This window comes from Neorhizobium galegae (assembly GCF_017877055.1).
In the GTDB taxonomy this organism is placed as follows: domain Bacteria; phylum Pseudomonadota; class Alphaproteobacteria; order Rhizobiales; family Rhizobiaceae; genus Neorhizobium; species Neorhizobium galegae_D.
In genome coordinates this window covers 964,261-1,077,389 of record NZ_JAGIPG010000001.1, presented here as the reverse complement: position 1 = coordinate 1,077,389, position 113,129 = coordinate 964,261, and the positions used below count along the sequence as shown (strand labels likewise).

The window sequence follows — 113,129 nt, the reverse complement described above, 5'->3', positions numbered from 1 at the left end:
CCATGCGCTGCTGGTCGGCGTCCCCGGCCTTGCCAAGACCAAGCTGGTCACCACGCTCGGCACCGTGCTCGGTCTCGGCGCCAACCGCATCCAGTTCACCCCTGACCTGATGCCCTCCGATATTCTCGGCTCGGAAGTGATGGATACGGACGATGCCGGCCGCCGCTCCTTCCGCTTCATCAAGGGCCCGGTCTTCGCCCAACTCCTGATGGCCGACGAAATCAACCGCGCCTCGCCGCGGACCCAGTCGGCGCTGCTGCAGTCCATGCAGGAATACCACATCACGGTTGCCGGCCAGCGTTACGATCTGCCCGCCCCCTTCCACGTGCTCGCGACCCAGAACCCGCTGGAGCAGGAAGGCACCTACCCGCTGCCGGAAGCGCAGCTCGACCGCTTCCTGCTGCAGGTCGACGTGCTTTATCCCGAACTCGCCGCCGAGCGCCAGATCCTGCTCGAAACCACCGGCCTTTCGGAATCCAAGGCACGTGGCGTCATCGACGCTGCCCGCCTCCAGGAAATCCAGGTGCTGATCCGCCAGATGCCGGTCAGCGACAAGGTGGTCGATGCGATCCTCTCGCTGGTGCGCTCCGCCCGCCCGGGCCACGGCAATGCCCATACCGACAAGCACGTCGCCTGGGGTCCCGGCCCGCGAGCCGGTCAGTCGCTGATGCTGACTGCCCGTGCGCGCGCCCTCTACGAAGGCCGTCTGGCCCCATCGCTGGACGATGTCTATGCGCTTGCCGAACCGGTGCTGGAGCACCGCATGGCGCTGACGTTTGCGGCGCGCGCCGAAGGCATGTCGGTCCGCGACGTCATCGCCGGTCTGGTGAAGCAGGCCCGCGGCTAAGTCCGCCGGCTAGAAAGGATAATGCGTGGCATCCACCATTGGCCAGATCGTAGAGCAGACACCGAGTAGCGAACTCCTCTCCCGAGCCCAGGCCCGCGCGACGCTAGTGCCGGACTGCATGGTGGAAGCCAAGCGCATCGCCAACACGGTGATCGCCGGATGGCACGGCCGCCGCAAACGCGGCATCGGCGAGAATTTCTGGCAGTTCCGGCCTTATGCCGAAGGTGAAAGCCTGTCGCGCATCGACTGGCGCCGTTCCGCCCGCGACGACCATACCTATGTGCGCGAACGCGAATGGGAAGCAGCCCACACCGTCTGGCTCTGGGCCGACATGTCGCCGTCGATGATGTACAAGTCGACACTCGCGATCGCCTCCAAGGAAAGCCGCGCGCTGGTGCTGATGCTGGCGCTCGCTGAGATCCTCGCCCGCTCCGGCGAGCGCATCGGCTGCCCTGGCATCATGGAGCCGGTATCGGCCCGCAACGCCGCCGAACGGCTGGCTGCCTCGATCATGCACGCACCGCTGACGACCGGCCTGCCGGACACCGCGATGATCCGCGGCCATAGCGACATCGTGCTGATCGGCGACTTCCTCGACGATGCCGACCGGGTGATGGAGCGCATCGCCCCGCTCGGCCGCCGCGGCCTGCGCGGCCATGTGGTCGAGATCGCCGATCCGGCAGAGGAGACCTTCCCCTATACCGGCCGTACCGAGTTCACCGATCCCGAGACCGGCGAAAAGCTCGTTTCCGGCCGCGCCGAGATGATCCGAGAGGATTACCAGCGCGCCTATTTCGCCCGCCGCGATGCGCTGGGTGAATCGCTGCGCCGTCTCGGCTGGAGTTTCGTCTTCCACCGCACCGATCACCTTGCCTCCGAGGCGCTAGTCGCCGTGCATGGCTATCTGTCCGGTTTGCCGGCACCGAAACCGGTCGGAGATCGGTCATGAGCGCGCTGATTTTCGCCAATCCCGCCATTCTCTTCGGCCTGATCGCGCTGCCGGTGATCTGGTGGCTGCTGCGGCTCACCCCGCCGCGCCCCAAGGCCGAAGTATTTCCGCCGCTCCGGATCCTCGCGACCGTGCTGAAACGCGAGGAAACGCCGTCGAAAAGCCCTTGGTGGCTGACGCTGCTGCGCATGCTGCTTGCCGCCGCGGTGATCCTGGCGATCGCCGATCCGGTGATGAACCCCCGCGCCAACTCCTTGAATTCCGGCGGACCGCTGGTGCTCGTCGTCGACAATGGCTGGGCGACCGCCGCCGATTGGGAACGCCGCGTCCAGACCGCCAACCTGCTGATCGACGATGCCGAAAGCGCCGACGTGCCGGTGTCGATCACCTTTACCGCCGATGCCAGCCATGAGGCCGTGCCCGGCACTGCGGCGGCAGCCCGCGACAAGCTGACGGCCGCCAATCCCAAGCCGCTGGTTCCCGATCGTGCCCGTGCCGCCCAAGCGGTCCGGGAGGCCATGAACGGCACCCCTCCCGGCACGCTCGCCATCCTCTCCGACGGCATGGCGGCCGCCGGCGACAACGAGGCCATGTCGGCGCTTGCCGCGCTTTCGCCCGCCGAGATGCGGCTGATCGAAGGCGACGGCCACAGCGCGGTCGCGCTGACGGACGCGGTGAACAACGCCGCCGCCATGTCGGTGACGGCGACCCGTCTTTCGACCGCATCGGCGCAGCAGATGAACGTCAACGCGCTCGATGCGCAGGGGCGCGCGCTCGCCTCCGGCACGCTGCAGTTTGCCGCAGGCTCCGGAACCGCCACCGCTGAGATCGCCTCTCCCTTCGAACTGCGCAACGACTTCGCGCGGCTGAGCATCGATGGGCTGGCCACGGCCGGCGCCGCGCACCTGCTCGACGATGGCTTCAAGCGCCGCCGCATCGCGCTTCTCGCCGGCGAAAGCGGCAGCGATTTCCAGCCGCTCCTGCAGCCGCTCTATTACATCAGCCGTGCGCTCCTGCCCTATGCGGACGTCATCCAGCCGAACACCGCCGATCTTGCAGTCGCCATCCCGCAGATCCTGCAGGGCAATCCGTCCGCGATCATCCTCGCCGATGTCGGCCGCCTGCCCTCCGAAACCTATGCACCGCTGCAGCGATGGATCGCCCAGGGCGGCACGCTGATCCGCTTCGCCGGCCCGCGGCTTGCCGCTGCCCCCGCCGATGATCCGCTGGTGCCGGTCATCCTGCGCCAGGGCGAACGCGCGCTCGGCGGCGCCATGTCCTGGTCGGAGCCGCAGTCGCTCGCCGATTTCCCGACCTTCGGACCGTTCGCCGGCATGCCGCGCGCCGCCGACATCACCGTCACCCGCCAGGTTCTCGCCGAACCGACGCCGGATCTTGCCGAACGCACTTGGGCCAGCCTTGCCGACGGAACGCCCCTCGTCACCGAAAAGGAAGTCGAGGCCGGCCGCATCGTGCTCTTCCATACCAGCGCCGAAGCAACCTGGTCGAACCTGCCACTATCGGGCAATTTCGTCGAAATGCTCCGCCGCCTCGTCCAGCTCGCCCGCGCCGGCGGTGCCGCATCGTCCGGAGGGGCAACCGAGGGTGCTACCGCGACGCTTGCCCCCTATCGCCTCCTAACCGCCGACGGCGTCCTCACCACCGAGACCGGCACGGCGCGGCCGATCGCGATTGCCGCCAACCGGGTGCCGGTCGCGAGCTTCGACCACCCGCCGGGCCTCTACGGTACCGAAGACGGTTTTACCGCCGTCAACCTGCTGGCGCCGAAGACGGTGATCTCCCGTTTCGATCCGACCACGGCCGGCCGGCCGGTCGGTCGCGAAGGCCTTGCGGGCGGCGAAGCCGTGTCGCTCCGCCCCGCCCTGTTTGCCGCCGCCTTCGCGCTCCTGATCCTCGACAGCCTTGTGGTACTCTTCATGAACGGCGCCTTCTCCCGCGGTCCCGGCGGGCGCCGCAGGCCGGGCGGTGCTGCCACGGCCGCGGCAATCGCCGCCCTCGCCTTCGGCCTCTTCGTCTTTATGCCGGACCAGTCCCGGGCACAGGAAATGGCGCCCGGGGCCGGCGCCAAACCCGGCGACGAACAGATCCTGGAACGGCTCGATACCACCCACCTCGCCTATGTCACGACCGGCGAACAGGATGTCGATCGGATTTCCGAACAGGGGTTGGAAGGCTTGAGCCAATTCCTCACCTATCGCACGACGCTGGAACCCGGCGCCCCGGTTGGCCTCGACATCACCAAGGACGAGCTTTCCTTCTACCCGATCATCTACTGGCCGATTTCCGCGACCGCGCCGATGCCGTCACAGGCGGCGATCTCCCGCATCGACGCCTATATGCGCAACGGTGGCACGGTACTCTTCGACACCCGCGACCAGTATTCGTCGCTCGACGGAGGCGGTACAACGCCGAACGGCGAGCGGCTGCAGGCGATCCTTGCCAATATCGACATTCCACCGCTGGAACCGACCCCCAACGACCATGTGCTGACCCGTTCCTTCTACCTGCTCACCAATTTCCCGGGCCGCTATACGGGCAGCCCGCTCTGGGTCGAGGCACGGCAGGAAGCCAAGAATACCGGCGCCCAGCTTTCCTCCAGCGGCGACGGCGTGACCCCGCTGCTGATCACCGGCAACGACTTTGCCGGCGCCTGGGCGGTCGACAGCCAGGGCGGGCCCGTGCTGCCAACCGTCCCTCCGGACGAGATGCAGCGCGAATACGCCTATCGCTCCGGCGTCAACATCATGATGTACATGCTGACCGGCAATTACAAAGCCGACCAGGTTCATGTCCCGGCGCTTCTCGAACGGCTTGGCCAGTAAGGACAGCCGAACATGACCATCGAATTCGCCCCCTTCTTCTCCTGGCCGATCCTGGCCGCCCTCGGCGTCTTCGCGCTGATCCTCGCAGGCCTTGCCTTCTGGCGCGGCATTCGCGGCGCCACCTTGCGCACGCTGGCGCTCGCGGCTCTGCTTCTGGCGCTCGCCAACCCGACGCTGCTGCAGGAGGACCGCGACCAGCTTTCGACCGTGGTGCCGATCATCGTCGACCGCTCCCAGAGCCAGGACACCGCCCAGCGCAAGGAACAGACCGACGAGGCGCTCGCCGGCCTCCAGGATCGCTTCTCCCGCTATCCGCGCATCGAGACCCGCATCGTCGAGGTCGATGACGACGGCGATTCCGACACGCCGTCCACCAAGCTTTTCACCGCCCTGCGCTCGGCGATTTCCGATGTCCCCCCTGCCCGCATCGGCGGTGCGGTCTTCCTGACGGACGGCCAGATCCATGACCTGCCCGGCATCAACCAGGACCTCGGCTTCAACGCGCCCGTCCACGGCCTGATCACCGGCAAGCCGGACGAATTCGACCGCCGCGTCGAAGTGGTCCGTGCCCCGCGCTTCGGCATCGTCGGCGAGGAACAGGAACTGACGCTGCGGGTCTTCGACGACGGCCGCACCGGCGGCGGGCCGGCGCAGGTCACCGTGCGCATGAACGGCCAGCAGACCGCGACGCTGCGCGCCACGCCCGGCCAGGAGACGCCCTTCTCCTTCACCGTGCCGCGCGGCGGCAACAATGTCATGGAGTTTTCGGTCGCCGAGCTTCCGGGCGAAGTGACCATCGCCAACAACCGCGCCGTCCACGTCATCGACGGCATCCGCCAGAACCTGCGCGTGCTGCTCGTCTCCGGCGAGCCGCATGCCGGCGAGCGCGCCTGGCGCAACCTCTTGAAGTCCGACGCCTCGGTGGATCTTGTCCACTTCACCATCCTGCGCCCGCCGGAAAAGCAGGACGGCACGCCGATCAACGAACTGTCGCTGATCGCCTTCCCGACGCGTGAACTGTTCGTCGAGAAGATCAAGGATTTCGACCTGATCATCTTCGACCGCTACAAACACCGCGGCGTGCTGCCGATCCTCTATTACGATTACATTGCCCAGTACGTGAACAATGGCGGCGCGCTGCTGATCGCCGCCGGCCCCGAACATGCCGGCGAGGATTCGATCGCCTCGACCCCCCTCGAACAGGTCCTGCCGGCCGCCCCCACCGGCGAAGTGCATAGCGCTGGATTCTATCCGCATCTTTCGCCGGAGGGCGAAAAACACCCCGTGACCCGCGGGCTCGACGGCTCCAACGCCAATCCGCCCGCCTGGGGCCGCTGGTTCCGTACCATCGACGTCGATACGCCGCAGGGCCAGACGGTCATGGAAGGCGACGGCGACCGCCCGCTTCTCGTGCTGAACCGCCAGGGCGAAGGCCGCGTCGCCATGTTGCTGTCCGACCAGGGCTGGCTCTGGGCCCGCGGTTTCGAAGGCGGCGGCCCGCATGTGTCGCTCTATCGCCGCATCGCCCACTGGCTGATGAAGGAACCGGAACTTGAGGAAGAGGCGCTGACCGCCCGCGCGGTCGGCCGTACGCTCGAAGCGACCCGCCAGACGATCGGCGACGATCCCGGCCCGGCCACCATCAAATACCCGTCCGGCCGTACCGAGACCGTGCCGATGACGGCAGCCGGCCCCGGCCAGTACCGGCTCGAACGCCGCATGGAAGAGACCGGTCTGTTCGAGGTCACCAACGGCCAGTTCTCGACGCTGGTGCATGTCGGCACCGTAGATGCACCGGAATTCAAGGCGATGATCTCGACCGAAGCCACGCTGAAACCCTATGCCGACAAGACCCGCGGCCTCGTCACCCGCGTCGCATCCGGAGACGGCATCTCGCTGCCGGACATCCTGCCGGTGCGCGGCGAAGTGCGCGTCAACGATCCCGACCGCATGGTCATCCGCCTGACAGACGAGACGGTGCTGCGCGGCATCAACACGCTGCCGATGTTTGCCGGTTTCGCCGGCCTCTCCGCCCTGCTCTTCGCGGTCGCGGCGATGTGGTGGCGCGAGGGTCGCTAAAGGCATGACGCAGCTTGACGTGACCGCCTCGCCCTCCCCCGAGGAACTGGCCGTGATCGGCGAAGGGCTGACCGCCTTCAACGACGCCGACGTCGGCCCGTCCGAGCGCAAGCCACTCGCCGTGCTGATCCGCGACGCTGGCGACAAGGTGATCGGCGGGCTTTCCGGCTATACGGCCTGGGGCTGGCTCTTCACCCAGTGGCTGTTCATCCCGGAAACATTGCGGGGTGAAGGCATGGCCGGCAAGCTGTTGAGCCAGGCCGAGGAAGAGGCCCGCGCCCGCGGCTGCCACGGCGCCTGGATCGACACGTTCAGCCCGGTCGCCCGCAAGGCCTATATGCGCCAAGGCTACGAGATCTTCGGCGAGCTGCCGGAATTTCCGAAGGGCCGAACCCGCACCTTCCTCAGGAAAGCTCTGTAGTCTATCCATTCGCTCCGAAAACGGGGCCAAAGAATCGTCGCATGGATATCGACCTGAAACTCACCGAAGGCATGAACGCTGACGAGGAGGATTTCATCCTCGAACGGCTGATGACTCATAATGCTGTCACTTTCGGCCCCAGCAACCGTCGGGAACTGGCGGTGCCGCTGCATGGCGAGGACGGCGACCTGATCGGCGGACTGACCGGCTATACCGGCCGCGGCTGGCTCTATATCTCGATGCTCTATGTGCCGGACGAGTTGCGCGGCCAAGGCCTCGCCGCCCGTATGCTTGACATGGCGGAAGCCGAAGCCAAGGCTCGCGGCGCGATCGGCGCCTATATCGACACCATGAACCCGGCAGCGCTCAAGCTCTATCTCAAGCAGGGTTACACCGAGATCGGCACGCTGAAGGGCCTCGAAGGAGGCCATTCGGTGACGTGGCTGGAAAAGCGGTTCTGACCGGCGCTTAGGCCAGGGAAACCTGGCGTGTCTCCGCATTGATCATCGTGGCGGCAATCGCCGCGATCACCAGCAGGCCGGCGAAAATACCGATCGTCAGGCCCAGACCCTGAACCACGACATAACCGACCAGCGAGGGCGCCAGCAGGCCGCCGAGACGGGCCATGGCGCCCGCCGCACCCATGCCGGTCGCCCGCGAGGCGGTCGGATAGAGTTCCGGCGTATAGGCGTAAAGCGCACCCCAGGTGCCGAGCAGCGCGAAGCTCATGATCAGCAGCGCGGCCCCTACCAGGAGGGCACTCGGTGCGACGACGAACATCAGGCAGCCGAGCGCCGAGAGCAGGCAGAAGCCGATCAGCGTCGGCTTGCGGCCCAATTTTTCCACGCCATAGGCGGCAAGCGCATACCCTGGAAGCTGGGCGAGTGCGACCAGGACCAGAAAGCCGTAACCCCGCACGAAACCGAAGCCGTCGCCGGCGAGCCTTGCCGGCATCCAGGTAAAGACGCCGTAATAGGAGACCGAGACAAGGAACCAGATCGCCAGAATCATGATGCTGCGCTGGCGCAACTCGCCCGAAAAGATGCCGGTCGTCTTGATCGCCGGCGGCGAGACGAGGTTGGTTCCCGCCCCGAGCGGCGGATGGCCATTGACCGCGAGCATCCGCTCGACAATCGCCTTGGCCTCCTCGTTGCGGCCGGAGCGCAGCAGATAGAGCGGCGATTCCGGCACCAGGAAACGCAGGCCGATGCCGGCGATGGCCGGAATGGCAGTGACCGCGAAGATATAACGCCAGGCATCCGCGACGCCGGCAAGGCTTGCGGCCCAGGCGGCGAGCGCGACGATCAGCGTTCCGATCGCCCAGAAGCCCTCGAGCAGAACCAGCCAGCGGCCGCGGTTCCTGGCGGGCAGGAATTCCGCCATCATCGCATAGTCGACCGGCAGCGTGCCACCGACAGCAGCGCCCGTCAGGAAGCGCAGCAGAAGCAGGATGGTGAAATCCGGCGCGAAGATGGAAAGCGTACCGAACACCGCGTCGCAGGCAACCGTGACGATCAGCACCCGCCGCCGGCCAATCCGGTCGGCGAGCCTGCCGAAACCGAGCGCGCCGAGCAGCATGCCGAGGAAGAAGGCCGTGCCGGTCTGCAGCGCCTGCGGTACGGTCAGCTCGAAACTTGCTGCGATCGAGGCGGCAGTGAAACCGACCGCCAGCACCTGCATCGCATCGGCCGTCCAGACGAGGCCGAACACGCCCATCAGCCGCCGCTGGTAGGTTCCCGCTCCGGCGCGATCGAGCGCTTCGTCCATGGTGATTGCTGTCATGCGCCCTGTCCCTCGGCTCGACGAATCGTGCGGCCGGCTTTCGCCGACCGATCCATCATCTGCTTAAAGGAAATGGCCTATTCGCGCCAGCCGATGACGCCCTTGAGCCGCGCATGCACGTCGGCTGCGATCGGCACGACCAGGACCCGGCCGGGATCGACAGGACCTGGGAATTCCAGCGCGCCATAGGCAACCTTCTCGAACCCGAGCGGGCCGTAATAGGGCGGATCGCCGACGAGGATGACGGCCTCGGAACCCTGGCGCCTCGCCGCTTCGATGGCGATCCGCACCAGTTCCCGGCCGATGCCCTGGTTCTTGTGCGACGGCCGCACCGCAAGCGGCCCGAGCAGGTGGCCCTTCACCGAACCGGCATAGACCGGCGTCATCCGCACCGAGGCGATCGTTTCGCCGTCGTCGGCACAGACGAAGGAGAGGGTGCGGTCGTGCGGCCCCTGCTCGCGGATGCGGGCGGCCGCGCGGGTATGCCGGCCAGGGCCGAAGGCTTCGGCGTTGATGAGTTCGATGACCTCATCATGGGACGCATCTTCCGTGAGATAGACGAGTTCGTGCTTGTAGAGGGCTTTGTGCTGAGACATGAAGTACCGAAGCCGTAGATTGAGAGCGGACAGGACAAGGGATCTCGATGACGCGTGTAAGCGTCGTGGTCGATGATCAGCGTCGTCGCAGTGCCCGTACTTCGGTCATGGAAAAAGGTTTCTCCAAATTTCGGAATGCGAAGTAGCAGGAAAATTTCTGATCGTCCAATGCAAAAACACAGCGTTCATAAAATCCCGGCTCGCAATCCCGTGGGGCTGCCGTATCTATTGCGGCAACGAACACGAAGGAGATCGCCATGGGTAGGCTCGTCGAAGGAAAATGGCAGGACGTCTGGTACGACACCAAGGAAAACAAGGGCCATTTCAAGCGAGCCGAATCGCAGTTCCGCAACTGGGTGACTGCGGACGGTTCCGCCGGTCCCTCAGGCAGGCAAGGCTTCAAGGCTGAGGCCGGCCGCTACCATCTCTATGTCTCCTATGCCTGTCCTTGGGCGCACCGCACGCTGATCTTCCGCAAGCTGAAGAAGCTCGAGGACCTGATCTCCGTCTCGGTCGTCGACTACCTGATGCTGGAGAACGGCTGGGAGTTCAAAAAACGCGACGGCGCCACCGGCGACGACCTGTTCGGCTCGGACTATCTCTACCAGGTCTACCTGAGGGCCGATCCCAGCTATTCCGGCCGCGTCACCGTGCCTGTCCTGTGGGACAAGCTTGAGAACACGATCGTCTCCAACGAGAGTTCGGAAATCATCCGCATGTTCAACGGCGCCTTCGACGGCCTGACGGGCTCGACGGAGGATTTCTATCCGGCAGAGCTGCGCAGCGAGATCGACGGCCTGAACGCCATCGTCTACGACACGGTCAACAACGGCGTCTACAAGGCAGGCTTCGCGACCGCCCAGGACGCCTATGAGGGCGCCGTCACCCGGTTGTTCGAAACGCTCGACACGCTGGAAAAGCGCCTGTCAGGCAGCCGCTACCTGTTCGGCGACACGACGACGGAAGCCGACTGGCGCCTGTTCACCACGCTTCTGCGCTTCGATCCCGTTTATGTCGGCCACTTCAAGTGCAACATCCGCCGCATCGCGGACTACCCGAACCTGTCCGGTTATCTTGCTGATCTCTATCAGCAACCGGGCATCGCCGAGACCTGCAATCTGTTCCACATCAAGCACCACTATTATGAGAGCCACAAGACCATCAACCCGACCGGCATCGTCCCCGTCGGCCCGGTGGTCGATCTGGATGCGCCGCATGGGCGGGAGAAGGTGAAGCGGGCTGCGTGATCTGAAGCATCCGCCTCTCACCAGTAATCCGCCCTCTCCACCTCGCCGCTCAACTCCCGCAACCGCCGCAGCGTCGCCGCGGTTGTATCCTTCGGTAGCGCATCGAGCGCAAAGAACCCGCTCTCGGCAATCTCCCGGTCCGGCAAACGCGGTGCGGTCTGCTCCACGGTGACCCGGTAGAGCAAGACATGGTCACGCCTGCTGGCATTGCGGTTGTAGTAGGCATGGAAAAGCGCGATCTCGCCACGGATCTCCAGATTGCCTTCCTCGCGCAATTCCTTGCGTAGCGCCTCGATCGCCGTCTCCCCGCGCTCGACGCCGCCGCCCGGCATGTACCAGCCGGGCACGTAGGTATGGCGGACCAGAAAGATACGGCCTTGTCCGTCGAAACAGGCGGCGCGCACCCCGAGCGTCATCCCGCGCGTCATCATGAAGATGCGATGGAGCAGCCAGACGACGATCCGGCTGCGCAAGCCGCGGATTTCCGGCACCCCGTGGCCGTTCATTCATAACTCCGGGAGCGCCCAGAAAATCGATAACGATTTCCGCCCTCATGCGTTATGTGTGCGCCATGTTCAAATTCGCGCATATCTCCGACATCCATCTGGGGCCGCTTCCAAAACTGACGCTTCGCGAGCTGTTCTCGAAGCGGATCACCGGGTTTGTGAACTGGCACCGCAATCGGCGCAAGCACCTTTTCGTTAATACGCTCGACCTGCTTTTGAGCGATTTGAAGACGCGCGAACCGGATCAGCTGGTCATCACCGGCGATCTCGTCAACCTGGCGACCAAGATCGAGACGCGGCTTGCCGGCGAGTGGCTGCGCACCATCGGCGAGCCCTATGACACGACGGTGGTGCCCGGCAACCACGACGCCTATGTGCCGGGCGCCCACGACAAGTCGGTCAACGAATGGTATCCCTTCATCAAGAGCGACGACGATCCGGCGGAATGGCCGGAGGAGGATCATATCTTCCCCACGATGCGCCGGCGCGGCCCGCTCGCCATTATCGGCTGCTCGACCTCCAATGCCACCCTGCCCTTTTCGGCGTCGGGTTATTACGGCTCGCGGCAGGCGCGCGAAACCGTCAACCTGTTGAAGCAGGCAGGCGACGAAGGCCTTTTCCGGGTGGTGCTGATCCACCATCCGCCGATCCGGGGTGCGGCCTCTTCGCATAAGCGCATGCTCGGCATCCGGCGCTTCGCAGCGGCGATCTCCACCGGCGGCGCCGAGCTCGTGCTGCATGGCCATACCCACCTCAACACGTTGTATTGGCTGCGCAGCCATAGCGGCAATGTGCCGGTGGTCGGCATCGCATCGGCCTCGCAGGGGCCTGGCGGCCACAAGCCGCGCGCCGCCTACAATCTCTTCACGCTGTCCGGCGAGGCCGGTGCCTGGAACCTGCTCTGCGAGCGTTACAGCCTCACCGAACGGGGCGACGGCGTCGCGCTCGACAACAGCCGGCTTCTCTACGGCCACGAGCCGGCGACGATGTCGATTCCGCAAGTGGCGAGAATGTTGTAGAAACAATGCCGCGATTGTTGCGGAATCGCCACAATCTCGTCATAACTAATAGCTCGTTCTAGTTATTGCAGTATATCATAGGTAAATCGCCCCTATCCATGACCCAACCGAGCCCATCGACCGACATCCGGCGCGATCTCGTAGCACTCCTGCCGCGCCTGCGCCGATTTGCGCTGACGCTGACGGGAAGTGCGGCCGAGGCCGATGATCTGGTGCGTGAAGCGGCCGGCCGGGCGATCCAGAAAAGCCATCACTGGAAGGGCGAAGGCCGGCTGGAAAGCTGGCTTTTCAGCATGATCCGCAGCACATTCGTAGACGAAGCCAAGAAGCGCCGTCGCGCTGAGGGAAATGCCGCCGGCGACGCTGCCACGTCCGGAAGTTCCGGTCCGTCGAAGAAGGACACCCTCGCTTGTCTGCCGGACGGGCTGGCGAGCGTTTTCCTGCTCGCCGATGTGGAAGGTTTCGCCTATGCGGAGGCGGCCGCCATCCTCGGCATCCAGCCGGATCTCTTTGCTGCCCGCCTTTGCACCGCACGTCTCAGCCTGGCTGCGGCCGCCGCCGAAACGAGCGAGCGGAGAGCATGAGGATGAACATCCCGCAACCCTCGCCGCTCGAACTGCGGCTTTCCGCCTATATTGATGGCCGGACCAGCGACGACGACAGGCATGACGTCGAGGAACTGCTGGTCAACGACCCGCAGGCCCGGTCCCTGCACGACGCGCTGAAGCGCGGCGCCGATCTCGGACGGCGCGCGTTTGACGACATGCTGAAGGAGCCGGTGCCGCTCGATCTGGTGCGTACCATCAAGAATGCGCCGTTGCCGCGCCGGGCCGTACGCCTGCCGCAGGGGCCGCGCCCGATGCTTTCCTTCAAGCCGCCCGGCCTGCAGGCGATCACGGCCTGCGCGCTGTTTTTCGTGCTCGGCGGCGGTATCGGCTATATGATCGGCGGCAACCCCGCGGTGCCGCAGTTCTCGATGATTTCCATGCCCGGCGCCAGCAGCCGCGACTGGCTGGACGATATCATCGCCCATTACCGCCTCTATGCGCGCCAGACCAATCACCTCGCTGAAATCCCGGCCGAAAGGCCCGCCGATATCCTCGAATGGCTGACCACCAATACCGGTGTCGGTTTTCGGATCCCCGATCTCAGCGACAGCGGCCTGACCTTCCAGGGCGCCCGCCTGTTTGCCGCCGGCGGCGGGCCGGTCGGCCAGCTTCTCTACCGGCGCGCCGACGGCGATGGAGACGGCGATGTGATCGCCATCTCCTTCACCAAGATCCGGCCGGACGGCAACCGCTCGATCGAGGAAATCCGCAACGACACCGGCCTCGTCTCCTGGGTCACGCCGCTTGCCACCTACATGATCATCGGCCCCTCCTCGGCGGCCGACCTGGACGACATCGCGGCCAAGGCGGCGGGGTTGATCTGACGCCGCAGGTTGACCTAGCTCAAACACCCGATCCATGGTCCGGCATAGCCTCCATCCAAACCATTGGAGGTCTACCATGCCAACCGAAACCATCGTCGTCGTCAGCTTTATCGTAGGCGCCTTTGCCGTCTTCGCGGTTGCTCTTGCCTTCGCCAGCGCGACCTCGAGCAAGTAAACGCTACCGCACATGAATCAAAAAACCGCCCGAAGATCCAGGCGGCTTCTTTCCCCTCATATGCGGCAACGAGGCTCCTCGATTACCCCCGCGCCTTCAGCACTCTATTCGCCGCCGAGACAATCGCTTCGAGCGATGCCGCGACGATGTTCTTGTTGATGCCGGCGCCGAAGAGTTTTCCGTTCGGGTGCTCCATCTCCACATAGGCGATGGCGGACGCGTTCGAACCGTGCTGCAGCGAATGTTCGGAATAGTCGGCGACCGAGAGCTCGATGCCGAGATAGGTCGAGAGCGCGTTGATGAAGCCGTCGATCGGCCCGGTGCCCTTGCCCTCGATCCGCTTCACCTCGCCGCCATCGGTAATCTCCGCGGCAACGACTCGGATGCCCTTGTGGTCGGTGCCGGCCGGGTAGGTGTGGTGGTCGACGAATTTCAGCCGTGCATCCGGCTGGTCCACATATTGGCGGATGAACTGCTCGTAGATGCGCTTCGACGGAAGCTCCACGCCCTCTTCGTCGGTAATCCGCTGGATCTCCTCGCGGAACTCGACCTGCAGGTTGCGCGGCAGGTTCAGGCCGTAATCCTCCGCCAGGATATAGGCGATGCCGCCCTTGCCCGACTGCGAGTTGATGCGGATGATCGCCTCGTAGGAACGGCCGACGTCGCGCGGATCGATCGGCAGGTAGGGCACTTCCCAGACCGGATGATTAGCGACCTTGATCGCCTTCATGCCCTTGTTGATCGCATCCTGGTGCGAGCCGGAAAAAGCCGTATAGACCAGTTCGCCGACATAAGGGTGGCGTTCCGGAATGACCATCTGGTTGGAATATTCGTAGACCGCCTTGATCCGCTCGATATCGGAGCAATCCAGTTCTGGATCGACGCCCTGCGTGTACATGTTCAAGGCCAACGTCACCACGTCGACATTGCCGGTGCGCTCGCCATTGCCGAACAGCGTGCCCTCGACACGGTCCGCGCCCGCCATCAGGCCGAGTTCGGTGGCGGCGATGCCGGTGCCGCGATCGTTATGGGGATGCAGCGAGATGATGATGTTTTCGCGGTTGTCGAGATTGCGGCACATCCATTCGATCTGGTCGGCATAGACGTTCGGGGTCGCCATCTCGACCGTCGAGGGCAGGTTGAGGATCAGCTTGTCCTCGGCGGTCGGCCTGATCACCTCGGTGACCGCATTGCAGATTTCCAGCGCCACTTCCAGCTCGGTGCCGGTAAAGCTCTCCGGCGAATACTGGAAACGAAACCCGCCGCCGGCCTTCGCCGCCATGTCGGTGATCATCTTCGCCGCATCGACGGCGATCTGCTTGATGCCCGCAACATCCTTGGCGAACACCACGCGGCGCTGCAATTCGGAGGTCGAGTTGTAGAAGTGGATGATCGGCTTGTGGGCGCCTTCCAGCGATTCGAAGGTGCGGGTAATCAGTTCCGGCCGGCACTGGACAAGCACCTGCATGGACACGTCTTCCGGCACGCCGCCCTCTTCGACGCACCAGCGGGCGAAGTCGAAATCGGTCTGCGAGGCAGACGGGAAACCGATCTCGATTTCCTTGAAACCCATGTCGAGCAGCATGCGGAACATGCGGGCCTTGCGGTCATGGCCCATCGGGTTGACCAGCGATTGGTTGCCGTCGCGCAGGTCGACCGAACACCAGATCGGCGCCTTGTCGATGATTTTCGATGGCCAGGTGCGGTCCGGAATGTTGATTGTCGGGTAGGCGCGGTATTTCACTGCCGCGTCGGGCATCCCGGATTTGTGGCCGGATTTCGGGGAATGAGTCTTGGCGTCCATTGTCGTCGTCTCTTCTCGCTTCACGCGTCGCTCGGCATCCGTCAGGGGAACTGCCATTAGGCGATGCGGACCTTTAGGGGTCTTTTGTGGCCTGGTCTTGAATGTTCGTGAGAGGAGCTCTTATGCCGGGCGGGCTTTCGGCCGCCGGGCGCTCCTCAACGGACCCGGCAACCGCGCGTAAGGTCGAGGCTAAGAAGCGAGGAAAGCGCAAATACCATCGTCCCGGCCGCGATGCGGCGGGTAGACGAACGGTCGGACATGATTGCGCCTGTCATGGTCATGTTGCGCTTATAACCAATGGATCCGGCGACGGCAAGCCCACTCTCGCCGGCTATGGAAAATCCGCACACCACACCAAATGGGCGAATTTGAATCAGGAATTCCCCTTGACAGGCGATCGGTCGATATTAAGGTTAATCAACCTATGGGGGAATATTCCATGGCTGACCTTTCCTTTGTCGCGACCATCGCGTTGGTCGCGCTGCTGGCGGCTTTCGCCTTTGTCACACTTATAAAACTGTTGGATGGCAGTATCAGCATGAGTGGGATGCTGGCAAATGGCAAGGATCAACCGAACGATCCGGAGCGCGTCGTCATGCTGATCGGGACGATCGCCGGCGCTTTTGCCTATTTCTCCTATGGGTTGAAGTCAATCGGGACCGGCGGAACGCTTCCGCCTGTCCCGCAGGAAGCGGTGATGGCCCTCGGGGGCAGCAATTTTCTCTACATTTTCGGCAAGATATTCCGGCCAAGGAAGTGACCCATGTCCATATTCGATCCGCAATTCATTTCGCGCCTCGTCGCCATCGTCGTCAGCATCATCATCCTGGCACTGGCCGCAGCCGTCATCAGGGCGATCTGGAAAAACGACATCAACCTCAACCACCTCCTCAGCGAATCACCGCAGGCCGGCGCCGCGCCGGACGAGGTGCCGAAAGCAAGCCTCAGCCGGTTCCAGATGCTTGTCTTCACATTCGTCGTCGCGGGGCTCTATCTCGTGCTGTCTCTGGAAACGGGAACGCTCATCGAAATCCCCGACGGAACGCTTGCGCTGATCGGCATCAGCAGCGGGACCTATGTGCTGGGAAAGGTGATCAGCGGCCAGAAGCCGCCGCCGGCACCGCCCGCGGCTCCTGCACAGCCCCAGCCGCCGGCTGGCCCCTGAGAGACCCAGACCACGAGAACCACCGGCTGACGAGCGATGGGAGAGCCTTATGCGCAGTATATTCGGCATTTCAAACGGGTTGATGGCCGCGATCCGGCTTGCCGCCTCGGCAGGCATGCTTGCCGTCCCTTCAAGCATGCTCATCGCCTCCGCTGGCAATGCGCAGGCGGGCGAAGCGCTGCCGGCGGACCTTCAGGGCTGCGCTTCGATATTCGATCCTGTCGGGATGCCGTCCGGCACGGACGGGGCCGACGAACACGAATACACGTTCCAGAACGGCAGCCTGCCACCGGTTCCCAATCCGCCGTTCCTCTATCGCTGTCATCTCGGCGGCTTCGCATTGCGGTTCAATGGCGTCACCAAAGTGCCGGATTGGGTTGCCGAGGATATCATCCCCGAGGAGGTCGGCAGCGGCGCAGAACGCAGCGATGACTTCTTCGTCGACAAGACCCTGCCCGAAGGCTATTCCGCGCTGCTGTCCCATTACAAGCACAGCGGCTACGATCGCGGGCATCAGGCGCCGGCGGGAGATTTTTCCGCAAGGCAGGATCTGATGGACGAGACCTTCGTCCTCTCCAACATGGGGCCGCAGGTCGGTGCCTGCTTCAACCAGGGTATCTGGCGCGAGCTGGAAACGGCGATCCGCAACCTCTTGCCGACCCGGCCCCGTCTCATCGTGTTCACGGGCCCGATCTTCTCAGGCCCGTTGAAGACCGTAGACGACGTCAAGGCCGAACGTCGGGCCAAAGCGGCTAAGGTGGCCAACCCGCCGCCGACTGCACCCGCAGCCATCCCCCCTCAATCTCCGACTACCGGACAGACAGCCTCTCCCGCATCCCCGACCGCTGACGTGAAACCGGCAGAGGCATCCGCTGCCTCGACAGGCTCGGTCGCGATCCCGACGGCATTCTTCAAGATCGTCTATGCGGTGGAGGAACAACGGGCCATGGCTTTCCGCTTCAGGAACGAGGCGCGGTGCAAGACCTCCTATGCGGCAGAGGAATTCCGCACGACCATCGACGCGATCGAGGAAGACACCGGGTTCGATTTTCTGGCCGCCCTCTCCGCCCGCCGGCAAACCATTCTAGAAAGGCAGGTATCGCCCTTCTGGACGTGGTGAACTCGGCCGCCCCATCCCTCGTTCAAGCCCGGCGTTTCACAGCCCGCTGCAACCCCATCATCACCCCGCCGGCCACCAGCCCCCAGAACGGCCCGGAAATCCCCGCAAACGAGAGGCCCGACGCCGTCACCAGGAAGGTGATCGCCGCCGCTTCCCGCGTCTCCGGGTCGCGATAGGCCGCAAAGGCCGCGTTGGAAAACGCGCCGATCAGGCCAAGGCCCGCAACCGCCTGCAGAAGGATCGGCGGCGCCAGCGACACGAAGGCGATGATGCCGCCGGCGATCAGGCCGAACACGATGTAACCGAAGCCGGCGACGATCGCCGCCCAGTAGCGTTTGGCAGGATCGGGATTGGCATCCTCGCTGGCGCACATCGCCGCCGTGATCGCCGCCATGTTGACCGGCACGCCGCCGACGAGCCCGCCGAGGATCGAGAAGATGCCGGTGCCGGCAAACATCACGCCCGGCGGCGGCTCGTAGTGGTGCACCTTGAGGATCGCCATGCCGGGAATGTTCTGCGAGGCCATGGTAACGATGAAGAGAGGCAGCGCGACGGAGATCGCCCCGTGCAGGGTAAAGACCGGCGTGATGAAGATGAGCTCCGGATGGATCGCCGCGCCGATCTGCGCCATCGCGTCCGGAGCAAGGTCGACGCCGAAGATCAGCACCAGGATCAGCGCGCCGAGCGACGCCGGCACCGCCCACAGCCGCCACCGCGAAACCACGACCATCCAGGTCAGCACGATCGGCAGGCCGAGCGCCGCATTGAAGGCGACGGCCTTCACCGGCGCGAGGCAGAGGCTGAGCAGGATGCCGGCAAGCATGGCATTGGCGAGCGGCGCCGGAATCAGCCGGATTGCCCGGCTGAGCGGCCGGAACAGGCCGGAGAGAATGATCAGCACGCCGCAGACCACGAAGGCGCCGACAACGGCCGGAAACCCGCCCTCGATCATGCTGATGCCCGACAGCAGCGCCGCACCCGGCGTCGACCAGGCGATGCTGATCGGCATCCGGTACCAGCTCGAAAACACGATCGCCAGCAAGCCCATGGAGATCGATTGCGCCAAGAGCGCCGAGGCGATCTCCGGCGCGGTCGCGCCCATCGCTTGCAGCCCCTGCATGATCACCGCAAACGAGCTGACGAACCCGACAAAAGCGGTGAGCAGCCCCATCATCAGGGCCGAAACGGTAAAATCCTTGAACATACGGGCGGGGACTCGTGAATTTCAAAGTCCGCAATCGAACATAGGCCCGCCGGCAAAGGCAAGGTGCGTTTGCGGCAAAAGGGTACGGCTGGGTGGGAAAGCAATGGCTGCAGCCGACCGGTTGCCTTTGCCGGCTGCCGGTCCGCCCTTTTGTTCGTGCCCGCGAATATTCGCATCTGTTGATAATTTGGAAGGAGTTTGGCGGTAGTCTATGGCCCGTGCGCCCGTTGCTTCCGGTCGGTCCGGTCATGCAGCCCGGATTGCATCAACGCCCGGGAAACGCAATGACGGCAGCTCACCTTGCGCCAGAGATCGAGATGGGACGGGAGACCGCCTTTTCCCGCGATCAGCTTTATTTCATTCTGTCAGCACTTCCGGACCCCTGCTTCGTCCTCACCCGCAGCGGCCGCTATGTCGCGCTCTTCGGCGGCAAGGATACCCGTTATTATCATGACGGCAGCAATCTCGTCGGCAAGAGCCTCTATGACGTCCTCGTCTTCGAGAAGGCGCACCGCTTCATGCGGGAAATCGAAAAGGCGCTCGCCTCGCGTGCCCTGCATATCATCGAATACAGTCTCGCCGGCAGCGACGTGAAGGGGTTGGAGAATGACGGCCCCGACCATCCGATCTGGTTCGAGGGGCGCTTGCAGGCGCTTGATTTTGAGGTCAACGGCGAGGATGCGATCGTCTGGGTCGCCAGCAACATCACGGAAAAGAACGCTATCGAGAACCAGTTGCGTCATCAGAGCGAGACTGATGCGCTGACCGGCTTCTTCAACCGCCGCAAGCTGATGGACGTGCTCGCCCTGAAATTCGAGCTTTTTCGCGACGAGCATATCCCGACATCCGTCTTCATGTTCGACATCGACCACTTCAAGACCATCAACGACGAGCTTGGGCATGCGATGGGCGATACGGTTCTGAAGGCGATCGCCGACGTGTGTCGCCAGGAGTTGCGCAAGACCGACTTCCTGGCTCGCCTCGGCGGCGACGAGTTCGTCGTCGTGATGCCCGCCACCCGGCAGGAACACGGCACCGTCATTGCCAATCGGCTGCGCCAGCGTGTCGCCTCCGAGGTCAGGGAGACGCTTGGCCATCACGCCACGATCAGCGGCGGCCTGAGCGAATTCCTGCCCGCGGATGCCTCCTGCGAGGATATTCTGAAACGCGCCGACGACGGTCTCTACCGTTCCAAGCGTGCCGGCAGGAACCGGATCAGCCCCGTATAGGCACGGGCGTGGTCCCATTTCCGTACAGACGGGATTTTGTGCCTCTTCGGCACGTGATTGCGTAACTGACACGCAGGTAAATTAGACAATCTTAAATTTTGTCGGCGACAGTTGGGGAATGCCATCGGAAATCTCCATGACCTCGCTGCCATTCCTCTCGAAATCAAAATCGTCCGGCCTTCAGTTTTTCGGCCTCGGTTATTTTTTCCCGGCCATACTTGCCGTTGCCGGCCTGTTGGTCGGGGTGGTTCGCGCCGATATCGAGAAACGTGAGCAGCACCATGTGGCGCAGCAGGTCAAGGCAGCCGAGCAGCTGGCCAGGGTCGCCGCGAGCCTCGAGACCAACATCCACGGCAACGTCAACCTGATCTACGGGTTGGTCGCCGCCATTGCCGCCAACCCGAATATCAACCAGCCGCAATTCACGGCGCTTTCGGAACGGATTTTCGACGTTCCCTCGCAACTGCGCAATGTTGTCGCCGCCAAGGATCTGGTGATCGGCCTGGTCTATCCCGAAGAGCCGAACAAAAAGGCCCTGGGCCTCGACTACCGCACCAACGAGCCGCAGAGGGATGCTGTGATGAGGGCCGTCGAGCGGCGGGCGCTCGTCATCACCGGCCCGGTCAATCTGGTACAGGGCGGCCAGGGGCTGATCGCCCGTTATCCGGTCTTCTCGCTTGCCAACGGCCGGTTCTGGGGTGTCGTTTCGGCGGTCATCGACCTCGACAGGCTCTATACCGACAGCAACGTCAATACCCCGCGCCAGGCACTGGATATCGTGATTTCACGGCGGCCCATTCCCGCCGAGCGCGACGTCTTCCTCGGAAACTGGGCCCTGTTTTCGCAAGATCCCGTCAAGTCTAGGATCGAACTCGGTTACGACACCTGGTACCTCGCCGCTGTCCCGAAAGGCGGATGGCAAGGCTCGCCGCCGGACATGTTCAGCTTCCGGATCACCGCCCTTCTGATCGCCTTCTGCATTGCCGCCCCGCTCATCTGGGCAGGGCTGCTGATGAAGCAGCGCCACGGCAATATCCTTACCTTGCAACAACGCGAGGAACAGCTGGAAACGCTGTCCCAGCGCCTCGAACTGGCGCTCCAGGCCTCGGGCGTCGGCGTCTGGGAATATGAACCTTCGACCGATACGCTGATCTGGGACCGGCGCATGCGCGAACTCTACGATGCGTCGCCGGACCGGGCCATCCTGGAATATGCGGACTGGCGCAATGCGCTGCATCCCGACGACTTGCAAGCTGCCGAGACGTATTTCCGCAAGGCACTCAAGGAAGAGACGAGCTACCGCACCGAGTTCCGGGTCGTGTCGGGTAGCGGCGAAATCCGCCATATCCGCGCGCACGGCGCCACCTACCGGACCGCGAGCGGCGTCAAGCGCATGGTCGGCGCCAATTGGGACGTCACCCGGGACGTCACACTCCATTCCGAACTGCAGCTGGCACAGACGCAGGCCGAGTTGCAGAACGACGAATTGCGTGCCGCAAGGCGCACGCTCGAATACCAATCGCTGCACGACGCCTTGACGGGCCTGCCGAACCGGCGCTTCCTCGACCAGTTCATGACCACCGGAAAGAGCCAGGCTGCCGATCACCGGCTGGCATTCATCCACATCGATCTCGACCGCTTCAAGGAAGTCAACGACACGCTCGGCCACGCTGCGGGCGATGCCGTGTTGAAGGCCGCCACGTCCCGCCTGCTCGATCTGATCGACCACGACGAGTTCGCCTCGCGCATCGGCGGTGACGAATTCGTTGTCGTGACCGGGGGGGCGGAACCGCAGCGTCGGGCAGAATATCTAGCCCAGTCGATCGTCAACACCCTTGCCCGCCCCATCGATATCGGCGGACACGAATGCCGCATCGGCTGCAGCGCCGGCATCGCCTGTCAGAGCGATACCGGCGAGGAATTGAGCCAATTGCTGATCAACGCCGACATCGCGCTCTATGAGGCCAAGAAACGCGGCCGCAACCGCGTCGAGGTGTTCTCCAAGGAGCTTCGCTCCGCAGCCGTGCTGCGCAAGCGCATGTCCGACGAGTTCCTGAGCGCGCTCGAAGGCGACCAGATCATCCCGTTCTTCCAGCCCCAGTTCGATGCGCATTCGCTCGCCATCGTCGGTGTCGAGGCGCTGGCCCGCTGGCAGCATCCCAACCGCGGCCTGCTGGCGCCGGACAGCTTCCTGGCGATCGCCGAGAGCCTGCACCGGGCGGCCGATATCGATGCCATCATTCTCGAAAAGGCGCTCTTCCAGTCGGTGAGATGGAGCGCGCTCGGGCTCGATATCCCGCATCTCTCCGTCAACATCTCGGCGCAGCGCCTGAAGGACGAAAGGCTGTTCAAGCGGCTGGCCGAACTGCCGATTGCGCCCGGAACCCTGTCGTTCGAACTTCTCGAATCGATCTCCTTCGAAGATCAGGACAAGGAGTTGAGATCCGCAATTCTCGACCTGAAGGCGCTCGGAATCGATATCGAGATCGACGACTTCGGCACCGGCCACGCCTCGATCGTCAGCCTTCTCGAACTCGGGCCCAAGCGGCTGAAGATCGACCGCAAGCTGATCGCACCGCTCGAAGCCGCCGGCTCGCAGCGCCGTCTGGTCGCCTCGATCATCGAGATCGGCCGCTCCCAGGGCATCGAGATCGTCGCCGAAGGCGTGGAGACCACCGCGCATGTGGACATCCTGCGCAGCCTCGGCTGTCAGACGCTGCAGGGCTACGTCTTCGCAAAGCCGATGCCTGCCAACGACTTCATCGCCTTCGCAACGGACTGGCAGGCCGGCAACCGCTCGGCGCTGGCGGAGGAAGTGGGTCATCTCCCGAAAAAAAACGAAACCTCGCAAAACACCTGTTGACCCGACCCCTGGGGCTGCCCCGATAGGAAGAGCGGTCAACAACCAACGAGGTGATTCCTTGAGTTCTTCCGCACACTATCTGAACCCGTCCGATGCCGCCGAACGGCTCGGCATATCTCCCAAGGCGCTGCGTCTCTACGAACAGCGTGGCTTGATCGCTCCGGTCCGAACTGCAGCCGGATGGCGGACCTATGGCCCCGCGGAGATGGCCCGCGCCGGCGAGATCGCGGCATTGCGAGCCCTCGGCCTCAGCCTCGCGCAGGTGGCGCGCGTGCTGAAGGGCGATGCGCAGGAGCTCGCTCCCGCGCTTGCCGCCCATCAGGCGCGGCTTGAAACGGAGGCCCGCCGAATCGCCGGGACGGTCGAAAAAGTCCGCGCTCTGCGCACGGGCCTTGCCGGCGGCGATCCGCTCGGAATGCACGAGTTGACGCGACTGACGCGTCCGGTGGCCGAAGTCGTCGCAGCGTTCGACCTTCCCTGGCCCTGGGGCGGCGAGCGCTTCGAACTCAGGGATGTCAGACCGCTCAACTACATCATCGGCCCGCTCGGCAGCGGCAAGACGCGGTTCGCAAAGGCCATTGCCGAACACCTTCCGGGCGGAGTCTTCGTGGGTCTCGAACGGGCCGTCAACGACGACGACGCCAGGGCACGGATGGAAACCGATCCGGCTCTGAAGGCTCGTGTCGAACAGGCCCTTTCCTGGCTTCTCGACGAAGGTGCGGCGGAAACGCCTGCCCTCACCGCCCTCCTCGTCGCGCTGGAGGCCGACGGAACCGATATCCCGGTCATCGACATGATCGAACAGGGCCTCGACCAGGCATCGCAGGAAGCGCTCGCCGCCTATCTGCACAATCGCCGGCCAGGCGCCTGTCCGCTCTTCATCATGACCCGCTCCTCGGCGATCCTCGATCTCGGCGCCGTCGGACAGGACGAGGCGATCATCCTTTGCCCGGCCAACCACAGCCCGCCGAGCCGCGTAGCCCCCATCCCGGGAGCGCCCGGCTACGAAGCCGTCGCCACCTGCCTTGCCGCACCCGAGGTCCGCGCCCGCACCGAAGGCGTCATAGCCTGGCGTCCGCAGGTCGCCTGAACCGCAGCGGCCTGCAGTCCGGCAGGCGCCTCCCCGCAGCAATGCGAGCCGGCACGCAACAAAAAGCCCCGCCAACATTCGCCGGCGGGGCTTTTTCAATTCGAATGGCGCAAGCGATCAGACTTCGCTCTGCGACGTCACGATCCGCGAAACCAGGCCGTAGGCCTTGGCCTCTTCGGCGGACAGCCAGTAGTCGCGATCCGTGTCGGCAGCAATCTTTTCGACCGACTGGCCGGTGGCTTCCGCCATGATCCTGTTGAGCCGCTCGTTCATCTTGATGATCTCGCGGGCCTGGATCTCGATATCGGATGCCATGCCGCGGGTGCCGCCGGACGGTTGATGAAGCAGGAAGCGGGTGTTCGGCAAGCAGATACGGCGTTCCTTGGGAACGGACACGTAGATCAGCGCGCCGGCCGATGCGACCCAGCCCGTACCGATCATCCAGACCTTCGGCTTGATGAACTTGATCATGTCGTGGATCGAATCGCCCGATTCCACGTGGCCGCCGGGCGAGCTCACATAGATGCGGATGTCGTCGTCGCTGGCGGCGGAAAGCGCCACGAGCTGGGTGCAGACCTTCTGCGCCAGTTCCTGGGTGATCGTTCCGTAGATGAAGATCGAACGCGACTTGAAAAGATTCGCTTCCGTTTCCTTGCCGAGCGGCAGTTCCTTGGTCTTGTCGTCCTTGTCGTCTTCGTCGTCGAGCACGCTGAAAGTCTCCTGCATCAGATTCATATATCGGACATAATGTGTTCGCCGCCGTAAAACAATGGAGCTCGGAGTCTAAGACGGCACCTTCCACGGACTAAGGTGAATGACGTAGCACAGAGCCTCCTGTCGCGACGATTGCCGATGGACAGCCATCAGGAGCTTGCCTATCCTCCGATGCCATTCCGCATTCGCATAATTTCAGGGGACACAAATGCTGAAACGCCTTTCGCTCGCCGCCGCCATTCTGACTGTCGCCGCCGCACCCGCCTTCGCACATCTCGATCCGGCCGAACACGGCTCGTTCCTGGCAGGTTTTTCCCATCCGCTGTTCGGCGCGGACCATATCCTGGTCATGGTCGCGGTCGGCCTGTGGGCCGCGCAGACCGCGAGCGACAGCAGCCGCAATGCACTATGGACAATCCCCCTGGCCTTCGTCGGCACCATGGCCTTCGGCTTCCTGCTCGCACTCGGCGGCGTCGGCCTCCCCTTCGTCGAACCGGCGATCCTCGCCTCGGTGATCGGGCTTGGCCTGCTCGTCGCAACGGCGGTGAAACTGCCGGTTTCGGCAGCAGCGGCCGTCGTCGGCGTCTTCGCATTGTTCCACGGCCACGCCCATGGCGGCGAACTCGGCCAAGCAGGTGCCTTGGAGTTCGGCATCGGCTTCATCATCGCCACCGCCTTGCTGCATGCAGCCGGCATAGCGCTCGGCCTCGGCATCGCCCGCTTCAGCCCTTACATCGCCCGTATCCTCGGCGCCGGAACCGCGCTTCTCGGCCTGTCGCTGGCCTTCGCCTGAGGCCGAAGATTACCGAAATGTAAGGGATTCCGGCTTTGAAATGCCGGAATCCCTGCCTACCTTCTTGTCCACGGCAAACGCCTGCAAGGAGGCAAACATGTCACCGGAAGAACGCCAGCTTCTCACTGCCCTTTTCGACCGCATCCGCACCGCCGCCGCCACGCCGCGCGACCGAGATGCGGAGACCTTGATAGACCAGGCAACCCGCGAACAGCCCTATGCCACCTACTATCTGGCCCAGGCCGTGATCGTGCAGGAAAAGGGCCTGGAAGCCGCCGCCAATCACATCAGGGAGTTGGAAGAGCGCGTCCGCCAGCTCGAGGCGGAAACAAGCGACCATCACCGCGCCGAACAGGGCGGCGGATTCCTGAGCTCGATCTTCGGCACCGGTCAGCCGCAGCAGTCCCCCGCCCCGCAGCCCGGTTTTCGAACCGGTCCCGGGTCCCAAGCAAGCCCCCTGGCAAGCCCCCAGTCCGGCCCATGGGGCGCCGCCCCACGTCAGAGTTACCGCACCGGCAGCGACTATGACGACGGTTACCGCGCACCCCCGCCCTCCGCCGCCCCCTGGAGCGGCCAGGCATCGGTTCCGTCAGCCGGCGGCAGCTTCTTGCGCGGCGCTTTGGGGACAGCAGCCGGCGTCGCGGGCGGCATGCTGCTCGCCAATTCGCTCTCCGGCATCTTCGGCAGCCACATGAACTCGCTCGGCTGGGGTTCGCCGCTCGCCGGCAGCAACCCGTTCGGCAGCGGCAACGCCCCGGCCGAGGAAACAATCATCAACAACAACTATTTCGGCGATGACGCCATCCGCCAGGCCTCGGACGGCAATGCCGCCGCCGCCAACAGCAATGATGCCGCCGATAAATCCGGCTCGAACGACGGCTGGCAGCAGGCCGACTACACCGACGATGACTTTTCCGACGACCAGGCGGATTTCGACAACAGCGATCTGGGCAGCGACGATTCGATGGATGTGTGATTGAGAGGCTCTGCGGTGGATAAAGCGCAGGGGCCCTTGATGTAAGGACGGAAGGCTGACCTTCGACGTTGGAGCGCACGAGGCCCCTGCCCCGCCGGGCATCTCCCCCTCAAGGGGGAGATCGGCTGGGCGCCAGCGCATTGCTTCCAACTCCACGTCTTCTTCTGCGCGCGGTCTGGCTATTGAGGCATGTCATGGAATGACGGTCTCGCGGCGTATGATCTTCCCACTTGAGGGGGGAGAGGCCCGGCAGGGCAGAAGGGGCGGGCGGATTGCAACGTTAATGGCGATAGCCCACGCCCTCGCTCGATTGGATGAAAGAGCCCGCCGTACAATCCGGGCGCTCAAAACGCTCCGTAGAAGCGTTTTGCCGGCAAGCTGTAACCCCTTCACCCACGCCCGCGATACGTCGCCACCCCCTGCTCCGGCAGCCAAACGCCGGCCGGAGCCTCGCCCGTCTGCCAGAACACGTCGATCGGAATGCCGCCGCGCGGATACCAGTAGGCACCGATCCTGAGCCATTTCGGGGCGAGCAGATCGACGATCCGCTTGGCGATATAGATCGAGCAGTCCTCATGAAACGCACCGTGGTTCCTGAACGAATGCAGGAACAGCTTCAGTGACTTCGACTCCACCAGGAACCCGTCCGGGATATAGTCGATGACGATATGCGCGAAATCCGGCTGGCCGGTCATCGGGCAGAGCGAGGTGAATTCCGGCGCCGTGAAGCGCACCACGTAATCGGTACCCTGGTTGCCGTTCGGCACTTTTTCGAGAACCGCGGTTTCCGGGCTTTGCGGGGCTTCCACCTGGGATCCGAGCTGCGAGAGCCCGCTGACATCTGTCATCGTCATTTGACTGTTCCTTCAACGTCTACGTTCTGTCCATGGGCGCGCTCGCCTTCGGGCTCCACATGGATTGCCAATGTGGCGCCGGCAATACTCGCTTTGATCGCATCTTCCAAGCGGTCGCAGATTGCATGCGCCTCTTCGACACTCATGTCGGCCGGCACGACCAGATGGAAATCGATGAAGGCCGCAGCCCCCGCCCGGCGCGACTTCAGGTCGTGGACGCCGAGCGCGCCGACCGAATGGGTGGCGATCGCCTCGCGCACCGCCGCCTCCTCGTCCGGCTCCAGCGCCCGGTCCATCAGCCCGCCGATGGAATGCGCGATTACCTTGTAGCCCTGCCAGAGGATGTTGACCGCCACCAGAATGGCGAGCACCGGGTCGAGGATCGCGTAACCCGTCGCAAGCGCAAGGATGAGGCCCACGAGCACGCCGGCCGAAGTCACCACGTCGGACATGATGTGCTGGCCGTCGGCCGCCATGGCCGGTGAATAATGGGCCGTGCCGACCCGGATCAGCGTCGTTGCCCATAGACCGTTGATGACGGCGGCAAGCGCATTGATCGCAAGACCGAGCACCGGCGCATCCGGAAGTTTCGGCGCGAACAGCCCGTCCCAGGCCTCGTTGATGATCAGGAACGCCGCAACGATGATCAGCCCGCCTTCGACCACCGCCGACATATATTCCGCCTTGTGATGGCCGAACTGGTGGTCGTGGTCGGCCGGCCGCTGGGCGTAACGGATCACGAAATAGGCGATGAAGGCAGCAGCGACATTGACGAAGGATTCCAGCCCGTCCGACAGCAGCGCGACGGAGTCCGTCACCCACCAGGCCAGCATCTTCAAGGACATGACGCCGAGCGACAGCGGCATGCCCCAGAAGGCGAGCCGCTCGACGATTTTGACTTCCCTCGGCACGATGTCTTCCTTTTTGCGCGTGCGAATGATTTGCAGGACCGGACGTCCAAAACGGCGAAACCGCCGGAGCGAGATGGTTCGCTCCGGCGGTTTCGAATGGCCTGCATATCGCTCAGATGCGCCGGTTTGTCAAAGGGCCGGCTGGCATAATCCGGCCTCGTCGGATTGCATCGCGGCGGCAGCGACCGCGAGTTCCCCCTCCTCCTCGATGTCCTCCACCGTCTCGCCGCCCCGCCCGAGGAACAGGAACACGACGACCGCCGTCAACCCCGTGATCGCGGTCAGCAGCCACAGGAGCGACGAGAACCCGTCGCTATACCCCTGCAGCAAGGCCGTCTGGCTGATCGACGGCAGAAGCACCGCCGCATCCTGCAGATCACCGGTGACCAGCCGCTGGGCGATCGCCCCCGCCTGGTCGCCGGCACTACCGCCGAGGTTCGCGCTGGTGAGCACCGAAAGTACCGCCGTGACCACTGCAAGCGCAACACCTTCGCCGGCCACGCGGGTGGTGCTGAAGATGCCGGTCGCCATGCCGGCCCTTTCCTTCGGCACGACGCTGACGGCCAGACCGTCCATCAGCCCCCAGGGCAGGCTGATGCCGACCCCGATGGTCAAGAGCGGCGCAATCAGCGCCACTGGCTCGGAGCCGACCGGAAACTGGCTGAGCCAGAACAGGCCGCCCGCCGAGATCGCCAGACCTGCACCGCAGATCGTCGCCGGCGCGAACCATCGGGTCAGCAACCCGGCCGCGATCGGCAGGACGAGCAGCGGCCCGGACAGCGCGATCATCATCCGCCCGCCGGCAATCTCGTCCATGCCCTCGATGCCGATGAACCGCACCGGCAGGAGGATGAGCAGCACCACGAACGCATAGGCCGGAGCGGCCGCCAGCAGTTGCACGCCGACGAAACGCGGATAGCGGAACAGCGTGAGATCGAGCATCGGCCGCGCGACAGCCCGTTCGATCAGCCCGAAGGCTGTAAACAGCAGGACCGAGGCCACAAGCATGACGATGACGAGCGGATCGCTCCAACCGCTTTCCGGCGCCTGAAGTACGCCAAAGGTCAGCGCGGTCAGCGCCGCCGTGAAGCTGAGCGCTCCCTTCCAGTCGAGGCCAGAGGCCTTCGGATCGCGCGATTCCCGCATGAAGATCGCGCCGAGGACGAAGGCGGTCACCGCAAGCGCAACCACCAGCACGAAGATCGCCGGCCACCCGAACATGGCGATCATCCACCCCGACGCAATCGGCCCGAAGGCGAGCCCGATGCCGAAACTGGCGCCGACGATGCTGAAGGCCCTGAGCCGCGCCGCGCCGTCGAATTCCTGGGCAAGCGAGGCCATGCCGCCGGAAAAGGCGGCCGCCGCGCCGATGCCCTGCAGCGCCCGCAGGACATCGAACCAGACGATATCGCCTGCAAAGGCGAGACCGACCGAAAAGAGTGCGAAGATGAAAAGGCCGCTCAGGAAAATCCGCTTGCGCCCATAACTGTCGGCAAGCGCGCCGGCAGCCATCAGTGTGCTGCCGAAGGAAAGCATGAAGGCATTGGTGGCCCAGTTGAGGGCGATCGGGCTGCCGCCGAGCGCCCGGCTGATGGCGGGCAGGCCGACGGCCGTGCCGGTAAAGGTCAGCGGCATGGCGACCGCCGCGCAGCAGACTGCGATCAGAACGAACAGCCGTGCGGCTGCCGTTACAGCATATGTGTTGTCTCTCATATCGGAGATTCCGCTGTGTTGGAGCAAAGAGGAAGGCCGGCGGCCTTGGGAGAAGCCGTCGCCTGAACCCGCCCGGCCGGAAGGGTGTCGAATTGACCAACACAAGATAGTTTCGATATAATATTTGGAAAATACCGCGTCTGTTCCTGACATGACGGAAAAAACCGCTCGAATGGAGATGGCAGATGGATCGCTTGGGTGGACTGACAGCCTTCGTTCGCACCGCCGATCTCGGCAGTTTCGTCGCTGCCGGCCGCGTGCTCGGCCTGTCGGCCTCCGCCGTCGGCAAGGCCGTCACCAATCTGGAAAGAGAACTCGGCGTCCGGCTTTTCCAGCGCTCGACGCGCAGCCTGCGGCTGACCGAAGAGGGCCGGCTATTCCACGAACGGTGCCGCCGGGTGCTCGACGACCTCAACGATGCGGAAGCCTCGCTTGCCAGCGCCGTCGCCGTGCCGCGCGGAAAACTTCGGGTCAGCGTCCCGATCGTCACCTATCATCTTCTGATGCCGGTCCTGCCTGAATTCGTCGAGCGTTATCCGGAGGTCGAACTCGATCTCGATTTCAACGACCGGATCGTCGATCTGATCGATGAGGAGGTGGATGTGGCGATCCGCAGCGGCAACCTGCCGGATTCCCGGCTGATGTCGCGGACCCTCAGGCCATTCCAATTGCTCCTCTGCGCCGCCCCCTCCTATCTCGAACGCCACGGCACTCCTGAATGCCCCCGGGAACTCGACGGCCATCTGGCGATCGGCTTCCGGTTCCCGAACAGCCGCAAACTGCAGGACTGGCCGATCACCATGCCGCCCGAAGGCTCCGAACCGCGCCTGCGCACGGCGCTCACCTGCAATAACATGGAGGCGCTCCGCCACACCGTTATCGCCGGCCTCGGCATTGGCTGCATGCCGGATTTCCTGGCAAGGCAACCGATCGCCGACGGCCGGCTGCGGACCATCCTCGACGAACATCTCAACGCCCCCGGCCAGTTCCACCTCCTCTGGCCCTCCAGCAGGCATCTGTCCCCGAAGGTGCGGGTGCTGGTCGATTTCCTGAGTGAGAAGCTGTTTGCGGAAACCTGCGAGAGGTTGCCGGCGGCGATCAAAGCAGTTCCCGCAGGCGATGCGATTGCGGCGGAATGAATGGCGGGCTACTCAGTTCGACTTGGCCTGCCGACAGGAAAGCAATCACGCTGCCGCTTCGTAGACCGGAATATGTTCAAGCGCGTCCTTGAGATTCTCCGCCTCGATCTTAAGATCGAAACTATTCTGCAGGTTCATCCAGAATTCCGGAGAGGTCCTGAAGAATTTGGCAAGCCGCAAAGCGGTATCTGAGGTGATCCCGGTCTTCTGCGCGACGATCCGCTCGATGCGGGTGCGTGGAACATGCAGCTTCTTAGCAAGCGCGTAAGGTGTCATCTCCAGCGGCTCAAGATAGAGATCGCGCAGGATTTCGCCGGGATGGATGGGCGGAAGCTTGCTGACACTCATATCGATCTCCTGTGTGCCACGATTGGCCTAGTGATAGTCGGTAATCTCTACCTCGTCCGGCCCAGCGTCTGTCCATACGAAGCAGATCCGCCACTGCTTGTTGATGCGGATGGAATGCTGTCCTTCCCGGTCGCCTGAGAGTTTTTCCAAGCGATTGCCGGGAGGGGAACGGAGGTCTTCCAAAGAGGTAGCCGCATTCAACACCGTCAGCAGCTGCTGAGCACGCCGAACGAGATCGGGAGGGAAACCTTTCCTGACCGTTCCGTCATCGATCGAGCGTGTAAGCTTGCCTTTGAATGAACGGATCACCGGCGGCCTCCCGATGAACGTATCATAGAGAGATACCAACGAAAATCAACAGGAAGGTATCACCCACTGATACCTTCCTCGATCCACTACCCGAAAACCACCGCCATGCTGATGCTATCGACAAACAGTCCGTCGATTCTCACCGCATCCCGCGCCACGCCTTCCCGCACGAAGCCGACCTTCTCGTAGAGCGCGATGGCACGCGGATTGTCCGCATGCACATGCAACTCGACGCGGTGGAAACCACGCTCACGGGCCTGCCCAACAGCGGCGCGGATCAGCCGGGTGCCGAGCCCCTTGTCGCGGTAGCCGGGGATGATGCCCATGCCGAGCGTGCCGCAATGGGCAGCGGTCGGGCGGGAATGCCGGCGGATGTCGCACCAGCCGACCACCTCGCCGCCGACAACGGCAACGACCTGCGGATGGCCGTTCTCGATCATGTCCAGCACGAAGGGCCGCACGTCTTCAAGCGGCGGCGCCTCCAGGAAGCTCAGGTATTTTCGCTCGCGCGAGACCGTGTCGAGCGCCTTGTGAAAGCTCTCAATATGCTCTTCGCGGATGGATTCGATCGGGATGGTCTCGGGCAACACCTCAAGCCGCCTTGGTCTTCGCACGCCGCGACAGATGCGCCACGACGTTTTCGATCATCCGCATGCCGGCATCGCCGCCGAGCGTCATGATCGATTCCGGGTGGAACTGCACGGCCGCCACCGGTTCCTTGACGTGCTCGATGCCCATGATCGTGCCGTCCTCGCTTTCGGCGGTGATCATGAAATCCGGATGCAGCGTCTTCGGATCGGCGAAGATCGAGTGGTAGCGCCCGACCGTCACTTCCTTGGCAAGACCGGAGAAGACGATGCCGGCTTCGAGCACCCGGATGCGCGACGGCTTGCCGTGCATCGGCACCGCCAGATGCCGGAGTTCCCCGCCATAGGCTTCGGCGAGCGCCTGCAGGCCGAGGCAGACGCCGAAGATCGGCAGGCCTTTTGACCGCGCCAGCTTGATCGTCGCCTTGCAGTCGAAATCCTTCGGATTGCCGGGGCCGGGCGACAGCACGACGAGATCCGGGTCGAAGCGGTCGAACACCTCTTCAGCCACCGGCGTGCGCACGGTCGAAACGGTGGCCCCCGTCTGGCGGAAATAGTTGGCGAGCGTGTGGACAAAGCTGTCCTCGTGATCGACGAGCAGTATCTTGACGTCCTGCCCGACCCGCGCCACATCGCGGCCGACCTTGGCCGCATTGCCGGCCCTTGCATCACGGATTGCTGTCAGCATGGCAGACGCCTTCAATTCGGTTTCAGCCTCTTCCTCGTTCGGATCGCTGTCGTTGAGCAGCGTCGCGCCGGCACGCACTTCGGCAATACCGTCCTTGATGCGGATGGTGCGCAGCGTCAGCCCGGTATTCATGTCGCCGTTGAAGCCCACCATGCCGATCGCCCCGCCATACCAGGCACGCGGGCTCTTTTCGTGGTTTTCGATGAAGCGCATCGCCCACAGTTTTGGCGCACCGGTGACGGTGACGGCCCAGGCGTGGCTGAGGAAGCCGTCGAACGCATCCATGTCCGGCCGCAGCCGGCCTTCGATATGGTCCACCGTGTGGATGAGCCGCGAATACATCTCGATCTGCCGGCGGCCGATCACCTTCACCGAACCCGGCTCGCAGACGCGGCTCTTGTCGTTGCGGTCGACATCCGAGCACATGGTCAACTCGGACTCATCCTTCTTGGAGTTCAGGAGCTTCAGGATCTGCTCGCTATCGGCGATCGGGTCTTCGCCGCGCTTGATCGTGCCCGAGATCGGGCAGGTCTCGATGCGCCGGCCCGACACCCGCACGAACATTTCCGGCGAGGCGCCAACCAGATATTCCTGGTGGCCGAGATTGATGAAGAAGGAATAGGGCGACGGATTGATCGCCTTCAGCCGGTTGGAGATTTCCGAAGGCTTCGAATCGCAGCGTTCCATGAACTTCTGCCCCGGCACCACCTCGAACAGGTCGCCGCGCCGGAAACTTTCCTTCGCCTTGGTAACGAGAGCGGCATATTCGCCCGGCCGATGATCGCCTTTCGGCGGGATCGTATCGGTGCGCTGGAACGGGTCGGGGGCGATCTCCTGGTCCTTGCCTTCCGTCGTCACGCCATCCTTGGAAAAGTCGTAGCGGTCGATCCAGGCCTTGGCGGCATGATGGTCGACCACGAGGATTTCATCCGGCAGGAACAGAACCATGTCGCGCTGGTCTTCCGGCCGCTGCATCGAAAGCTTGATCGCATCGAACTGGAAGGCGAGGTCGTAACCGAAGGCGCCGAACAGGCCGATCGCCGAATCCGCTTCCGAATGGAACAGGTCGACGATCGCCCGCAGCACGGAAAACACCGTCGGCATCTTCGAGCGCTCTTCCTCGGTGAACACGCGGGTCGGCTCGTTGACGGTAAGGTCGAGGCGGCGGTCCGTGCGCTCCCCGAGCGTCAGGTCCGCCACCGTCTTCAGCTTGTCCGCGACGAAACCGAGCAGCACCTCGCCGCGACCGTTGAAGGCCTCGATCCACACTTTACGGCCATTCGAGGAGATCCCCAGCGGCGGATCGGCGATCGCCGTGTCCCAGCGGGTATAACGGCCCGGATATTCGTAATTGGAGGAAAACACCGCGCCGCGCCGTTCGTCGAGCCTGTCGACATAGGAAGAGATCGCATCCGCATAAGGTGCTGCGCGCCGCTGCCGGCTCACCGCAATCCCGCCCCTCGTCTCGTAGACTTCCGAACCGTCATCCCGAATGATCGTTACCATTGTCCTGCCTCTCCAATGTCTTTGCCCGGGTCCCTGCGGCGGATAACAAAAAAGCCGCCTCGGGTTCCGGGCGGCTTGTGGTCTTGTCGATGGACATGACTGGTCAAGGCCGCGTTGAGCGAGCCGGCCACCAGTTAGCGATGTTCATCGAATTCATCATGGGCCGAATTGTTAGCTGGGGTTTTTGAGCCGCGCAAGCGAATTTCCACGACCCCGAAACAGAAATTCTGCAGCTCCGATGCGACCAAAACCGGCGATCGGCGTTTATCGTCCCTTAAGGGTCGAAGAAACGCGGCCGAGAAGGATACGGCATGCAGCATTCGTGGATCGCAATTCTGGCAGGCCTGCCCTTGATCATTGGGGCGGGGTTGCCGCCCGAAAGACCGATGCATTCGGGCGTCCCGGCGGGCGTCACTGAGGTGAACTTCCTGACCCGTCTTCTCGATGATGGATCGCGTAACCCTGCGCCTCGACGCCGCGCGTCCCCACGATCACAGGCACGCGGTGCAGTTCCGCAACCACCGGCGTTGGCAAACGTTCCCCTGCCGATCCCGAAACCGGTCGGAGAAGCGGCGAAGCCGGCTGAAGCAGCTCAGCAGGCGGACAACACCGCCGACAAACCGGTCGCTCAGGAGTCCCCGCTGCCTCAGGCCCTGCCACCTGTGGCAGAAAATCGGCCGAGCGAAATTCCACAAAGCCCGCCCCCGAGCCCGCCCGTCGTCGAGCAGCCCGGCACGGCCTCGGAACCGGCACATCAGGCAGACGTTCCCAAGCCGCTGCCGAAACCCGGCACCACGGCTGCCGATGTGCAGCGGGCAGACAAACCCGACCAGCCGGCGGCACCGGGACAGGATGCGGTCATGCCGGACGAGGCTAAACAGAACGAAACCAAGCCGGGGGAGCAAAAGGCCGAGGCCCCGCCTCCGCCTCCTCCGCCGCCGCTTGTCAAGGAAGACCCCGAAGAGCTGAAGGCCTGCCTTGCCGAGCTCACCTCGCTCGGCGCGAAATACGAACCGACCGATCCGATCGACGAAGGCGGCGGTTGCGGCATCGAAAGCCCGATCGACGTTGCCGAAGTCCTGCCCGGTGTTTCGCTCGGCGGCGCCACGATGCGCTGCAAGACCGCGCTCTCGATGGCCCATTGGCTGAAGGACACGGTGCAGCCGGCGCTCAACATCGCCATGCCGGGCCGCAGGATCACCGGTCTCGTGCCCGGCTCCACCTATGCCTGCCGCCTGCGCAACAGCGCCTCGACGGGCAAGATTTCCGAACACGCCCGCGGCAACGCCTTCGATGTCGCCGCCTTCAAGCTCGACAACGGCGAGAAGATGACCATGAAGCCGCGCGACGAAGACTCCACCATGGAAGGCGCCTTCCAGCGCACCGCGACGGCAGGCGCCTGCCTGCACTTCACCACCGTCCTGTCACCGGGCAGCGACGTGGCCCACCAGAACCATCTGCACCTGGATGTGTTGGAGCGGAAGGATGGGTATCGGTATTGCCGATAGACGATGCCCCACGTTCTGTCGCGTACCGGGTTTCATCCCTTGCCCCGAAGCAGGTGCGTCTAACCTTTCGCCGTTGCCTTTCGATAAATCGTGGCGGTCAGCCAGATTGCCGAAAGCAGGAAATAGAACGCGCCAAAGCCCGCATATGGAACAATGTCGAGGATCGTCGGCGGAACGGCAGCGAGGGACTGCGTGATCATGAATCCGCCGGCCAAAGTCGACTGGGCGCCGCTCAGGATCATGACCCATTGCGCGCCATAGGAGCGCCAGCGCCGCACGCCGGTATAGAGTTGCAACAGACCCGATAGGATTGCCCAGACGCCGAAAACCGCCAAGACCGCGTGAGTGTTCTTCATCACCGCCAGGATGACGGCCACGGTCGTGATCGTGCTGACGACGACATTCAGTGCCTGGGAGGAGTTGGCTTTCAGTCCGCCGTTCGATCGGGCATCAACCAGGTTGGCGCCCGCGTCCCACGCCGGATAGATCACGAGCAAGATGGAGGTCAAAGCCGAATGACCGCCGGAAAGAATGGCAGCAGCGATCCAGGCGATGGAAAAGAGCGCGCGTGTGAAATAATAGGATCGCAACCACTGGGGCTGAGGTGAGGTTTGACTTTGCATGACAGTCTCCTTGTGAACCTACCTACTAGTAGGTAATCAAGCTTGAGAAGTCAACCGGTCGCGACGAGATGTTTGAAATGGAGCGCAATGAGAGCCGGCTTGACAGCCTCCCGACCAGGAGGTCGGCAGCAACATGGAACTAACGACCTCGGAAAAGATACTGGAAAAGGCTCAGGCCCTGGTCGTCGCGGGGGCTATAACGGCTTCAGCTATGCCGACATCTCGGATGCGATCGGCATCCGGAAGGCAAGCATACACCACCACTTTCCCACCAAGGCCGAACTGGCCGCCGTCGTGGTCGATCGTTACACGCAACAAGCCCAGAGAGGCTTGAAGTCTCTCAGCCAGCAGGTCCCCGCCCCCGCAGAACAGCTGCAAGCCTATCTGGGCTATTGGCAGGGGTGCATTCTCGATGCCTTCCAATCCTTCTGGGTCTGCGCGATGCTCGCCGGAGAGATGCAGATGCTGCCCGAGGACGTCGCGTCCCGCGTCCGCGCCCATTTCCGCAACCTGGCGGGATGGCTGACATCCATATTGAAAGCGGGTACGGAACAGGGCAAGTTTCAATTCAACAAGCTGCCGGAAGAAGAAGCGCAGATCCTGATGGCCTCGGTTCACGGGGCGATGCTCTCGGCACGGGCTCTCGGCGATCCCAACATCTTCCTTGTGATTGTCAGCCCCCGGATTGCCAGGCTGCGGGCACAGAATGGCCAGGCGCGGCCCGAATAGCGGGCTGCGTCGCAAACCTCAGAACAAGCCCTCCACGAAGCCGTCCTCGTTCAGAAATATCCGCTCGGCAGACGGCACGCGCGGCAGGCCGGGCATGGTCATGATCTCTCCGGTGATGGCGACGACGAAGCCGGCGCCGGCCGAAAGCCTGACTTCGCGCACATGCACGATGTGGCCCTCTGGCGCGCCGCGCAGGGCGGGGTCGGTCGAGAAGGAATACTGCGTCTTGGCGATGCAGATCGGCAGGTCGCCGTAACCCTGTTCCTCCCAGGCCTTCAGCTGGTCGCGCACGCCCCGGTCGGTGGTGACTTCGCCGGCGTGATAAATCTTCGAGGCGATGATCTCGATCTTTTCGAGAAGCGGCAGGTGATCGGGATAAAGCGGCTGGAATTTCGCCTGGCCGCCCTCGGCAAGCTCGACCACCTTGTTGGCAAGCTCCTCGATGCCGGCGGAACCCTCCGCCCAGTGCCGGCAGACGATGCCGTCCGCGCCGTGCCGCGCCGCGTAGTCTTTTACGGCAGTAATCTCGTCCTCCGTATCCGAGGTGAAATGGTTGATGGCGACGACGACCGGCACGCCGAACTTCCGCACATTGGCGATGTGGCGGCCGAGATTGGCTGCGCCGCGCTTCAGCGCCTCGACATTCTCGCGGCCCAGATCCTCTTTTTTCACCCCGCCGTTCATCTTCAGCGCCCGCACGGTAGCGACGATGACGGCCGCATCCGGCTTCAGCCCCGCCTTGCGGCACTTGATGTCGAAGAATTTTTCGGCGCCGAGATCAGCTCCGAAGCCCGCTTCCGTCACCACATAGTCGCCGAGCTTCAGCGCGGTGCGGGTGGCGATCACCGAATTGCAGCCATGCGCGATATTGGCGAACGGCCCGCCATGCACGAAGGCCGGATTGTTTTCCAGCGTCTGCACCAGGTTCGGCTGCATGGCGTCCTTCAGCAGCACCGCCATCGCCCTGTCGGCCTTGAGGTCGCGCGCAAACACCGGCGAGCGGTCGAACCGATAGCCGATGACAATATCGCCGAGCCGCCGTTCGAGATCCTCGAGATCGGCCGCAAGGCACAGGATCGCCATCACTTCCGAGGCGACGGTAATATCGAAACCGCTCTCGCGCGGAAAGCCGTTGGCGACGCCGCCGAGCGAGACGACCGTCTGGCGCAGCGCCCGGTCGTTCATGTCCATCACCCGCCGCCAGCTGATCCGGCGGATATCGATATTCTCGGCATTGCCCCAATAGATATGGTTGTCGATCATCGTCGACAAAAGGTTGTGGGCAGACGTGATGGCGTGGAAATCGCCGGTGAAATGCAGGTTGATGTCTTCCATCGGAATGACCTGCGCATACCCGCCGCCGGCCGCGCCGCCCTTGACCCCGAAACAGGGGCCGAGCGAGGGTTCGCGCACGCAGATGACCGCCTTCTTTCCGATCCGGTTCAGCCCGTCTCCGAGCCCGACCGTGGTGGTCGTCTTCCCCTCGCCCGCCGGCGTCGGGTTGATGGCAGTGACGAGGATCAGCTTGCCGTCGCGCCGTTCGGAAAGCGATGCGATGAACTCCGCCCCTACCTTCGCCTTGTCGTGACCGTAGGGAGCAAGCGCTTCGACGGGGATCCCGAGCTTCGCGCCGATCTCGACGATCGGCTTCTTTTTCGCGGCGCGTGCGATTTCGATGTCGGATCTGACCTCTGCCATAGCTTCGCTCCCCGTTCGTTCCTCGAACCCAGATATGCCCGTTTGGTTATGATTAGCGAGAGAAAGGCAATGTGTGAATAGCGGCGGGAGCTTCTCCCGGGCAAAGAAAAGGGCGGCGCGATTTCTCGCACCGCCCTCCCCAGGCGCCCCCGCCGTTGTTTTTGGATCAGAACCGCTGGGTGAGCGAGACTTTGAACGACCGGCCGGGTTCGGAGTAGAACTCGCGGGACTGTGTAGCGGTGTTCTGCCTCACTGTTGCGTAGTCATAGTAGGTTTGATCGAAAACGTTGTAGATGCCTGCATTGATCTTCAGCCCCTTCACCTGCTCGGGTTCCCACCAGGCGGTCAAATCCGCGATGACGTAACCCGGAGTCTTGAAGTAGGTACCGCCCTTGCCGTCGTCATTGCGCGAGGCCTGCACACCGATCACGTCCACACCGACGCCCCATGTCTCCGTGTCGTACCCAAGGCTTGCGACCGCTTTGAGAGGGGCGACCGACCGAAGGAAAGTGTCCTGGTCGAGATCGTTGCCGCGAGCGAAGGCGAGCCCGCCGCCGATCCTGAAGCCGTTGTCGAAGCTCTTGTGAACGCTGGCTTCGATGCCGTAGATCTCGGCCCGGGCGATGTTTTCGTAGCGACTGACACCCTGCGGATAGTTGGCCAGAGGATAGCCGAGCGCAGCCGCTTCCGCCGCAGTCAGGGCGCGAGATTCGATGAAGTTCTTGTAGCGATTGTAGAAGAGGTTTATGCGGCCGCCGAAACGTTCGTCGCCGAGGTTGGCGCCCACTTCGAAACCGTTGCTGGTTTCCGATTCCAGATCCGCATTGCCGAGCCGCAGATAGGTGTTGAGGCCACCGAATGAGCTGTAGAGCTCACCGGCCGTCGGCGCCCGGAAGCCCATGGCCCACTGTGCGAACAGCTCGACATCCTCGTTCACATTATAGCCGACGCGCAGCTTCGGGGAGAGTGCCCAATCCTCAAAACCATCCGGAAGCACGGGATTGCTGGCATTGTCGTCGTAGGCTCCGGTCATCTTCGGCGCATGGCGGACCCAGTCGAACCGAAGACCCGGCGTTAGCGTGAAGGCGGAGTTCTCAAAGTCGATCTCATCGTCGAGATAGAAGCCGATACGGCTCGTCTCGACCTTGGGCGTGTCAGCTTGGTTCGTGTGCAGGTTGGCGCAGGCGGAAAAGCCTGGTGGATAAACGCCGGGGCTGATAGGCGCCGGGCAATTGTCATAACCGGACGAATATTGTTCCGAAGTGATCCGCGCGAGATCGAAGCCGAAGGTGAGCCGGTGATTGAGGAAACCGGTGTCAATATTCTTTTCCAGCGCGCCGATCAGGCCAAAACTATCCTGTTCGTAATCGTTGCGGCGACCGATCGGTCCGATGACCGACGTCGAACGGATTCCGTCGTAACCGTCCAAGGTCTTCTGGTTCATATAGTAGAGCGAGGCCCAGGCGCTGTCGATCGGACTATCATCGCTCTGTGACTCGTATTTGTAGTCGAGCGAAACCCGGTCGCGGTCCATGTCCTTGACTGCCGTGTAATTTCCTGGCCGATAATTCCCGGTCGCCGACTGCATGGTGCGCATGTCGCTCTCGCGGTCTCGGCGGAATCGTTCTGCGGTCAGACCAAAGGTATGCCCCCCCTCGAACTCGTGGCGCAACTTGAAGAGCAGGTTGTATTGATCATAGTCCGATGGATTGGCTTCGGTACGTGCGGCGCTCAGGGCATCGATATTGCCGTTGGTCTTGCGCTCCTGCCCCTTTTTGTAACCGCCTTGGAAAAGAATCGAGGTATTTTCGATCTTCTTGGCCACCCCGACGGAACCGAAGCCGCTGCTGTCGGAACTGTCGTAACCGGTTCTGGCGATACCACCCCAATCACGACCTTCTGCGATCAGATCTTCCGGTTCCAGCGTCCTCAGGCCGAGAACACCACCAAGAGCGCCCGGGCCGGCTCGGCTGGAATCAGCACCACGCACGACATCAACACCCGAAAGCGAGCCGAAATCGAAAGCGTCGACGCCGCCGGTCGCACCACGCGTGACATCGTCGATGAACGGCGTCGGAATGCCGTCAACAGTGGTCAGCACGCGGTTTCCTTCGAGACCGCGAATATTGATTGCACCTGTGGTACGGTTGAAGTTCACCCCGGGTTCCCTCACTCGCCCAAGATCCTCAACATTTGTGATTTGCTTGTTTTCGATCTGCGCCTGTGTGGTCTGGGTCGCTAATGGCGTGTCCGCCACGCCGCCGGGCTGCGCTACCCGTTTCCCCTTCAGCACGATCGGCCTCAGCGTCGTGTCCATCTGCGGCTGCGCGGCCTGCTGGGCGGCCGCGCCGTAAGCGAGGGAAAGCACCGCGAGCGTGGTGCAGGTGGTGAGGGTAAATCGCAGACGTCGGGTGACCATGACTGTCCTTTCAAACAGGGCACACGAAACCGTCGGCACGCGCGAACGCACCGGAAAGGCGGCGGCCCTTTTCAATTCTGGCAAGAATGTGGCGGGAGGCAGAAAATGCCTTATTCATGCCATTAGAAAACATGAGTATTATTGTCAATTATTAAAACATGACTCTAATCATCATATTTATACGATCATGGTTGGATGGCAAAAATGCAACAGGCCCCAATGCAAGAAGGCCCGGATCGCTCCGAGCCTTTTGGTTCTGGGATGGTTGCGCCGTCCTCGGGGATAGACGCTGTGTTCCGCCTGAAAAGCAGCAGCCTCCTCCCGGCACCTCGCTTTCGCTCGGCGCGTTCGTCACTGCAATCGATTCACAGGATCGATTGCTCCGGCTGCGCCGGACCGCTCCTCACCCCTCCCCGATCGCGATCAGGCTTGCGTTCCCTCCGGCCGCCGCGGTGTTGACCGAGATCACCTGTTCTTCGGCAAACCGCATCAGATAGGCAGGCCCGCCCGCCTTGAAGCCGGTGCCGGAAAGGCCGGAGCCGCCGAAGGGCTGGGTGCCGACCACCGCGCCGATCATGTTGCGGTTGACATAGACATTGCCGGTGTCGAGCGTTTCCGTCACCTTGCGGATGGTCGCCTCGATGCGGCTGTGGATGCCGAGCGTCAGGCCGTAGCCCGTCGCGTCGATCGCGGCGAGTACCTTGTCGAACTCCCTCGCCTTGAAGCGCACCACATGCAGAACCGGGCCGAACACTTCCTTGGTCAGCACGGCTGCGCTGTCGAGTTCGATGATGTGAGGCGCGAAGAAATTGCCGGTCTGCGGCACACCCCCGGCGTAACGTATCTTCTGCTTTTTCGCCCGCATGTCCGCGACGTGATCGGCCAGCATTTGTTTCTGGTTCTCGTCGATGATCGGCCCGACATCGGTATTCTGCTTTGCCGGATCATCGAGATTGAGCTCGGCTGCCGCCCCCTCGATCATCTTCAGCATGCCGTCGGCGACATCCTCCTGCAGAAAGAGCAGGCGCAGCGCCGAGCAGCGCTGGCCGGCCGAACGGAAGGCAGAAACGACCACGTCGTCCGCCACCTGTTCCGACAGCGCCGTCGCATCGACGATCATCGCGTTGATGCCGCCGGTCTCGGCGATCAGGGGCACGATCGGCCCGTCCTTGGCGGCCAGCGCCCGGTTGATCGCGTGCGCCGTCCTGGTCGAGCCCGTGAAGGCGATACCCGCGAGTTTTGGATGCGCCGTGATCGCCGCACCGACATCGGGTCCGCCCGGCACCAGCGCCAGCACCTCGGCCGGAACACCTGCCTGATGGAACAGCCGGATTGCCTCATGGGCGATCAGCGGCGTCTGCGGGGCGGGCTTGGCAACCACCGTATTGCCGGCCACCAGGGCCGCCGAGATCTGCCCGAGGAAGATCGCCAGCGGGAAATTCCACGGCGAAATGCAGCCGAACACGCCGCGGCCGCGCCAAAAATGGCGGTTGTCCTCGCCGGTCGGTCCCGGCATCGAGGTGGGCATCGCGAACAGCTCGCGGCCCTTGTCGGCGTAGTAGCGGCAGAAATCCACCGCCTCGCGGATTTCGGCGATCCCGTCGTCCAGCGTCTTGCCCGCCTCGGCGGCAAGCAGGGCCAGCAGCCGGTCGCGGTTTTCCTCCATCAGACCGGCGGCCCGCTCCAGGCACGCGGCGCGGATGTCCACCGGCTGGCGCGACCAGGCCCGGAAAGCCCTGGCCGCAGCCGCAAAAGCGGCATCCACATCGGCCGGCGTCGCATCGCGCACGGTGCCGACGATCTTCGAACGGTCGGAAGGAGACCGCACCGGCTTCTCCTCGGCCTTGGAGGTAATGCCCGCCACCAGCGGACCGGCCTTCACCTCGCCCCACGACTTGGAAACGCTCGCCATCAGCCGTTCGAGCTCGACCCGGTGGCCGAATTCGAAACCGGCGCTGTTCTTGCGGCGGCCGTAGATGTCGGAGGGAAGCGGGATCTGCTTGTGCCGGGCGCTGATCCCGTCATCGAGGCCGAGCCTCGTGGCCGGTCGTTCGAGCAGCTTTTCGACCGGAACTTGGCGGTCACCGGCAACCGCCACGAAGGAGGAGTTGGCGCCGTTTTCGAGAAGCCGGCGCACCAGATAGGCGAGCAGGTCGCGATAACCGCCGACCGGCGCATAGATGCGGCAGGCGATCCGGTCGTTGCTTTCGAGCAGGTCGTCGTAAAGCGCCTCGCCCATGCCGTGCAGCCGCTGGAACTCGAAGCCGGTGCGGTCGGGGCCGGCGAGTTCCAGAATGGTCGAGACGGTCAGCGCGTTGTGGGTGGCAAATTGCGGGAAGATCCGCGCCCGCTTGGCGAGAAGCTGCTGGGCGCAGGCGAGATAGGCAAGGTCCGTCGCCGGCTTGCGGGTCCAGACCGGATAATCCTCGATCCCCCGCTCCTGCGCCCGCTTCACCTCGGTGTCCCAATAGGCGCCCTTGACGAGCCGCACCATCATCCGCCGGCCATGCGTCGTGCAGAGCTGGTCGATGTAATCGATGACTGCCGGAGCCCGCTTCTGGTAGGCCTGGATCGCTAGGCCGAAGCCGTCCCAACCCGACAGCGACGGGTCGGAGAACACAGCGGCGATCACGTCCAGCGACAGTTCCAGCCGGTCGGCCTCTTCCGCATCGACGGTGAAATTGAGCTGATGTTCCTTCGCCATCCGGGCAAGGTCGAGGAGATCGGGCACCAGTTCCGCCATCACCCGGTCATGGTGGGTGGCGAGATAGCGCGGATGCAGCGCCGAGAGCTTGACCGAAATCCCCATCCGGTCGGGAAGCTGGCGGCCCTTGCCGTGCTTCTTCATATGCGCGCCGATCGACTGGATCGCGTCGGCATAGGAACGGAAATAGCGCTTGGCGTCTTCGGCGGTGCGGGCACCCTCGCCCAGCATGTCGAAGGAATGGCGATAGCCCTTCTCCTCGCTCTTGGCGGCACGGACAAGCGCGTCCTTCATCGTCTCGCCGAGCACGAAATGGTGGCCGAGGAAACGCATCGCCTGCTTGGTGGCGGTGCGCACGGTCGGGAGGCCGACGCGCTTGACGAGACCGCGCAGGATTCCCTCCGGCGTTTCGCCGGGGCCGATGACGCGCGCCGAAACGGCAAGCGCCCAGGCCGATGCCGACACGAACCAGCTGTCGCCGGAGGCCTCATGGGTGCTCCAGCCGCCCTCGCGCAGCTTGTCCTCGATCAGCCGGTCCTGGGTCAGCGCGTCGGGCACGCGCAGCAGCGCCTCGGCAAGCACCATCAGCGCCAGCCCCTCCCGGGTCGAAAGCCCGTATTCGCGCAAAAAATCCTCGACGCCGCCGACCTTGCCGGCCCCGTCGCGGATGGCATTGATCATCCGCCGCGCCCGCTGGTCGATCGCCGCGTCCTGCGCAGGCGTGAAGCTGGTGCGGGCGGCGAACTGCCGGACCAGCCGGTCGTCGTCGCCGGCATAGGGCGCACTGAAGGGAGTGAAGGTTTCGGTCAGAATCTGGCTCATATGCATCTCCGTTTCATTCTCTCCATAGCGGGAATTCCCTGGTGATTTCAGCGGATTTTTATGGCATTAATGGTGTATATCACTGCATTTTCTTGAAAATTAAGAGAAACATGAAAGACATCGACCGTCTCGACCGAAAAATCCTCCGCGCGCTTCAGAAAGAAGGGCGCCTGAGCAATCTCGAACTCGCCGACCGCGTCTCGCTTTCACCCACGGCGACCGCCGAGCGCGTCAAGCGGCTGACCCGCGAAGGATACATCACCGGTTATAGCGCTTTGCTGTCGCCGGAAAAGCTCGGTCGCAGTCTGCTCGTCTTCGTGCAGGTCAAGCTCGACCGCACCACGCCCGACGTTTTCGATGCATTCGCCGCCGCGGTAAAACGCAGCGACGACGTGATGGAGTGCCATATGGTGGCAGGCGGCTTCGACTATCTGGTGAAGGCACGGGTCGCCGGAATGGAGGCCTACCGGCAGTTTCTCTCGGAGGTGATTCTGCCGCTTCCAGGGGTCAGGGAAACCCACACCTATGCCGTCATGGAGGAAATTAAGGGAACCGGATATATCCCCGTATAAATCTTGACCCCGTAACTCCATGAATTCATGGAAATAAAGTGAGCCTGTATCGGAAAATGCATCGGTTTCCGCTGCAGCGCACGAAATTTCGCTGGCTATTCAAATCGATTTGTATATTTGTTAACGATCACATAAACCATCTGTCAGCCTCGCCCGCATGATCACTTTGGAACGGCAATCGATTCTGAACAGCGAGATTTCCGCCGCGGATACGCGAGTGGAAATATTTGCTGCTCTGAAACGCGTTGCCCACGAGTTCGGGTTTCGCCACATCACGCTTTTCGCCGCCACCAGAGCGGACGAGACGCTTTTGTCGCGGATGATCGTCGAGACGACGCTGCCCGTAAGCTATGTCCAGGAATTCGACCGCCGCCGCCTTTTGAAGCTCTGTCCGGTCGCGTCGATCATCTCGAAATCCGCTCTTCCCTATTGCTGGTCGATCGACGATCCGGAAAGCGTGCGCGGTTTCCCGGTTGCTGTCGAGATGGACGAATTGCAGCGCCGCTACGACATCATCACAAGCGTCGCGATGGCGTTGCATTCGATCGATGGCGGTCGTTTCATGCTGCGCTTCGACGGCGTCCGGCATCGGCTGAGCCAGGTGGAGCTCAACGAGATCGGCATGATCGTGCTGCATGCCTTCGATGTCTTCGACAAGATCCGCCGCAGTGCCAGAACCGGCTCAGCCGGCCCCCTCACCACCCGCGAACTGGAGGTCGTCCGCTGGACGGCGCAGGGCAAGACATCCTCGGAAATCGGGCGGATTCTTTCTCTCTCGGATCATACCGTTAACGCATATATGACCAATGCCATAAAGAAACTGGATTGCGTCAACCGCACCCAGTTGGTAGCTAAGGCATTGAGATTGAGACTCATAGTGTAAGGTTGGGGCGTTATCTCCCGGCCTATGGGAGAAAACGATTGACGTTTTGGGTCGAACACACCGAAAAACGCGTCAATACTCAATACCGCGAAGTGGGGCTTTCTGCAGACGAGGTGGTTGAACTCGCCTCGGCCTTCCGTTGCTACGGCTATTGGCGGATCGATCTGGACACCGGCCACTTCTTCGCGACGGAGGATGTCTGTCGCATCCTGGGACTGGAGCCGTCGGACGGTCCGATGAACATGGTCGCCATCACGGCCCGTATCCATCCCGACGATATGCCGCAACTGATGGAAACCTTCGAGCGCGCCAGCGGCGAACGCGTGACCTATCACAACATCTACCGTGTCAAAGCCGGTGCCGAGCACTACAAATACGTTCGCAGCGTCGGCAAGTTCCGCGACAAGCCGGGCACGAGCGGCGAGGTCGTCGGCATGACCTACGAGTTTTTTGCCGAGCGTCCTGGCGTGACGTTCTTTCTCGACGAACCGAGTCTCCCGAAAGACTGACCGGCGCCAGCCGGCTTACCGGTCGAGCACCGAGCGCAATTCCACCAGGTTCGAGCGGACCCGGAGCGTATAGAAACCCATCACCGCCAGGTGGCTCGGCATGATCCAGCCGTCCTCGCGGCCGTTGGAGATGATCGCCGGCTGAATGCGCAGCGCCGACTTGAACTGCGACAGCGTATCGGTCCAGAGCGGCCCGATATTGCGCTCGCGGATCACCTGGGAGAAATCCGCCCCGGCAGCCGTCAGCACGGCGTAATAGCCGTAGAGCTGGCCATAGGCGAACCAGAAGCGGTCGTCGGCGCGGGTGTCGAACCAGCCGGCATTGTAGTTCTCCGAGCGCTCCCGCAGGATCGCCGAGGTGCCGCCGAGATCGTTGGCGATCCGGTCGATGAACTGGATCAGGTTGTCGGCGCGGCTGTCGAAGGTTGCGTTGCAGGAGGTCAGATCGGCGTTGAAGGCCCGGAGCTTGCCGATCGCGGCGCGATAATAGCTCGGCGTCGGTGTCTTCGGTCCGAACGGGCTGAGGCCGAAATACCAGGAATATTCGTCGAACTGCAGGTTTCCGCGCGCATCCTGGAGATTGTTGTTGATGCTCGACGTACCGCGCACGCGCCCAAGCGAGTCGACGAGCTCCGTCGAGGTGCGCCGCACCGCCTGATTGACGCCGCGCTGGAACGAGGCCTTGTTGTCAAGGAATGGGGTGTGATCCCAGTCAATGCCGAAGAACCCCAGCCGGTAGAGCAGCATCGAGGAAATCCAGGCATTCTGATTGACGTTCATGTCGGTGAGATCGGCGGCCGCATCGACGATCGCCGAAGACTGGCATTGTCTCGCCCCGGTCGCCGGAGCTGTCGCATTGGCGCTTGCAGGAGCCGTTGTCGGCAATTCCTGGCCGGCCGGCACGGTGCGCTCCGACCAGCGGTAGCTATCGACGAAATTCGGATTGAAATTGGTCCAGACCTGCGTCTGCCAGAAGAAATAACCGTAGAGCCCGAGCATCAGCACCAGAAAGGCGAGGATAGGCCCCTTCACCATCCAGTGGCGCTGGCGGTACCACCCATGTGCGGCCATGAACGGCCAGACGAACCAGGCGATCAACAGCCCTATGCCTCGCCCGACGGCCTGGCCGATTCCTTGAAAGAAGGCGGTAATCCGGTCGAGCATCGCTGTCTCCTTGTGAGGCGGGGTGCATCCGATTTGGCTTGGCTCACACATATGTGCTCGGCGCCACAAGCACAACGGGGGCGCAACGTTTCGCCGCAACCGCCGAAACGGCCGCGTAGCCGATCCTCGGCAGCGTCCTATCGGGACCGGATGACCTTGAAGCCGAAAATAGTCGGCAGTCGAAAGCCGCCTGCTCTGCCACCGGCGTCGGCCGCCTCCCCCGCGGCCTCCGCGGGAAATCGTTCGGCAAACGCCTGATCGGCGCGATACCGCCGGCGGTCGAGGCCGTGCAATGTCAGCATGCCGTTCGAGAAGCGCTCGACCTCGGGGGCCAGATGCGGAAAAAGTTCGGGCTTCAGGCCGGCATCGCCCTGCCGGCTGGCATCGGCAACCATCCGGTAGAGGATGAGAAGGTTTTCCGTATCGGTAATCAGCTTGTGCAGAAGGATGTTGCAGGTCCCCACCCGGGCGTTAAGGCCGGCGACCAAATCCTGGAAGACCTTGATCGCGGGTTCGGTGTGGCCGACCACGTCCAGGCCGGTCATCGCGGTACCGTCCTCGCCGCGCAGCTTTTCGACGATCTCCGGTCGGTGGTCGATGAGCGTCACCAGATCGCCCTCGCTCTCCCTGCGCCGTCCAATCAGGAAGTCCCGCTCCGACTTGACCAGACCCGCGAGCCGATCGGCACGCCGGAGGAGTTCCGCCAGCCGGTTGAGCGGCGCGGGGCTGCGCCAGCGGGCCTGCTGGCGGCGGTGTTTGGCGGCCCGGGACATATAGCCGATCAGCGTTTCGAGCCGCGTCGGCAGGTCGCGATTGTCGAACTCCCGAGCAGAAACGTCGATCTCGGTGGCCAGGTCCGCAACCAGCCGGGCCATTGCCGCCTCGATCGTCTGCCGTTCCGGCATCTCGGCGGCGAGCCGTTCGGCCTCTTCGGCCAGGCTCTCTTCATCCGGCAGGATGAGACCTCTCGCCGTCTCGGCAAGCAGGATGCAGGCTGGACCCAGCGCGTCGCGCGTCGCGGTCAGCACACCGCCGATCCGCTCGATCTCGCTGTCGAAATTCTTAAGTGCCGCCACACGCATTCTCCCACCGTCGCGGCAGAAGATAACGTCGTCGCAGAATTATGCCACGCCGTCCCGGCCCTATTGCCAGGAAAAATCGGAAATCTGCAAATGCCGGTAGCGGTTATCGAAATCTGGAAAGGATTCCGGTGCGGCGGAACTTAAGTCTTCTGATCGGTCGTCTAGCCCGAATGCATCATTGACCGACTGCCGCCTCAGCGTAGAATCACCGCGGGTCGATCTATCGAGTGGGCTGGCGCATCTAGGGAGGATGCTATGCAGGAAGCTGATATGCAGAAAGTCGATGCACTTGTCGGTCGCCTGGTGGGCGATCTCGGCGCTGGCGTGTCCGGCGTTCTTGTCGTCCTTGGCGACCATCTCGGCCTGTTCCGGGCGATGATGGATGGACGGCCGCGATCGTCGATGGAACTGGCGGAAACGACGGGGCTTACCGAACGCAATGTACGCGAATGGCTCGCCGCCATGGCCGCGGCCGATTACATTTCCTATGATGAAGCCTCGAACAAGTTCGCCATGACGCCCGAGCAGGCGCTGGTTTTTGCCAATGAGGACAGCCCGGCCTTCTTCGGGGGCGCCTTCGAAATCGTGCAGTCGATGTGGATGGATGAGCCGAAGGTAGAAGAGGCCTTTCGCACGGGCCGCGGGCTCGGCTGGCATGAACACAGCAACTGCCTCTTCCGCGGCACAGAGCGCTTCTTCCGGCCCGGCTACAACAGTCATCTGGTCGATGAGTGGATTCCCGCCCTCCAGGGCGTGCGGGAAAAGCTGGAACGCGGGGCGGAAGTTGCCGACGTCGGCTGCGGTCATGGCGCCTCGACGATCCTCATGGCCAAGGCCTTTCCGAAATCGCATTTCCACGGGTTCGACTATCACGCCCCCTCCATCGAGCGCGCACAGCGTGCGGCGCAGGAGGCCGGTGTCGACGACCGGGTGACGTTCCGCCAGGCTTCGGCGAAGGAATTCCCAGCGGGCAACTACGATCTCGTCGCCATGTTCGACTGCCTGCACGATATGGGCGATCCGGTCGGAGCAGGCCGTCATATCCGCGAGACGATGGCGAAAGACGGTACCTGGATGATCGTCGAACCCTTCGCGCATGACGGCCTCAAGGACAATCTCAACCCGGTCGGGCGCGTTTATTACGGCGCCTCGGCCATGATCTGCACTCCCGCCTCCATGGCTCAGGAGGTGGGCCTTGGCCTTGGGGCGCAGGCTGGGGAGATGAAGCTTCGCAAGGTGGCGCTCGACGCCGGCTATTCGCACTTCCGTCGGGCGAGCGAAACGCCGTTCAACATGATCTTCGAAGTGCGAGCCTGAGCTGCTTCGGGCATACGCGTTTCCGGACGCACGTATCGGAGGCAGGCCCTGGCACCAGGATACCGGTGATGCCAGGGCTGCTTGCGCCTTCCGGCGAAACCAGGATCTCGGCCTGGGTGATCGGCGGCTCGGCCGGTCGGCCGTACAATTCACATGTGCCGCGGCGTCACGGGCACCTCCGGCCGCAGGTGGCATTTGCGGCATAACGCAGGAAAAAGTCCCGGAAAGGTCAGAGCCCGAGCCTGGCGATCTCGGCGTCGAGGCGGTCCTTCGCCTTTTTCGGCATCTTGGCACCCTTCACCGCGTCGAGATTGGCCGGCGTGTCGCCGACGACGATCACCGCGACCATGCCCATGCCGAAATGCGGCGTGCACTTGAAGACGTAGGCACCAGGCTTGTCGGCCGTGAAAGAAAATTCCTGGCTGATCTTGCCCTTGATTTCGGCAACCCCTTCAGGCACCAGGCCCGGCATCGAAACCACGTCATGCCCCTTGTCGACCGGCACGAACCTGATCGTGTCGCCCACCTGCACCTTTACCGCCGCGGGCTCGAACACCATGGCTTCGCCGTCGCTGCCCTTGTTGAGCATCTTCACCTCGATCTCGGCACTGAAGGCCGGCAGGGCGAACAGGGCGAGGCTGGTGGCAAGGGTAAAGGTTTTCGTGGTCTTGCGCATGCGAGAATACTCCTGCTGGGAACCACCGAGCCGTCGGTCCGGGGACGTTTCGGATGTGACACTTAGATATGTTCCCGGGCGCAGACTTTGACCAGCATCAATTTTCGCCTCATCGCCGCGGCTTTCCGTCCCACAGGGTGAACGGAGCTTTAAATTCCGAGCATCACTCGCAGCGCATCTGGTCTTCCCAGTGCCGCCGGCACAGCGAAACATATTTCTCGTTGCCGCCGACATCGACCTGGGCGCCTTCGCGCACCAGCTTGCCGTCGTCGTCGAGCCTAACCACCATGGTCGCCTTGCGGCCGCAATGGCAGATGGTGCGCACTTCGCGCAGCTCGTCGGCGATCGCCAGCAGTTCCAGCGAGCCGGGAAACAGCTTGCCCTGGAAATCGGTCCGTAACCCATAGGCCATGACGGGGATGCCGACCCGGTCGGAGATTCGCGCCAGCTGCCAGACCTGCTCGCGCGACAGGAACTGCGCCTCGTCGACGAACACGCAGGTAATCGGTTCTTCCCGATGCATCGCCTCTATCGCCGCATAGAGGTCGTCCGACGAGTTGAAGGGAATGGCCTCGGAAGAGAGCCCGATCCGCGAGGCAACGCGTCCCTGGCCGGCCCGGTCGTCGAGCGCGGCGGTGAAGATCGCCGTGCGCATGCCGCGCTCGCGGTAGTTATAGGAAGCCTGCAGGAGCATGGTCGACTTGCCGGCGTTCATGGTGGCGTAATGGAAATAGAGCTTGGCCATATCTGCCTTCTGATCGCGATCGGGATTTAAGAAAAGCGGGCTTTGCCGAAAACCACAGGAAACTGTAGACTGGGCAACGCTGGGCGAGAAAGTCACAAATGTCGCAAATGCACCCCATTCTCCGCCGCGAATGCGCGCGCTTGCCTCGTCTCAGCATATATTGATAATGGCGGGAACCAAAAAAACGGGAGCAGCCCATGCGCATGACTACCTCACTGAAGACCACGCTCGTCGCCGCCGCGTCGATCCTTTCGATCGTAGGCACTGCATCCGCCGCCGAGCCGGAAGCCTGCAAGACCGTCCGGATTTCGGATGTGGGCTGGACCGACCTGGCTTCGACCAACGCCTCCTTCATCCAGGTCCTCGAGGCGCTCGGCTACAAGGCCGACGTCAAGACGCTCGGCGTTCCGGTGACCTATTCTTCCATGAAGAACAAGGATATCGATCTCTTCCTCGGCAACTGGATGCCGGCGCAGAAAGAAGCGCTGCAGCCCTATCTCGACGACAAGTCGATCGAGAGCATCGCCGTCAACCTCGAAGGCGCCAAGTACACGCTCGGCACCAACGCCGCAGGCGCCAAGCTCGGCATCAAGGACTTCAAGGACATCGCCACCCACAAGAAGGAACTCGACGGCAAGATCTACGGCATCGAGCCGGGCAACGAAGGCAACGGCATGATCGTTTCGCTGATCGATGCCAACACCTTCGGCCTGAAAGGTTTCGAAGTCGTCGAATCCTCCGAGCAGGGCATGCTGACCCAGGTCACCCGCGCCGACAAGGACAAGAAGCCGGTCGTCTTCCTCGCCTGGGCGCCGCACCCGATGAACGTCGCCCATGAGATCACCTATCTCGCCGGCGGCGACGATACCGTCTTCGGCCCGAACTACGGCGGCGCGACGGTCTACACCGTGGCGCGCGGCGGTTTTGTCGCCCAATGCCCGAATCTCGGCAAGCTCCTCAAGAACGTGAAGTTCTCGCTCGACATGGAAAACACCATCATGGGCAAGATCCTCAACGACAGCGAGGATGCAAACCAAGCGGCCAAGACCTGGCTGAAGGCCAATCCGAAGGTCATCGAGCCCTGGCTTGCAGGCGTCACCACCTATGACGGTAAGGACGGTCTCGCTGCCGTCAAGAAGGCGCTCGGCCTCTAACAGTCCCGAAAATATTTCCGGGGCGGCGGATCGTCTGCCCCGGAGCCCGCCCTTTCTCTCCCTATGGACGGCAGTTTTCTCGTGGATTGGATCGCAAGCCATCGAATACCTATCGGTTTATGGGCAAAGGCAGTCGTTGACTGGTTGACGGCGAATGCCGACTGGTTCTTCGACTGGCTTTCCTCAGTTCTCCTGGGCGTGATCAACGGCCTTTTGTGGTGTCTGGCGACCCCGCATCCGCTGATCGTCATGGCCGCCATGACCGGGCTGTCCTGGTGGCTGCGCCGCTCCCTCGTGCTCGCGGCCTTTACCTTCTTCGGCCTGCTGCTGATCTTCAACCAGGGCTACTGGAAGGAGACGACGGAAACGCTGGCGCTGGTGCTCGCATCGACCGCCGTCAGCATGGTGGTCGGCGTGCCGCTCGGTATCGCCGCTGCCCGCCGTCAATGGTTCTACGAAGCCATGCGGCCGGTTCTCGACCTGATGCAGACGCTGCCGAGCTTCGTCTACCTCATCCCGGCGCTGATCCTCTTCGGCCTCGGCATGGTTCCGGGCCTGATCGCCACCGTAATCTTCGCAATCCCGGCACCGATCCGCCTAACCCGCCTCGGCATCGTCTCGACCCCGAGCTCGCTCCGGGAAGCGGCGGTCGCCTTCGGCGCCACGCCGTCGCAAATCCTGCGCAAGGTGGAACTGCCCTATGCCATGCCGCAGATCATGGCCGGCCTCACCCAGACGATCATGCTGTCGCTGTCGATGGTGGTCATCGCGGCGCTGGTCGGTGCCAACGGCCTCGGCGTGCCCGTGCTGCGAGCGCTGAACACCGTGAACGTCGCCCGCGGCTTCGATTCGGGCCTGTGCATCGTCATCCTGGCGATCATCCTCGACCGCATGTTCCGCACATCGACGGGAGACGGCCAATGACCGCCCAAACAACCAATTGCGTCGTTTTCGACAATGTCGACATCGTCTTTGGCGACAAGCCGGAACGGGCTCTGGCCATGGTCGACCAGGGCAAGACCCGCGACGAGATCAGTGCTGCGACAGGTATCGTCATGGGCGTCGCCAATGCGTCGCTCACCATTCACGAGGGCGAGATCCTCGTGTTGATGGGCCTGTCCGGCTCCGGCAAGTCGACCCTGCTGCGCGCGGTCAACGGGCTTGCCCCCGTCGTGCGCGGCAATGTCAGCGTCGCCACGTCCTCGGGTCCGGTCGATCCCTACAAGTCGAACCCCAAAGTGCTGCGGGATCTCCGCATGCACACGGTCTCGATGGTCTTCCAGCAGTTCGGCCTCCTCCCCTGGCGCACCGTCTCGGAAAATGTCGGCTTCGGCCTGGAGCTCGCCGGCGTTCCGGATGCCGAGCGAACCAAGCGGGTCAACGAACAGCTCGAACTGGTCAACCTGACGAAATGGGCGGACCGCAAGGTCGGTGAACTCTCGGGCGGCATGCAGCAGCGCGTCGGCCTTGCCCGCGCCTTTGCGACCGGCGCGCCGATCCTCCTGATGGACGAGCCGTTCTCGGCCCTCGATCCGCTGATCCGCACCCGCCTGCAGGACGAGCTTCTCGAATTCCAGCGGCGGCTGAAGAAGACCATCCTCTTCGTCAGCCACGATCTCGACGAAGCCTTCCGGATCGGCAATCGCATCGCCATCATGGAGGGCGGGCACATCATCCAGTGCGGCACACCCCAGGAAATCGTTCGCGACCCGGCCGACCAGTATGTCGCCGATTTCGTGCAGCACCTCAACCCGATCAGCATGCTGACCGCCGGCGACGTGATGCGCACCGGGGTAGGCCCTGTGGCCGGCGCCACGGCCGTCTCCGCCACCGCGCTGCCGACGACGCCGCTCGTCGACATCCTCGATGCGCTGTCGCGTCAGCCGGGCGCCATCGGGGTGGTCGATAACGGCGCGATCATCGGCAGCATTTCGTCCGATGACGTGATTGCCGGCCTGACCCGCCACCGCCGCCGCGACGCGGAATAAGCGGAGCCATCAAGTCACCTTTCGTTTCGCCGCGCGGGATGGTATGCCACGGCCGAATGCGGCCGCCCGCCGGCGGACGAACAGGAGATCGACGGAATTGGCCGACGAACAGCAGACCGACAGGCCGCAGGTGCTGCGCGATACCGATGACGAGGCGCGCCGGCTTGCCCGCACGCTGGTCCGTGGAGCGCGTTACATGGCCCTGGCGGTCCTTGATCCGGAGACCGGCTTCCCCTCCGCCAGCCGTGCGCTTACCGCCACCGATGTCGACGGCGTGCCGGTCATCCTCGTCTCGGGCCTCTCCGGCCATACGAAAGGCCTGGTCGCCGATCCGCGCTGCTCGCTTCTGGCCGGCGAGCCCGGCAAGGGCGATCCGCTCGCCCATCCGCGGATCACCGTCCAGTGCCTCGCCGAGGGTGTCGCCCGCGATACGCCCGAACATGCGCGCATACGCCAGCGTTTTCTGGATCGCCATCCCAAGGCCGAATTGTATGCAGATTTTGGTGATTTCCGCTTTTTCCGAATCACTCCGCAGGCAGCTTCCTTGAACGGAGGATTCGGCCGTGCATACATGCTAACCGGATCAGACTTGGTGATTCCCGAGCCGGGGATGACAGCGGAATGGCTGGACCTGCAAGAAAAATTAAAAAATATGACGGAGCAGGCTCAAAAAATTGCCGCTCGTCTCGGCACGGAAAACGGGAAAAACTGGCGCTTTGGAGGTGTTGACCGGGCCGGAATCGACCTTATCGCGGGAGATTTTCAACTCAGGCACGAATTCGAGGCGCTTGCGACGTCTCCTCAAGCCGTTCTTGATTATGTTTTTGAGATCGCTAAAATACGATAACGGGGTTACCTGAAATTTAGGGATATACAATCCCTTTTGCTCCTTGCTAATTTTCGACCATAGGACGATGGGCCGAATTTTGGAGCGGGGGACCGCTTTGGAATACGAGGGGAATTTAAAACGTATGGATACGATGGCACTCTCTGAGCACTCCAACGCAGCTGCAGGCCTGCTGTCTGCTATGGCCAACCCGAAACGGTTGATGATCCTGTGCTGCCTGGTGAAGGGCGAAGTGGCCGTGGGTGCGCTTGCGTCGCAAGTAGGCCTCAGCCAATCAGCACTGTCCCAGCACCTTTCCAAGCTGCGGGCCCAGAAGCTGGTAAAGACCCGCCGCGATGCGCAGACCATCTATTACTCCAGCTCGTCGGAAGCGGTCATCAAGGTCCTCGATACCTTGGAAGAGATCTACTGCACTCCGGCACAGAAGAAATCAGCAGCCGCGTAAGAATGACAGCGCTGACATGACGTCACGCTGCCCCGCCCCAGCCCCCGCCATGATGGTCGGGAGCTGGGGCATTTCCATGCGGGGCGGCCGATCCGGTATCCAGCCTGCAAACGCAGGTCTTGGCATCAAACTGTCAGTGCTCAGCCATGCGATGCAGCGTCGCGGTCACTTTCTGCCAATCGTAGGGTTTGGAAAAGAACACGCTGCGCTCGGGCAGATCGCCCTCACCCGGACGGACCTGCCCCGACACGATGATGATCTCGATCGGCGGCCAGCGGTCGCGCACGGCAGCCGCCAGCTTCATGCCGTTCATGCTGCCGGGCATGTCGATATCGGTGAAGACGATGCGGATATCGGCGCGCGTTTCCAGGATCGTCACCGCCTCGTCGGCGTCGGCTGCCTCGACCGCCTGGAACCCCGCTTCCTCCACCAGGTCTATTGCCATCATGCGCAAAAGAGGTTCGTCCTCGACCACGAGGACAGCCTGTTTTCTTAGCGGTGTGGATTGTCCCATCCGGTCAGTCCGTCTGTGCCAGCTGAAGGAGCGCAGCCGTCATCTCAGCGCTGAACCCCGGATGGTCATAACTGACGAGGACACCACCGGTTCCGATCAAACCCATGCGAATAAGCTTGGAGCCGAAACCCTGGCGCTCCGGCTCACGCGGAGGCGGCCCGCCGGTTTCCCTCCAGGAGAGATGGAAGATTGCGCCGTCTCCGGTACCATCGATGCGCCAATCGATCGCCACCCGCCCCGTATCGTTGGAGAGCGCCCCGTATTTCATCGCATTCGTCGTCAACTCGTGCAGGAGCAGGGAAAGGGAAAGCGAGCCTTTCGGCCCGAACCGCACGTTCGGGCCCTGTGCATCGATCCGGTCGCGAACGCCGATCCCATTCATCGTCCGGTCCACGACCGCATAGACCGAGGCGCTCGTCCAGTTCTGCTCGAACAGGATATCGTGGGCGGTGCTCAGCGCGTGCAGGCGCTTTTCGAACGCCTGCACAAGGTCCCGCTCCGCCACCGGCCGGAGCGTCTGGGTCGCGATCGCCTGCACCATTGACAGCGTGTTCTTGAGCCGGTGGCTCATCTCCCTGTTGAGCATCTGCTGCTCCAGCTCGGCCTGAACCCGCGCCATCGCGATCTGGATGCGGTTGCCGAAGCTGCGGACGAAGGAAATCTCCTCCTCGACCCAGGGGTAAGGCTGGTCGTGGTGAATGAAGGCGACGAGCCCGAAACGCCCGAGCTCGAAGATCGGCACGTTGACGAGCACGCGGATGCCGAGCGCCAGAAGCGCCGGCGCGTGGTCGCGGGTGCGCGGATCGGTGGCGACATCGGCGACGACAACGGCTTCGCCGCGTTTCAGGTCGTCGATGAACGAACCGTAGTCCCGGAAATGGTGCAATCCGGCAAGGCTCTTGACCCCGGGCGCGCACCATTCGGGCGGCACCATCACCGTCTCGTCGGCCGCGTTGACGATGCCGAAACCGGCGCGCGTCGCATCGAGTGCCTTGGCCATCAGGTCGCCGGCGGCGATCGCCATCGATTCCATGTCGCTGAGGTCGCGCAGCCGGTCGCCGACATCGAGCAGGGCCTGCACCCGGGCGGCTTCCCGTTTGGCAGCGGTCACGTCCCTGACCGTGCCGATCATCTTGACCGGGCGGCCCGCCTCGTCATGGCGGAAGCTGGCATTGCGGGCGATCCAGCGCAGCCCGTATCCCGGCACGCGAATGCGGTATTCGACGTCGAGTGGCGCACTCCCCTCCCGTCTGGTGGCATCGCTGGACTGCAGTTCCTTGTCCTGCGGCAGCACCATGTCTTCGACCACTCGGGTGGGATAGGTCTCGGCGATGGGCAGGTGGAAGATGCGGCAGAATTCCCGCGAGACGCGCATCATCGAGGAGGCGATGTCGATTTCGAACGTGCCGATCCTGCCTGCCTCCTGGGCCGCGAGGCTCGCATTGACGCTGGACCGGATATTGGCGCTGATCGACTTCTGGCGCCGGAACAGATCGTCCTTGCGCTGCGAGATGCGCCGCATTTCGAGAAGCGTGATGACCTGCCGGGCAAGCGCCTGAAGGGCTGCCTTCTGCCCCTCCTCCAGACCCTGCGGCCGCGGTTCGACATCGATGACGCAGAGTGTGCCGATGACCACCTCGTCGGGCGTGATCAACGGCGCGCCTGCATAAAAGCGGATATGCGGCTCGCCGGTGACGAGCGTATTGGCCCGGGTGCGCGGATCGAGCTGCAGGTCGGGAATGACAAGCACCTCGGAACTGCCGAGCGCATGGGCGCAGACCGACTGCTCGATCGGCGTATCGCATGCCTCGAACCCGACGCGCGCCTTGAACCACTGCCGGTCCCTCTCGACCAGGCTGACGAGCGCCACGGGTGTGCCGCAGAGCGTGGAAGCGACAAGCACGATATCGTCGAACTCCGGCTCCGGCTCGGTGTCCATGATGTTGTAGGCATCGAGTGCTTCCAGTCGCTCGATATGCATGTCTTCGTTGAGATCGGGATCGGCCAATGAGGGTCTCGAAATTGAAGTTTAACGCGATATTGGCAGCTTTCTCCAAAAGACCAGAGAGACGCAACCAAATTTCACAACCGGCGGAAACCGCTTTGAAATCTTGAGCCTTTGTTGGAAACCCGAGCGACCGGACCGCCCGTCCAGGAGCAATCGCGTCAACCGGCAAGGCCGGACCGGACCGTTTTCGCCAGGACGCAAGATTCGAGGCCGCCTTCGCTCCGAAGGCGGTTGACGCCCCCAATCCCGCTGATAATTTGACCATGCAGTCAAAACTTGGTGCAATGACGCCGACCGGGAAATGGCCACCCGAAGAAACCGAATGGCCATGGAGAATGTCATGTCCAACCGCCTGAATACCACGCCCAACGACCTGCGGGCGTTCTGGATGCCGTTTACGGCAAATCGCCAGTTCAAGCAGGAACCCCGCCTTTTCGTCGCCGCCAAGGATATGCATTACACGACCCATGACGGCCGCCAGGTGCTTGATGCCACCGCGGGCCTCTGGTGCGTCAATGCCGGCCACTGCCGTCCGAAGATTACCGAGGCAATCCGCGAACAGGCCGGCGAACTGGATTATGCGCCGGCTTTCCAGCTGGGCCATCCGAAAGCGTTCGAACTCGCCAACCGCCTCGTCGATATCGCTCCCGAAGGCATGAACCACGTCCTCTACACCAATTCCGGCTCGGAATCGGTCGAGACCGCGCTGAAGGTGGCGCTCGCCTACCACCGCGTGAAGGGCAACGGCTCGCGCTTCCGCCTGATCGGCCGCGAGCGCGGTTACCACGGCGTCAATTTCGGCGGCATCTCGGTCGGCGGCATCGTCTCCAACCGCAAGATGTTCGGCACGCTTTTGACCGGCGTCGACCACCTGCCGCACACCCACCTGCCGGGCAAGAACGCCTTCACCAAGGGCGAGCCGGAACATGGCGGCGATCTTGCCACCGAGCTTGAGCGCATCGTCACCCTGCATGACGCCTCGACCGTCGCCGCCGTCATCGTCGAGCCCGTGGCCGGCTCCACCGGCGTGCTGATCCCGCCGAAGGGCTATCTGCAGAAGCTGCGCGAGATCTGCACCAAGCACGGCATCCTGTTGATCTTCGACGAAGTCATCACCGGTTTCGGCCGCCTCGGCGCCCCGTTCGCGGCCCAGTATTTCGACGTCAAGCCGGACATCATCACCACAGCCAAGGGCCTCACCAACGGCGTGATCCCGATGGGCGCGGTGTTCGTCACCTCCGAGATCCACGACGCGTTCATGACCGGCCCGGAACACATGATCGAGTTCATGCACGGCTACACCTATTCCGGCAACCCGATCGCCTCGGCCGCCGGCCTTGCGACGCTCGAAACCTACAAGGAAGAAGGCCTGTTCGACCGCGCCCGCGACATCGCCCCCTACTGGGAGGAAGGCCTGCATTCGCTCAAAGACCTGCCGAATGTCATCGACATCAGAAACCTCGGCCTGATCGGCGCGATCGAACTCGACCCGATCGCCGGCGAACCCACCAAACGCGCCTTCACGGCCTTCCTGAAGGCCTATGAAAACGGCCTGCTGATCCGTACCACCGGCGACACCATCGCCATGTCCCCGCCGCTGATCGTCGAAAAGCACCACATCGACGAGATCTTCGGGAAACTGCGCGAAATCCTGACGAGCAATATCTGAGGCGAATGCCTCGATGCGGAAAAGGCGGCCTCCGGGCCGCTTTTTTTCGGAATTCGGTAGCAACTCCACCAGTTCCGACGCATTCCGTCGACAACAGGCATGCGCCGCCGGAGTCGTTGCTATGAAAACTCGGTCGCGTTCGCCAACACCTCGTTCAAACCGGCCAGAGAGGCTCGATATGCTGTCGGCGAGTTGCCTTTGACACGTTTGAATGCATTGCTGAAGGCGCTTTCGGACTTATATCCGAGCGACCGGGCGACGACCGCCACAGTCGTCCATTCCTCGCGCAAGGCGCGTTCGGCGAGGCGCATCCGCCACTCTGTGAGATAGGTCAACGGCGCGACACCCGCGACCGTTCTGAAGTGGAAAGCGAACGATGTTCGCGACATCGCGCATGCTTTCGCGAGTTCCTCCAGATGCCAGGCGCGCGCCGGATCGCCGTGCATCAGGCGGAGTGCGGGCGCAATTCGTGGTTCAGCCAGCGCCCTTAGCCAACCGGCAGGCATGAGGCTCGACGCGTTGAGATGGGAGCGCAGGATCTCGATGAAGAGCAACTGCGTCAACTGTGCCGACGCGAGCTGGGCGCCCGGCTGGCCGGCATCCCTTTCGTCAATGAGCCGATCAAGAAGCCACCGGAAGATCGCGGCCTGGGGCGATGCCGCCTTGGTGTGAATCCATGGCGGCAATATGTCTGCCAACAGTCCGCCGCGGACCGGATCGAGCAGAACATGTCCCCCGATATGCGCGAATTCATCGCCACTACCCAGTGTTGCCAACGTCCGGCCTGCACCGGAAAACAGGCTCATTGCATCGACGGGCGTCACACTTAGGTCGCTCGCGAGAACGAAGGTGCGAGGCCTTGCCAGAAGCCCCACGTCCCCCGTCTCAAAGAGAACCGGCTCCGGCTCGCCTTCGAGCGTCACCCAGCAACGTCCTTTCACCACGGCGAAGAACTTGATCTTGTCGCGCGCCGGGAAACGGATTGCCCAGGCGCCGCCAGCGGTGAAACCGCCCGTGAGAACGGCCTCCGCGTTCGTGAGTGTGAGCACATCGGAAAACGGGTCAACGATCATTTCCGTACTATCACGCAAGCAATGCGCACTTTCAAGCATTCACAGTGCGAAAACCGTTCACTACCTTCAGATCATCAATCGCCGCAATCAAATGCGGTGAGAATTCAACATCCGTGAGGCATGACATGACCGACCTTGTACTCGTGACCGGTGGTACCGGCTTCATTGCGCAATATTGCATGCTGGCGCTGCTGAACGAGGGCTACCGGGTGCGCACGACAGTCCGTTCACTTGAGCGGGAGACGGAGGTACGCGAGCATCTCAGGTCCGGCGGCATGGATGCCGGCGATCGCCTGTCGTTCGTCGTTGCAAATCTCACAGAAGACCGCGGATGGCCGGAGGCGGTTTCCGGATGCACCTACGTCATGCACGGAGCCTCGCCCACGCCTTCAGGCGACCAGACCCGCGAAGAGGATTGGGTCGAGCCCGCTGTAAACGGAAACCTCAGGGTACTGAAGGCGGCGCGTGACGCCGGGATCAAGCGCGTCGTGCTGACATCGGCCTTTGGTGCGATCGGCGTCGGCCACAAGCCCGATTACCGCAGGCCATTCGACGAAACCGACTGGAGCGATCTGAACGGCGACGTGGCGCCCTACCAGAAGTCGAAAACCCTTGCAGAGCGTGCCGCCTGGGACTTCATCGCGCGGGAAGGTCACGGGCTGGAACTGGCGGCAGTCAACCCGGTCGCGGTCTACGGGCCGGTTCTGGGGGCCGATTATTCCCATTCCATCCGGTTGATCACCAACATGATGGACGGCCAGGCGGGATGCCTGAATGTCAACTCATGCGGCGTGGATGTACGGGACGTGGCGGATCTTCATCTTCGCGCCATGACCGATCCCGCCGCCAGCGGAGAGCGGTTTCTGGCGACCGTCGGCGAGAGCATGTGGATGATCGAAGTCGCCGAGCTTCTGCGGCAACGCTTTGGAAAAGCGGCCGAAAAAGTTTCGACGCAAGTGTGGTCCGACGAGCAGGTACGCATCGCTGGTGAAACGAATGCGCAACTCAAGGGAATCATACCGCTCCTCGGCTACGACATGAACGCGACAGGCAAGAAGGCAGAGAGCTTGTTGGGTTGGGCTCCCCGATCAAGGGAGGAGGCAATTGTTGCTTGCGCCGAGAGCCTCATACGGCTCGGTCTGCTCCGCACTTAGCGGTGGACGAGACCGGCACGAAAAGCATCGGCCGCTCGCCGGGGAAACCGGCGAACGACGATCTCGAAAAGCCAGGCTCAACCCTTGAAGAAGGCCAGCAGGTCAGCGTTGATCACGTCCGCATGCGTGGTTGCCATGCCGTGTGGAAAGCCTTCATAGATCTTCAGCGTGCCGTTCTTCAGCAGCTTGGCTGAGAGCGGCGCCGAGTCGGCGATCGGGACGATCTGGTCGTCGTCGCCATGCATGACCAGAACCGGCACGTCGATCGCCTTCAGGTCTTCGGTGAAGTCGGTTTCCGAAAACGCCTTGATGCAATCGTAGTGGGCCTTGGTGCCGCCCATCATGCCCTGCCGCCACCAATTGGCGATAACGCCTTCCGAGACGGTCGCGCCCGGACGGTTAAAGCCATAGAACGGGCCGGCCGGCACGTCGCGGAAGAACTGGGCGCGGTTGGCTGCGAGCGCTGCACGAAAACCGTCGAAGACCTCGATCGGCAGGCCGCCCGGATTGTTTTCCGTCTTCAGCATGATTGGCGGCACGGCGCCCATCAGCACGGCCTTGGCCACCCGCCCGCCGCCGCCATACTGGGCAACGTAGCGGGCAACTTCGCCGCCGCCGGTCGAATGGCCGACATGGATGGCATTTTTCAGGTCGAGATGCGCTGCAAGCGCTGCCACGTCGGCCGCATAGGTATCCATCTCGTTGCCGGTTTCGGTCTGGCTGGAGCGGCCATGGCCACGGCGGTCATGGGCGATGACGCGAAAACCCTGGTGCAGGAAAAACAGCATCTGGGCATCCCAGTCGTCGGCGGAGAGCGGCCAGCCGTGATGGAAGACGACCGGCTGGGCATCCTTCGACCCCCAGTCCTTGTAAAATATCTGCGTGCCGTCCTTGGTGGTGATGAAATTGCTGGTCATGGTTCTCTTGTCCTTTCGAAACTGATTTTTCAATGACTGCGAGATGAATGGCGGGCGCGGCAGTAAAAATAGGCCGGCCAGACATTCATAGTACCGGTGCGTGTCGTTCCTTTGAACCACACCCTTCGGATTATCGCGATCTCCATATCTCGATATTCATTATCGCGATAATTATCTTGATAACGATACCCTCAGATCTTGTCTACAAAAATATTTATCGCGATAACAAAATTATGCTATACGTCGCCCGCGAACCTGGACCAGCACCGGAGCAACCATGCCCGCCTCCCCCTTGCCGCCGCTCGACGAGCAGCTCTGCTTTTCGCTTTACACGGCCAATATTGCCGTCAATCGCGCCTACAAGCCGATGCTCGACGACATGGGCATCACCTATCCGCAATACCTCGTCATGAGCGTGCTCGGCGAACAGGACGGCTCGACGATCGGCATGATCGCCGACCGGCTGGGCCTGGAATCGAGCACCATCACCCCGCCCGTGAAGCGGCTTGAGCAGGCAGGTCTTCTGGAGCGCCGCCGCAGCAAGACCGACGAGCGCCAGGTGCATGTCTGGTTGACCGATGCCGGCCGCGCCCTCATCGCCAAGAGCAAATGCCTCGGCGACACGCTGATCGAACGATCTGGCATGACGCCCAAGGAATTTCAGGCCTTCAACCGCCAGGTCCGCACCTTTGTCAGCGACTTGGAGCACAAGGCCTAGTTTCGTCAGGATCGCGAAATCAGAGCGACTTCCGGCGTTTTTCGCGCAATCCTTGGCAAAAATCACAAAATCCACAGCCATTTTGTTATCTTCTTGCGGAATCCCGGTGGAATTCCTACAGAATTGGTTGCCGATCGTCGAAGGCCAAACATGGCTCGGCACGGTATCGACCGCATCGCCTTCCCGTCCTTGGCACGACCGCGCCCGGCGCGGCATCGAAGACGGAAGGCAGGGGATGCGGCGTTCACCGCGGGGCCGAAAGCCCCCACCCAAGGAGAGCAAAATGAACCTCAAGACGCTTCTGGGGGCAACCGCCCTCGCCTCGCTCGTTTTCGCGCCGCTCGCCCATGCCGAGATCGTCATCGGCCTGATCGCCCCGCTTACTGGCCCTGTCGCGGCCTATGGCGACCAGGTCAAGAACGGCGCCGAGACCGCCATCGCCGAAATCAACAAGAAAGGCGGCATTCTCGGTGAAAAGGTCGTGCTCAAGACCGCCGACGATGCCGCCGAACCCAAGCAGGGCGTTTCCGCCGCCAACCAGCTGGTCGGCGAAGGCATCCGCTTCGTGGTCGGCCCGGTGACGTCAGGCGTCGCCATGCCGGCTTCCGATGCGCTTGCCGAAAACGGCGTACTGATGGTCACCCCGACGGCGACCACGCCGGCACTCACCACCCGCGGCCTCACCAACGTGTTCCGCACCTGCGGCCGCGACGACCAGCAGGCCGTGGTCGCCGCCGACTACGTCCTGAAGAAGTTCAAGGACAAGAAAGTCGCGATCATCAACGACAAGGGCGCCTATGGCAAAGGCCTCGCCGACGCCTTCAAGGCGGCGCTGAATGCCGGCGGCGTCAAGGAAGTGCTCGACGACGCAGTCACCCCGGGCGACAAGGATTTCAGCGCGCTCACCACCCGCCTGAAGTCGCAGAATGTCGAAGTCATCTACTTCGGCGGTTACCATCCGGAAGGTGGCCTGCTCGCCCGCCAGCTCGCCGATCTCGGCGTCAAGGCGACGATCATCGGCGGCGACGGCCTGTCGAACAGCGAGTTCTGGAACATCGGCACCAAGGCTGCGGCCGGCACGGTCTTCACCAACGCATCGGATGCAACCAAGAACCCGGATTCCAAGGCTGCCGCCGAAGCGCTCGCCGCCCGCAAGATTCCCGCCGAAGCCTTCACGCTGAACGCCTATGCCGCCGTCGAAGTCATCAAGGCCGGCATCGAAAAGGCGAAGAGTGCCGAGGATCCGGAAGCAGTCGCCGCGGCGCTGAAGTCCGGCGAACCGATCGCAACCGCCATCGGCAAGCTCACCTATGGCAAGACCGGCGACCTCACCTCGCAGAGTTTTTCCCTGTTCAAATGGGAAGACGGCAAGATCGTCTCCGCCGAGTGACATCCCTTAAATCGCATCATCCGCGGGCGCCTTCGGGCGCCCGTTTGTTTTGGCCGACATCCGCAGACGCGAGCCGCCTCATTCGATATGCACCGCCAGCGTCCGCTTCAACGTCTTCAGCACGACGCTCGTCGTGAATTTGCGGACATTCGGGTTCATCTCCATCATCCGGTCCGCCAGCACATCGAAATGCTCGACGGACTGGACGAGGATCACCAGCGTGAAATCGCCCCTGCCGGACGTACCCCAGGCCTCCTGCACCTCCGGCGTATCCGCCACCCAGCGCAGGAAGGGCGGCATGAGCTCCGGCCGGTCGCGCTCCAGTTCCACCTCGACCAGCATGGAAACGGCCGTGCCGACCTTTTTCGGATCGACGATCGAAACGTCCCGCAGGATCACCTTGTCGTCGCGGAGCTTCTGCAGCCGCCGCTGCGCCGAGGACGGCGACAGGCCCACGCGCTCGGCAAGCTCGTTCAGGGTAATGGTCGCATCCTGCTGCATTAGCTTGATGATGTCGCGATCGGCCTTCGTCAGCGCCATGAGGGAATTTCCCGCCTTTAGAATAGATTCCGGGAAATATTCCTGATCATAAGCATAAATTCAGGAATCCTGCCGGCTTTTCATTGGCATCTTAACGCCATGACACAGAACCAGCCACACCCTTCCGCCGACGGTATTCTCGCTGCGTCGAAAAGCATCGACCCCGTCTTCACCAACAGCCCGCTGATCGAGCAGCAGACGGCCAATACGGCTCTCGGCCTTCGCCTGTTTGCCAAGGTGGAGACGCTCAATCCGATCCGCTCCTTCAAGGGACGCGGCACCGACTGGTGGATGCAGAACGAACCGGCCGGCGATCATCCCGTCGTTTCGGCCTCCGCCGGCAATTTCGGCCAGGGGCTCGCCTATGCCGGCAGGGCGCGGGGCCGCAAGGTGATGATCTTTTCCGCCACCACGGCCAATCCCGGCAAGATCGAAGCCATGCGCCGGCTCGGCGCCGAGGTGCGGCTGGAAGGCAGTGATTTCGACGCCGCCAAAGCCGCCGCGCGTGCCTTTGCGCAAGCGAGTGGCTGCCCCTTTGTCGAAGACGGGGCGCTTCGCACCATTGCCGAAGGCGCCGGCACGATCGCGCTGGAGATCACCGAGCGCCTCTCCCGGCAAGCCATAGAACTCGACGCCATCCTCGTGCCGCTTGGCAATGGCGCGCTTCTGACCGGGATCGGCGCCTGGATCCGTACCAAGGTCCCGAACTGCAGGGTCATCGGTGTGGTCGCCGCCAATGCGCCCGCCATGAAGCAATCCCATGAAACCGGCCGGCTCGTCTCCACGCAGACCGCAGCAACCGCAGCCGATGGCATCGCGGTTCGCGAGTGCGTTCCTTACGCGCTGGACTGCATGAGGACGACCGTCGACGACATCTGGGAAGCCAGCGAGGCGGCAATCCGCCAGGCGCGGGATTTCTGCCGCCTCCATTACGGCCTCGTCGTCGAGGAAGCCGGCGCCGCCGGCATTGCCGGTCTCCTGGAAAACGGCGCGCCCCTCAAAGGCCGAACCGTTGCCACCATCCTCTGCGGCGGCAATGTCCGCACGGATATCGCATGACATCTCGCCTGCACCGATCGCCTCTCCCCGTTTCCTCATGGAACAGCTAGGTTAGGCGACCGATTCAGCGTCAGGAGCCTGCCATGACCACCCGCCTCGAAACCCTCATCGACCAGGGCACCGGCCGCGAGCCTGCCGATATCGTGTTGAAGGGCGGAAAGTTCTTCGATCTCGTCACCGGCGAACTCGTCGCCTCCGACATTGCCATCTGCGGCGATCGTATCGTCGGCACCTGCGGCGACTATACGGGCAAGACCGAGATCGACATCTCCGGCAGGATCGTCGTCCCCGGTTTCATCGACACGCATCTGCACATCGAGAGCTCGCTGGTGACGCCGCATGAATTCGACCGCTGCGTCCTGCCCTACGGCGTCACCACCGCGATCTGCGATCCGCACGAGATCGCCAACGTGCTCGGCACCGAGGGCATCCAATTTTTCCTGGATTCCTCGCTGGAAACGATCATGGACATCCGCGTCCAGCTGTCTTCCTGCGTGCCTGCCACCCATCTGGAGACGGCAGGCGCCGATCTGCCGATCGAAAAGCTGCTGCCCTTCCGCGACCACCCGAAGGTCATCGGCCTTGCGGAATTCATGAACTTCCCGGGCGTCATTTATAAGGATCCAGTCTGCCTCGCCAAGCTCGACGCCTTCTACGGCGACCATATCGACGGCCACGCGCCGCTGCTGCGCGGCAATGATCTGAACGGCTATCTGTCCGCCGGCATCCGCACCGAGCACGAATGCACCACCGCCGAAGAGGCGCTCGAAAAGATCCGCAAGGGCATGCATATCCTGGTGCGCGAAGGCTCGGTCTCCAAGGACCTGCACGCGCTGATGCCGCTCCTCACCGAGCGGCTGTCACCCTATCTCGCCCTCTGCACCGACGACCGCAATCCGCTCGACATCGCCGAGCAGGGCCATCTCGACTACATGATCCGCACCGCGATCGCGAATGGCGTCGAGCCCCTCGCCGTCTACCGCGCCGCCTCGATTTCCGCCGCCCGCGCCTTCGCCCTGCGCGACCGCGGCCTCGTCGCCCCCGGCTGGCGGGCCGATCTCGTCGTCATCGACAGCCTCGAAAACTGCAAGGCCGAGATGGTCCTCTCCGCCGGCCGTAAGGTCACGGACGAACTCTTCGCCGGCCGCAAACCCGTCGCCCCGGTCGGCCTCGACAGCGTCAAGGCCCGCCCCGTCCAGGCGATGCATTTCGGCGTTCCGGTGACCGAAGGCGAAACGCCGGTCATCGGCGTGATGCCGGGAAAGATCATCACCGAACACCGCCGCTACCGCCTGCCATCGGCTGGCAACCAGACCGGCCTTGATCTTGCCCGCGACATCGTCAAGGTCGCGGTCATCGAGCGGCACGGCAAGAACGGCAACCATGCCAATGGTTTCGTTCAGGGTTTTGGATTGAAAAAGGGCGCGATCGCCTCGACTGTCGGGCACGACAGCCACAATATCTGCGTCGTCGGCGTCAGCGAGGACGACATGGCGATGGCCGCCAATCGCTTAGGCGAAATCCACGGCGGCTTCGTGGTGGTCGAGGATGGCAATGTCACCGGCGAAATCGCCTTGCCCATCGCGGGCCTGATGAGCCTCGAACCCTACGAAACCGTCCGCGATACCCTCCACCACCTGCGCCAGGCCGCCTACGCGCTCGGCACGACCCTCCAGGAACCCTTCCTGCAGGTCGCCTTCCTGCCGCTGCCGGTCATTCCGCACCTGAAGATTTCGGACAAGGGCATGGTGGATGTGGATAGGTTTGCGCTGATCGGGTGACTATTTCTGATAGCCTTTGGCCTTCATCCAACCCTCGGGAAGCTCGTCGCCTTCCATGGGTGGATTGTCGGGGACTTCGTCCAAGATCTGGAGGAGCCGGTCCCTGATGCGCCATTCGCTCGCCGTTTCAAGAATTCGGCACCGGTTTCGACAACTCCCACTTTCTGTGCGACAGCCGAAGCGAGGTGACGGCGATGAGCCCGCTGCAGTATCAAAAACAGCTGCGCCGGCAGGAAGCCCGGCGCCTCATCCTCGGCAATGCCATGGACGCCGCGACCGCCGCCCATCAGGTCGGATGCGACAGCCCCTCGCAGTTCAGCCGCGAATACCGCCGCCTGTTCCGCGCCCCGCCCATCCAGGACATCACCCGGCTCAGAAGCGAACCCGCCCGCTACGCCGAAGCCTGATCCGCGAGATCTTCTCTCCTTAAAAATTATTCAACCGATCGGTTGACAATAAAATGGCATAGGCGCATATTCAACCACATGGTTGAATTACAAACACATCCGATCGACACGGTTTTCCACGCCCTCAGCGACGGCACGCGCCGCCGCATGCTCCGTGAACTGGCGCAGGGCGAGCGCACGGTCAGCCAGCTGGCGGAGCCGCACGACATGTCCCTCGCGGCGGCCTCGAAACACATCAAGGTGCTGGAAGGCGCCGGGCTGATCCGCCGCGAGATCCACGGCCGCACCCATCTCTGCCGCCTCGAACCCGGCCCGCTCGCGACCGCCCACGAGTGGCTCACCTTCTATGAACGCTTCTGGACCAACAGGCTCGATATCCTGGAACGCCTTCTCAGGGAGGAGGACGCTCAAAAGAGCGCCCGGGACGAACTCCAGAAGAATCCGCTGAAATCCCCTGCCCCACAGAAATCTGAAACTGAACCTGAAACGGGAGAAGACCGATGAACGACATGACATCGTTGAACAAATACGGCGCTGTTGCCGAACCCTTCGCCTTCACCATCCAGCGCCGATTGCCCGGCCCGATCGAAAGGATCTGGGCCTACCTCACCGACAGCGACCTGCGCCGCCAGTGGCTCGCGTCGGGTGTCATACCGGAACAGGCGGGCACCTCCTTCGAACTCACCTGGCGCAACGACGAACTGTCCGACTCGTCAGAAGGCAAGCCGGAGGGCTTTCCCGCCGAACACAGCATTCAGAGCGAGGTGATCGCCTTCGAGCCTCCGCATCGCCTCGTCTTCTCCTGGCCGCCGCGCGGCGAGGTCAGCTTCGAGCTTCAGCCGGCCGGCAGCGAAATCCTGCTCACCGTCACCCACCGGCGGATCTCCGATCGCCGCAACATGGTCATGGTCGGCGCCGGCTGGCACATCCACCTCGACATCCTGGTCGCCCGGGCGACTGGCGCCAAACCAGAATCGTTCTGGCAAGGCTGGAGTCGCCTCAAGGAAGAATACGACCGTCGCATCCCGGCCTGAAGCACCGGCGCCGCCTTCGCCCCAAGATCCAGGCAAACCCCGGACCGGGGGCGGAGGTTTCAGCCGAACGCCTTCCGTCCGCGGTTGGACCACCCCATGGAGACAAGATATGAGCACCCCCTTTACGGGCGGATGCGCCTGCGGCGCACTTCGCTATGAAATCTCCGCCGAACCGGCGGTCATGGTCGACTGCCAGTGCCGCCAGTGCCAGCGCGAAAGCGGCACCGGCCACGCCTCCCATCTCACCTTCGCAAGCGCTGCCGTCAAGGTCGAGGGCAATGCGACCCATTGGGAGGCGACCGGCGACGGCGGGACCGTCAAAAGGCGGGCCTTCTGCCCCACCTGCGGTTCGCCCGTCTATATGACATTCCCCGCCCACCCGGATTACTTCGTCATCCGCGCCGGCAGCCTCGACGATCCGAGCCGGTACAAGCCGCAATTCGTGACCTGGCACGCCGCCGGCCAGGCCTGGGACCATCTCGATCCGGCCCTGCCGAAATTCGAGAATATGCCGCCGACGTAAAGGCATTCACACCCGGGCGCAGAACACGTCGAGGGCGTCGAGCTTCACCGCGCCCTTTTCGAGCCGCGACATGAAGCCCGGCAGGTTGACCGGCAGGCTTTCGCCGAACCGTTTCGGCAGGGTGAAACTCTGCGGCTCGCGGGTCAGGTTGAAGACGAACAGCAGTCTTTCGCCGCCCTTCTCGCGCACGAAGGCAAGCAGGTCTTGGTTGGTGTCGAGGAAGGTCATGTCGCCGTCGATGAGCGGCGGATGCGCCTTGCGGAAGGCGAGTGCCGCCCGGTAGTGATGCAGCACCGAATCCGGAAGCGCCTCCTGCACATCGACGGCGCGGGCTGCGTGTTCGCCCGGAACCGGCAGCCAGGTCTTCGAACCCGTGGTGAAGCCCGCATGCGGCTCCCCCGCTTCCCAGGCCATCGGCGTGCGGCATCCGTCGCGGCCCTTGAAGGCCGGCCAGAAGCGGATGCCATAGGGGTCGCGCAGGTCCTCGAAGGAAAGCTCCGCCTCGGTCAGCCCCAGCTCCTCGCCCTGATAGAGGCAGATCGAACCGCGCAGGACTGACAGCAGCGTAATCGACAGCTTTGCGACACGGTCCTGCTCCGCCGGGGACTCGGCGAAACGGCTCACGTGGCGGACGACATCGTGGTTGGAAAACGCCCAGCAGACCCAGCCGTTGCTGACCGTGTCCGCCACCGTCGTCATCACCTTGCGGATATAGGCCGCATCGAAGGCCGGGCCTAGGAAATCGAAGGTGTAGCACATGTGCAGCTTGTCATTGCCGGTCGTGTAGAGCGCCAGCGTGGAGAGCGAGCGCGGCCCGTCACCGACTTCGCCGACAGTCGCACGCCCCTCATAACTATCAAGCAGCGCCCTCAGCCGCTTCAGGAAGCCGATATTTTCCGGTTGCGTCTTGTCGTAGAGGTGGTTCTGCATGGAATAGGGATTGGTATCCGTCTCCATGCCCGCCCCATCCGTGTCGTAGACCATCGGCGGGTTGTTGCGCAGCTGCTTGTCGTGGAAATAGTAGTTGACCGTATCGAGCCGGAAACCGTGCACGCCGCGATCGAGCCAGAAGCGCACCGTGTCCAGCATGGCGTTCTGGACGTCGGGATTGTGGAAGTTGAGGTCCGGCTGGGCGATCAGGAAATTGTGCATGTAATATTGCTTGCGCACCCCGTCCCATTCCCAGCCCGGCCCGCCGAAGATCGACAGCCAGTTGGTCGGCGCCGTGCCGTCCGGCTTCGGGTCGGCCCAGACATACCAGTCGGCCTTCGGATTGGTGCGGCTGGAGCGGCTTTCGACGAACCACGGATGCCGGTCGGACGTGTGGGAAATCACCTGGTCGATGATCACCTTCAGCCCCAGCCGCTCGGCCTCCGCCATCATCTCGTCGAAATCGGCAAGCGCGCCGAACATCGGATCGACATTGCAGTAGTCGGAGACGTCGTAGCCCATGTCGGCCATCGGCGAGGTGAAGAAGGGCGAAAGCCAGATCGCATCGACGCCGAGCGAGGCGACATGCGGCAGGCGTGCGGTAATGCCCTTGATATCGCCGATCCCGTCGCCGGTCGTGTCCTGAAAGGAGCGTGGATAGATCTGGTAGATCACCGCGCCGCGCCACCAGTTTGCATCGACCGCCCTCGCTGCCTGTGTCGCCATCTTCCGACTCTCCTTTCTTAAATGTTCCAGCCCAACCTAGTGCCCCCCGTTCAAAAGACAACGCATAAGCAGGGCTCTGCGACGTTCCGAAACCACTCTCTTGCCACGGCTGAAACTTCGGCCTATGCGAGTTAAAAGATGCGGGAGGGATGCAATTGGGCGGACGGCTTCTTTCGATTGGCGAATGCATGGTGGAGCTGTCGCAGGCGGGCGAAGGCCTGCTGCGCAAGGGCTTTGCCGGAGATACGTTCAACACCGCCTGGTACGCGCGTGCCTGCCTGCCGGCCGAATGGTCGGTGGATTATTTCACCGCGGTCGGCGACGATCCGCTGTCCACTGAAATGCTGTCGATGATGAGGGATGCCGGCATCGGCACGAGCTTCATCCGCCGTATCGAGGGCAAGACGCCCGGCCTCTACCTGATCACGCTGAAGAACGGCGAACGCACCTTCAGCTACTGGCGCGACACTGCCGCCGCCAGGAAGCTCGCCGACGATGCCGACCATCTGCGCGCCGCGATCGAGGCTGCCGATATCCTCTATTTCTCCGGCATCACGCTGGGCATCCTGGCGCCCGAAGCGGTCGAGACGCTCCTGTCGGAACTGCGCCGCGCCAAGGCTTCCGGCAAGACGGTCGCCTTCGACCCGAACATCCGCCCCCGCCTCTGGCCGAACAGAGATTACATGCTGAAGACGATCGAGGCCGGCGCCCGGGCGGCCTCCCTCGTCCTGCCAAGCTTCGACGACGAGACCACCCATTTCGGCGATGCGACGGTCGCAGACACCATCGCCCGCTACCACGCGCTCGGCGTCGAGAACGTCGTGGTCAAGAACGGCGCGGAGGGCGCGACGCTGAGCTTCGCCGGCACCTCCGCCGTCCACGTCCCTTCCGTCAGGACAGACCAGGTCGTCGACACCACCAGCGCCGGCGACAGCTTCAACGGCGCCTTCCTGTCGCGCCTCGTCCGCGGCACCTCGCCGGCACAGGCCGCCGCCTACGGCGCCTCGGTCGCCTCGGTCGTCATCGGCCACCACGGCGCCCTGATCAGCCCGGCGCTGCTGCCGGGGTAAAACGCCACCGGACGTATCCGGACACGCCGGTCAAGGACGCCGAAATCGGCGCCCGTTGTCTGCTTGTTTTTGGGCGGCGCGTCATACATCAATTTTCAGTCATTATCTGAAAGAGTTAGGGCGGCTTACGATTGCTCCCAACGAGGAAATGAAATGCGTATCGCTCTTGCCGTCCTGACCGTCCTGTCCCTATCCCTATCCCTATCCCAGGCTGCACACTCAGCCCCCATCGATGCCCTGACCAAGGCCGAAGAAAGAACTTATGAGGCATGGGGAAAGCTCGGCCTGACGGAGCGTCTGGTGACCTTCGTCACTGCGCCCTCCACCGGCTACGGCATCTATCAGGAAAAGCAGTCCAGCATTTTCAAGCAGGGTGAAAAGGTCATCACCTATGTCGAGCCGATCGGCTACGGATGGAAAGAACTTCCCCACGACATGTACGAACTCAACTTCGTATCGGACCTGAAGATCAAGGCGGCGAACGGCGACGTCATGCTCGACAAGAAGGCCTTCTCCACCAATGTTCTGCAGAGCCACAACGCCAACATGGAATTCTCCATGGATTTCACCCTGACGCTGACCGGCGCGCCGGCTGGCAAATACACCTTGACCTATACGATCCACGACATGAGCGGTGACCAGACCTCGACATTCGATCAGGACTTCACCATCGCCGCCGATTAACCGCCCCCGGCGCCGGCTGCCCTCGCTCGGAGGTCAGCCGGCAACCCGGAACGACACCGGAAACCCGCGCATCACCGAATTGGCGACGGTGCAGACGCTTCTGGCCCGCTCGATCAGCGCCCTGGTGTCGGCACCATCGCCCGAGGTGCAGATGACGTCGAGCTCCGCACCGACGGCGATCAGCGGCGTGCCCTCGAGCTTAAGGGTGACGCTGACCGCGATATCCTCGATGTCGATATTCATCTCGTGCGCCGCGTATCTCAGATCGTTGCAGAAACACCCGCCGATCGCCAGCGCCAGCAACTGTCCGCCGTTGAACCCGAGATTGCGACCGCCAGCCTTCCCCTCCGGCCGGTCGACGACGATCGTATGGCTCCCGGCCCAGCCCAGAGCCGCCTCGGTTCCTGCCACATTGCGAAGCTCGACGGTCGACGAAATCATGGGCAATCCTCCTTGGCCGATCGATGATCCCACCGATCCGACATCCGTTCAACTGAACCCGACACGCCCCTTTCATCAGCCTGTAACAAACTTTTCCGATAGAAGGCCGAAAACGCTCCGTTGCACGCGAGTCGTGGATGGATCGGCAACCGGGTTCGGCCTTCCATGACAAGAATAACCATCGTGACGGATGCCTGGTACCCTCAGGTGAACGGCGTCGTCCGTTCGATCGAAAATACCAATCGGGAACTCGCCCAGCTGGGCGTCGACGTGACGATGGTGACGCCGCAGGATTTCACCAGCGTTCCCTGCCCCACCTATCCTGAAATCCGCCTTTCGGTCGCCACCTACTGGCAGATCGCCAGCGCCATCCAGGCGTCGATGCCGACCGCCGTGCATATCGCCACCGAAGGCCCGCTCGGTCTGCTCGCGCGCCGCTGGTGCCTCAAGAACAACATTCCCTTCTCGACCAGCTACCACACCCGATTTCCGGAATACGTGGCGGCGCGTTTCCCCATCCCGGTTCGCTGGCTGCATGGCTTCGTGCGCTGGTTCCACAATGCCGGCAACGGCTGCATGGTGGCGACCGCCAGCCTTGAGCGTGAGCTTTCGAAGCTCGGCCTCAAGAACCTCTTGCGCTGGAGCCGCGGCATCGACCAGACCATGTTCCACCCGATGGATCTCGACGAGCGGCCCTTCGACCTGCCGCGCCCGATCTTCATGACCGTCGGCCGCGTCGCGGTGGAAAAGAACCTGCCGGCCTTCCTCGATCTCGACCTGCCCGGTTCCAAGGTCGTCGTCGGCGACGGCCCGGCCCGATCAGACCTGCAGAAGCGCTACCCCAACGTGCTCTTTACCGGCATGAAAACCGGCGAGGACCTCGCCCGCGCCTATGCTCAGGCCGACGTCTTCGTCTTCCCGTCGAGGACCGACACGTTCGGCAACACGATCCTGGAAGCGCTGGCAAGCGGCGTGCCCGTCGCCGCCTACCCGGTCACCGGCCCGATCGACATCATCGAGGAAGGTTCCGGCGCCGGGGCGCTCAACGAGGATCTTCGCGAAGCCTGCCTTGCCGCACTCCACTGCTCGCGCGAAAACGCCCGGACGCTTGCCCGCAAGTTCACCTGGGAGGCGGCGTCGAAGCAGTTCCTGAACAACGTGCTGATCGCGCAAGGGCGCCCGAAACTGCCGGCGCCCCGCAGCGGAATTCGGCCTTCGGCGGTGTAACGCAATCCCTATCCGCTCTCGCCTCGCAAGGCGCGCTTTCCCTGCATACGACGATATTCGCCCGTGAGGAAAAGAGAAGGTGCGGCAGTCCCCCAATGATCTCCCCCCTTGAGGGGGAGATGTCACGAAAGTGACAGAGGGGGGCAGCGAGGGTGCGGCAAATACAATCGTTGAAGAATATGCGGAGAGGTCACCCCCTCTGCCCTGCCGGGCATCTCCCCCTCAAGGGGGGAGATCGGCCAGAGGCACCGCCCCGTTCCCACACAGGCGGATGTAACCTCTACCGCTTCTTCTTGCGTCCCTCGAACGGGTTCTCACCCGCCTTGAAATGCATGCGGATCGGCACGCCCGGAATATCGAAATCGGCGCGCAAACCGTTGATCAGGTAGCGGACATAGCTTTCCGGCAGCGCGTCGGGCCTGGTGCAAGAGACCATGAAGGCCGGCGGGCGCGCTTTCACCTGGGTCATGTACTTGAGCTTCAGGCGGCGGCCGGAGACGGCCGGTGGCGGATGCTGGGTCTGCACGCCGTCGAGCCAGCGGTTGAGCCTGGCGGTCGAGATGCGCTTGTTCCACACCTTGTCGGTGTCGATGATGTTCTGCATCAGCTTGTCGAGCCCGTAGCCCGTCTGGCCTGAAATCGGCACGGCGCGCAGGCCTCGCGCCTGCGGCAGCAGCCGCTCGGTCTTTTCGCGCAGGTCGGCCAGCACCGCCTGCGTATCCTCGACGAGATCCCACTTGTTGAAGGCGAGCACCGCGGCGCGGCCTTCGCGCAGCACCAGGTCGACGAGCTGCAGGTCCTGCTTTTCGAAGGGAATGGTGGCATCGAAGACGATGACGACAGTTTCGGCAAACCGGATCGACCTGAGCGAATCCGCCACCGACAGCTTTTCGAGCTTTTCCTGGACGCGTGCCTTCTTGCGCATGCCGGCGGTGTCGAACATCTTGATGGTGCGGCCGCGCCACTCCCACTCGACGGAAATGCTGTCACGGGTGATGCCGGCTTCCGGGCCGGTCAACAGCCGGTCCTCGCCGAGGAAGCGGTTGATCAGGGTCGACTTGCCGGCATTCGGGCGGCCGATGATGGCGACGCGCAGCGGCTTGGTCTCGTCATATTCCGGCTCGGCCTCGCCCTCGTCCTCGTCCGCAAAATCGGAATCCCGGACGTCGATATTGGTCTCCGCCTCATCATCGTGTTCCGGAAACGCCCGCTCCTCGCCAAGCGCTTCGACGATCGCGTCGCGCAGGTCGATCATGCCCTGGCCGTGTTCGGCCGAGATCGGCACCGGTTCGCCCAAGCCCAACGTATAGGCATCGTAGAAACCGGCGTCGGAACCGCGCGCTTCCGACTTGTTGGCGACCAGCACGACCGGCTTGCCGCTGCGGCGCAGCAACTCGCCAAAGGTTTTGTCGAGCGGAGTCAGGCCAAACTTGGCATCGACCACGAACAGCGTCAGGTCGGCATCGTCGACCGCGGCCTCGGTCTGGGCGCGCATGCGGCCTTCGAGCGTTTCGGGGCCTGCCTCTTCGAGACCGGCGGTATCGATGATCGTGAATTTCAGGTCGATGAGCTTCGCGTCGCCCGGACGGCGGTCGCGGGTGACGCCCGGCGTGTCGTCGACAAGCGCCAGCTTCTTTCCAACCAGGCGATTGAAAAGCGTGGACTTGCCGACATTCGGGCGTCCGACGATGGCGACGGTGAAGCTCATTCTGTATCCTTAAAGCCCTGGGCGAAAACCGTCAGGGCGCCTTGCCTGAAGAGGCGATGTTGTCGAGCATGATCTGCGCGCGGTTGGCGACGTTGCGCGGCGCAGAGGCATCATTGGCGATCTGCTGGAACCATTCCTTGGCCTGCGCGAAGTTGCCGGCCTTGTAAGCGGCAAGACCAAGCGCCTCGCGGGCGGAATTGGCAAGCGGATTGGCGGGCACCGCCATCGGCTGCACTTCGGCGGCCACCTGTTCATAGGTGCCGTTGTCGATCAGCAGCCAGGCGGCGCGCATCCGGGCGAGGTCGCGCATCGCCTGCGGCGCTGCGTTGTCCTTGCCGACTGCCGAGAAGGTGGCGATCGCCCCGGCCACATCGCCCTTGGTCTGCTGCACCGAACCGGCACGCAGCTTGGCGAGCACGGGATAGGCGCCGGTGCCGGTCTTCTCGAGCGCGTCGAAGGCGGCCAGCGCCTCGTCGTTCTTGTTTTCCGAGGCAAGCTTCAGCGCCGCCAGGAACCGATCGCCGGACTGCGAGGAATTATGCGTGTCCCAGTATTCGTAACCGCGATAGGCGGCCGTACCGACGACGATCAGCACGGCGACCGCGATCACGACCCTGCCGTAACGCTGCCATGCACCCCTGAACTGATCTGAGCGAAGTTCCTCGTTCACTTCGCGAATAAAACTGTCGTCGTCCTGCGCCATCAAAGTCTCCGGCCCAACCGGCCCATCATGCGGAAAAGCGCCTTCTAGCCTATTTTCCCGGAGATGTAAGGCCCCCCTTAACTCCTGTCGCGCAAAAGTGGGCACCGGTTTTGCAAAGACGGCAAGCGTGAATCGAAAAACACCCGCCCGGGAGCGCCCGTTGGCGGCCTTTCGGCAGGAATCCGCACTTAAACCAAACCGCTCAAAGCTTTGCCTTATTCAGCAGCCACAAAGCCGGCTGCCCTTTGCCATGATTCAGGTACCCGATGCGTCCGCTTGCCCTTCCCCTCGCCCTCTGTCTTCTCGCCGCCCCAGTCGCGGCAGATGCCGCCGACAAGTCGAAACAGCTGGTGATGGTCTCCTTCGACGGCGCCGGTGCCAACAATCTGTGGCAGCGCAGCCGCGATCTCGCCAGGCGCTCCAATGCCCATTTCACCTATTTCCTCTCCTGCACGCTTGTGATCGAGCGCGCCAATGCCAGAAGCTATCAGGGGCCGAACGAGAAGCCGGGCAAATCGAATATCGGCTTTGCCCAAACGGCAGCTGAGGCCCGCGAAAGGCTCGGCCACGTCTGGCAGGCGCATCTCGAAGGTCACGATATTTCCAGCCACACCTGCGGCCATTTCGACGGCAAGGACTGGACGGCAGCCGATTGGACCGCCGAGTTCGACACCTTCCACGATGTGCTGACCAATGCGTGGAAGGCGGCCGGCGCCGGATCGGAGGAACCAGCCGGCTGGAAGGATTTCGTCGCGACCGGGATCGGAGGCTTCCGCGCTCCCTATTTTTCCACCAGTCCCGGCCTGGTCGAAGCCGAACGCAAAGCCGGCATCCGCTATGACGCCAGCCTCGTCACCAAGGGGCCGGCCATGCCTGAGGAAAAGGGCGGCCTCATCCGCTTCGGCCTGCCGCTCATTCCCGAAGGCCCGTCCAATCGGCCGATCATCGCCATGGACTACAACCTCTTCATCCGCCATTCCGGCGGCATCGACAATCCGAGCAGCTCCGCCGAATTCGAGGAACGCGCCTATTCCGCCTTCAGGGCCGCCTTCGACAAGGAGTATGACGGCGACCGCATCCCCCTCCAGATCGGCCTGCATTTCGTCGAAATGAACGGCGGCGCCTATTGGCGGGCGATGGAACGGCTGGTGACGGAGGTCTGTGTGAAAGACGACGTTGCCTGCGTGAGTTATTCGGAGGCGATCAGGCTGATCCGCGAGCGGGAGAAACCGCAAATGGCGTCGGGGCTTTAGGGTTGAGGCGGGCCTGAGAATTTAGGCTTTGCCGGGGACGATTTTCCGCGCCCGTGAAAAACACATCCAACCCAACCAAGTCTTTAGCCGCATTCATTTCCCCATCCATCCCCGCCTTCCGAACCCGCCCCATAATCACCCCGTCATCGGATGGGAAACCGGGTTCGCGAACCGGCGTCCTCCTCAGGGTTTTCGGACCCCGGTTTCCGGTGATGGTTGTCGAACGTAGTGGAACGGGAACTGACAACTCCCGGAAACTGCAGGAAACGGTCGGGGCAGGCGGAAAGCCTGAATACCCAATATCCCGAAATACCCCGCCTGCCCCATTCCCGAACAAGAACCGCGCCGGACAATACGTCCGGCGTGGCCAACACTGCTTGCCTTCGAACGGCGATCAATACGGCCGGTCAGCCGCAATCTCGCCGGCCTCGGCTTCACGCTCCAGGTAATGCTGGTCGATGGCCGGCAGCGGCTGATCGTCGATGGCCGCTTCGAAGGCCTTGAGGCGCTTGTGGATGGAGAGCAGTTCGATGATCGTCGACCAGTAGTTCACGAGATACTGGAACGAATTGCTGACCTCGCCGAAGGCGGTGGCGATCTGCTGCCAGGCTCCCATGGTGATGCGACCGGCCACGATGGTCGGAATGAGGATGAAGTTCAGGAAGATCGCATCGATTTGGCCATAGGTGTAACGTGCGATGTTGAAGTAGCAGTAATGCCAGTACATGCGGAAATAGTTACGCCGCACATTGACGAAAAGCTCGCGCACGGTGACGGGCTGGGCGCGGTCCGCATGGTCCTCGCCGTAGACCAGCTCCTTGCGGTACGCCGCCTCGACGCGCTGGTTGCGGAACTGCAGGCCCGGCAGCTTGATGCCTGCCACTGCCAGAAGCACGGTGCCGAACAGCGACCAGATGATTGCCAGCCAGAAGAGCGCATGCGGAACGGCGCCGATCACCGGCAGGTCGCCGACCTGTTCAGACATACGGAAGAGCAGCGGCAGGAAGACGACCAGCGTCATGACCGAGTTGATGAGCGTTACGCCGAGCCCTTCCAGGATATTGGCAAAGCGCATCGTGTCTTCCTGCACACGCTGCGAGGCACCTTCGATGTGGCGCAGCTTCGGCCACATGGACATGTAGTAGTCGTTCATGGCGGTGCGCCAGCGAAAGACGTAATGGTTGGTGAAGAATGCCGTTATGACGTTGAGAACCACGCCGACCATGCCGATTTCGAGGAAGTTGAGCTGCAGCGCATAGAGCTGCCCCGCCGTCACGCCCCCCTGCTTGGACAAAGCCTGCTGGAAGAGGTCGAAAAATGGTCCGCGCCAGTTGTTGATTGCAACCGACACCTGCACTGCGAAATAGGCGATGAAGACGATGAACGCCGAACCCCAGATCGACCAGTTCGTCCAGGGATGATCCCTAGCTATGATCTTCCATATCCCCCCGAAGATCAGCACGAAGATCGTAAAGTATAGATAAAACCAAAGATTGTCCGGCGTGAAGAAATAGGCAAGCCCAACCGGCGGCGTTTCGCCCGGAGCAAGCGGCGGAAGCCCGACGGCGGCTCCGAGCTGAGGACCGACAGTGTACCAGACGATGATGCAGAGGAGCATCCAGATCGCGGCCGACGTGAAAAACAGCTGCGGACGGGGAAAGAAGGATTGGAACACGGAGCTTGGGCTTTCCTGAGTTCGAGTCGACGGGATGTCGGAACGACTATTGAACCGGAAACTAAGGCAGTTCCAAGAAGGCGGCAATGGCCGCGCTCCTTGGTTACGTAATTGTAACCGTGGGATTATTCGCAGGCGCTGCGCGCAACCGGCAGCGCGAGCAGAACGCAGACGACGAGCGCCACCGCCGCGATCAGCGTCGGGGCGGCAAAACTGCCGCCGCTTGCTTCGGCGATCCAGCCGGCCACGAGCGGGCCGATGATCTGGCCGGTGCCGAAGGCGGCGGTAGCGGAGGCGAGCGCCCGGCGCGGGCTCTCCGGCGAGAGTCTTCGGCCGATCTGCAATCCATAGGCGGTGATCACCATGAAGGTGACGCCAAGCAACAGACCGCCGACAAGCGCTCCCGCCGTCGGCGGCAGCATGACCGACCCCAGCACGCCGACCATCTGCAGGGCAAGCGCCGCCGTATAGGCCTTGGCAAGCCCGAAGCGGTTGACCGCCGGCCGCCAGAGGATGAGCGAGACGGCAGCGGCCGAGCCGGTCAGGAACCAGGCGAGGAATTCGACGATCGGGCCGGCATTCCCCATCCGCGCGATGGTGACGAGGAAGGTCGCCGTGATCACGTAGCCGAAGCCGAACAGGCCGTAGGAGGCGGTGAGCAGCACCAGCGGCCGGCGCCACACAAGCGGCGGCTCGACCACCGAGCCGGTGCCGATCGCCTGTTTCGGCAGGATCCACGCAACGGCTGCGAGCACGAGGAGCACGATTGCCGCACCGGCGAGCCAGTTCACCCGCCAGCCGTGCGCGCCGTCGCCGGCCATCGCGTTGACGGCGAAGACCAGTGCGGAGGAAAGCGCGATGCCGAGCCCGACGCCGCCGAAATGCAGGACGTTCACGTTGTCGCGGCCGACCGCATAGGGCAGCACGATCGACGAGGTGAAGATCATCGCCAGCGCGCTCGCAAGGCCGGCGAGAAAGCGGATGATGGTGAAGGCGAAGACCGAATCCGTCGCGGCCATGGCAGCGAGCAGGATCGCAGTCGCCAGAAGCCCGCCGAGTGCCACCTTGCGCTCGCGCCCGGCCGCCCAGCCATAGGCCGACAGGATGGCACCGGCGAGATAGCCGGCGAAATTGCCGGCCGCGATATAACCGGCATCGGCCGCCGAAAGCGGAATGCCGGTCATCATCCCGGGCAGGATCGGCGTGTAGAAGAAACGCCCGAAACCCATCGCCGCCGCCATGGCGATGGAGCCGGCGAAACCGATCAGCAAGGGGCGGTGCGAGTAGTTGGTATTGATCTGCAGCATGGCACGGTTATCGCAGCCGCAACCGGCTGCGGCAAATGAGGAATTTTCATCGCTGCGATGCACCGGAATGATCGATCGTATACACGCGATCGTGCATATGCCGCGACGAATTGGTGCAGCGCACTACCGAAATCGTCTTGCTGCTGACATGAAAGCGAGCCAATCTCTGAGGCATCGCCATCGGGGCGCGGAGGCATGCGCATGGAACATGACCTGACCCTATCCGAAGTACTCGTCGATCCGTTGATCACCCAGCTTCGCCAGGCCGACGCCGTCGGTTACGCCGCTTTTGCACAATTGCTGCAGAGCGCGGCTCGCGTCCATACACGCCAGATGCTTGGAAACCTTCAGACCGAGCGCACAGATGCCTTCTATCGTCGGGTCGATGCCGTGTCCGGCGGCAACAAGCACAACTAACCGATCTGCCGTAACGGCAGCATTTTTCCGTAGCGGCAGAAGTCTTCGCTCAATCCGCAAGCGTCAGGATCAGCGGCCCGTTGCGGGTCGCGACGATCGTGTGCTCGTATTGCACGGTGGGTGCCTTGGGGTCGCTGTAAAGCGTCCACGGATCGCCGTTGCCGCCGTCCTCGGCCCAGTTGGCGCCGAGTGACAGGAACGGCTCGACGGTGAAGACCAGTCCGTCTTCCATCGAGCGCGTCTCGTGGCGGTCCGGCCAGGTCGGGATTTCCTTCGGCTCGTCATGCAGTGTCAGCCCGATGCCGTGGCTCGAAAGATTGGTGATCAGCGTATAGCGGTTCTTCTTGGCGAAGGTTCCGATCGCATTGCCGATGCCGGAAAGCGGCTTGCCGGCCTTCACCTGCTGCAGCCCGGTCCACAGCGCCCGGCGGCCGTCGCGGCAAAGCTTTTCGATTTCGCGCTTCACCGGCGGCACGGCGTAGGACGCGCCGGTATCGCCGAAGAAACCGTTCTTGACCGCAGAAACGTCGATGTTGACGAGGTCGCCCGCCTGGATCACCCGGTCGCCCGGAATGCCGTGCGCGACTTCCTCGTTGACGCTGATGCAGGTGGCGCCGGGAAACTGGTAGCAGGTCTCCGGCGCCGATTGAGCGCCGTTTTCCTCAAGGAACTTGCGGCCGATCGCGTCAAGCTCGCGGGTGGTGATGCCTGGCTCCAGCGCCTTTGCCATCATCTCCATCGCCTGCGCGCAAAGCCTGCCGATATCCTTCAGCTTGGCCAGTTCGTCGTCGGTGGAGATAACCATGGTCTGCTTTACGTCCTAACTTGATCAGGCGGCCGGTTTCGCGCCATCGGCCGTGCCCGTCAATTCTTTTCTGACAATCGGAGCGACTTTCGTGCCGTAGAGCTCGATGCCGCGCATCACCTGGTCATGCGGCATCGGGCCGATCGCCATCTGCAGCAGAAACCGGTCCATGCCGAATACCCCGTGAGCGGCGATGATCTTTTCGGCCACCAGTTCCGGCTCGCCGAGGAAGAGATTGCCGAGCGTCGAGCGCGCCTCGTCGAAATGCGCCCGGTTGGTCGGGCCCCAGCCACGCTCGCGGCCGATGCGGTTCATCACCTCCGCCTGCGGGCCGTAGAATTGGTCGGCGGCGGCCTGCGTCGTATCGGCGATAAAGCCGTGCACGTTGATGCTGGTCTTCAGCTTGGCCGGATCCTGGCCGGCGCGGCGGGCCGCCTCGCGGTAGAGGTTGAAGAACGGCGCGAAACGCGGATATTCGCCGCCGATGATGGCGACCGCGAGCGGCAGGCCCATGGCCCCTGCCCGCGCCACCGATTGCGGCGTGCCGCCAACGGCGATCCAGATCGGCAGTTCCTTCTGCAGCGGGCGCGGATAGACACCGCGGCCGTTGATCGGCGCGCGCTTCTGGCCCTGCCAGGTGACGATCTCCTCGTCGCGGATGGCGAGCAGCAGGTCCAGCTTTTCGGTGAACAGCTCGTCGTAGTCGCCGAGGTCGTAGCCGAACAGCGGATAGGACTCGATGAACGAACCGCGGCCCGCCATGATCTCCGCTCTACCGTTCGAAATCAGATCGACGGTCGAAAACTGCTGGAAAACCCGCACCGGATCGTCGGACGACAAAACCGAGACGGCGCTGGTCAGCCGGATGTTTTTGGTGATCGCGGCAGCCGCTGCAAGCACGGTGGAGGGCGACGAAACCACATAGTCGGGGCGGTGGTGTTCGCCGAGCCCGAACACGTCGAGCCCCACCTGATCGGCAAGCGCGATCTCCTCCAGCAGATCCTTGATCCGCCTTGCGCCTTCCGCGCCCTTGTCCAGCGCTGCGGCATCGACATCGCCAAAAGTATGAAGCCCGAGTTCCATCTTGCAAAATCCATTCGTTGATGCCCGTCAGATAGTTATCGGGCACGTTTGGCGCAAATGCTATTCTTTCGAAGAGAACGTTCGATGGAATGGATAGGTGGGGCGACAGGCATCGCCTGCCCCCTGATTTGGCAACCGTCACGGGACTACGAGATTTTGGGCACAAATCTAGGTTTAGATTATAAGAAAATGGTAATGCATCCGGAATAATCTTCCCGGCCAACAGGAACATTAATTTAGGCAAATCAAATGGATGACAGCAACGGAAATCGGCCGGACCTGGACGTGCCGAACCTGCAATCATCGAATGACATCCTTATTGTCGAGGATTCCGCCGCCCTTTCGGCTCTGCTACGGCAGCGGCTCGAGCGGGAGACTGCCGGCAGGACCTTTTGCTGCGCGAGCCTGGCTCAAGCCCGCATGCTGCTGGCGGAGCAGAAGTTCACCCTGGCCCTGACCGGCCTCAACCTGCCTGACGCGCCCAACGGCGAGATCCTTGCCCTGCTTGCCGAATACGCGGTTCCGACAATCGTCTTCACGGCGACCTCCGAGACGGAGAGCACCATCCGCTATACCGAGCGGAAGATCATCGACTATATCGTCAAAAGCGACAACAGGACGGTCGATACGGTCGTCAGGACCGTGAACCGCATCCTGACCAACAGCGCCTTTTCCGTTCTCGTCGTCGATGACGCGAAATGGGCCCGCTCCGGTCTGGTCGAGCTCATGCAGCGGCAGAACTTCCGTGTCCTCGAAGCGCTTTCCGGCCAGGAGGCGCTGGACATGCTCGCCGACAACCCATCGATCGAACTGGTCATCACCGACTACAACATGCCCGACATGAACGGACACGAGCTGACGAGGCGTATTCGCGCAACCCGGCCGTCGGACGAACTGCGCATCGTCGGCGTTTCGTCCTCGTCCGACCGCGGCCTTTCCGCAAGCTTCCTGAAGGCCGGCGCGTCGGATTTCATCTACCGTCCCTTCGTTCCGGAAGAGCTGCAATGCCGCATCGACAACAATGTCGAGACGCTGACCCAGCTGAAGCGGCTGCGTTACCTGGCGGAGCGAGACCATTTGACGGGGCTGGCAAATCGCCGCTTCTTCTTCGAGAAGAACCCGCCCCTTCAACCCGCACCGGCAAACGACGCGGTTGCGATCCTCGACATCGACCATTTCAAGTCGGTCAACGACACCTACGGCCATGAAGCCGGCGACCAGGTGCTGAAGCGGCTTGCCGGTGTCCTGAAGGAGATGACCGCCGACAGCCGGTATCTCACCGCCCGCCTCGGCGGTGAGGAGTTCGCGATCTACATGAAGGAAACCAACGCCTTCCAGGCCCATTCGTTCTGCGAACAGATACGCGCCAGCATCCAGGCCACGAACATTCCGCTGCATGAGAAGAACATTTCGGTGACGATCTCGATCGGCGTCATGGAAATGGAGGAGCGCGAGACTTTCGAAAACCAACTCAACGCCGCCGACCAGCTTCTCTACATGGCCAAAAAGAACGGCCGTAACCGTGTCTATTCGAGCCTGACGATACCGGAAGCGCTGATCCCTCAGCCGCAAGAATCCCGTACCTCAGTGACCCGGTCAGTGACCCGGCGCCCCGGCACTCGGTGACTTGCCAAACGGAATTCGAACCCATTTTCAAAGACTTCCGGGAGCCTTTTGAATCGATCCCGAAAGCGCCTCAAGACGAATGTCAGGCCGCCCGAGCTTGGCCCGGGCGGCAGGGGATCTTGCTTCAGAAGGTTTTGGCGACTTCTTCCAGCTGGTCGGCAACGATGCCCCAGCCGACCGTGAAGCCCATCTGTTCGTGGGCCTGCTTGTCTTCCTCGGACCAGTGATAGGCCGTCGCCGTGTATTTCGTGCGGCCGTTGCCGAGGTCTTCGAATTCGACGACCGCGGTCATGAACGGCTTTTCCGACGGCACCCAGGCGCTGGTATAGGCATCAGTGAAGACCAGCTTCTTGTTCGGCACGACTTCCAGATAGATTCCGTAATTGGGGATCTGCTCGCCGTTCGGCCCTTCCATCAGGATGAAGCTCGAGCCGCCGGCACGAACGTCCACCCTGGCTTCGGTCACCTTCCACGGCTGCGGGCAGAACCATTCGCCCATCCGTTCCGGTGTGGTCCAGGCCTTGTAGAGCTTGTCGGCCGGAACGTCCATTTCGCGAACGATCTGCAATGCGTATTTGGCGGTATTGGCGGTCATTGGCGGTCTCCCTCGATTTTCAAAAAGCATCTCATCCGATGTTGAACTTAGGACGCGCGGCTAGCACGATAACCGACAAGCATCATGGAAATTTTTCGGGATATGCGGCAAATAATCTGAAGCCGGAGGCAGGCGTCGGGAGAGGATCGGTGAGCGAGTTCAGGTTTGAGGCTGACGTCATCCACTGGCGCGGCCCGTCGCCATACTTCTTCGCACCGCTCCCCCTGGACCATGCCGAGGAGATCAGGCGGTTGTCCAAGCTTTTGAGTTACGGTTGGGGCGTGATCGCCGTCGATGCGACGATCGGCGGTGTCCCGTTCTACACCTCGCTGTTTCCGAAGGACGACACCTATCTGCTGCCCCTCAAGGACGCGGTGCGGAAAAAGACCGGAATTACGGCGGGCGATACGATTGCCGTGGAGATGACGCTTCGCCCGCCGCGGCGGTAGCAGGGGCATTGTATCTGCGGTTGCCCTTTACCCTAACCCTCTCCCCACTCGCCGCCGGTGATCGAGGCAAGCCGGGATGGGGGGCAGCCCAATATACGATTACCGCCTCTACACCGCCGGCGGCGTCACCGCGCCGAGCTTGTCGATCTGCTGGCGGATATGGGCGCATTCGGCGGGCGAGTTGGCGAGCGCGATCGCCCGGTCGAAGGCTTCGCGGGCCCCGTTTCTGTGGCCGGCCTGCATCATCAGCCCGCCCTTGACCCCGTGAAAATAGAAATAGCCGTCGAGCTTTTCGGCAAGCGGTGCGATCATCTCAAGCGCCGCCTCCGGTCCTTCGAGTTTCGAGACTGCGACGGCCTTGTTGAGCGTCACCACCGGCGACGGCTGGATGCGTTCCAGAAGGCTATAGAGCATTGTGATCTCCTGCCAGTCCGTATCCTTCGGCGTCGGTGCACGGGCATGCAGCGCCGAGATCGCCGCCTGGACCTGGTAGGGACCGGGCTTGCGGTGGCGGATCGCCTTGTCGAGCAGCGCTAAGGCCTCGTTGATCAGCTTGCTGTCCCAGCGGCTGCGGTCCTGGTCCTCGAGCAGCACGATCTGGCCGTCCTTGTCGATACGCGTTCCGGCACGCGAATGCTGCAGCAGCATCAGCGCCAGGAGGCCCATGATCTCCGGCTCGGCCGGGAAGATGCGCAGGAGGAGCCGGGCAAGCCGGATCGCCTCGTCGCAGAATGCCGCGCTGTCCTTGTTGGTAATCCCGGCGGAATAGCCCTCGTTGAAGACCAGATAGATCATCGCTGACACGATGCCGAGCCGCTCAGCCCGTTCCGCCGGCCCCGGCGTCTCGAACGGCACGCCGGCCTTGGCGACGCGCGCCTTGGCACGGGTGATGCGCTGCTCCATCGCGCTGTCGCCGACGAGGAAGGCCCGGGCGATCTGCGCCACGCTGAGGCCCGAGACGATCCGGAGCGCCAGCGCGATCTGCTGGGTCGCCGGCAGGTCCGGATGGCAGCAGATGAACATCAGCCTGAGAATGTCGTCGCGGTAATGGGAATTGTCGAGCCGGTCGGCCATGTCGCCCTCGGCATCGGACAGATCGGAGAAGGCCTCCTCCTCCGGCAATGGATCGTTCCTGGAACGCTTGCGGACCACGTCGATGCCGCTGTTGCGGCCGACGAAGATCAGCCATGCTGCCGGGTCGCGCGGCGGCCCCTTTTCCGGCCAGGTCCGGATCGCGCGCAGGCACGCTTCCTGAAAGGCCTCTTCCGCGGTATCGAGATCGCGGAAATAACGAAGGAGCGCACCGAGCGCCTGCGGCCGGGCCGCCGTCAGCGCAAGCTCGATCCAGGCAATATCTGTCATGTCTTGGCCTCGCTATGTTTGATCTCGCTGGGATGGAAGACGAGGAAGGGCCGGATTTCATAGGAGCTGGAGCCCGGATTGACCGCCGAAAGCTCCTTCGAGAAGGCGACCGCCTCTTCCAGCGTCTCGGCCTCGAGCGTGTAGAAACCGAGCAGCACTTCCTTGGTTTCCGCAAACGGCCCGTCGAGCACCAGCGGTTCGTCCTTGCCCTTGCGCACGGTGGTGGCGGCAGTCGTCGGCATCAGCCGTCCGACCGGACCGAGCTTGCCGGCCTGGGCGTAGGGCGTCTGCACCGCGATGAGCTTTGCCATGACGGCTTCCTCTTCCTCCTTGGACCAGGCGAAGACGGTTTCCTCATGGGCGTAGCAAAGGATGGCGTAAAGCATGCGTAGCTCCTTCTCCTAATGAAGACGAAGGATTAGCGCGGGTGCCGACAGGGCGCAGCAAGTTTTTGATGGATCAGGCCCGACCGGTCGGACTGGTGCCGAATGTCTCGCGGAAACGGCGGGAGAAATGCGACCGCGAGGCGTAACCGGCCGCCTCCGCCGCGGCGATGCTGGAGGCTCCCGAGGCAATGGCACTGTGAGCCGCCTTCAGGCGCTCGCGGCGCAGGATGGCGCGAAAGGACGTGCCTTCCGCCGTGAGATGACGGCGCAGCGTCGAGGCGCCGATACCGAGCTCTCCCGCCATGTCGGACACGCTCCAGGGCTCGGAGGGTGCGGTGGCGATCAGCCATGCGACCTCTTCGGAAAGGCTCTGGCGAAACAGCGCCCGCGCCTCCGGCAGGGATCTGAGCAGCGCCAGGACCTCGGTCAGCTTCAGGCGCTTGATCGTCTCGCTGACTGCCCCGTCGGTAACCGCCGCCGCCGCATGGCAGAGCGCTTCCACGAGATCTTCGCCGAGCGGCACGCCGAACGAACCCGCCTCGCCGCCTTCCAGTCGTTCCGTTGCCGAAAGCGGAGCAATCCCCTCCGGCAGCGACGGAACGTCGAGGCGCAGCGCGACGTAGAACCCGGTCGTCTCGTCGGGAATGTTGACGACATCCATCGGTACCTTGCCCGGCAGGACGAAGACAGAGCCTGGCGGGAAGGCATGCGTCCGGTCGCCGAGCCAGATTTCCTTCTGGCCGTAGAGCACGATGCCGATCATCGGATCTTCGAGCTCCAGCGCCTTCACCTTCTCCCGGTCGAAACAGCAATAGATGAGCAGCTGCTCCGCATAGGCGTTCATGCCTGGCTTCAGCCGCCCCGCCACCATCGGGCGCAGGCGGTCGAGCAGGCGGCGGGAAAGATCGGGCAGGTGCTGGGTGACGATCAGGTTCATGGCCGCACTATAGCGGAGGATGTCAGTCGAAAAATACCCAAAGCGAGCGTTTCGGGCTCAACCCGGCAAAAATCCGGCCCTGGCGGAGCACGGAAAGCAGGCAGAAGGCAGTGGCTTCAACGCAGGAGACTTTTGATGAAGACCTCAGCCACTCTTTCCACCCTTGGCGCTTCCATTCTGGCCGCAGGCTTCGGCCTCCTCGCCCTGTCCGGCTCCGCCCAAGCGGCAGCCGATCTCGAACTGTGGCGGCTCGATTGCGGCTCGGTCGTGGTCAAGGACCTGTCGAGCTTTTCCGATACGTTCGCCTATAAAGGCGAAAGCCGTACCCTGACCGACAGCTGCTACGTGATCCGCCACGGCGCCGATTACCTTCTCTGGGATACCGGCCTGCCGGCGGCATTGATCGGCAAGGCGCCGGACCTCTCACAGCCGCTGGCACCGTCGCTGAGCGTCGACATCCCGACGCAGCTCGCAAAGATCGGCATCAAGCCGGACCAGATCGGCATCGTCGGCATCAGCCACAACCACTTCGACCATATCGGCCAGGCGGCAACGTTCGCGAAGGCAACGCTGATGATCGGTGCCGGCGACTGGGAAAGCCTGCACGAAAATCCTCTGCCCTTCGGAGTCATGCCGGCGCTCGTTCAGCCCTGGATGGACGGCAAGGCGAAGATCGACCCGGTCTCGGGTGATCGCGACGTGTTCGGCGACGGTTCGGTGATGATGCTGGCCATGCCCGGACACACCAAGGGCGAGACCGCGCTGCTCGTCAAATTGCCGCAGAGCGGACCGGTGCTGCTCTCCGGCGACGTGGTGCATTTCGAGGAGCAGATCGGAAACAACGGCGTGCCGCCCTTCAACATCGACCGGGCCGAAAGCCTCGCCTCGATGGAGCGCATGAACGGGATCGCCAAGCAACTGAACGCAAAGTTGATCATCCAGCACGACGCCGACGACATCAAAAAACTGCCCGCCTTCCCGGCCAGCGCTCGCTGACTTCGATGAGATCGCCACTGGCGCATCGCGCGCCGGTGGCTATATTCTGCGGGAACAAAATCTCCACCTCCCAAGGAATCCCCTATGGCCGATCTGTCCGCCTTCCCGATCACGTCCAAATGGCCCGCCGAAAACCCGGACGTTCTGCAGCTCTATTCGACGCCGACGCCGAACGGCGTGAAAGTGTCGATCATGCTCGAAGAGATCGGCCTGCCCTACGAGCCGCATTTCATCAATATCGGCGCCGACGAGACCTGGGGGCCGGAATATCTGGAGCTCAACCCGAACGGCAAGATCCCGGCGATCCTCGATCCGCATGGCCCTGGCGACAAGCCGCTGGCGCTGTTCGAGTCGGGCGCGATCCTGATCTATCTCGCCGAAAAGACCGGCAAGCTGCTGTCGTCCGATCCGGCCACGCGCTACGAGACGATCCAGTGGGTGATGTTCCAGATGGCGGGCGTCGGGCCGATGTTCGGCCAGCTCGGCTTCTTCCACAAATTCGCCGGCAAGGACATCGAGGACAAGCGCCCGCGCGACCGCTACGCCAAGGAATCGCACCGCATCATCCGCGTCATCGAAACCCGGCTCGAAGGCCGCGACTGGATCATGGGCGAATATTCGATCGCCGACATCGCCATGATCGGCTGGGTGCGCAACCTGGTCGGCTTTTACGGCGCCGGCGAACTGGTCGAATACGACCAGTTGAAGCGCGTGCCGGAATGGCTGGAACGGGCGCTGGCACGACCTGCGGTCCAGCGCGGCCTGGATATCCCCAAGCGTCCGGCCTGATCAAATTCCGCAGCGGCCCTAAATCATGGGGAGATGGAGGTAAAAATGCCAAGACCCACTCTCCCCATGCCAGATCTCCCCATGCAAGGTGGATGCCGCTGCGGGCAGGTGCGCCTGAAGATCAGCGCGCCGCCGATCCTGACCATGGCCTGCCACTGTACCGGCTGCCAGAAGATGAGCGCCAGCGCCTTCTCGCTCTCCGCCGCGATCCCCTCTGAAGGGTTCGAGGTGACCGGGGGCGAACCGGTGATCGGCGGCCTGCATGGCAGCGACGCCGACCACTACCACTGCCCGCATTGCAAGAGCTGGATGTTCACGAAGCCGGTTGGCATGGACTGGTTCGTCAACCTGCGCCCGACCATGCTCGATGACCCGCAATGGTTCGTGCCCTTCATCGAAACCTACACGTCCGAAAAACTGCCCTGGGCGAACACTCCGGCCGTGCATTCCTACGAGACTTTTCCGCCAATGGAGGCCTATGAGGGACTGGTCAAGGAATTTGCCGGCCGGGACTAATTTTCTAGTCCACCCTGTCGGCATCGCCTCCCCCCGTCCGTCCTTGCATCGTCCGCCATGGACGCAAACGATCCGAACAGGAGGAAAATCATGGATACGAGTGCAAAGACGAACGACAACCAGGTAGCTTCACCTGTCCGCGGCGGCGTGGTCGCCTATCTTCAGCTCGATGGCGCGATGAAGGCCGCGGAATATTACAGACAGGCCCTCGGCGCCGAGATCGCATCCTTTCATCCGGTGGACGACCAGGGCCGCACCATGCACATTCATCTCTATATCAACGGCAGCTCGGTGATGCTCTGCGACCCCTATCCGGACTACGGGCACCCGCTCGAAAAGCCGCAGGCCTTCACCATGATGCTGCCGGTCGACGACATCGATTTCTGGTGGAAACGCGCGCTCGATGCCGGCATGGCGGTGGAGACGGAGCTGCAGGTCATGTTCTGGGGCGACCGCTACGGCCAGGTGCGTGATCCCTTCGGCGTCGCCTGGGCGATGAATGCTCCGGTGAAGGGCTGACCCCGTCCACGAAAACCAGCACGTCACCGGTGATCCGGCGGCGGACTTTACCGGCCTATCGCACCACGAAGCAGTTGATCGCCTTGGCCTGCAGGGCCGAGCAGGCCCGCGTGGCTGAATCGCCATCCGCAAAACCGACGAAGCGTGCGCGGAAGATCTGCCTGCCGCCGTCGGCAGAACTTTCGACGCTCGGCGTGACGCGGCCATACCCTTGGGCGAGCACCGGCACTGCCTTTTCGAGCAGCGCGGATGCCTGATCGCGGCTGGCGGCCGCAGCGATCTGGATGCGCCAGACCGAGCTCGCCGGCTGTTGGGGCGCCGTCGTCTGAGATGACGCAACCCGGGACGGGGCGGTCGGGATTGGCGCGGTCTGAGGAACGGCATTCGGAGGCGCTGCGTAGAGATTGGCGAGCGCCGCCTTCGGCGTAACGCCGAGGGTGATTTCCTTGCGCGGCGAAGGCGTCGCAAAGGCGAGCGGCATCGTGTCTTCGGCCGGCCGCTTCTGTGTCTCGTAGGCGACAAGGCCGCCGGATGCGGCATTGTTGTTGCCCGGCACATACTGGTCGAGAAGCGCCGCCATCTGGTCGTCGCGCTTGCGGGCGGTCTTGCCGCCCATGACCACGCCGATCACCCGCCGGCCGTCGATGGTGACGGCGCTGGCGATATTGTAGCCGGAAGCGTTGGTAAAGCCGGTCTTGACGCCGTCCATGCCGGGATAACGATACATGAGGTTGTTGTGGCCGCGCAGGCGCTTGCCGCGGAACTCCATGTTCCTGGCCGAAAACAGCTGGTATTCCCGGGGAAAGTCGCGGATGAGCGCAAGAGCCAGCTGGGCCATGTCGCGCGCCGTGGTCACCTGGGAGCCATCCGGCAGGCCGGACGCATTGCGGAACACGGTGCGGCTCATGCCGAGCGCTCGCGCCTTCCTGGTCATCATCTCCCCGAAACGGTCTTCCGAACCGCCGAGATAATCGCCCATCGTTGCAGCCGCGTCATTGGCCGAGCGCACGATCATGCCGTTGACGGCCTCTCGCACGGTAATTGTCCGGCCGGCGGGCACACCGAGCTTGGAGGGAATCTTGGACGCCGCATTCGGCGTCACGGGGATGTCCTGGTCCCATTTCAGGCGGCCCTCGCGCAGCGCCTCGAAGGTCATGTAGAGCGTCATCATCTTGGTGAGTGATGCCGGATGGTTGATCTCGTCGGCATTCTCCGACGCCAGAACCTTGCCGCTCTTCACATCATAGATGAAATGGGCGTAGCCGGCCTCGGCCGGAACGCGGCTGATCGCCAGGGAGGCGCCAAGCACCAAGAGGAAAGCCAAAATCTGCTGAATTCGAAACATGCCCGCCCTCTCTAAGTCGCCGGCGAAGATAAGGCAACGAACATGGTGCGAAAATGACGCGCTTCGCATTTGATTCTAATTTTCGATAAATGGTTAATCGAAAATAAGGGGTTACGCATTTGTCAGCGTTCTCCTGACGGCATCCTTCCAGCCGCGAAGCTTGGAAGTACGGGTCTTTTCGTCCATCTGCGGCTCGAATCGCCGCTGTCTCGCCCAGCTTTTCGCGAAGGCCTTTTGGTCCGGCCAGACGCCCGCCTTCGAGCCGGCCAGCCAGGCGGCCCCGAGCGCCGTCGTCTCAAGGATGGTCGGCCGGTCGACGGGCGCGTCGATCAGATCGGCGAGCCGCTGCATCGTCCAGTCGGAGGCGACCATGCCGCCATCGACGCGCAGCACCGTACTGCCATTGGAATTGCGCCAGTCCTTCTGCATCGCATCGTAGAGGTCGCGGGTCTGGTAGCAGACCGCCTCCAGCGCAGCGCGGCAGATTTCCGCAGGACCGGTCGCACGCGTGAGGCCGAACATCGCGCCGCGTGCCTCCGCATCCCAGTAGGGCGCACCGAGCCCCGTGAAAGCGGGCACCAGGTAAACCTCCTGCTGAGGATCGGCTTCCTCCGCCAGCTCCCCGGTTTGGGAAGCTCTTTCGATGATGCCGAGACCATCGCGCAGCCATTGAACGGCGGCACCGGCGATGAAGATCGAGCCCTCCAGCGCATAGGTCGTCTCGCCGTTGAGGCGATAGGCGATGGTGGTGAGCAGCCGGTTCTTGGAACGCACCATGTCGGCGCCGGTATTGAGCACCGCGAAGCAGCCGGTGCCGTAGGTGGATTTCATCATGCCCGGTTCGAAACAGGCCTGGCCGATCGTTGCCGCCTGCTGGTCGCCGGCAACGCCGAGGATAGGGATCGCCGCGCCGAACAGGCTCTCGTCGGTGATACCGAACTCGTCGGCGCAATCCTTGACCTCCGGCAGCATCGCAGCGGGGATGCGCAGGATCTCCAGCAGGTCTTCGTCCCAGCGGTTATCGGCGATGTTGTAGATGAGGGTGCGCGAGGCGTTGGTCGCATCGGTGACGAAGCTTTTGCCGCCGGTCAGGCGCCAGATCAGGAACGTGTCGATCGTTCCGAAGCAGAGCTCGCCCTTGGCCGCCCTCGCCCGCGCGCCCTTCACATTGGCAAGCATCCAGGAAAGCTTGGTGCCGGAGAAATAAGGGTCGAGCAGCAGGCCGGTGCGGCGGGTGAACAGCTTTTCGAGGTCCTGCCGTTTCAGCTTTTCGCAATAGCTGGCGGTACGCCGGTCCTGCCAGACGATGGCATTGTGGATCGGCTTGCCGCTGTCGCGTTCCCAGACCACCACCGTCTCGCGCTGGTTGGTGATACCGATCGCGGCGATATCGGACGCCTTGAGCTTGGCTTCGTTGAGTGCCTGCTTGACGGCCCAGAGAACGGTTTCCCAGATTTCCTCCGGATCATGCTCGACCCAGCCGGATTTCGGAAAAATCTGGGTGAATTCCTTCTGGCCGATCCCGGCGATCCGCATATCGCCATCGAAAACGATCGCCCGCGTCGAGGTCGTCCCCTGATCGATCGCCAGAATATAACCCGCCATGCCGCTCCTCCCCGTTCATGCAATGCGCCCGCACGGTTTGAGCAGAAGGAGCGGAAAGGGTCAACGGAAATGGCAGGCCTTCAAAGGGACACGCAGCCTGCGTGCCCCTCTCAGCAGGAATCAACGCGATTTTTTGTAAAGCTTCTCGGCGATCTCGAACATTTCCTCCGGCGCGTAGTCCGGCGTGAAGGCGGAGGGAACTCCGACAAGCTGATGGATCTTGCCGCCCTCGGGCATGCCGTCGATCACCTCGAGCTCGCCCGGAGGATCAAGCGGCAGGGCGACTTCGCCATTGCCCCAGATGCCCGCCATTTCCTTGTAATCGCCCGGGCTGAAGGTGTAGAGGCGACGATGCGATCCCTCGTCCAGATACTTCTGGCATTCCGGGATATTGCCGAGCGGGATGTTCGGGGTCGGCAGGAACTTCTTGATGTCGACGCCGGTGACCTTTTCGAGTGCCAGCGCATAAGCGTGCGCGTGGACCGAGCCACGAACGAGAAGGTATCCGCAGACTTCACGGCCGGTGGGGTCGGAAAGCGTTTCATAGACACGCAGCTTGTGAAGACGCGCACCGCATTCCAGGTGGAAATTGTGGAGCAGATCGACCACGATATTGCCCGTCGTGGTGATGAAGTCGTTGTTCCAGGATACGCCGTTGCTGTTGACGGGCATCGCGCCGCCCCCACCGGAGAGGAAGGCGGCCGCAAGGCGGATGTCCTTCATATCCTCGAAAGGCGCTCCGGAAATATCGCCACCGTCGCCGGCATCGCCGTCGGGAATGTCCGGACCGTTGTTGAGCATCGCCACGCCGTTGCTGACGAGCTCGACATGGCCGAGTTCCTCGGCCGTGATGCTGGCCACAAGGCTGTAGAAAGGACGCAGCTTTTCCTTGGAGCGAAAATTGAAGCTCTGGAACATGTAGTTCCCGAGCGTGGACATTTCCCCGTATTTGCCGCCCAGGAGCTCCTGGAGGGCAGCGGCCGCATTGGGATCGGCCCTTTTGGGCGCAGGAAGTTCCGCTTGCAGCTTGTCGACGCGCATGAACATTGGGTGGTCCTTTCGTTGGAGATGTCGCCCAACCGGCCACTCGCTCGAATGTTCCTCGCCATTTCGACTAGGGGCCGTTTTGACCGGCAAGGCTTCCCTGACGATGCCGATTGCAAGAACGCGGAATTTGCGCATAACCTGCCGTGATCGTTGCGGCGCACAAGAACGCCGCCCAGGAAGGCTGGATCGCAGGGAGATTTGGGCATGAGCAGAACCGTCGTCGTTACCGGCTCCACCAGCGGCATCGGGCTCGGTGTTGCAAAGGCGTTTGCGGCCGAAGGCGCCAATGTCGTCATCAACGGCTTCGGGCCGGCGGGTACGATCGAAGCGACCCGCGGGGAACTCGATGCGCTCGGGGCCGGCACGGTGCTTTATCACAATGCCGACATGACCAGGCCGGCCGAGATCGAAGACCTCATCGCAACCGCAGTCAAGAATTTCGGCACGGTCGACGTGCTGGTCAACAATGCCGGCATCCAGCATGTGGCGAAGATCGAGGATTTTCCGCCGGAAAAGTGGGACCAGCTGATCGCCATCCTGCTGACGTCGGCCTTCCACACCATGCGCCATACGATCCCGCTGATGAAGGCCGCGGGCAAGGGTCGCATCATCAACGTGGCGTCGGCCCATGCGCTGGTCGCATCGCCGTTCAAATCCGCCTATGTGGCCGCAAAACATGGTATTTTAGGACTAACCAAGACGGCGGCCTTGGAACTTGCGGAATTCGGGATTACCGTGAATGCGATATGCCCTGGCTACGTGCTGACGCCGCTGGTCGAGAAGCAGATCCCCGATACCGCCCGCGAGCGCGGCATTACCGAGGACCAGGTAAAGACCGAGGTGATGCTGAAGCTGCAGGCGACCAAGGAATTCGTGGCGATCGACGAGGTCGCGCAGGCGGCGATCTATCTCGCCAGCGATGCGGCGAGAAGCATTACCGGGACGCATATCTCGATAGACGGCGGCTGGACCGCCCAGTAACCGAATCCGCCAACAACCGGGCGGACCAGTAACGGAATACAAGAGCCGGCAACGGCGGACGAAGGAGAGAAATGAGCGAAGCCATCCGCTTCATCGTGAATGGAGATGAGGTCACCCTTGGCGATTTCGGCCCGACGGAAACCCTTCTCGACTATCTTCGCCTGAGGCGGCGGCTGACAGGTACCAAGGAAGGCTGTGCGGAAGGTGACTGCGGCGCCTGCACGGTGCTGATCGGGCGTTTGACGGACCATGGCCTGCGCTACGAAAGCGTCAATGCCTGCATCCGGTTCCTCGGATCCCTGCACGGCACCCACGTGGTAACCGTCGAGCATCTGGCCGGCCGCGACGGCGCGCTGCACCCGGTGCAGCAGGCGATGGTCGATTTCCACGGCTCGCAATGCGGCTTCTGCACCCCCGGCTTCGTGATGTCGCTCTACGGCCTGTGGCTCTCGAACGGCACCCCGACGCGCGCCGATATCGAGAGCGCGCTGCAGGGCAATCTCTGTCGCTGTACCGGCTACGAGCCGATCGTCAAGGCGGCCGAACATATCTCCATCAACCGGCCGAGTTCCCTCTTCGATCCGCTGGAAAGCGACCGCATCCAGATCATGGCAAAACTCTGGGGCATCCATTCGGGCAACGACACGATCACCATCGAGAAGGATGGCGCCCGCTCGATCGTGCCGGCCTCCGTCGCCGCCTTTGCCGATATCCTCGCCGAGGAGCCAGAGGCGACGATCGTTGCCGGCGCCACCGATGTCGGGCTGTGGGTCACCAAGCAGATGCGGCTCCTCAATCCGGTGATCTTCATCAACCACCTGACCGAACTGCAGTCGATTACGTCGGACGAGACGGGCATCACCATCGGCGCCGGCGTCAGCTACACCCAGGCTTTCGACGTGCTTTCCGATGAAATCCCGCCGCTCGGCCGGCTGATCGACCGGATCGGCGGCCAACAGGTGCGCAACATGGGCACGATCGGCGGCAATATCGCCAACGGCTCGCCGATCGGCGACACTCCGCCGCCCTTGATCGCGCTCGGCGCCGAACTGACGCTGCGCTCCCATTCCGGCCGCCGGACGATCCCGCTCGAGGATTATTTCCTGAGCTACGGCAAGCAGGACCGCCTGCCGACCGAATTCGTCGAGAAGGTCTTCGTGCCCCGCCTGGCGGAAGGCAGCCATTTCGCCGTCTACAAGATTTCCAAGCGGCGCGACGAGGACATCTCGGCGCTCTGCGGCGCCTTCCACCTTTCGCTCGATGCCGACGGTAATGTGGCAAACATCCGCATCGCCTTCGGCGGCATGGCGGCGACCCCGAAACGGGCGAAACACGTCGAGGACGCGCTCCTCGGTCAGGTCTGGAGTTGGGCCACCGTCTCGGGCGTGCGCGACGCTTTCGCGGAGGATTACCAGCCGCTGACCGACTGGCGGGCGACCGCGGAATACCGCGGCCTTACCGCCAAGAACCTGCTCACCCGCTTCTTCCTGGAAACCGCCGGCGCGCCTGCGGAACTGCGCCGGTTCGAGCTGGAGGAAGCGTGATGGACAAGACCACGTTCGACAACAAGCCGATCATCAACGGCCCGATGCACACCTCGCTGAAACATGATTCAGCACATAAGCACGTCACCGGAACCGCCGAATATATCGACGATATTCCCGAACCCGCAGGTACGCTGCACGGCGGCCTCGGGCTTGCCGACCGGGCGCATGCGGAAATCGTTTCGATCGACCTTTCGGCCGTGAAGGCGGCGCCCGGCGTCGTCTGGGTGATCACCGCCGAGGACATTCCGGGCTTCAACGACGTCGCCTCGACCGGGCAGCACGATGAGCCGCTGCTGGCGACGACCAATGTGCAGTTCCACGGCCAGATCGTCTTCGCCGTCATCGCCGAGACCCGCGACCAGGCCCGCCGCGCCGCGACGCTCGCAAAGATCGAATACCTCGACCTGCCTCACTGGACCGATATCGACAGCGCCCGAGAAAACGGCGCGCCTTACGTCGTCGAGCCGATGACGCTGAAGCGCGGCGAGCCGGAAACGGAGATCGAAAACGCGCCGCTGCGCGTCCAGAACCACATGTATATCGGCGGCCAGGAGCATTTTTATCTGGAAAGCCATATCGCCATGGCCATCCCCGGCGAGGACGACGAAGTGATCGTCTGGTCCTCCACCCAGCATCCCAGTGAAATTCAGCACATGGTGGCGCATGTGCTCGGGGTGGCCAACAATGCGGTGACCGTCCAGACGCGCCGCATGGGCGGCGGTTTCGGCGGCAAGGAGACCCAGGGCAACCAGTTCGCCGCACTCGCCGCCATCGCGGCCAAGAAGCTGAAGCGGGCGGTGAAATTCCGCCCCGACCGCGACGAGGATATGTCGATCACCGGCAAGCGGCATGATTTCCGCGTCGATTACGACGTCGCCTTCGATGAGGAAGGCCGCATCCACGCGGTCGATGCGACCTATGCGGCGCGCTGCGGTTTTTCCGCCGACCTCTCCGGCCCGGTCACCGACCGCGCCCTCTTCCATGCGGATTCCAGCTATTTCTACCCGCATGTGCGCCTGACCTCGCAGCCGCTGAAGACCCACACCGTCTCCAACACCGCCTTTCGCGGTTTCGGCGGGCCGCAGGGCATGCTCGGCGGCGAGCGGATCATCGAGGAAATCGCCTATGCGGTCGGCAAGGACCCGCTCGAAATCCGCAAGCTGAACTTTTACGGCCAGCGCGGTTCGAACCGGACGATGACGCCCTATCACCAGGACGTCGAGGACAATATCATCGCCCGCATCGTCGACGAGCTGGAAACCTCGTCGGACTACCAGGCCCGCCGGCAGGCGATCATGGAGTTCAATTCGCACAGCCCGGTGATCCGCAAGGGCATCGCGCTGACGCCGGTGAAGTTCGGCATCTCCTTCACCATGACCGCCTACAATCAGGCGGGCGCGCTGGTGCATATCTACAATGACGGCTCGATCCACCTGAACCACGGCGGCACCGAAATGGGCCAGGGTCTCTATACCAAGGTGGCGCAGGTGGTGGCCGATACGTTCCAGGTCGATATCGACCGGGTGAAGATCACCGCGACGACCACGGGCAAGGTGCCGAACACGTCCGCCACCGCCGCCTCGTCCGGCACCGACCTCAACGGCATGGCGGCCTATGACGCCGCCCGCCAGATCAAGGAACGGCTGATCGATTTCGCCATGCGGCAATGGAAGGTCGGCCGCGACAAGGTCGAATTCCTGCCCAACCGGCTGCGCATCAGCGGCGAGATCGTGCCCTTCGACACCTTTGTCCGGGCCGCATATTACGACCGCGTGCAACTGTCGGCCACCGGCTTCTACAAGACGCCGCGCATCCACTGGGACCGCAAGGCGGGCCGCGGCCGGCCGTTCTACTACTTCGCCTATGGCGCGGCGGTGTCGGAAGTATCGATCGACACGCTGACCGGCGAATACATGATCGAGCGCACCGACATCCTCCACGATGTCGGCAAGTCGCTCAACCCGGCGATCGACATCGGCCAGGTGGAAGGCGCCTTCGTGCAGGGCATGGGGTGGCTGACCACCGAGGAACTGTGGTGGGACGCCAAGGGGCGGCTGCGCACCCACGCGCCCTCCACCTACAAGATCCCGCTCGCCTCCGACCGGCCGAAGATTTTTAACGTCAAGCTCGCCGAATGGGCCGAAAACGCCGAACCGACCATCGGCCGCTCCAAGGCCGTCGGCGAACCGCCGTTCATGCTGGCGATCTCGGTGCTCGAGGCACTGTCCATGGCGGTGGCGAGCGTGGCGGATTATTCGGTCTGCCCAAGGCTCGACGCGCCGGCGACGCCGGAACGGGTGCTGATGGCAGTCGAGCGGCTGAAGGCGATGTGATGGCTGCCCTTGCGGCGTATCCCCCTCTGCCCTGCCGGGCATCTCCCCCTCAAGGGGGGAGATCGGATATGGCCATGTCTCGCTCCCTCTCGGTCGGACGGGCTTACATCACCGGTAAGGCTGATGGCTGGGCGAAACAGCGCGTCTTGCCGATCTCCCCCCTTGAGGGGGAGATGTCCGGCAGGACAGAGGGGGGTATCTAGTGCGCGACCTCACTCTTCCTGCGTTCATCACCGCTCATTCAAAATCCATCCTCATCGAACTCCGCGAAGCGAAAGGCTCGACCCCCCGCGAAGCCGGCACCTTCATGCTGGTCGCGACCACGGCGATCTGGGGGACGATCGGCGGGGGGCAGTTCGAATATATGGCGATCGACAACGCCCGGGCGATGCTGTCGGGCGGTGGCGAGGCGGTCATGAACATTCCGCTCGGCCCGGAGATCGGCCAGTGCTGCGGCGGCCATACCCGGCTCGCTTTCCGGCCGCTGACGCCGGAGCTCGCCGAGATGCTGGAAAGGCGCCTGCGCGACGAAGAGGACGACCGGCCGGCGGTGACGCTGTTCGGATCGGGTCACGTCGGCCAGGCGCTGGCACGGGCGCTGGTTCCCCTGCCCTTCGCGGTGACTGTCGTCGAGACCCGCGCCGAGGCACTGGAAGACCTGCCGGCCGAAACGCAAAAACACCTGACCGCGATGCCGGAAGCCTTCGTCGAAAAAATACCGGCCGGCGGCGCGGCGATCATCCTCACCCACGACCATGCGCTGGATTTCCTGATCGCCCAGCGCGCCCTGGCACGCACCGACCTTGCCTATGTCGGCATGATCGGCTCGCGGACCAAGCGCGCCACCTTCGCCAACTGGCTGAAGCGCGAGGGCGGCGGCGATGAATTGCTGCCCCGCCTCGTGCTGCCGATCGGCGGAACGGCGGTCAGGGACAAGCGCCCGGCCGTCATCGCGGCGCTGGTGGCCGCCGAATTGCTGGAGATCTACGCCGCCCGGCAGGAGCAGCCCTCAAAGCGGCAGGTCCCGACCACCTGAGCGCCGGTTTCCCTCCCAGAATGCCGCCTCGCGGCTCCTGGGGCCGGCCGGCGGCAGCGCGGTATCGCAACGCAGATCGTCCGGCAGCGCCGGGACGCGCATCCCGGCGGGCTGCAGCAGTCGCCGAAAAAACCGGCGAAACTGCCGCCACGCCAGGACCGGGCGGGAGGATTTCAAAGGCAAGGCGTGGGCGTTTGCGGACAGCATGGTTGCTCCACATCGACAAGAAGGGCTTGATTGGTTGCGACCATGAATGAGGCCGATTGCCGGGAAATTCCAATTCAAATACAGTCGGTCGCCATCAAGAGAACTTATCGATGAAATTATCACGCCGGTTTCCGCTGAATGCACTTCGGGTCTTCGAGGCCGTCGCACGCCTGGAAAATTTTACCCGCGCCGCGGAAGAGCTCGGCATGACCCAGACGGCGGTGACCTACCAGATCAAGCTCTTGGAGGAATTTCTCGGCGAGACCGTTTTCCTTCGCCGCCCACGGGCGCTGAAACTCACCGAAACCGGCGAAAAACTGCTCCCCAAGGTGGCGGAGGCTTTCACCCTGCTGACCGAAGCGGTGCAATCGACGCGGCACGGTGTCGAGGAAACGCTGGAAATCCACTCGCCGCCCACTTTCGCGGCCCAATGGCTCTCGCCGCGCCTCGGGGCCTTCCAGGCCGAATATCCGCAGATCGCGGTGCGCCTGTTGCGCCAGATGGACCTCGGCGGACAGCAGCGCACATGGCCCGACATCACCATCCACATCGGCGCGGAACCGCTGGAGGGGCTGGTCTGCCATCCGCTTCTGCGACTGGACTATTCGCCGATGCTGGCGCCGCATCTCGCCGAAACCGTCGGCGGCATCAGGCAGCTGACGGACCTTCTGAAGCTGCCCTGGATTTCCAATACGAGGGGTTGGTGGCGCGAATGGTTCGACGCCGCCGGCATCGACCCCAGCACGATCCGGCATACGGGTCTCAACGCACTTGGCGCGCTCGACCTTGAAGCCAAGGCCGCGATTGCCGGCGACGGCGTCGCGATGCTGAGCCCGTTTTTCTTTCGGGACGACCTGGCATCGGGGCGGCTCGTCCAGCCCTTCGACCTCTGCCTCGGCGACGGCCAGGCCTACTGGCTCGGTTACCAGCCGGCACGGCGAAACACCGCCAAGATCAAGGCGTTCACGGCATGGATCCAGTCGGCCCTTGCCCATGACCTCGCGACCATAGGCAAAAACCTGACCGGGGCGGTCGCTTAAAGGCCGGGCAAGCTGATCGTCGAGCAAGCTGCCCGGGGCCGCTGCGCACTTCAAAGGTTCCGCTGCGAATAGAGAAGCCTTGCTGCACGGAACGCGCCCTCGTCCTGCGGCCCGCGCTTGTCGCGGCCATCGAGCAGGCCGAGGTCGCGTTGCCAGGATTGCGGCATCTCTTCCAGATCAAGACTGTTGCGGCGGACCGCCAGCCGGCGGCGGATGGCATTGGCTATGCCGAGCTTCGGCATGAACTGCTCGAATGGCCGGTTGAGGATCGAAAACATCTCTTGCCTCCAACGGGATACCCCGTTTTCATTTGATGATTGTGGAGGTAGATTGCGCCGCGAAGTCACGGTAATCCAATCGAATTACCGTCTGTATGGATCAAGAGAACTTATCCATGAAGATGTCGAAACAGTTCCCGCTGAATGCGCTTCGGGTGTTCGAATGCGCCGCCCGGCTGATGAGTTTCACCAAGGCCGGCAAGGAACTCGGGCTCACCCAGACCGCGGTCAGCTACCAGATCAAGCTGCTGGAGGACATGATCGGCGAACAGCTTTTCCTGCGCCGGCCGCGCCAGGTTTCGCTGACCGAGGCCGGTGAGCGGCTGGCGCCAAAAATTACCGAGGCTTTCGCGATCATGGACGATGCGCTCTCCACCATGCACGACGCATCGGAGGGCACGCTGATCATCCATTCGACGGCGACTTTCGCCGCGCGCTGGCTGGCGCGCCATCTCGGCACCTTCCAGCTCGAAAATCCGGGCATTGCAGTGCGGCTTGAGACGTCGCAGGAGATGATCGATTTTTCGCGCGCAGAGGCCGATATCGCGATCCGCAGCGGCAAAGGCGAATGGCCGGGCCTGCGCCGGCATTTTCTGATGCGCAATCATTTCACGCCGATGCTGAGCCCGGATCTGGCCGCCACGATCGGTGGGGTGAAGACGCCGGACGATATCCTGAAGCTCAGGATCATCGACGCCGGCGATCCATGGTGGCCGTTCTGGTTTGCCGCAGCCGGCCTGCCCGATGCCGACCTCACCGGCCGCCCGGTGAGCAGGATGGGTGCGCAAGCCTTCGAGGCGGCCGCTGCGATCGCCGGCCAGGGGGTGGGAATCCTGCAGCCGGAATTTTATACGGACGACGTCGCGCTGGGGCGGCTGGTCCAGCCTTTCGACATTCTCGGCTATGACGGAAGCGACTATTGGCTCGTCTATCCGGAGGCGCGCCGGAATTCCAAGAAAATCCGTGCCTTCCGCGATTTCATGCGGAAAACCATGCCGACGTTCCGGGACTAGCAGTCAGTTTTCTATCCGCCGCTTTGCTGGACGGAAAACCGCCTGAACATTCCGCATCTGGCTGCTTTGCCGAGCCTAATAGCTCATGTCCGGCGCGTAGAAACAGCGCAGCGTATCTTCCGTCGGATAGAGGCAGAGGTGGTATTCCTCATCCTGGCTCCGCCTCGCCTGGCTCTGCGGCAGTTTGAAATCGTGCGGGCGAGTGATCAGCCGGTGGTCACCCGGCCCTAAGATGATCTCGTAGCCGCCGTCGATGATCTTGACGTTCCTGGTCGAGATCATCTGACAGTCGCCGGTATGGTTGTCGCCGTTGCAGCAGAAACCGTCATATTTCCAGGTCACCCCGGTTGCACTGTGCGCCTCGTGGGCACCGGCCGAACCGACCTGGACAAAGGACGCGTATGCAATCATCACACCTGTCAGAATACCACGCATGAGCTTAGTCTCCGTTGATGAATGCCCCCACCACCGGCTCGAACCGCACGCATTACCAGGCTTTCGCCGGCTGACTTACAACTGTCACACTACGTGAGTCGCATGAGCGGACTAACCCTCATTTATTGCGATGCACAAGTAAGCGCCTCCTACTATTTGCAATCCAGAGGATCGCGAGGGAACTCCAAGTCAACGATCCCGGTTCCCTTACCGAGCAAAAAGTGTTCCGGGGCCCCCTCTTCCCTTGGCCGGTTTTTTTCCCCAAAGTGACGAGTCGGGGGGCAAAAAGGGGAAGACCGAATGTACGAATATGCCGTCGCCTGGGAGTGGCTGAGTTTCGCCGCTCGCTGGTTCCATGTCATTACCGGGATCGCCTGGATTGGCTCGTCCTTCTATTTCATCGCGCTGGACCTCGGGCTGACCAAGCGCCCCAACCTGCCTGCCGGTGTTTACGGCGAGGAATGGCAGGTGCATGGCGGCGGCTTTTACCACGTGCAGAAATACCTCGTGGCACCGGCCGAAATGCCGCAACACCTGACCTGGTTCAAGTACGAGAGCTATTTCTCCTGGATTTCCGGCTTCCTGATGCTGTGCATCGTCTATTACGGCGGCGCCGACTTGTTCCTGATCGACCGGACGGTGATGGATCTCGCCCCCTGGCAGGCGATCGGCCTGTCGCTCGCCTCGCTGTCGATCGGCTGGATCATCTACGACCTGCTCTGCAAATCGCCGCTGGGCAAGAACACCTGGGGCCTGATGGCGCTGCTCTTCCTGGTGCTGATCGCCATGGCCTGGGGTTATACGCAGGTGTTTTCCGGACGCGCCGCCTTCCTGCATCTGGGCGCCTTTACCGCGACGATCATGTCGGCCAACGTCTTCTTCATCATCATTCCCAACCAGAAGATCGTGGTGGCGGACCTGATCGCCGGGCGCACGCCGGATCCGAAATACGGCATGGTCGCCAAGCAGCGTTCGCTCCACAACAACTACCTGACGCTGCCCGTCATCTTCTTCATGCTGTCGAACCACTATCCGCTGGCGTTTGCGACCGCTTTCAACTGGGTGATCGCCGCACTCGTCTTCCTGATGGGCGTGACGATCAGACACTGGTTCAACACCACCCATGCCCGCAAGGGCCGACCCACCTGGACCTGGCTGGTAACGGTGCTGCTGTTCATCGTCATCATGTGGCTCTCGACCGTGCCGAAAGTACTGACCGGCGAGACGGAGACCTCGATGACCCCCATCGCCCAGAAATTCGCCGCCAACAGCCATTTCGGCGCAGCGAAGGACGTCGTGCAGGCGCGCTGTTCCATGTGTCATGCGGCTGAACCCGTTTACGAGGGTGTCAATTTTACCCCGAAATCCGTCAAACTGGAGACGGACGCCGAAATCGCCGCGCATGCGCGGGAAATCTATATCCAGGCCGGCCGCAGCCATGCCATGCCGCCGGGTAATGTCACAGCCATCTCCCCGGAAGAGCGCAAGCTGCTGGCGGCATGGTACGAAAGCGCGATATCCCAATGACCCAGAAGCTGATCCGCGGACGGCTACTCTCCTTCAAGCGCGCTCCGCACTCGCTGACCGACACGGATAGCTACGCCTATGAGAGCGACGGCGCGCTGCTGATCGTCGGGGACAGGATTTCGGTTGCCGGCAGCTATGGAACGGTCAAGGCGATCGCGCCCGAGGGCGTCGAGGAAGTCGACCACCGGCCGCATCTGATCCTGCCCGGCTTCATCGACATGCACCTGCATTTCCCGCAGATGCAGGTGATCGCCTCCTATGCCGCCGATCTGCTCGAATGGCTGAACACCTATACCTTTCCTGAGGAATGCCGGTTCGTCGAAAGCGAGCACGCCGCCCGCATCGCCACGCATTTCTACGACGAGCTGCTGCGCCACGGCACCACGACCGCGGCCGCCTACTGCTCCGTGCACAAGACCTCGGCCGACGCCTTCTTTGCCGAAGCCCTGACGCGCGGCATGTGCATGGTCGGCGGCAAGGTGATGATGGACCGCAACGCGCCGCAGGGCCTGCTCGATACGCCCGAAATGAGTTATGACGAGACGCGCGCCGTGATCGCCGACTGGCACGGCAGAGGCCGCAACCATGTCGCCATCACACCGCGCTTCGCGATCACCTCGACGCCCGGACAGATGAAGGCGGCCCAGGCGCTGGCGCAGGAGTTTCCCGACCTGCATATCCAGACGCATCTCTCCGAGAACCACGACGAGATCCGCTACACCATGGAGCTCTATCCGGAGGCGACGGACTATACGGACATCTACGCCCATTACGGACTGCTCGGAAAAAAGACGCTGCTCGGCCATGCGATCCATCTTTCGGAGCGCGAGGCGGATGCGCTTTCGGAAGCGGGCGCCGTCGCCGTCCACTGCCCGACCTCCAACCTCTTCCTGGGCTCCGGCCTGTTCCCGATGAAATCGCTGATGCGGCGAGAAAAACCGGTGCGGGTGGCAGTCGCCACCGATATCGGCGGCGGCTCCAGCTATTCGATGCTGCGCACCATGGACGAGGCCTACAAGATCCAGCAGCTCCTCGGCGAGCGCCTGAACCCGCTCGAAAGCTTCTACCTGATGACCAGAGGCAATGCCGAGGCACTGTCGATGGCGGACGAAATCGGCACGCTGGAACCCGGCACCGCCGCCGACCTCGTGGTGCTGAACGCGGCATCGACACCGGCCATGCGGCTGCGGATGGAAACGGTGAAGACGCTGCTGGAAGAACTGTTCCTGCTACAGACCATGGGCGACGACCGCACCGTGGTCGAGACCTATGTGGCAGGCAAGGCGATGAAGGGTGGATTGGCGGGTGAGTGATATGAGCACGTCATAACCATGAGGATCATTGCCCGCCGGACCCTCATAAGATTTACGGAGAGCTTATCAGGGCGACGGGACTATCCTGCGGTCAAAGATGCAATTGACGTCTGGCTCCCAGTCCGGAAGCACTGGCCGCTTTCGAAAAGGAGCAACAAGAGGCTTTGGCAGGGCCGCTTGAAAACCAGCTTGTCTTTCAGGTCTTCAAAAATAAGGCAGGCCGCTTTGCATTTCGCCTTTTGACGGGAGAGGGCAAAATTATCCTTTATTCGGAAACGTTCGATACGAAATCCGATGCGATCAATGCCATCAGGCTGCTCCAAGAGAGTGTCTCTCACTCGAAAATCGTCGAACAAGCGGCCTGAAGCCTGCGGTATCGAGCACGGGTCTGCAACCCTCAATATTGCGCCGGTCGCTCCCGACGAAAGCATGAACGGTGCGGCTGAAAACCTGATCATTTTCGATGACCGGCGCCGAAAATCTGTGCTAATTCCTTGCCCGTCTTGTATCCCCGCCTTCGAAAGAAACCTCACTGATGTCCAAACCGCTGACCATCGCAGACCTGAAAATCCTGGCCCGCCGTCGGGTGCCAAGGATGTTCTTCGACTATGCCGACAGCGGCGCCTGGACCGAAGGGACCTATCGGGCGAACGAGGAGGACTATTCCAGGATCAAGCTGCGCCAGCGGGTTCTGGTCGACATGACCAACCGGACGCTCGAAACCACGATGGTCGGCGAGAAGGTGGCGATGCCCGTGGCGCTGGCGCCGACCGGCATGGCCGGCATGCAGCATGCCGACGGCGAAATGCTGGCCGCCAAGGCAGCGGAAGAATTCGGCGTGCCCTTCACGCTGTCGACCATGAGCATCTGCTCGATCGAGGACGTCGCCTCGGTGACGACCAAACCTTTCTGGTTTCAGCTCTACGTGATGAAGGACCGCGGCTTCGTCGAACGACTGATCGGCCGCGCCAAGGCGGCGAAATGCTCGGCGCTGGTCGTCACCGCCGACCTGCAGGTCCTCGGCCAGCGCCACAAGGATCTGCGCAACGGCCTCGCCGCCCCCCCGAAGCCGACGCTCAATGCGGCCCTGCAGCTCGTGACGCGCCCGAGATGGTGCCTGGAAATGCTGGGGACCAGGCACCGCGGTTTCGGTAATATCGTCGGCCATGCGAGCAATGTTTCCGACCTCTCCTCGCTCGGCGCGTGGACCGCCGAGCAGTTCGATCCGCGGCTTTCCTGGGATGACATCCGCTGGATCAAGGATCTCTGGGGCGGCAAGATGATCATCAAGGGCATACTCGACGAAGAGGATGCGCGCGCCGCCGCCGACACCGGCGCCGACGCGATCATCGTCTCCAACCATGGCGGCCGCCAGCTCGACGGTGCTCCCTCCTCGATCAGCATGCTGCCGAGGATCGTCGAAGCGGTCGGTGACCGGATCGAAGTGCATGTGGATGGCGGCATCCGCTCCGGCCAGGACGTGCTGAAGGCGGTGGCGCTCGGCGCGCGGGGAACCCATATCGGCCGGCCCTTCCTCTACGGCCTTGGCGCCATGGGCAAGGAAGGCGTCACCACGACGCTCGAGATCATCCGCAAGGAACTCGACATCACCATGGCGCTGTGCGGCAAGCGCGATATCCAGCAGATCGACCGCAATATCCTCGCCAACATGCCGTTCTGATGATGACTGAGAAGCCTGCGGTGACGAGTCACCTTTCCCAACTTTAGGGGGCACATTGCCCCCTAAAAAGAGTCACTGAGTTCAAAACCCGTGATTTCCAGAGCCTGGAACGAAGCAGCTCTGGAGCTCCACCCGCGTACAGACGGTCTTCAACCCGATCGGGGAGCAACTATCTCGGAAGCCAGGACGACACCTCTCCGCCTTGTTCTATGAGTGAAACGCCGGGGCCTCTGTCGTGAGTACCTCGCGTGATCTGCGAAACTCAGGCGTGGAGATGAAGTCGGCAAGAAAACTCAGGTCATCTGCAAAACCGCGGATTCGAAATCCACGATCGTAGAATAGGCCCCAGGGATTCGTAGCGTTAAGATCGAGGAGTAGCCCGAAGTTGATGGCGGACAAATCCCAAATCAATTCAACGCAGTTCTCCGGGATATTACGAGCCCCACAGTGATCTAAAAGGTCGCGAAATTCCTCCAATCGGCCGTAGACGGGAGGTTCATCGTTCACAAACGAAGCAACGAGGAACTCGCCGGAACAGTGCATCGCTATCCCGATCGCTGCGAAAGGATACCTTTCCATTCCGGGCGAGAGTGCCTTGGCTCCAGAAGATGGGTCGCCTTCATTTCGGCTCTCGGAGTCGAGCTGATGCGCGAGTGCGAGAGCCCCCTCTACGTCGACAATTCGCTGCCATTCTCCCTTGAAGCCTAACCGATACTCCCGCGCTGGAACCGCCCTTCGTTCTAGTCGAAAACCCTGTGGAAGTCCGGCGATGGGTACCGGCACTCAATCTGAGGGAACTGCGATTTCGGGAGGATCGAAGCGGGCATGAGCATCTCCGGATGACCGACAACGATGCGACCGCCCGTGTACGGCTTGAACCCGATGGCATCGAGCCTTCCTTCACTCAGTTCGTCGCCTTCTTCCTCGGTGCGAGTTCAGTCTCGATCAGGATCGTCACCTCGTCGCTGACCACCGGCACATGAAGGCTGAGGCCCCATTCACTGCGTTTGATCCTGGCAATAGCGGAGAAGCCGAGCTTTGGCACCTTATCCATCGGGTGTTCGGCCATTGAGCCATTGAACGTCACGTCGAGTGTCGCGGGACGGGTCTGGCCGCGAAAGGTGAGGTTGCCGGTCACCTGCCCTTGGTTCTCGGCCGTCACTTTGACCTCGGTGGATACAAAGCTGATCGGCTGCGCCGCCAGAAAGTTCACGTCGCTACCGATCTTCTTGTCGAAATCCTCCACGTGGGGAAACGGGAAATCGGTGCGTACCGAGGTCGGATCGATACTCGCCGACACCTTTGAAGCCGCCGGGTTCTCCGCATTCCAGAGGAGCTCGGCGCTCATCTTGGTGAACCGGGCCGTGTAGTTCGACAGCCCGAAATGACCGACTTTCCAGGTAACGCTCGAATGGGCAGGGTCGGACCCGTAGGTCCCCGAAGGAGCAGGTGCCTGCTTGCTCTCTGGAAAGGCAGGCGTGCCGAGCAGCGCCGACAGCGCGAGAAGATACAGGTATTTCATAAGCATAGCCCTTCTTGTTGAATCACGTGAATCAACGGTTGAAGTGTTCAAGCCGCCGTCGGAACCGGAAGCAGTTTGAGGAGCTGGCGGATGCCCTCCTCCTCGGCCGTGAAGTCGCCGGTCGTGATCGCCCCGAAGGCGGCTGCGGCAGCCTCCGTCTTCGCAGGCGCATGTGGCAGCGCGTCCGGCCCTTGCAGGCGGAAGGAGATCGGTGAGAGCGGTCCGAACAGCAGCGCCCGCTCAAGGTCCGACCAGATCGTCAGGTCCGGCTCCACGCCGGCGTTGCGGGCGAAGGTGAGCGCCGCCACATGCATCGGCAGGCTGAGCGGACCCGAGCGCGTGGCGCGGCAGCGGTCAATCCCGGCATGCATCGCTGTCTGGGTCGGAAGTGGCTGTTTGCTTCCGAAGCACTGGGCAACCCAGCGCGCCTGCAA

The 113,129-nt window shown here is 62.9% G+C and carries 105 protein-coding genes and 2 pseudogenes (2 of these 107 only partly in view); 62 read left to right on the top strand and 45 right to left on the bottom strand.

The annotated features are described in order from the left end of the window. The 6 genes in view from J2857_RS04965 to J2857_RS04940 are tightly spaced (at most 41 nt apart) and all read left to right on the top strand, a layout consistent with a single transcriptional unit that may run on beyond the window. On the top strand, positions 1-847 hold the 3' portion of the coding sequence (locus J2857_RS04965; RefSeq protein WP_210008904.1) for an AAA family ATPase. It extends 167 nt beyond the left edge of the window; 847 of the gene's 1,014 nt are visible here — the last part of the coding sequence; its start codon lies off the left edge, out of view; it ends in the stop codon at positions 845-847. 25 nt (positions 848-872) lie between these two features. Further along, positions 873-1,796, top strand: a complete 924-nt coding sequence (locus tag J2857_RS04960) for a DUF58 domain-containing protein (protein WP_210008903.1) — start codon at positions 873-875, stop codon at positions 1,794-1,796. After that, entirely contained in the window at positions 1,793-4,639 is a 2,847-nt protein-coding gene (locus J2857_RS04955) for a DUF4159 domain-containing protein (protein WP_210008902.1), read from the top strand. The genes J2857_RS04960 and J2857_RS04955 overlap by 4 nt, the downstream gene beginning before the upstream one ends. Before the next feature lie 12 nt (positions 4,640-4,651). Continuing rightward, positions 4,652-6,718 (top strand): hypothetical protein, encoded by a 2,067-nt coding sequence (locus J2857_RS04950; RefSeq protein WP_210008901.1) that lies wholly within the window; start codon positions 4,652-4,654, stop codon positions 6,716-6,718. Between the two features lie 4 nt (positions 6,719-6,722). After that, positions 6,723-7,139 (top strand): GNAT family N-acetyltransferase, encoded by a 417-nt coding sequence (locus J2857_RS04945; protein ID WP_210008900.1) that lies wholly within the window; start codon positions 6,723-6,725, stop codon positions 7,137-7,139. Between the two features lie 41 nt (positions 7,140-7,180). Continuing rightward, positions 7,181-7,600, top strand: a complete 420-nt coding sequence (locus J2857_RS04940; RefSeq protein WP_210008899.1) for a GNAT family N-acetyltransferase — start codon at positions 7,181-7,183, stop codon at positions 7,598-7,600. A gap of 7 nt (positions 7,601-7,607) precedes the next feature. Here the strand turns inward: J2857_RS04940 and J2857_RS04935 are convergent, their stop codons facing one another. After that, positions 7,608-8,921: an MFS transporter gene (locus J2857_RS04935; protein ID WP_210008898.1), complete on the bottom strand. Its 1,314-nt coding sequence runs from the start codon at positions 8,919-8,921 to the stop codon at positions 7,608-7,610. A 77-nt stretch (positions 8,922-8,998) separates the two neighbouring features. Further along, complete coding sequence (locus tag J2857_RS04930) at positions 8,999-9,517, bottom strand: GNAT family N-acetyltransferase (RefSeq protein ID WP_210008897.1); 519 nt, start codon at positions 9,515-9,517, stop codon at positions 8,999-9,001. A 257-nt stretch (positions 9,518-9,774) separates the two neighbouring features. Between J2857_RS04930 and J2857_RS04925 the strand changes: the two genes are divergently transcribed. Beyond that, positions 9,775-10,764 carry a glutathione S-transferase family protein gene (locus tag J2857_RS04925; protein ID WP_210008896.1) on the top strand — a complete coding sequence of 330 codons (990 nt, stop codon included), beginning with the start codon at positions 9,775-9,777 and terminating at the stop codon, positions 10,762-10,764. A 17-nt stretch (positions 10,765-10,781) separates the two neighbouring features. Here J2857_RS04925 and J2857_RS04920 read toward each other — a convergent pair whose 3' ends face one another. Next, positions 10,782-11,270 (bottom strand): NUDIX domain-containing protein, encoded by a 489-nt coding sequence (locus J2857_RS04920; RefSeq protein WP_210008895.1) that lies wholly within the window; start codon positions 11,268-11,270, stop codon positions 10,782-10,784. Between the two features lie 65 nt (positions 11,271-11,335). Between J2857_RS04920 and J2857_RS04915 the strand changes: the two genes are divergently transcribed. From J2857_RS04915 to J2857_RS04905, 3 genes are all read left to right on the top strand, one after another. Beyond that, a complete protein-coding gene (locus J2857_RS04915) occupies positions 11,336-12,289 on the top strand; it encodes a metallophosphoesterase family protein (protein WP_210008894.1) in 954 nt (317 codons plus the stop codon). Between the two features lie 98 nt (positions 12,290-12,387). Continuing rightward, entirely contained in the window at positions 12,388-12,873 is a 486-nt protein-coding gene (locus tag J2857_RS04910) for an RNA polymerase sigma factor (RefSeq protein WP_210008893.1), read from the top strand. A 2-nt stretch (positions 12,874-12,875) separates the two neighbouring features. After that, the gene (locus J2857_RS04905; RefSeq protein ID WP_210008892.1) at positions 12,876-13,721 is read left to right on the top strand and encodes an anti-sigma factor family protein; all 846 of its coding nucleotides are present in this window, start codon (positions 12,876-12,878) and stop codon (positions 13,719-13,721) included. A gap of 257 nt (positions 13,722-13,978) precedes the next feature. Here J2857_RS04905 and leuA read toward each other — a convergent pair whose 3' ends face one another. Then, positions 13,979-15,700 carry a 2-isopropylmalate synthase gene (leuA, locus tag J2857_RS04900; protein WP_210008891.1) on the bottom strand — a complete coding sequence of 574 codons (1,722 nt, stop codon included), beginning with the start codon at positions 15,698-15,700 and terminating at the stop codon, positions 13,979-13,981. A gap of 358 nt (positions 15,701-16,058) precedes the next feature. On the opposite strand from leuA, the gene J2857_RS04895 reads away from it, so the two are divergent. Genes J2857_RS04895 through J2857_RS04885 form a run of 3 tightly spaced genes read left to right on the top strand, consistent with a single transcriptional unit; the run spans position 16,059 to position 17,985 of the window. Continuing rightward, complete coding sequence (locus tag J2857_RS04895; RefSeq protein WP_210008890.1) at positions 16,059-16,460, top strand: hypothetical protein; 402 nt, start codon at positions 16,059-16,061, stop codon at positions 16,458-16,460. 3 nt (positions 16,461-16,463) lie between these two features. Further along, the gene (locus tag J2857_RS04890) at positions 16,464-16,865 is read left to right on the top strand and encodes a hypothetical protein (protein ID WP_210008889.1); all 402 of its coding nucleotides are present in this window, start codon (positions 16,464-16,466) and stop codon (positions 16,863-16,865) included. Positions 16,866-16,914: 49 nt separating this feature from the next. Next, entirely contained in the window at positions 16,915-17,985 is a 1,071-nt protein-coding gene (locus J2857_RS04885; protein ID WP_210008888.1) for a DNA/RNA non-specific endonuclease, read from the top strand. Positions 17,986-18,007: 22 nt separating this feature from the next. Here the strand turns inward: J2857_RS04885 and J2857_RS04880 are convergent, their stop codons facing one another. Beyond that, positions 18,008-19,189 (bottom strand): benzoate/H(+) symporter BenE family transporter, encoded by a 1,182-nt coding sequence (locus J2857_RS04880; protein ID WP_210008887.1) that lies wholly within the window; start codon positions 19,187-19,189, stop codon positions 18,008-18,010. A gap of 284 nt (positions 19,190-19,473) precedes the next feature. Here J2857_RS04880 and J2857_RS04875 point away from each other — a divergent pair, with 284 nt between their 5' ends. From J2857_RS04875 to J2857_RS04865, 3 genes are all read left to right on the top strand, one after another. Then, complete coding sequence (locus tag J2857_RS04875) at positions 19,474-20,418, top strand: GGDEF domain-containing protein (RefSeq protein ID WP_210008886.1); 945 nt, start codon at positions 19,474-19,476, stop codon at positions 20,416-20,418. A gap of 136 nt (positions 20,419-20,554) precedes the next feature. Beyond that, a complete protein-coding gene (locus J2857_RS04870; RefSeq protein WP_210008885.1) occupies positions 20,555-23,281 on the top strand; it encodes a bifunctional diguanylate cyclase/phosphodiesterase in 2,727 nt (908 codons plus the stop codon). Positions 23,282-23,339: 58 nt separating this feature from the next. Next, positions 23,340-24,371 carry a MerR family transcriptional regulator gene (locus J2857_RS04865; protein WP_210008884.1) on the top strand — a complete coding sequence of 344 codons (1,032 nt, stop codon included), beginning with the start codon at positions 23,340-23,342 and terminating at the stop codon, positions 24,369-24,371. 117 nt (positions 24,372-24,488) lie between these two features. On the opposite strand, the gene J2857_RS04860 is transcribed toward J2857_RS04865, so the two are convergent. Continuing rightward, positions 24,489-25,097, bottom strand: coding sequence for an ATP-dependent Clp protease proteolytic subunit (locus J2857_RS04860; RefSeq protein ID WP_210008883.1), 609 nt, complete (start codon positions 25,095-25,097; stop codon positions 24,489-24,491). Between the two features lie 196 nt (positions 25,098-25,293). On the opposite strand from J2857_RS04860, the gene J2857_RS04855 reads away from it, so the two are divergent. Beyond that, the gene (locus J2857_RS04855; RefSeq protein WP_210008882.1) at positions 25,294-25,878 is read left to right on the top strand and encodes a HupE/UreJ family protein; all 585 of its coding nucleotides are present in this window, start codon (positions 25,294-25,296) and stop codon (positions 25,876-25,878) included. A 97-nt stretch (positions 25,879-25,975) separates the two neighbouring features. Then, the gene (locus J2857_RS04850; protein ID WP_210008881.1) at positions 25,976-26,854 is read left to right on the top strand and encodes a DUF2076 domain-containing protein; all 879 of its coding nucleotides are present in this window, start codon (positions 25,976-25,978) and stop codon (positions 26,852-26,854) included. 389 nt (positions 26,855-27,243) lie between these two features. Here J2857_RS04850 and queF read toward each other — a convergent pair whose 3' ends face one another. The 3 genes from queF to J2857_RS04835 all read right to left on the bottom strand — a co-directional run bounded on the left by queF (position 27,244) and on the right by J2857_RS04835 (position 30,332). Beyond that, the gene (gene queF, locus J2857_RS04845) at positions 27,244-27,708 is read right to left on the bottom strand and encodes a preQ(1) synthase (protein WP_037076427.1); all 465 of its coding nucleotides are present in this window, start codon (positions 27,706-27,708) and stop codon (positions 27,244-27,246) included. Further along, positions 27,705-28,574, bottom strand: coding sequence for a cation diffusion facilitator family transporter (locus J2857_RS04840; RefSeq protein WP_245363116.1), 870 nt, complete (start codon positions 28,572-28,574; stop codon positions 27,705-27,707). The genes queF and J2857_RS04840 overlap by 4 nt, the downstream gene beginning before the upstream one ends. Positions 28,575-28,748: 174 nt before the next feature. After that, positions 28,749-30,332, bottom strand: a complete 1,584-nt coding sequence (locus J2857_RS04835) for an MFS transporter (RefSeq protein WP_210008880.1) — start codon at positions 30,330-30,332, stop codon at positions 28,749-28,751. Between the two features lie 185 nt (positions 30,333-30,517). Between J2857_RS04835 and J2857_RS04830 the strand changes: the two genes are divergently transcribed. Then, positions 30,518-31,471: a LysR substrate-binding domain-containing protein gene (locus J2857_RS04830; RefSeq protein WP_210008879.1), complete on the top strand. Its 954-nt coding sequence runs from the start codon at positions 30,518-30,520 to the stop codon at positions 31,469-31,471. Between the two features lie 45 nt (positions 31,472-31,516). Here J2857_RS04830 and J2857_RS04825 read toward each other — a convergent pair whose 3' ends face one another. From J2857_RS04825 to J2857_RS04810, 4 genes are all read right to left on the bottom strand, one after another. Further along, a complete protein-coding gene (locus J2857_RS04825) occupies positions 31,517-31,819 on the bottom strand; it encodes a HigA family addiction module antitoxin (RefSeq protein ID WP_210008878.1) in 303 nt (100 codons plus the stop codon). Between the two features lie 27 nt (positions 31,820-31,846). After that, a complete protein-coding gene (locus J2857_RS04820; RefSeq protein WP_210008877.1) occupies positions 31,847-32,128 on the bottom strand; it encodes a type II toxin-antitoxin system RelE/ParE family toxin in 282 nt (93 codons plus the stop codon). Positions 32,129-32,214: 86 nt separating this feature from the next. Continuing rightward, a complete protein-coding gene (locus tag J2857_RS04815) occupies positions 32,215-32,715 on the bottom strand; it encodes a GNAT family N-acetyltransferase (protein WP_245363015.1) in 501 nt (166 codons plus the stop codon). 4 nt (positions 32,716-32,719) lie between these two features. Then, on the bottom strand, positions 32,720-34,909 hold the full coding sequence (locus J2857_RS04810; protein WP_210008875.1) for an anthranilate synthase: 2,190 nt from the start codon (positions 34,907-34,909) through the stop codon (positions 32,720-32,722). 527 nt (positions 34,910-35,436) lie between these two features. On the opposite strand from J2857_RS04810, the gene J2857_RS04805 reads away from it, so the two are divergent. Further along, complete coding sequence (locus J2857_RS04805; protein WP_245363014.1) at positions 35,437-36,417, top strand: extensin family protein; 981 nt, start codon at positions 35,437-35,439, stop codon at positions 36,415-36,417. A gap of 59 nt (positions 36,418-36,476) precedes the next feature. On the opposite strand, the gene J2857_RS04800 is transcribed toward J2857_RS04805, so the two are convergent. Continuing rightward, positions 36,477-37,040: a DUF308 domain-containing protein gene (locus tag J2857_RS04800; protein ID WP_210008874.1), complete on the bottom strand. Its 564-nt coding sequence runs from the start codon at positions 37,038-37,040 to the stop codon at positions 36,477-36,479. 133 nt (positions 37,041-37,173) lie between these two features. On the opposite strand from J2857_RS04800, the pseudogene J2857_RS04795 reads away from it, so the two are divergent. Continuing rightward, positions 37,174-37,769 (top strand): annotated as a pseudogene (locus tag J2857_RS04795) (TetR/AcrR family transcriptional regulator). A gap of 18 nt (positions 37,770-37,787) precedes the next feature. Here J2857_RS04795 and J2857_RS04790 read toward each other — a convergent pair. The 3 genes from J2857_RS04790 to putA all read right to left on the bottom strand — a co-directional run bounded on the left by J2857_RS04790 (position 37,788) and on the right by putA (position 45,412). Further along, complete coding sequence (locus J2857_RS04790; protein WP_210008873.1) at positions 37,788-39,467, bottom strand: formate--tetrahydrofolate ligase; 1,680 nt, start codon at positions 39,465-39,467, stop codon at positions 37,788-37,790. A gap of 166 nt (positions 39,468-39,633) precedes the next feature. Next, positions 39,634-41,886 carry a TonB-dependent hemoglobin/transferrin/lactoferrin family receptor gene (locus tag J2857_RS04785; RefSeq protein WP_210008872.1) on the bottom strand — a complete coding sequence of 751 codons (2,253 nt, stop codon included), beginning with the start codon at positions 41,884-41,886 and terminating at the stop codon, positions 39,634-39,636. A gap of 403 nt (positions 41,887-42,289) precedes the next feature. Further along, entirely contained in the window at positions 42,290-45,412 is a 3,123-nt protein-coding gene (gene putA / locus J2857_RS04780) for a bifunctional proline dehydrogenase/L-glutamate gamma-semialdehyde dehydrogenase PutA (protein ID WP_210008871.1), read from the bottom strand. Between the two features lie 110 nt (positions 45,413-45,522). On the opposite strand from putA, the gene J2857_RS04775 reads away from it, so the two are divergent. The 3 genes from J2857_RS04775 to J2857_RS04765 all read left to right on the top strand — a co-directional run bounded on the left by J2857_RS04775 (position 45,523) and on the right by J2857_RS04765 (position 47,376). Next, positions 45,523-45,984 carry an Lrp/AsnC ligand binding domain-containing protein gene (locus J2857_RS04775; protein WP_210010033.1) on the top strand — a complete coding sequence of 154 codons (462 nt, stop codon included), beginning with the start codon at positions 45,523-45,525 and terminating at the stop codon, positions 45,982-45,984. Positions 45,985-46,141: 157 nt separating this feature from the next. Beyond that, positions 46,142-46,867, top strand: a complete 726-nt coding sequence (locus tag J2857_RS04770; RefSeq protein ID WP_210008870.1) for a helix-turn-helix transcriptional regulator — start codon at positions 46,142-46,144, stop codon at positions 46,865-46,867. A gap of 38 nt (positions 46,868-46,905) precedes the next feature. Further along, positions 46,906-47,376: a PAS domain-containing protein gene (locus J2857_RS04765; protein ID WP_210008869.1), complete on the top strand. Its 471-nt coding sequence runs from the start codon at positions 46,906-46,908 to the stop codon at positions 47,374-47,376. A gap of 15 nt (positions 47,377-47,391) precedes the next feature. Here J2857_RS04765 and J2857_RS04760 read toward each other — a convergent pair whose 3' ends face one another. Continuing rightward, positions 47,392-48,540 carry a DUF2333 family protein gene (locus J2857_RS04760; RefSeq protein ID WP_210008868.1) on the bottom strand — a complete coding sequence of 383 codons (1,149 nt, stop codon included), beginning with the start codon at positions 48,538-48,540 and terminating at the stop codon, positions 47,392-47,394. Positions 48,541-48,677: 137 nt separating this feature from the next. Further along, entirely contained in the window at positions 48,678-49,616 is a 939-nt protein-coding gene (locus J2857_RS04755) for a hypothetical protein (protein WP_210008867.1), read from the bottom strand. Between the two features lie 261 nt (positions 49,617-49,877). Between J2857_RS04755 and J2857_RS04750 the strand changes: the two genes are divergently transcribed. Together J2857_RS04750 and J2857_RS04745 are read left to right on the top strand one after the other, a co-directional pair. Next, on the top strand, positions 49,878-50,939 hold the full coding sequence (locus tag J2857_RS04750) for a methyltransferase domain-containing protein (RefSeq protein ID WP_210008866.1): 1,062 nt from the start codon (positions 49,878-49,880) through the stop codon (positions 50,937-50,939). A gap of 68 nt (positions 50,940-51,007) precedes the next feature. Further along, a complete protein-coding gene (locus tag J2857_RS04745) occupies positions 51,008-51,145 on the top strand; it encodes a hypothetical protein (RefSeq protein ID WP_210008865.1) in 138 nt (45 codons plus the stop codon). 23 nt (positions 51,146-51,168) lie between these two features. Here the strand turns inward: J2857_RS04745 and J2857_RS04740 are convergent, their stop codons facing one another. Next, positions 51,169-51,615 (bottom strand): pseudoazurin, encoded by a 447-nt coding sequence (locus J2857_RS04740; RefSeq protein WP_210008864.1) that lies wholly within the window; start codon positions 51,613-51,615, stop codon positions 51,169-51,171. Between the two features lie 163 nt (positions 51,616-51,778). Then, a complete protein-coding gene (locus J2857_RS04735; RefSeq protein ID WP_210008863.1) occupies positions 51,779-52,360 on the bottom strand; it encodes a thymidine kinase in 582 nt (193 codons plus the stop codon). A gap of 197 nt (positions 52,361-52,557) precedes the next feature. Between J2857_RS04735 and J2857_RS04730 the strand changes: the two genes are divergently transcribed. The 5 genes from J2857_RS04730 (at position 52,558) to J2857_RS04710 (ending at position 56,794) form a co-directional block, all read left to right on the top strand. Beyond that, complete coding sequence (locus J2857_RS04730) at positions 52,558-53,514, top strand: choline ABC transporter substrate-binding protein (protein WP_210008862.1); 957 nt, start codon at positions 52,558-52,560, stop codon at positions 53,512-53,514. A gap of 63 nt (positions 53,515-53,577) precedes the next feature. Next, on the top strand, positions 53,578-54,438 hold the full coding sequence (gene choW / locus J2857_RS04725) for a choline ABC transporter permease subunit (protein WP_245363013.1): 861 nt from the start codon (positions 53,578-53,580) through the stop codon (positions 54,436-54,438). After that, positions 54,435-55,502: a choline ABC transporter ATP-binding protein gene (choV, locus tag J2857_RS04720; protein ID WP_210008860.1), complete on the top strand. Its 1,068-nt coding sequence runs from the start codon at positions 54,435-54,437 to the stop codon at positions 55,500-55,502. The genes choW and choV overlap by 4 nt, the downstream gene beginning before the upstream one ends. A 97-nt stretch (positions 55,503-55,599) precedes the next feature. Continuing rightward, entirely contained in the window at positions 55,600-56,349 is a 750-nt protein-coding gene (locus J2857_RS04715) for a HugZ family protein (protein WP_245363012.1), read from the top strand. 124 nt (positions 56,350-56,473) lie between these two features. Beyond that, the gene (locus tag J2857_RS04710; protein WP_210008858.1) at positions 56,474-56,794 is read left to right on the top strand and encodes an ArsR/SmtB family transcription factor; all 321 of its coding nucleotides are present in this window, start codon (positions 56,474-56,476) and stop codon (positions 56,792-56,794) included. Between the two features lie 133 nt (positions 56,795-56,927). Here J2857_RS04710 and J2857_RS04705 read toward each other — a convergent pair whose 3' ends face one another. After that, the gene (locus J2857_RS04705; RefSeq protein WP_210008857.1) at positions 56,928-57,308 is read right to left on the bottom strand and encodes a response regulator; all 381 of its coding nucleotides are present in this window, start codon (positions 57,306-57,308) and stop codon (positions 56,928-56,930) included. A gap of 4 nt (positions 57,309-57,312) precedes the next feature. Continuing rightward, positions 57,313-59,316 (bottom strand): GAF domain-containing protein, encoded by a 2,004-nt coding sequence (locus J2857_RS04700; protein WP_210008856.1) that lies wholly within the window; start codon positions 59,314-59,316, stop codon positions 57,313-57,315. A gap of 340 nt (positions 59,317-59,656) precedes the next feature. Here J2857_RS04700 and J2857_RS04695 point away from each other — a divergent pair, with 340 nt between their 5' ends. After that, the gene (locus J2857_RS04695) at positions 59,657-60,985 is read left to right on the top strand and encodes an aspartate aminotransferase family protein (RefSeq protein WP_037078034.1); all 1,329 of its coding nucleotides are present in this window, start codon (positions 59,657-59,659) and stop codon (positions 60,983-60,985) included. A 119-nt stretch (positions 60,986-61,104) separates the two neighbouring features. Here the strand turns inward: J2857_RS04695 and J2857_RS04690 are convergent, their stop codons facing one another. Further along, positions 61,105-62,058, bottom strand: a complete 954-nt coding sequence (locus J2857_RS04690; RefSeq protein WP_210008855.1) for an AraC family transcriptional regulator — start codon at positions 62,056-62,058, stop codon at positions 61,105-61,107. Positions 62,059-62,183: 125 nt separating this feature from the next. On the opposite strand from J2857_RS04690, the gene J2857_RS04685 reads away from it, so the two are divergent. Next, positions 62,184-63,212, top strand: coding sequence for an SDR family oxidoreductase (locus J2857_RS04685; protein WP_210008854.1), 1,029 nt, complete (start codon positions 62,184-62,186; stop codon positions 63,210-63,212). A gap of 77 nt (positions 63,213-63,289) precedes the next feature. On the opposite strand, the gene J2857_RS04680 is transcribed toward J2857_RS04685, so the two are convergent. After that, positions 63,290-64,129, bottom strand: coding sequence for an alpha/beta fold hydrolase (locus J2857_RS04680; RefSeq protein WP_210008853.1), 840 nt, complete (start codon positions 64,127-64,129; stop codon positions 63,290-63,292). Positions 64,130-64,406: 277 nt separating this feature from the next. Between J2857_RS04680 and J2857_RS04675 the strand changes: the two genes are divergently transcribed. After that, entirely contained in the window at positions 64,407-64,847 is a 441-nt protein-coding gene (locus tag J2857_RS04675) for a MarR family winged helix-turn-helix transcriptional regulator (protein WP_210008852.1), read from the top strand. A gap of 283 nt (positions 64,848-65,130) precedes the next feature. Next, on the top strand, positions 65,131-66,237 hold the full coding sequence (locus tag J2857_RS04670; RefSeq protein WP_210008851.1) for a branched-chain amino acid ABC transporter substrate-binding protein: 1,107 nt from the start codon (positions 65,131-65,133) through the stop codon (positions 66,235-66,237). A gap of 78 nt (positions 66,238-66,315) precedes the next feature. On the opposite strand, the gene J2857_RS04665 is transcribed toward J2857_RS04670, so the two are convergent. Beyond that, entirely contained in the window at positions 66,316-66,777 is a 462-nt protein-coding gene (locus J2857_RS04665) for an Lrp/AsnC family transcriptional regulator (RefSeq protein ID WP_210008850.1), read from the bottom strand. Positions 66,778-66,876: 99 nt separating this feature from the next. Here J2857_RS04665 and J2857_RS04660 point away from each other — a divergent pair, with 99 nt between their 5' ends. The 6 genes and pseudogenes from J2857_RS04660 (at position 66,877) to J2857_RS04635 (ending at position 71,581) form a co-directional block, all read left to right on the top strand. Continuing rightward, a complete protein-coding gene (locus J2857_RS04660) occupies positions 66,877-67,836 on the top strand; it encodes a threonine ammonia-lyase (protein ID WP_210008849.1) in 960 nt (319 codons plus the stop codon). An 83-nt stretch (positions 67,837-67,919) separates the two neighbouring features. Then, positions 67,920-69,617: an adenine deaminase gene (ade, locus tag J2857_RS04655; RefSeq protein WP_210008848.1), complete on the top strand. Its 1,698-nt coding sequence runs from the start codon at positions 67,920-67,922 to the stop codon at positions 69,615-69,617. 185 nt (positions 69,618-69,802) lie between these two features. Next, positions 69,803-70,024 (top strand): annotated as a pseudogene (locus J2857_RS04650) (helix-turn-helix domain-containing protein); the annotation flags it as partial. 78 nt (positions 70,025-70,102) lie between these two features. Continuing rightward, the gene (locus J2857_RS04645) at positions 70,103-70,528 is read left to right on the top strand and encodes an ArsR/SmtB family transcription factor (RefSeq protein ID WP_210008847.1); all 426 of its coding nucleotides are present in this window, start codon (positions 70,103-70,105) and stop codon (positions 70,526-70,528) included. Further along, positions 70,525-71,058 carry an SRPBCC family protein gene (locus J2857_RS04640; protein ID WP_210008846.1) on the top strand — a complete coding sequence of 178 codons (534 nt, stop codon included), beginning with the start codon at positions 70,525-70,527 and terminating at the stop codon, positions 71,056-71,058. The genes J2857_RS04645 and J2857_RS04640 overlap by 4 nt, the downstream gene beginning before the upstream one ends. Before the next feature lie 109 nt (positions 71,059-71,167). Next, positions 71,168-71,581 (top strand): GFA family protein, encoded by a 414-nt coding sequence (locus J2857_RS04635; protein WP_210008845.1) that lies wholly within the window; start codon positions 71,168-71,170, stop codon positions 71,579-71,581. A 6-nt stretch (positions 71,582-71,587) separates the two neighbouring features. Here the strand turns inward: J2857_RS04635 and J2857_RS04630 are convergent, their stop codons facing one another. After that, complete coding sequence (locus J2857_RS04630; RefSeq protein WP_210008844.1) at positions 71,588-73,237, bottom strand: alpha-glucosidase family protein; 1,650 nt, start codon at positions 73,235-73,237, stop codon at positions 71,588-71,590. 155 nt (positions 73,238-73,392) lie between these two features. Between J2857_RS04630 and J2857_RS04625 the strand changes: the two genes are divergently transcribed. Both J2857_RS04625 and J2857_RS04620 read left to right on the top strand, forming a co-directional pair. Further along, positions 73,393-74,307, top strand: coding sequence for a sugar kinase (locus tag J2857_RS04625; protein WP_210008843.1), 915 nt, complete (start codon positions 73,393-73,395; stop codon positions 74,305-74,307). Positions 74,308-74,460: 153 nt separating this feature from the next. Then, positions 74,461-74,991 carry a hypothetical protein gene (locus J2857_RS04620; RefSeq protein ID WP_210008842.1) on the top strand — a complete coding sequence of 177 codons (531 nt, stop codon included), beginning with the start codon at positions 74,461-74,463 and terminating at the stop codon, positions 74,989-74,991. Positions 74,992-75,024: 33 nt separating this feature from the next. Here J2857_RS04620 and J2857_RS04615 read toward each other — a convergent pair whose 3' ends face one another. Next, entirely contained in the window at positions 75,025-75,432 is a 408-nt protein-coding gene (locus J2857_RS04615; RefSeq protein WP_210008841.1) for an OsmC family protein, read from the bottom strand. A 165-nt stretch (positions 75,433-75,597) separates the two neighbouring features. Here J2857_RS04615 and J2857_RS04610 point away from each other — a divergent pair, with 165 nt between their 5' ends. Continuing rightward, positions 75,598-76,659, top strand: a complete 1,062-nt coding sequence (locus J2857_RS04610) for a glycosyltransferase family 4 protein (protein ID WP_210008840.1) — start codon at positions 75,598-75,600, stop codon at positions 76,657-76,659. Between the two features lie 280 nt (positions 76,660-76,939). Here the strand turns inward: J2857_RS04610 and der are convergent, their stop codons facing one another. Next, positions 76,940-78,367 (bottom strand): ribosome biogenesis GTPase Der, encoded by a 1,428-nt coding sequence (gene der, locus J2857_RS04605; RefSeq protein ID WP_210008839.1) that lies wholly within the window; start codon positions 78,365-78,367, stop codon positions 76,940-76,942. Between the two features lie 31 nt (positions 78,368-78,398). Next, entirely contained in the window at positions 78,399-79,070 is a 672-nt protein-coding gene (locus J2857_RS04600) for a tetratricopeptide repeat protein (protein ID WP_210008838.1), read from the bottom strand. A gap of 266 nt (positions 79,071-79,336) precedes the next feature. Between J2857_RS04600 and J2857_RS04595 the strand changes: the two genes are divergently transcribed. Beyond that, entirely contained in the window at positions 79,337-80,323 is a 987-nt protein-coding gene (locus J2857_RS04595) for a polysaccharide deacetylase (RefSeq protein ID WP_210008837.1), read from the top strand. 394 nt (positions 80,324-80,717) lie between these two features. Here the strand turns inward: J2857_RS04595 and sbmA are convergent, their stop codons facing one another. Next, positions 80,718-81,998, bottom strand: coding sequence for a peptide antibiotic transporter SbmA (gene sbmA, locus J2857_RS04590; protein ID WP_210008836.1), 1,281 nt, complete (start codon positions 81,996-81,998; stop codon positions 80,718-80,720). Positions 81,999-82,123: 125 nt separating this feature from the next. After that, complete coding sequence (locus J2857_RS04585) at positions 82,124-83,305, bottom strand: YbfB/YjiJ family MFS transporter (RefSeq protein ID WP_210008835.1); 1,182 nt, start codon at positions 83,303-83,305, stop codon at positions 82,124-82,126. A gap of 201 nt (positions 83,306-83,506) precedes the next feature. Here J2857_RS04585 and J2857_RS04580 point away from each other — a divergent pair, with 201 nt between their 5' ends. Beyond that, the gene (locus J2857_RS04580; RefSeq protein WP_210008834.1) at positions 83,507-83,722 is read left to right on the top strand and encodes a hypothetical protein; all 216 of its coding nucleotides are present in this window, start codon (positions 83,507-83,509) and stop codon (positions 83,720-83,722) included. Between the two features lie 49 nt (positions 83,723-83,771). Here J2857_RS04580 and map read toward each other — a convergent pair whose 3' ends face one another. Further along, the gene (gene map, locus J2857_RS04575) at positions 83,772-84,527 is read right to left on the bottom strand and encodes a type I methionyl aminopeptidase (protein ID WP_210008833.1); all 756 of its coding nucleotides are present in this window, start codon (positions 84,525-84,527) and stop codon (positions 83,772-83,774) included. A gap of 24 nt (positions 84,528-84,551) precedes the next feature. Next, the gene (locus J2857_RS04570; RefSeq protein ID WP_210008832.1) at positions 84,552-85,610 is read right to left on the bottom strand and encodes an LLM class flavin-dependent oxidoreductase; all 1,059 of its coding nucleotides are present in this window, start codon (positions 85,608-85,610) and stop codon (positions 84,552-84,554) included. Positions 85,611-85,859: 249 nt separating this feature from the next. Between J2857_RS04570 and J2857_RS04565 the strand changes: the two genes are divergently transcribed. Continuing rightward, positions 85,860-87,236: a GGDEF domain-containing response regulator gene (locus tag J2857_RS04565; protein ID WP_210008831.1), complete on the top strand. Its 1,377-nt coding sequence runs from the start codon at positions 85,860-85,862 to the stop codon at positions 87,234-87,236. A gap of 124 nt (positions 87,237-87,360) precedes the next feature. On the opposite strand, the gene J2857_RS04560 is transcribed toward J2857_RS04565, so the two are convergent. After that, positions 87,361-87,831, bottom strand: coding sequence for an SRPBCC family protein (locus J2857_RS04560; RefSeq protein ID WP_210008830.1), 471 nt, complete (start codon positions 87,829-87,831; stop codon positions 87,361-87,363). Between the two features lie 149 nt (positions 87,832-87,980). Between J2857_RS04560 and J2857_RS04555 the strand changes: the two genes are divergently transcribed. Further along, a complete protein-coding gene (locus J2857_RS04555) occupies positions 87,981-88,280 on the top strand; it encodes a DUF1905 domain-containing protein (protein ID WP_348635656.1) in 300 nt (99 codons plus the stop codon). A gap of 108 nt (positions 88,281-88,388) precedes the next feature. On the opposite strand, the gene J2857_RS04550 is transcribed toward J2857_RS04555, so the two are convergent. The 3 genes from J2857_RS04550 to J2857_RS04540 all read right to left on the bottom strand — a co-directional run bounded on the left by J2857_RS04550 (position 88,389) and on the right by J2857_RS04540 (position 90,965). Next, positions 88,389-89,642 (bottom strand): RNA polymerase sigma factor, encoded by a 1,254-nt coding sequence (locus tag J2857_RS04550; protein WP_210008829.1) that lies wholly within the window; start codon positions 89,640-89,642, stop codon positions 88,389-88,391. Next, positions 89,639-90,028, bottom strand: coding sequence for a YciI family protein (locus tag J2857_RS04545; protein ID WP_210008828.1), 390 nt, complete (start codon positions 90,026-90,028; stop codon positions 89,639-89,641). The genes J2857_RS04550 and J2857_RS04545 overlap by 4 nt, the downstream gene beginning before the upstream one ends. A gap of 73 nt (positions 90,029-90,101) precedes the next feature. After that, on the bottom strand, positions 90,102-90,965 hold the full coding sequence (locus J2857_RS04540; protein WP_210008827.1) for a helix-turn-helix domain-containing protein: 864 nt from the start codon (positions 90,963-90,965) through the stop codon (positions 90,102-90,104). A gap of 135 nt (positions 90,966-91,100) precedes the next feature. Between J2857_RS04540 and J2857_RS04535 the strand changes: the two genes are divergently transcribed. The 4 genes from J2857_RS04535 (at position 91,101) to J2857_RS04520 (ending at position 93,785) form a co-directional block, all read left to right on the top strand. Continuing rightward, positions 91,101-91,961, top strand: a complete 861-nt coding sequence (locus J2857_RS04535) for an N-acyl homoserine lactonase family protein (RefSeq protein ID WP_210008826.1) — start codon at positions 91,101-91,103, stop codon at positions 91,959-91,961. Positions 91,962-92,045: 84 nt separating this feature from the next. Next, a complete protein-coding gene (locus tag J2857_RS04530; RefSeq protein ID WP_210008825.1) occupies positions 92,046-92,750 on the top strand; it encodes a glutathione S-transferase N-terminal domain-containing protein in 705 nt (234 codons plus the stop codon). Between the two features lie 45 nt (positions 92,751-92,795). After that, complete coding sequence (locus tag J2857_RS04525) at positions 92,796-93,266, top strand: GFA family protein (RefSeq protein WP_210008824.1); 471 nt, start codon at positions 92,796-92,798, stop codon at positions 93,264-93,266. Between the two features lie 90 nt (positions 93,267-93,356). Next, complete coding sequence (locus J2857_RS04520; RefSeq protein WP_210008823.1) at positions 93,357-93,785, top strand: VOC family protein; 429 nt, start codon at positions 93,357-93,359, stop codon at positions 93,783-93,785. Positions 93,786-93,840: 55 nt separating this feature from the next. Here J2857_RS04520 and J2857_RS04515 read toward each other — a convergent pair whose 3' ends face one another. The 3 genes from J2857_RS04515 to J2857_RS04505 all read right to left on the bottom strand — a co-directional run bounded on the left by J2857_RS04515 (position 93,841) and on the right by J2857_RS04505 (position 97,782). Continuing rightward, positions 93,841-95,130 (bottom strand): D-alanyl-D-alanine carboxypeptidase, encoded by a 1,290-nt coding sequence (locus J2857_RS04515; RefSeq protein WP_210008822.1) that lies wholly within the window; start codon positions 95,128-95,130, stop codon positions 93,841-93,843. 111 nt (positions 95,131-95,241) lie between these two features. Beyond that, positions 95,242-96,735, bottom strand: a complete 1,494-nt coding sequence (glpK, locus tag J2857_RS04510) for a glycerol kinase GlpK (RefSeq protein WP_210008821.1) — start codon at positions 96,733-96,735, stop codon at positions 95,242-95,244. Between the two features lie 120 nt (positions 96,736-96,855). After that, a complete protein-coding gene (locus tag J2857_RS04505) occupies positions 96,856-97,782 on the bottom strand; it encodes a manganese catalase family protein (RefSeq protein ID WP_210008820.1) in 927 nt (308 codons plus the stop codon). 204 nt (positions 97,783-97,986) lie between these two features. Here J2857_RS04505 and J2857_RS04500 point away from each other — a divergent pair, with 204 nt between their 5' ends. The 5 genes from J2857_RS04500 (at position 97,987) to J2857_RS04480 (ending at position 104,926) form a co-directional block, all read left to right on the top strand. Continuing rightward, positions 97,987-98,763, top strand: a complete 777-nt coding sequence (locus tag J2857_RS04500; RefSeq protein ID WP_210008819.1) for a 3-hydroxybutyrate dehydrogenase — start codon at positions 97,987-97,989, stop codon at positions 98,761-98,763. Between the two features lie 71 nt (positions 98,764-98,834). Beyond that, a complete protein-coding gene (gene xdhA, locus J2857_RS04495; protein ID WP_210008818.1) occupies positions 98,835-100,307 on the top strand; it encodes a xanthine dehydrogenase small subunit in 1,473 nt (490 codons plus the stop codon). Continuing rightward, complete coding sequence (gene xdhB / locus J2857_RS04490; RefSeq protein ID WP_210008817.1) at positions 100,307-102,643, top strand: xanthine dehydrogenase molybdopterin binding subunit; 2,337 nt, start codon at positions 100,307-100,309, stop codon at positions 102,641-102,643. The genes xdhA and xdhB overlap by 1 nt, the downstream gene beginning before the upstream one ends. A 202-nt stretch (positions 102,644-102,845) precedes the next feature. Then, on the top strand, positions 102,846-103,679 hold the full coding sequence (gene xdhC, locus J2857_RS04485; RefSeq protein WP_210008816.1) for a xanthine dehydrogenase accessory protein XdhC: 834 nt from the start codon (positions 102,846-102,848) through the stop codon (positions 103,677-103,679). A 317-nt stretch (positions 103,680-103,996) separates the two neighbouring features. Continuing rightward, the gene (locus tag J2857_RS04480) at positions 103,997-104,926 is read left to right on the top strand and encodes a LysR substrate-binding domain-containing protein (RefSeq protein WP_210008815.1); all 930 of its coding nucleotides are present in this window, start codon (positions 103,997-103,999) and stop codon (positions 104,924-104,926) included. 50 nt (positions 104,927-104,976) lie between these two features. On the opposite strand, the gene J2857_RS04475 is transcribed toward J2857_RS04480, so the two are convergent. Beyond that, positions 104,977-105,204, bottom strand: coding sequence for a hypothetical protein (locus tag J2857_RS04475; protein ID WP_210008814.1), 228 nt, complete (start codon positions 105,202-105,204; stop codon positions 104,977-104,979). 116 nt (positions 105,205-105,320) lie between these two features. Between J2857_RS04475 and J2857_RS04470 the strand changes: the two genes are divergently transcribed. Further along, complete coding sequence (locus J2857_RS04470) at positions 105,321-106,217, top strand: LysR substrate-binding domain-containing protein (RefSeq protein WP_245363011.1); 897 nt, start codon at positions 105,321-105,323, stop codon at positions 106,215-106,217. 75 nt (positions 106,218-106,292) lie between these two features. Here the strand turns inward: J2857_RS04470 and J2857_RS04465 are convergent, their stop codons facing one another. Further along, positions 106,293-106,652 (bottom strand): hypothetical protein, encoded by a 360-nt coding sequence (locus tag J2857_RS04465; RefSeq protein WP_210008812.1) that lies wholly within the window; start codon positions 106,650-106,652, stop codon positions 106,293-106,295. A 300-nt stretch (positions 106,653-106,952) separates the two neighbouring features. Between J2857_RS04465 and puuD the strand changes: the two genes are divergently transcribed. The 4 genes from puuD to J2857_RS04445 all read left to right on the top strand — a co-directional run bounded on the left by puuD (position 106,953) and on the right by J2857_RS04445 (position 111,173). Further along, complete coding sequence (gene puuD, locus J2857_RS04460) at positions 106,953-108,179, top strand: urate hydroxylase PuuD (protein WP_210008811.1); 1,227 nt, start codon at positions 106,953-106,955, stop codon at positions 108,177-108,179. Beyond that, positions 108,176-109,492, top strand: a complete 1,317-nt coding sequence (gene guaD / locus J2857_RS04455) for a guanine deaminase (protein WP_210008810.1) — start codon at positions 108,176-108,178, stop codon at positions 109,490-109,492. The genes puuD and guaD overlap by 4 nt, the downstream gene beginning before the upstream one ends. Before the next feature lie 164 nt (positions 109,493-109,656). After that, the gene (locus tag J2857_RS04450) at positions 109,657-109,857 is read left to right on the top strand and encodes a YegP family protein (protein ID WP_210008809.1); all 201 of its coding nucleotides are present in this window, start codon (positions 109,657-109,659) and stop codon (positions 109,855-109,857) included. Positions 109,858-110,027: 170 nt separating this feature from the next. Then, complete coding sequence (locus J2857_RS04445; RefSeq protein WP_210008808.1) at positions 110,028-111,173, top strand: alpha-hydroxy acid oxidase; 1,146 nt, start codon at positions 110,028-110,030, stop codon at positions 111,171-111,173. A 904-nt stretch (positions 111,174-112,077) separates the two neighbouring features. On the opposite strand, the gene J2857_RS04440 is transcribed toward J2857_RS04445, so the two are convergent. Both J2857_RS04440 and J2857_RS04435 read right to left on the bottom strand, forming a co-directional pair. Next, positions 112,078-112,695: a YceI family protein gene (locus tag J2857_RS04440; protein ID WP_245363010.1), complete on the bottom strand. Its 618-nt coding sequence runs from the start codon at positions 112,693-112,695 to the stop codon at positions 112,078-112,080. A 47-nt stretch (positions 112,696-112,742) separates the two neighbouring features. Beyond that, positions 112,743-113,129, bottom strand: partial view of a flavin-containing monooxygenase gene (locus J2857_RS04435; RefSeq protein WP_210008806.1) — the end only. It continues 1,155 nt past the right edge of the window; 387 of the gene's 1,542 nt are visible here — the last part of the coding sequence; the start codon falls outside the window, past its right edge — the gene reads right to left on this strand; it ends in the stop codon at positions 112,743-112,745.

Bases quoted from the DNA above. Each gene is read 5' to 3' on its own strand.
- J2857_RS04955 (WP_210008902.1), top strand. From the start codon at position 1,793: ATGAGCGCGCTGATTTTCGCCAATCCCGCCATTCTCTTCGGCCTGATC.
- J2857_RS04950 (WP_210008901.1), top strand. From the start codon at position 4,652: ATGACCATCGAATTCGCCCCCTTCTTCTCCTGGCCGATCCTGGCCGCC.
- J2857_RS04945 (WP_210008900.1), top strand. From the start codon at position 6,723: ATGACGCAGCTTGACGTGACCGCCTCGCCCTCCCCCGAGGAACTGGCC.
- J2857_RS04940 (WP_210008899.1), top strand. From the start codon at position 7,181: ATGGATATCGACCTGAAACTCACCGAAGGCATGAACGCTGACGAGGAG.
- J2857_RS04935 (WP_210008898.1), bottom strand. From the start codon at position 8,921: ATGACAGCAATCACCATGGACGAAGCGCTCGATCGCGCCGGAGCGGGA.
- J2857_RS04930 (WP_210008897.1), bottom strand. From the start codon at position 9,517: ATGTCTCAGCACAAAGCCCTCTACAAGCACGAACTCGTCTATCTCACG.
- J2857_RS04925 (WP_210008896.1), top strand. From the start codon at position 9,775: ATGGGTAGGCTCGTCGAAGGAAAATGGCAGGACGTCTGGTACGACACC.
- J2857_RS04920 (WP_210008895.1), bottom strand. From the start codon at position 11,270: ATGAACGGCCACGGGGTGCCGGAAATCCGCGGCTTGCGCAGCCGGATC.
- J2857_RS04915 (WP_210008894.1), top strand. From the start codon at position 11,336: ATGTTCAAATTCGCGCATATCTCCGACATCCATCTGGGGCCGCTTCCA.
- J2857_RS04910 (WP_210008893.1), top strand. From the start codon at position 12,388: ATGACCCAACCGAGCCCATCGACCGACATCCGGCGCGATCTCGTAGCA.
- J2857_RS04905 (WP_210008892.1), top strand. From the start codon at position 12,876: ATGAACATCCCGCAACCCTCGCCGCTCGAACTGCGGCTTTCCGCCTAT.
- leuA (WP_210008891.1), bottom strand. From the start codon at position 15,700: ATGGACGCCAAGACTCATTCCCCGAAATCCGGCCACAAATCCGGGATG.
- J2857_RS04895 (WP_210008890.1), top strand. From the start codon at position 16,059: ATGGGCGAATTTGAATCAGGAATTCCCCTTGACAGGCGATCGGTCGAT.
- J2857_RS04890 (WP_210008889.1), top strand. From the start codon at position 16,464: ATGTCCATATTCGATCCGCAATTCATTTCGCGCCTCGTCGCCATCGTC.
- J2857_RS04885 (WP_210008888.1), top strand. From the start codon at position 16,915: ATGCGCAGTATATTCGGCATTTCAAACGGGTTGATGGCCGCGATCCGG.
- J2857_RS04880 (WP_210008887.1), bottom strand. From the start codon at position 19,189: ATGTTCAAGGATTTTACCGTTTCGGCCCTGATGATGGGGCTGCTCACC.
- J2857_RS04875 (WP_210008886.1), top strand. From the start codon at position 19,474: ATGACGGCAGCTCACCTTGCGCCAGAGATCGAGATGGGACGGGAGACC.
- J2857_RS04870 (WP_210008885.1), top strand. From the start codon at position 20,555: ATGACCTCGCTGCCATTCCTCTCGAAATCAAAATCGTCCGGCCTTCAG.
- J2857_RS04860 (WP_210008883.1), bottom strand. From the start codon at position 25,097: ATGCAGGAGACTTTCAGCGTGCTCGACGACGAAGACGACAAGGACGAC.
- J2857_RS04855 (WP_210008882.1), top strand. From the start codon at position 25,294: ATGCTGAAACGCCTTTCGCTCGCCGCCGCCATTCTGACTGTCGCCGCC.
- J2857_RS04850 (WP_210008881.1), top strand. From the start codon at position 25,976: ATGTCACCGGAAGAACGCCAGCTTCTCACTGCCCTTTTCGACCGCATC.
- queF (WP_037076427.1), bottom strand. From the start codon at position 27,708: ATGACGATGACAGATGTCAGCGGGCTCTCGCAGCTCGGATCCCAGGTG.
- J2857_RS04840 (WP_245363116.1), bottom strand. From the start codon at position 28,574: ATGCCGCTGTCGCTCGGCGTCATGTCCTTGAAGATGCTGGCCTGGTGG.
- J2857_RS04835 (WP_210008880.1), bottom strand. From the start codon at position 30,332: ATGAGAGACAACACATATGCTGTAACGGCAGCCGCACGGCTGTTCGTT.
- J2857_RS04830 (WP_210008879.1), top strand. From the start codon at position 30,518: ATGGATCGCTTGGGTGGACTGACAGCCTTCGTTCGCACCGCCGATCTC.
- J2857_RS04825 (WP_210008878.1), bottom strand. From the start codon at position 31,819: ATGAGTGTCAGCAAGCTTCCGCCCATCCATCCCGGCGAAATCCTGCGC.
- J2857_RS04810 (WP_210008875.1), bottom strand. From the start codon at position 34,909: ATGGTAACGATCATTCGGGATGACGGTTCGGAAGTCTACGAGACGAGG.
- J2857_RS04800 (WP_210008874.1), bottom strand. From the start codon at position 37,040: ATGCAAAGTCAAACCTCACCTCAGCCCCAGTGGTTGCGATCCTATTAT.
- J2857_RS04790 (WP_210008873.1), bottom strand. From the start codon at position 39,467: ATGGCAGAGGTCAGATCCGACATCGAAATCGCACGCGCCGCGAAAAAG.
- J2857_RS04785 (WP_210008872.1), bottom strand. From the start codon at position 41,886: ATGGTCACCCGACGTCTGCGATTTACCCTCACCACCTGCACCACGCTC.
- putA (WP_210008871.1), bottom strand. From the start codon at position 45,412: ATGAGCCAGATTCTGACCGAAACCTTCACTCCCTTCAGTGCGCCCTAT.
- J2857_RS04775 (WP_210010033.1), top strand. From the start codon at position 45,523: ATGAAAGACATCGACCGTCTCGACCGAAAAATCCTCCGCGCGCTTCAG.
- J2857_RS04770 (WP_210008870.1), top strand. From the start codon at position 46,142: ATGATCACTTTGGAACGGCAATCGATTCTGAACAGCGAGATTTCCGCC.
- J2857_RS04760 (WP_210008868.1), bottom strand. From the start codon at position 48,540: ATGCTCGACCGGATTACCGCCTTCTTTCAAGGAATCGGCCAGGCCGTC.
- J2857_RS04750 (WP_210008866.1), top strand. From the start codon at position 49,878: ATGCAGGAAGCTGATATGCAGAAAGTCGATGCACTTGTCGGTCGCCTG.
- J2857_RS04745 (WP_210008865.1), top strand. From the start codon at position 51,008: ATGCCAGGGCTGCTTGCGCCTTCCGGCGAAACCAGGATCTCGGCCTGG.
- J2857_RS04740 (WP_210008864.1), bottom strand. From the start codon at position 51,615: ATGCGCAAGACCACGAAAACCTTTACCCTTGCCACCAGCCTCGCCCTG.
- J2857_RS04735 (WP_210008863.1), bottom strand. From the start codon at position 52,360: ATGGCCAAGCTCTATTTCCATTACGCCACCATGAACGCCGGCAAGTCG.
- J2857_RS04730 (WP_210008862.1), top strand. From the start codon at position 52,558: ATGCGCATGACTACCTCACTGAAGACCACGCTCGTCGCCGCCGCGTCG.
- choW (WP_245363013.1), top strand. From the start codon at position 53,578: ATGGACGGCAGTTTTCTCGTGGATTGGATCGCAAGCCATCGAATACCT.
- choV (WP_210008860.1), top strand. From the start codon at position 54,435: ATGACCGCCCAAACAACCAATTGCGTCGTTTTCGACAATGTCGACATC.
- J2857_RS04710 (WP_210008858.1), top strand. From the start codon at position 56,474: ATGGATACGATGGCACTCTCTGAGCACTCCAACGCAGCTGCAGGCCTG.
- J2857_RS04705 (WP_210008857.1), bottom strand. From the start codon at position 57,308: ATGGGACAATCCACACCGCTAAGAAAACAGGCTGTCCTCGTGGTCGAG.
- J2857_RS04695 (WP_037078034.1), top strand. From the start codon at position 59,657: ATGTCCAACCGCCTGAATACCACGCCCAACGACCTGCGGGCGTTCTGG.
- J2857_RS04690 (WP_210008855.1), bottom strand. From the start codon at position 62,058: ATGATCGTTGACCCGTTTTCCGATGTGCTCACACTCACGAACGCGGAG.
- J2857_RS04685 (WP_210008854.1), top strand. From the start codon at position 62,184: ATGACCGACCTTGTACTCGTGACCGGTGGTACCGGCTTCATTGCGCAA.
- J2857_RS04680 (WP_210008853.1), bottom strand. From the start codon at position 64,129: ATGACCAGCAATTTCATCACCACCAAGGACGGCACGCAGATATTTTAC.
- J2857_RS04675 (WP_210008852.1), top strand. From the start codon at position 64,407: ATGCCCGCCTCCCCCTTGCCGCCGCTCGACGAGCAGCTCTGCTTTTCG.
- J2857_RS04670 (WP_210008851.1), top strand. From the start codon at position 65,131: ATGAACCTCAAGACGCTTCTGGGGGCAACCGCCCTCGCCTCGCTCGTT.
- J2857_RS04665 (WP_210008850.1), bottom strand. From the start codon at position 66,777: ATGGCGCTGACGAAGGCCGATCGCGACATCATCAAGCTAATGCAGCAG.
- J2857_RS04660 (WP_210008849.1), top strand. From the start codon at position 66,877: ATGACACAGAACCAGCCACACCCTTCCGCCGACGGTATTCTCGCTGCG.
- ade (WP_210008848.1), top strand. From the start codon at position 67,920: ATGACCACCCGCCTCGAAACCCTCATCGACCAGGGCACCGGCCGCGAG.
- J2857_RS04645 (WP_210008847.1), top strand. From the start codon at position 70,103: ATGGTTGAATTACAAACACATCCGATCGACACGGTTTTCCACGCCCTC.
- J2857_RS04640 (WP_210008846.1), top strand. From the start codon at position 70,525: ATGAACGACATGACATCGTTGAACAAATACGGCGCTGTTGCCGAACCC.
- J2857_RS04635 (WP_210008845.1), top strand. From the start codon at position 71,168: ATGAGCACCCCCTTTACGGGCGGATGCGCCTGCGGCGCACTTCGCTAT.
- J2857_RS04630 (WP_210008844.1), bottom strand. From the start codon at position 73,237: ATGGCGACACAGGCAGCGAGGGCGGTCGATGCAAACTGGTGGCGCGGC.
- J2857_RS04620 (WP_210008842.1), top strand. From the start codon at position 74,461: ATGCGTATCGCTCTTGCCGTCCTGACCGTCCTGTCCCTATCCCTATCC.
- J2857_RS04615 (WP_210008841.1), bottom strand. From the start codon at position 75,432: ATGATTTCGTCGACCGTCGAGCTTCGCAATGTGGCAGGAACCGAGGCG.
- J2857_RS04610 (WP_210008840.1), top strand. From the start codon at position 75,598: ATGACAAGAATAACCATCGTGACGGATGCCTGGTACCCTCAGGTGAAC.
- der (WP_210008839.1), bottom strand. From the start codon at position 78,367: ATGAGCTTCACCGTCGCCATCGTCGGACGCCCGAATGTCGGCAAGTCC.
- J2857_RS04600 (WP_210008838.1), bottom strand. From the start codon at position 79,070: ATGGCGCAGGACGACGACAGTTTTATTCGCGAAGTGAACGAGGAACTT.
- J2857_RS04595 (WP_210008837.1), top strand. From the start codon at position 79,337: ATGCGTCCGCTTGCCCTTCCCCTCGCCCTCTGTCTTCTCGCCGCCCCA.
- J2857_RS04585 (WP_210008835.1), bottom strand. From the start codon at position 83,305: ATGCTGCAGATCAATACCAACTACTCGCACCGCCCCTTGCTGATCGGT.
- J2857_RS04580 (WP_210008834.1), top strand. From the start codon at position 83,507: ATGGAACATGACCTGACCCTATCCGAAGTACTCGTCGATCCGTTGATC.
- map (WP_210008833.1), bottom strand. From the start codon at position 84,527: ATGGTTATCTCCACCGACGACGAACTGGCCAAGCTGAAGGATATCGGC.
- J2857_RS04570 (WP_210008832.1), bottom strand. From the start codon at position 85,610: ATGGAACTCGGGCTTCATACTTTTGGCGATGTCGATGCCGCAGCGCTG.
- J2857_RS04565 (WP_210008831.1), top strand. From the start codon at position 85,860: ATGGATGACAGCAACGGAAATCGGCCGGACCTGGACGTGCCGAACCTG.
- J2857_RS04560 (WP_210008830.1), bottom strand. From the start codon at position 87,831: ATGACCGCCAATACCGCCAAATACGCATTGCAGATCGTTCGCGAAATG.
- J2857_RS04550 (WP_210008829.1), bottom strand. From the start codon at position 89,642: ATGACAGATATTGCCTGGATCGAGCTTGCGCTGACGGCGGCCCGGCCG.
- J2857_RS04545 (WP_210008828.1), bottom strand. From the start codon at position 90,028: ATGCTTTACGCCATCCTTTGCTACGCCCATGAGGAAACCGTCTTCGCC.
- J2857_RS04540 (WP_210008827.1), bottom strand. From the start codon at position 90,965: ATGAACCTGATCGTCACCCAGCACCTGCCCGATCTTTCCCGCCGCCTG.
- J2857_RS04535 (WP_210008826.1), top strand. From the start codon at position 91,101: ATGAAGACCTCAGCCACTCTTTCCACCCTTGGCGCTTCCATTCTGGCC.
- J2857_RS04530 (WP_210008825.1), top strand. From the start codon at position 92,046: ATGGCCGATCTGTCCGCCTTCCCGATCACGTCCAAATGGCCCGCCGAA.
- J2857_RS04525 (WP_210008824.1), top strand. From the start codon at position 92,796: ATGCCAAGACCCACTCTCCCCATGCCAGATCTCCCCATGCAAGGTGGA.
- J2857_RS04520 (WP_210008823.1), top strand. From the start codon at position 93,357: ATGGATACGAGTGCAAAGACGAACGACAACCAGGTAGCTTCACCTGTC.
- J2857_RS04515 (WP_210008822.1), bottom strand. From the start codon at position 95,130: ATGTTTCGAATTCAGCAGATTTTGGCTTTCCTCTTGGTGCTTGGCGCC.
- glpK (WP_210008821.1), bottom strand. From the start codon at position 96,735: ATGGCGGGTTATATTCTGGCGATCGATCAGGGGACGACCTCGACGCGG.
- J2857_RS04505 (WP_210008820.1), bottom strand. From the start codon at position 97,782: ATGTTCATGCGCGTCGACAAGCTGCAAGCGGAACTTCCTGCGCCCAAA.
- J2857_RS04500 (WP_210008819.1), top strand. From the start codon at position 97,987: ATGAGCAGAACCGTCGTCGTTACCGGCTCCACCAGCGGCATCGGGCTC.
- xdhA (WP_210008818.1), top strand. From the start codon at position 98,835: ATGAGCGAAGCCATCCGCTTCATCGTGAATGGAGATGAGGTCACCCTT.
- xdhB (WP_210008817.1), top strand. From the start codon at position 100,307: ATGGACAAGACCACGTTCGACAACAAGCCGATCATCAACGGCCCGATG.
- J2857_RS04480 (WP_210008815.1), top strand. From the start codon at position 103,997: ATGAAATTATCACGCCGGTTTCCGCTGAATGCACTTCGGGTCTTCGAG.
- J2857_RS04475 (WP_210008814.1), bottom strand. From the start codon at position 105,204: ATGTTTTCGATCCTCAACCGGCCATTCGAGCAGTTCATGCCGAAGCTC.
- J2857_RS04470 (WP_245363011.1), top strand. From the start codon at position 105,321: ATGAAGATGTCGAAACAGTTCCCGCTGAATGCGCTTCGGGTGTTCGAA.
- J2857_RS04465 (WP_210008812.1), bottom strand. From the start codon at position 106,652: ATGCGTGGTATTCTGACAGGTGTGATGATTGCATACGCGTCCTTTGTC.
- puuD (WP_210008811.1), top strand. From the start codon at position 106,953: ATGTACGAATATGCCGTCGCCTGGGAGTGGCTGAGTTTCGCCGCTCGC.
- guaD (WP_210008810.1), top strand. From the start codon at position 108,176: ATGACCCAGAAGCTGATCCGCGGACGGCTACTCTCCTTCAAGCGCGCT.
- J2857_RS04445 (WP_210008808.1), top strand. From the start codon at position 110,028: ATGTCCAAACCGCTGACCATCGCAGACCTGAAAATCCTGGCCCGCCGT.
- J2857_RS04440 (WP_245363010.1), bottom strand. From the start codon at position 112,695: ATGAAATACCTGTATCTTCTCGCGCTGTCGGCGCTGCTCGGCACGCCT.